Annotated in this window: 97 protein-coding genes and 2 rRNA genes (2 of these 99 running past the window's edge); 42 read left to right on the top strand and 57 right to left on the bottom strand. The window is 48.1% G+C overall.

Features of this window, described 5'->3' with window-relative positions; translation table 11 throughout:
* Positions 1-1210: the 3' portion of a 30S ribosomal protein S12 methylthiotransferase RimO gene (rimO, locus tag JFT56_RS02510; protein WP_198782152.1), read on the top strand. 209 nt of this gene lie to the left of the window's left edge; 1210 of the gene's 1419 nt are visible here — the last part of the coding sequence; its start codon lies off the left edge, out of view; its stop codon occupies positions 1208-1210.
* Positions 1211-1301: 91 nt separating this feature from the next.
* On the opposite strand, the gene fumC is transcribed toward rimO, so the two are convergent.
* Positions 1302-2705, bottom strand: a complete 1404-nt coding sequence (gene fumC / locus JFT56_RS02505) for a class II fumarate hydratase (RefSeq protein ID WP_198782151.1) — start codon at positions 2703-2705, stop codon at positions 1302-1304.
* A gap of 231 nt (positions 2706-2936) precedes the next feature.
* Entirely contained in the window at positions 2937-3176 is a 240-nt protein-coding gene (locus tag JFT56_RS02500) for an alternative ribosome-rescue factor A (RefSeq protein WP_198782150.1), read from the bottom strand.
* 186 nt (positions 3177-3362) lie between these two features.
* Between JFT56_RS02500 and JFT56_RS02495 the strand changes: the two genes are divergently transcribed.
* Positions 3363-5492, top strand: coding sequence for a TonB-dependent receptor domain-containing protein (locus JFT56_RS02495; RefSeq protein ID WP_198782149.1), 2130 nt, complete (start codon positions 3363-3365; stop codon positions 5490-5492).
* A 75-nt stretch (positions 5493-5567) separates the two neighbouring features.
* On the opposite strand, the gene pmbA is transcribed toward JFT56_RS02495, so the two are convergent.
* Complete coding sequence (gene pmbA / locus JFT56_RS02490; protein WP_198782148.1) at positions 5568-6911, bottom strand: metalloprotease PmbA; 1344 nt, start codon at positions 6909-6911, stop codon at positions 5568-5570.
* A gap of 366 nt (positions 6912-7277) precedes the next feature.
* On the opposite strand from pmbA, the gene yjgA reads away from it, so the two are divergent.
* The gene (yjgA, locus tag JFT56_RS02485; protein ID WP_198782147.1) at positions 7278-7814 is read left to right on the top strand and encodes a ribosome biogenesis factor YjgA; all 537 of its coding nucleotides are present in this window, start codon (positions 7278-7280) and stop codon (positions 7812-7814) included.
* Between the two features lie 29 nt (positions 7815-7843).
* Positions 7844-10357 (top strand): Ig-like domain-containing protein, encoded by a 2514-nt coding sequence (locus JFT56_RS02480; protein ID WP_198782146.1) that lies wholly within the window; start codon positions 7844-7846, stop codon positions 10355-10357.
* A gap of 140 nt (positions 10358-10497) precedes the next feature.
* On the opposite strand, the gene JFT56_RS02475 is transcribed toward JFT56_RS02480, so the two are convergent.
* The 33 genes from JFT56_RS02475 to JFT56_RS02315 all read right to left on the bottom strand — a co-directional run bounded on the left by JFT56_RS02475 (position 10498) and on the right by JFT56_RS02315 (position 50580).
* Entirely contained in the window at positions 10498-11640 is a 1143-nt protein-coding gene (locus JFT56_RS02475) for an ABC transporter permease (protein WP_198782145.1), read from the bottom strand.
* 1 nt (position 11641) lies between these two features.
* The gene (locus JFT56_RS02470) at positions 11642-12874 is read right to left on the bottom strand and encodes an ABC transporter permease (RefSeq protein ID WP_198783480.1); all 1233 of its coding nucleotides are present in this window, start codon (positions 12872-12874) and stop codon (positions 11642-11644) included.
* A gap of 74 nt (positions 12875-12948) precedes the next feature.
* On the bottom strand, positions 12949-13923 hold the full coding sequence (locus tag JFT56_RS02465; RefSeq protein ID WP_198782144.1) for an HlyD family secretion protein: 975 nt from the start codon (positions 13921-13923) through the stop codon (positions 12949-12951).
* Complete coding sequence (locus JFT56_RS02460) at positions 13913-15337, bottom strand: TolC family protein (protein ID WP_198782143.1); 1425 nt, start codon at positions 15335-15337, stop codon at positions 13913-13915. Before JFT56_RS02460 ends, JFT56_RS02465 begins: the two co-directional genes overlap by 11 nt.
* Positions 15338-15490: 153 nt before the next feature.
* Positions 15491-16939, bottom strand: a complete 1449-nt coding sequence (tldD, locus tag JFT56_RS02455; protein ID WP_198782142.1) for a metalloprotease TldD — start codon at positions 16937-16939, stop codon at positions 15491-15493.
* A 115-nt stretch (positions 16940-17054) separates the two neighbouring features.
* Positions 17055-17894: a carbon-nitrogen hydrolase family protein gene (locus tag JFT56_RS02450; RefSeq protein WP_198782141.1), complete on the bottom strand. Its 840-nt coding sequence runs from the start codon at positions 17892-17894 to the stop codon at positions 17055-17057.
* Positions 17818-21834, bottom strand: a complete 4017-nt coding sequence (locus JFT56_RS02445) for a YhdP family protein (RefSeq protein WP_198782140.1) — start codon at positions 21832-21834, stop codon at positions 17818-17820. Before JFT56_RS02445 ends, JFT56_RS02450 begins: the two co-directional genes overlap by 77 nt.
* A complete protein-coding gene (gene rng / locus JFT56_RS02440) occupies positions 21834-23300 on the bottom strand; it encodes a ribonuclease G (RefSeq protein WP_198783479.1) in 1467 nt (488 codons plus the stop codon). Before rng ends, JFT56_RS02445 begins: the two co-directional genes overlap by 1 nt.
* A gap of 196 nt (positions 23301-23496) precedes the next feature.
* Positions 23497-24081, bottom strand: a complete 585-nt coding sequence (locus tag JFT56_RS02435) for a Maf family protein (protein WP_198782139.1) — start codon at positions 24079-24081, stop codon at positions 23497-23499.
* A 2-nt stretch (positions 24082-24083) separates the two neighbouring features.
* Positions 24084-24572 carry a rod shape-determining protein MreD gene (gene mreD, locus JFT56_RS02430; protein ID WP_198782138.1) on the bottom strand — a complete coding sequence of 163 codons (489 nt, stop codon included), beginning with the start codon at positions 24570-24572 and terminating at the stop codon, positions 24084-24086.
* Entirely contained in the window at positions 24572-25624 is a 1053-nt protein-coding gene (gene mreC, locus JFT56_RS02425; RefSeq protein ID WP_198782137.1) for a rod shape-determining protein MreC, read from the bottom strand. Before mreC ends, mreD begins: the two co-directional genes overlap by 1 nt.
* 44 nt (positions 25625-25668) lie before the next feature.
* A complete protein-coding gene (locus JFT56_RS02420) occupies positions 25669-26718 on the bottom strand; it encodes a rod shape-determining protein (protein ID WP_007651015.1) in 1050 nt (349 codons plus the stop codon).
* Between the two features lie 343 nt (positions 26719-27061).
* A complete protein-coding gene (locus JFT56_RS02415) occupies positions 27062-31696 on the bottom strand; it encodes a DUF6701 domain-containing protein (RefSeq protein ID WP_198782136.1) in 4635 nt (1544 codons plus the stop codon).
* Complete coding sequence (locus JFT56_RS02410; protein ID WP_233095559.1) at positions 31686-32135, bottom strand: MSHA biogenesis protein MshP; 450 nt, start codon at positions 32133-32135, stop codon at positions 31686-31688. The genes JFT56_RS02415 and JFT56_RS02410 overlap by 11 nt, the downstream gene beginning before the upstream one ends.
* A complete protein-coding gene (locus JFT56_RS02405; protein ID WP_198782135.1) occupies positions 32125-32973 on the bottom strand; it encodes a PilW family protein in 849 nt (282 codons plus the stop codon). The genes JFT56_RS02410 and JFT56_RS02405 overlap by 11 nt, the downstream gene beginning before the upstream one ends.
* The gene (locus JFT56_RS02400; RefSeq protein ID WP_198782134.1) at positions 32973-33533 is read right to left on the bottom strand and encodes a type II secretion system protein; all 561 of its coding nucleotides are present in this window, start codon (positions 33531-33533) and stop codon (positions 32973-32975) included. Before JFT56_RS02400 ends, JFT56_RS02405 begins: the two co-directional genes overlap by 1 nt.
* The gene (locus tag JFT56_RS02395; protein ID WP_198782133.1) at positions 33523-34011 is read right to left on the bottom strand and encodes a pilus assembly FimT family protein; all 489 of its coding nucleotides are present in this window, start codon (positions 34009-34011) and stop codon (positions 33523-33525) included. Before JFT56_RS02395 ends, JFT56_RS02400 begins: the two co-directional genes overlap by 11 nt.
* 262 nt (positions 34012-34273) lie before the next feature.
* Positions 34274-34786, bottom strand: coding sequence for a prepilin-type N-terminal cleavage/methylation domain-containing protein (locus JFT56_RS02390; protein WP_198782132.1), 513 nt, complete (start codon positions 34784-34786; stop codon positions 34274-34276).
* A gap of 108 nt (positions 34787-34894) precedes the next feature.
* Complete coding sequence (locus JFT56_RS02385; protein ID WP_198782131.1) at positions 34895-35512, bottom strand: prepilin-type N-terminal cleavage/methylation domain-containing protein; 618 nt, start codon at positions 35510-35512, stop codon at positions 34895-34897.
* A gap of 76 nt (positions 35513-35588) precedes the next feature.
* Entirely contained in the window at positions 35589-36083 is a 495-nt protein-coding gene (locus JFT56_RS02380; RefSeq protein ID WP_198782130.1) for an MSHA biogenesis protein MshF, read from the bottom strand.
* Positions 36084-36125: 42 nt separating this feature from the next.
* Positions 36126-37346, bottom strand: a complete 1221-nt coding sequence (locus JFT56_RS02375; protein ID WP_198782129.1) for a type II secretion system F family protein — start codon at positions 37344-37346, stop codon at positions 36126-36128.
* A 2-nt stretch (positions 37347-37348) separates the two neighbouring features.
* Positions 37349-39109, bottom strand: coding sequence for a GspE/PulE family protein (locus tag JFT56_RS02370; RefSeq protein WP_198782128.1), 1761 nt, complete (start codon positions 39107-39109; stop codon positions 37349-37351).
* Entirely contained in the window at positions 39106-40245 is a 1140-nt protein-coding gene (locus JFT56_RS02365; RefSeq protein WP_198782127.1) for a tetratricopeptide repeat protein, read from the bottom strand. Before JFT56_RS02365 ends, JFT56_RS02370 begins: the two co-directional genes overlap by 4 nt.
* Positions 40242-41180 carry an ExeA family protein gene (locus tag JFT56_RS02360; RefSeq protein ID WP_198782126.1) on the bottom strand — a complete coding sequence of 313 codons (939 nt, stop codon included), beginning with the start codon at positions 41178-41180 and terminating at the stop codon, positions 40242-40244. Before JFT56_RS02360 ends, JFT56_RS02365 begins: the two co-directional genes overlap by 4 nt.
* Before the next feature lie 6 nt (positions 41181-41186).
* Positions 41187-42869: a pilus (MSHA type) biogenesis protein MshL gene (mshL, locus tag JFT56_RS02355; protein WP_198782125.1), complete on the bottom strand. Its 1683-nt coding sequence runs from the start codon at positions 42867-42869 to the stop codon at positions 41187-41189.
* A gap of 14 nt (positions 42870-42883) precedes the next feature.
* Positions 42884-43201, bottom strand: a complete 318-nt coding sequence (locus tag JFT56_RS02350; RefSeq protein WP_198782124.1) for an MSHA biogenesis protein MshK — start codon at positions 43199-43201, stop codon at positions 42884-42886.
* Positions 43188-43838: an MSHA biogenesis protein MshJ gene (locus JFT56_RS02345; RefSeq protein WP_198782123.1), complete on the bottom strand. Its 651-nt coding sequence runs from the start codon at positions 43836-43838 to the stop codon at positions 43188-43190. Before JFT56_RS02345 ends, JFT56_RS02350 begins: the two co-directional genes overlap by 14 nt.
* Positions 43835-44434 carry a PilN domain-containing protein gene (locus JFT56_RS02340; RefSeq protein ID WP_198782122.1) on the bottom strand — a complete coding sequence of 200 codons (600 nt, stop codon included), beginning with the start codon at positions 44432-44434 and terminating at the stop codon, positions 43835-43837. Before JFT56_RS02340 ends, JFT56_RS02345 begins: the two co-directional genes overlap by 4 nt.
* Complete coding sequence (locus JFT56_RS02335) at positions 44434-45312, bottom strand: MSHA biogenesis protein MshI (protein WP_198782121.1); 879 nt, start codon at positions 45310-45312, stop codon at positions 44434-44436. Before JFT56_RS02335 ends, JFT56_RS02340 begins: the two co-directional genes overlap by 1 nt.
* Before the next feature lie 240 nt (positions 45313-45552).
* Positions 45553-47457: an RNase E specificity factor CsrD gene (gene csrD / locus JFT56_RS02330; protein ID WP_198782120.1), complete on the bottom strand. Its 1905-nt coding sequence runs from the start codon at positions 47455-47457 to the stop codon at positions 45553-45555.
* A 175-nt stretch (positions 47458-47632) separates the two neighbouring features.
* Positions 47633-48877, bottom strand: coding sequence for a malic enzyme-like NAD(P)-binding protein (locus JFT56_RS02325; RefSeq protein ID WP_198782119.1), 1245 nt, complete (start codon positions 48875-48877; stop codon positions 47633-47635).
* A gap of 480 nt (positions 48878-49357) precedes the next feature.
* Complete coding sequence (gene rpmE, locus JFT56_RS02320) at positions 49358-49570, bottom strand: 50S ribosomal protein L31 (protein ID WP_063883331.1); 213 nt, start codon at positions 49568-49570, stop codon at positions 49358-49360.
* 158 nt (positions 49571-49728) lie between these two features.
* Positions 49729-50580: a FimV/HubP family polar landmark protein gene (locus tag JFT56_RS02315; RefSeq protein WP_198782118.1), complete on the bottom strand. Its 852-nt coding sequence runs from the start codon at positions 50578-50580 to the stop codon at positions 49729-49731.
* A gap of 104 nt (positions 50581-50684) precedes the next feature.
* Here JFT56_RS02315 and priA point away from each other — a divergent pair, with 104 nt between their 5' ends.
* The 3 genes from priA to JFT56_RS02300 all read left to right on the top strand — a co-directional run bounded on the left by priA (position 50685) and on the right by JFT56_RS02300 (position 55464).
* Positions 50685-52880 (top strand): primosomal protein N', encoded by a 2196-nt coding sequence (gene priA, locus JFT56_RS02310; RefSeq protein ID WP_198783477.1) that lies wholly within the window; start codon positions 50685-50687, stop codon positions 52878-52880.
* 133 nt (positions 52881-53013) lie between these two features.
* Positions 53014-54759 (top strand): arginine--tRNA ligase, encoded by a 1746-nt coding sequence (gene argS, locus JFT56_RS02305; protein ID WP_198782117.1) that lies wholly within the window; start codon positions 53014-53016, stop codon positions 54757-54759.
* 3 nt (positions 54760-54762) lie between these two features.
* Complete coding sequence (locus JFT56_RS02300) at positions 54763-55464, top strand: SPOR domain-containing protein (protein WP_198782116.1); 702 nt, start codon at positions 54763-54765, stop codon at positions 55462-55464.
* A 100-nt stretch (positions 55465-55564) separates the two neighbouring features.
* Here the strand turns inward: JFT56_RS02300 and JFT56_RS02295 are convergent, their stop codons facing one another.
* The 3 genes from JFT56_RS02295 to JFT56_RS02285 are packed head-to-tail and all read right to left on the bottom strand — an operon-like array spanning position 55565 to position 57923.
* The gene (locus tag JFT56_RS02295) at positions 55565-56506 is read right to left on the bottom strand and encodes an SPFH domain-containing protein (protein WP_198782115.1); all 942 of its coding nucleotides are present in this window, start codon (positions 56504-56506) and stop codon (positions 55565-55567) included.
* Positions 56506-57441 carry an SPFH domain-containing protein gene (locus JFT56_RS02290; RefSeq protein WP_198782114.1) on the bottom strand — a complete coding sequence of 312 codons (936 nt, stop codon included), beginning with the start codon at positions 57439-57441 and terminating at the stop codon, positions 56506-56508. The genes JFT56_RS02295 and JFT56_RS02290 overlap by 1 nt, the downstream gene beginning before the upstream one ends.
* Positions 57442-57452: 11 nt before the next feature.
* On the bottom strand, positions 57453-57923 hold the full coding sequence (locus JFT56_RS02285) for an NfeD family protein (RefSeq protein ID WP_198782113.1): 471 nt from the start codon (positions 57921-57923) through the stop codon (positions 57453-57455).
* 464 nt (positions 57924-58387) lie between these two features.
* On the opposite strand from JFT56_RS02285, the gene JFT56_RS02280 reads away from it, so the two are divergent.
* Positions 58388-59140, top strand: a complete 753-nt coding sequence (locus tag JFT56_RS02280; RefSeq protein WP_198782112.1) for an outer membrane protein OmpK — start codon at positions 58388-58390, stop codon at positions 59138-59140.
* A gap of 101 nt (positions 59141-59241) precedes the next feature.
* On the opposite strand, the gene udp is transcribed toward JFT56_RS02280, so the two are convergent.
* Positions 59242-60000, bottom strand: a complete 759-nt coding sequence (udp, locus tag JFT56_RS02275) for a uridine phosphorylase (protein ID WP_198782111.1) — start codon at positions 59998-60000, stop codon at positions 59242-59244.
* A gap of 413 nt (positions 60001-60413) precedes the next feature.
* Between udp and JFT56_RS02270 the strand changes: the two genes are divergently transcribed.
* The gene (locus tag JFT56_RS02270; RefSeq protein WP_198782110.1) at positions 60414-60632 is read left to right on the top strand and encodes a YdcH family protein; all 219 of its coding nucleotides are present in this window, start codon (positions 60414-60416) and stop codon (positions 60630-60632) included.
* A 43-nt stretch (positions 60633-60675) separates the two neighbouring features.
* Here JFT56_RS02270 and JFT56_RS02265 read toward each other — a convergent pair whose 3' ends face one another.
* Positions 60676-61851, bottom strand: a complete 1176-nt coding sequence (locus JFT56_RS02265) for a type III PLP-dependent enzyme (protein WP_198782109.1) — start codon at positions 61849-61851, stop codon at positions 60676-60678.
* A 338-nt stretch (positions 61852-62189) separates the two neighbouring features.
* Complete coding sequence (locus tag JFT56_RS02260) at positions 62190-62669, bottom strand: hypothetical protein (RefSeq protein WP_198782108.1); 480 nt, start codon at positions 62667-62669, stop codon at positions 62190-62192.
* A 170-nt stretch (positions 62670-62839) separates the two neighbouring features.
* On the opposite strand from JFT56_RS02260, the gene JFT56_RS02255 reads away from it, so the two are divergent.
* The 6 genes from JFT56_RS02255 to JFT56_RS02230 all read left to right on the top strand — a co-directional run bounded on the left by JFT56_RS02255 (position 62840) and on the right by JFT56_RS02230 (position 70866).
* Positions 62840-63676, top strand: a complete 837-nt coding sequence (locus JFT56_RS02255) for a mechanosensitive ion channel family protein (protein ID WP_198782107.1) — start codon at positions 62840-62842, stop codon at positions 63674-63676.
* Positions 63677-63793: 117 nt separating this feature from the next.
* On the top strand, positions 63794-65335 hold the full coding sequence (locus tag JFT56_RS02250; RefSeq protein ID WP_198782106.1) for a tetratricopeptide repeat protein: 1542 nt from the start codon (positions 63794-63796) through the stop codon (positions 65333-65335).
* Positions 65336-65768: 433 nt separating this feature from the next.
* A complete protein-coding gene (locus tag JFT56_RS02245; protein ID WP_198782105.1) occupies positions 65769-66098 on the top strand; it encodes a cytochrome c in 330 nt (109 codons plus the stop codon).
* A 201-nt stretch (positions 66099-66299) separates the two neighbouring features.
* Positions 66300-68024 (top strand): DUF3373 domain-containing protein, encoded by a 1725-nt coding sequence (locus JFT56_RS02240; RefSeq protein WP_198782104.1) that lies wholly within the window; start codon positions 66300-66302, stop codon positions 68022-68024.
* Between the two features lie 54 nt (positions 68025-68078).
* On the top strand, positions 68079-69467 hold the full coding sequence (locus JFT56_RS02235; RefSeq protein WP_198782103.1) for a tetrathionate reductase family octaheme c-type cytochrome: 1389 nt from the start codon (positions 68079-68081) through the stop codon (positions 69465-69467).
* A 238-nt stretch (positions 69468-69705) separates the two neighbouring features.
* On the top strand, positions 69706-70866 hold the full coding sequence (locus JFT56_RS02230) for a putative sulfate/molybdate transporter (protein ID WP_198782102.1): 1161 nt from the start codon (positions 69706-69708) through the stop codon (positions 70864-70866).
* A 71-nt stretch (positions 70867-70937) separates the two neighbouring features.
* On the opposite strand, the gene JFT56_RS02225 is transcribed toward JFT56_RS02230, so the two are convergent.
* On the bottom strand, positions 70938-72074 hold the full coding sequence (locus JFT56_RS02225; RefSeq protein WP_198782101.1) for an alkene reductase: 1137 nt from the start codon (positions 72072-72074) through the stop codon (positions 70938-70940).
* Positions 72075-72186: 112 nt separating this feature from the next.
* Here JFT56_RS02225 and JFT56_RS02220 point away from each other — a divergent pair, with 112 nt between their 5' ends.
* On the top strand, positions 72187-73098 hold the full coding sequence (locus JFT56_RS02220) for a LysR family transcriptional regulator (RefSeq protein WP_198782100.1): 912 nt from the start codon (positions 72187-72189) through the stop codon (positions 73096-73098).
* A gap of 7 nt (positions 73099-73105) precedes the next feature.
* Here the strand turns inward: JFT56_RS02220 and JFT56_RS02215 are convergent, their stop codons facing one another.
* On the bottom strand, positions 73106-74914 hold the full coding sequence (locus JFT56_RS02215; protein ID WP_198783476.1) for a sensor histidine kinase: 1809 nt from the start codon (positions 74912-74914) through the stop codon (positions 73106-73108).
* A 219-nt stretch (positions 74915-75133) separates the two neighbouring features.
* Here JFT56_RS02215 and JFT56_RS02210 point away from each other — a divergent pair, with 219 nt between their 5' ends.
* From JFT56_RS02210 to fliB, 9 genes are all read left to right on the top strand, one after another.
* Complete coding sequence (locus JFT56_RS02210) at positions 75134-75736, top strand: response regulator transcription factor (RefSeq protein ID WP_198782099.1); 603 nt, start codon at positions 75134-75136, stop codon at positions 75734-75736.
* A 399-nt stretch (positions 75737-76135) separates the two neighbouring features.
* Positions 76136-76417 (top strand): hypothetical protein, encoded by a 282-nt coding sequence (locus JFT56_RS02205; protein WP_198782098.1) that lies wholly within the window; start codon positions 76136-76138, stop codon positions 76415-76417.
* A gap of 198 nt (positions 76418-76615) precedes the next feature.
* A complete protein-coding gene (locus JFT56_RS02200; protein ID WP_198782097.1) occupies positions 76616-77203 on the top strand; it encodes a type II secretion system protein in 588 nt (195 codons plus the stop codon).
* Positions 77204-77355: 152 nt separating this feature from the next.
* Positions 77356-77880 carry an ATP-dependent protease subunit HslV gene (gene hslV, locus JFT56_RS02195; protein ID WP_198782096.1) on the top strand — a complete coding sequence of 175 codons (525 nt, stop codon included), beginning with the start codon at positions 77356-77358 and terminating at the stop codon, positions 77878-77880.
* A 19-nt stretch (positions 77881-77899) separates the two neighbouring features.
* Complete coding sequence (gene hslU, locus JFT56_RS02190; RefSeq protein ID WP_198782095.1) at positions 77900-79228, top strand: ATP-dependent protease ATPase subunit HslU; 1329 nt, start codon at positions 77900-77902, stop codon at positions 79226-79228.
* A gap of 227 nt (positions 79229-79455) precedes the next feature.
* Complete coding sequence (locus JFT56_RS02185; protein ID WP_198782094.1) at positions 79456-79842, top strand: gamma-butyrobetaine hydroxylase-like domain-containing protein; 387 nt, start codon at positions 79456-79458, stop codon at positions 79840-79842.
* A gap of 532 nt (positions 79843-80374) precedes the next feature.
* On the top strand, positions 80375-81322 hold the full coding sequence (locus tag JFT56_RS02180; RefSeq protein ID WP_198782093.1) for a DUF2971 domain-containing protein: 948 nt from the start codon (positions 80375-80377) through the stop codon (positions 81320-81322).
* Between the two features lie 594 nt (positions 81323-81916).
* Positions 81917-83506 carry a cryptochrome/photolyase family protein gene (locus JFT56_RS02175; RefSeq protein ID WP_198782092.1) on the top strand — a complete coding sequence of 530 codons (1590 nt, stop codon included), beginning with the start codon at positions 81917-81919 and terminating at the stop codon, positions 83504-83506.
* Positions 83507-83680: 174 nt separating this feature from the next.
* Positions 83681-84862 carry a flagellin lysine-N-methylase gene (fliB, locus tag JFT56_RS02170; RefSeq protein ID WP_198782091.1) on the top strand — a complete coding sequence of 394 codons (1182 nt, stop codon included), beginning with the start codon at positions 83681-83683 and terminating at the stop codon, positions 84860-84862.
* Positions 84863-84916: 54 nt separating this feature from the next.
* Here the strand turns inward: fliB and JFT56_RS02165 are convergent, their stop codons facing one another.
* The 4 genes from JFT56_RS02165 to JFT56_RS02150 form a co-directional block, all read right to left on the bottom strand.
* Positions 84917-85393: a hypothetical protein gene (locus tag JFT56_RS02165; protein ID WP_198782090.1), complete on the bottom strand. Its 477-nt coding sequence runs from the start codon at positions 85391-85393 to the stop codon at positions 84917-84919.
* A 104-nt stretch (positions 85394-85497) separates the two neighbouring features.
* Positions 85498-86049: a response regulator transcription factor gene (locus tag JFT56_RS02160; RefSeq protein ID WP_198782089.1), complete on the bottom strand. Its 552-nt coding sequence runs from the start codon at positions 86047-86049 to the stop codon at positions 85498-85500.
* The gene (locus JFT56_RS02155; protein ID WP_198782088.1) at positions 86046-87335 is read right to left on the bottom strand and encodes a sensor histidine kinase; all 1290 of its coding nucleotides are present in this window, start codon (positions 87333-87335) and stop codon (positions 86046-86048) included. The genes JFT56_RS02160 and JFT56_RS02155 overlap by 4 nt, the downstream gene beginning before the upstream one ends.
* An 8-nt stretch (positions 87336-87343) precedes the next feature.
* The gene (locus JFT56_RS02150) at positions 87344-88273 is read right to left on the bottom strand and encodes a dTDP-4-dehydrorhamnose reductase family protein (protein ID WP_198782087.1); all 930 of its coding nucleotides are present in this window, start codon (positions 88271-88273) and stop codon (positions 87344-87346) included.
* A gap of 166 nt (positions 88274-88439) precedes the next feature.
* Between JFT56_RS02150 and JFT56_RS02145 the strand changes: the two genes are divergently transcribed.
* A complete protein-coding gene (locus JFT56_RS02145; RefSeq protein ID WP_198783475.1) occupies positions 88440-90332 on the top strand; it encodes an alkaline phosphatase D family protein in 1893 nt (630 codons plus the stop codon).
* Here the strand turns inward: JFT56_RS02145 and JFT56_RS02140 are convergent.
* The 3 genes from JFT56_RS02140 to JFT56_RS02130 form a co-directional block, all read right to left on the bottom strand.
* The gene (locus JFT56_RS02140) at positions 90319-91239 is read right to left on the bottom strand and encodes a pseudouridine synthase (RefSeq protein WP_198782086.1); all 921 of its coding nucleotides are present in this window, start codon (positions 91237-91239) and stop codon (positions 90319-90321) included. The two genes, JFT56_RS02145 and JFT56_RS02140, sit on opposite strands and share 14 nt — an antisense overlap.
* Positions 91240-91291: 52 nt before the next feature.
* Positions 91292-91867 (bottom strand): LON peptidase substrate-binding domain-containing protein, encoded by a 576-nt coding sequence (locus JFT56_RS02135; protein WP_198782085.1) that lies wholly within the window; start codon positions 91865-91867, stop codon positions 91292-91294.
* A gap of 144 nt (positions 91868-92011) precedes the next feature.
* Complete coding sequence (locus tag JFT56_RS02130; protein WP_198782084.1) at positions 92012-93067, bottom strand: alpha/beta hydrolase; 1056 nt, start codon at positions 93065-93067, stop codon at positions 92012-92014.
* 209 nt (positions 93068-93276) lie between these two features.
* Here JFT56_RS02130 and JFT56_RS02125 point away from each other — a divergent pair, with 209 nt between their 5' ends.
* The 4 genes from JFT56_RS02125 to JFT56_RS02110 all read left to right on the top strand — a co-directional run bounded on the left by JFT56_RS02125 (position 93277) and on the right by JFT56_RS02110 (position 97424).
* Positions 93277-93738 carry a YhcH/YjgK/YiaL family protein gene (locus JFT56_RS02125; RefSeq protein WP_198782083.1) on the top strand — a complete coding sequence of 154 codons (462 nt, stop codon included), beginning with the start codon at positions 93277-93279 and terminating at the stop codon, positions 93736-93738.
* A 143-nt stretch (positions 93739-93881) separates the two neighbouring features.
* Positions 93882-94802 (top strand): manganese-dependent inorganic pyrophosphatase, encoded by a 921-nt coding sequence (locus JFT56_RS02120; RefSeq protein ID WP_198782082.1) that lies wholly within the window; start codon positions 93882-93884, stop codon positions 94800-94802.
* A gap of 175 nt (positions 94803-94977) precedes the next feature.
* Positions 94978-95592 carry a DedA family protein gene (locus JFT56_RS02115; RefSeq protein ID WP_198782081.1) on the top strand — a complete coding sequence of 205 codons (615 nt, stop codon included), beginning with the start codon at positions 94978-94980 and terminating at the stop codon, positions 95590-95592.
* Between the two features lie 203 nt (positions 95593-95795).
* The gene (locus JFT56_RS02110; protein WP_198782080.1) at positions 95796-97424 is read left to right on the top strand and encodes a methyl-accepting chemotaxis protein; all 1629 of its coding nucleotides are present in this window, start codon (positions 95796-95798) and stop codon (positions 97422-97424) included.
* Positions 97425-97518: 94 nt separating this feature from the next.
* Here JFT56_RS02110 and JFT56_RS02105 read toward each other — a convergent pair whose 3' ends face one another.
* From JFT56_RS02105 to JFT56_RS02090, 4 genes are all read right to left on the bottom strand, one after another.
* The gene (locus JFT56_RS02105) at positions 97519-98934 is read right to left on the bottom strand and encodes a thioesterase (RefSeq protein ID WP_198782079.1); all 1416 of its coding nucleotides are present in this window, start codon (positions 98932-98934) and stop codon (positions 97519-97521) included.
* Between the two features lie 136 nt (positions 98935-99070).
* Complete coding sequence (locus JFT56_RS02100) at positions 99071-100111, bottom strand: MJ1255/VC2487 family glycosyltransferase (protein WP_198782078.1); 1041 nt, start codon at positions 100109-100111, stop codon at positions 99071-99073.
* 59 nt (positions 100112-100170) lie between these two features.
* Positions 100171-100683 carry a phosphatase PAP2 family protein gene (locus JFT56_RS02095; protein ID WP_198782077.1) on the bottom strand — a complete coding sequence of 171 codons (513 nt, stop codon included), beginning with the start codon at positions 100681-100683 and terminating at the stop codon, positions 100171-100173.
* A 356-nt stretch (positions 100684-101039) separates the two neighbouring features.
* The gene (locus JFT56_RS02090; RefSeq protein WP_198782076.1) at positions 101040-101276 is read right to left on the bottom strand and encodes a YgjV family protein; all 237 of its coding nucleotides are present in this window, start codon (positions 101274-101276) and stop codon (positions 101040-101042) included.
* A 325-nt stretch (positions 101277-101601) separates the two neighbouring features.
* Here JFT56_RS02090 and rraA point away from each other — a divergent pair, with 325 nt between their 5' ends.
* The 12 genes from rraA to hemB all read left to right on the top strand — a co-directional run bounded on the left by rraA (position 101602) and on the right by hemB (position 112386).
* Positions 101602-102087: a ribonuclease E activity regulator RraA gene (rraA, locus tag JFT56_RS02085; RefSeq protein WP_011790902.1), complete on the top strand. Its 486-nt coding sequence runs from the start codon at positions 101602-101604 to the stop codon at positions 102085-102087.
* A gap of 131 nt (positions 102088-102218) precedes the next feature.
* Positions 102219-103283 carry a formimidoylglutamase gene (locus JFT56_RS02080; RefSeq protein ID WP_198782075.1) on the top strand — a complete coding sequence of 355 codons (1065 nt, stop codon included), beginning with the start codon at positions 102219-102221 and terminating at the stop codon, positions 103281-103283.
* 246 nt (positions 103284-103529) lie between these two features.
* The gene (ubiE, locus tag JFT56_RS02075) at positions 103530-104285 is read left to right on the top strand and encodes a bifunctional demethylmenaquinone methyltransferase/2-methoxy-6-polyprenyl-1,4-benzoquinol methylase UbiE (RefSeq protein WP_198782074.1); all 756 of its coding nucleotides are present in this window, start codon (positions 103530-103532) and stop codon (positions 104283-104285) included.
* Positions 104286-104906 carry a ubiquinone biosynthesis accessory factor UbiJ gene (locus tag JFT56_RS02070; RefSeq protein WP_198782073.1) on the top strand — a complete coding sequence of 207 codons (621 nt, stop codon included), beginning with the start codon at positions 104286-104288 and terminating at the stop codon, positions 104904-104906.
* Positions 104903-106552, top strand: a complete 1650-nt coding sequence (gene ubiB / locus JFT56_RS02065) for a ubiquinone biosynthesis regulatory protein kinase UbiB (protein ID WP_198782072.1) — start codon at positions 104903-104905, stop codon at positions 106550-106552. Before JFT56_RS02070 ends, ubiB begins: the two co-directional genes overlap by 4 nt.
* Positions 106553-106611: 59 nt before the next feature.
* Positions 106612-106851 carry a Sec-independent protein translocase subunit TatA gene (tatA, locus tag JFT56_RS02060; protein WP_011790907.1) on the top strand — a complete coding sequence of 80 codons (240 nt, stop codon included), beginning with the start codon at positions 106612-106614 and terminating at the stop codon, positions 106849-106851.
* 6 nt (positions 106852-106857) lie between these two features.
* A complete protein-coding gene (gene tatB, locus JFT56_RS02055) occupies positions 106858-107334 on the top strand; it encodes a Sec-independent protein translocase protein TatB (RefSeq protein WP_198782071.1) in 477 nt (158 codons plus the stop codon).
* Between the two features lie 3 nt (positions 107335-107337).
* Positions 107338-108087: a twin-arginine translocase subunit TatC gene (gene tatC / locus JFT56_RS02050; protein ID WP_198782070.1), complete on the top strand. Its 750-nt coding sequence runs from the start codon at positions 107338-107340 to the stop codon at positions 108085-108087.
* A 45-nt stretch (positions 108088-108132) separates the two neighbouring features.
* Entirely contained in the window at positions 108133-108696 is a 564-nt protein-coding gene (locus JFT56_RS02045; RefSeq protein ID WP_198782069.1) for a hypothetical protein, read from the top strand.
* The gene (locus JFT56_RS02040) at positions 108696-109499 is read left to right on the top strand and encodes a TatD family hydrolase (protein WP_198782068.1); all 804 of its coding nucleotides are present in this window, start codon (positions 108696-108698) and stop codon (positions 109497-109499) included. Before JFT56_RS02045 ends, JFT56_RS02040 begins: the two co-directional genes overlap by 1 nt.
* Complete coding sequence (locus tag JFT56_RS02035; protein WP_198782067.1) at positions 109492-111366, top strand: sensor domain-containing diguanylate cyclase; 1875 nt, start codon at positions 109492-109494, stop codon at positions 111364-111366. Before JFT56_RS02040 ends, JFT56_RS02035 begins: the two co-directional genes overlap by 8 nt.
* Positions 111367-111375: 9 nt before the next feature.
* Positions 111376-112386 carry a porphobilinogen synthase gene (gene hemB, locus JFT56_RS02030; protein ID WP_198782066.1) on the top strand — a complete coding sequence of 337 codons (1011 nt, stop codon included), beginning with the start codon at positions 111376-111378 and terminating at the stop codon, positions 112384-112386.
* A 242-nt stretch (positions 112387-112628) separates the two neighbouring features.
* On the opposite strand, the gene rrf is transcribed toward hemB, so the two are convergent.
* A 5S ribosomal RNA gene (gene rrf / locus JFT56_RS02025) occupies positions 112629-112744 on the bottom strand.
* 230 nt (positions 112745-112974) lie between these two features.
* A 23S ribosomal RNA gene (locus JFT56_RS02020) occupies positions 112975-115343 on the bottom strand (it continues 525 nt past the right edge of the window).

The raw sequence follows: 115343 nt of genomic DNA, 5'->3' as shown, positions 1-115343 counted from the left end.
CGACTTAGTGATCGTCAACACCTGCGGCTTTATCGATGCCGCGGTGGAAGAATCTCTGGACGCTGTGCGTGAAGCCCTAGAAGAAAACGGCAAAGTGATCGTCACTGGCTGCCTTGGCGCCAAAGAAAACCAAATCCGCGAAGTGCACCCAGATGTGTTAGAAATCACTGGCCCACACAGCTACGAAGCCGTGTTAAAGCACGTTCACAAATACGTGCCTAAGCCAGAGCACAACCCTTTCACCTCGTTAATCCCACAAACTGGGGTTAAGTTAACGCCTAAGCATTACGCTTATTTAAAGATTTCAGAAGGTTGCGACAATCGTTGTACCTTCTGCATTATTCCTTCGCTACGTGGCGATCTCGACAGCCGCCCAGCGGGCAGCGTCTTAGATGAAGCTAAGCGTTTAGTAGAATCAGGCGTACAAGAAATTCTAGTCGTTAGCCAAGACACCTCGGCCTACGGCAAAGACAAAGGCGGTCGTACCGATTTTTGGAACGGCATGCCAGTCAAGCAAGACATCACTAGCCTAGCGCGCCAACTGGGTAAAATGGGCGCTTGGGTACGTCTGCATTACATCTATCCATACCCATGGGTTGACGATTTAATCCCGCTAATGGCGGAAGGTTTAATCCTGCCGTATTTGGATATTCCAATGCAGCATGCTAGCCCACGTATCCTCAAGATGATGAAGCGCCCAGGCCGTGTTGACCGTCAGTTAGAAGCGATTCAACGCTGGCGTGAAATCTGCCCGGATCTAGTGATCCGCTCGACCTTCATCGTCGGCTTCCCAGGGGAAACCGAAGAAGACTTCGAAATGCTACTCGACTTTTTACGTGAAGCCCGCCTCGATCGCGTCGGTTGCTTTAAGTATTCAGAAGTCGATGGCGCTGTCGCCAACACCATCGCCGAACTTATCAGCGAAGAAGTGAAAGAAGACAGATACCATAGATTTATGGAAGTCCAAGCCGAGATTAGCGCCGAGCGTTTAGCCCGTTTCGTTGGCCGCACCTTAGATATTCTGATTGACGATGTAGACGAAGAAGGCGCCATTGGCCGCAGCTTCGCCGACGCGCCAGAAATCGACGGCATGGTTTTTATCAATGGTGAAACTGAGCTAGAACCCGGCATGTTGGTTCGTGCCCGCATCACCCATTCAGATGAACACGATCTGTGGGCCGAAGTGGTAGATGCTGACACTCAAGATTAAGCGAGATTCTAGGCTCTAGGGCCTAGAATCTAGCAGCTGCGCTCTTTGCAGCGGCCTAGCAGGGCGAAGCCCGCCCTGCTTTCTACCTTCACTAGGCATCTGGCCCTAGCATCTTATTAGCATCGACCCAAAGCTCGAACTCTTCTGCCGTGACAAACTCAAGTTCTAATGCCGCTTGGCGCAGTGTCTTATGCTCGCTATGGGCTTTTTTGGCTATCTTAGCGGCCTTTTCATAGCCGATATGTTGATTCAGCGCCGTGACTAGCATAAGTGAATTTTCCACATGCAGCGCGATTTGTGGCTCATTCGCCACTATGCCGACTACGCAATGGTCATTAAACGACTGGCAAGCATCCCCCAATAAGCGCCCCGATTGCAGCACATTGGCGATAATCATCGGCTTGAATACATTAAGTTCAAACTGACCATTGCTGCCGCCAATCCCAACGGCGACATCGTTACCCATGATCTGCGCGCACACCATAGTCATAGCCTCGACCTGAGTCGGATTGACTTTGCCCGGCATGATTGATGAACCCGGTTCATTTTCAGGCAGTAATAACTCACCGATGCCACAACGCGGGCCAGAACCTAACATCCTAATATCATTTGCGATCTTCATTAAACTAACCGCCGCCACTTTATAGGCCGCCGACAGGGAGACTAATTCATCGTGGGCAGCAAGGGCAGCAAACTTATTCGGCGCCGTTACAAAGGGCAAACCCGTGAGTTTTGCGATATTGTCCGCCACCTTAACGGCGTAATCCTTGTGTGTATTCAGCCCAGTGCCGACGGCGGTCGCACCTAAGGCTAACTCGGCCACCCGCTTGAGACTGTGCTCAATGCCTTCGATGGCATGACTTAACTGCGCGGCGTAACCCGAAAACTCTTGGCCTAAGGTTAACGGCGTCGCATCCATAAAATGTGTGCGACCGATTTTGACTAGGTGCGCAAACTCCTCGGCCTTCTTCTGTAAGCTCTGCTGCAATAACCTCATGCAGGGCAAAACGAGCTCAACCGCTTGACGATAGGCGGCAATGTGCATGGCGGTGGGGAAAGTATCGTTGGAGGATTGCGAGCGGTTAACATCATCATTAGGGTGCAAGCATTTAACCGCATCGGTGAGTTGCCCACCCGAGAGCACATGGCCGCGATAGGCAATCACTTCATTGACGTTCATATTGGTTTGCGTGCCCGAGCCCGTTTGCCAAATCACCAAGGGAAATTGCGCATCGAGCTTAGCCGCAATCAACTCATCACACACTTGGGCAATCAGTTGGGCTTTAGCTTGAGTCAAAGTGCCAAGTTGTTGATTGGTGATAGCGGCGGCTTTCTTTAAATAGCCAAAAGCGTGGATCACTTCAATCGGCATTGACGCTTCGACACCGATGCGAAAATGCTGCCGCGAACGTTCGGTCTGCGCGCCCCAATAACAACCCGCGGGGATCTTAACTTCGCCCATAGTGTCGTGTTCGATTCGATATTGCTGTGCCATATGCATCTCCTTCGCTATAGGTTAACCATACTCGCTCAAGGCAAAAGTACAATTTATCCCCGGTTAATTAATGCCAGGCTAATAAGTTTGAACAACAGAGACTATCGAACTGTGGATGATTGAAGTATAGAGATGAGTGAAGCCTAGAGATGATTGAGTGTCGAGATGGATATTGAGGCAGGCACTAGCAGGATGAATGACGAGTAAAAAGCAGATCCAAATGGTAGCAAATTAACAAAAGCTCAGCCGTAAAAAGTCGAAAGGGGTATCGCCCCTGTGCTGATACCCCTCTCGGTTACTCATTTTAAATGCCTTTCCTTTACGGTTGTAAGACCCTTTGCCCTTTTTCGCCTTTTCGGTACGTGTCCGAAAGAGAGGACTAGTCACAATAGCTTTGAGTGCATTGTCTGTGATAGTGCCTCGCCCACTGTCGTGTTCCATCGCCACGACCGCGATTTTTTGTTTGCCCATAGCAACTCCAAATAGAATAAATCAACCCACTAATAAGCTAAGCCCACGGCTTAACGGCGCTACTATAGCGCAATATTTTGCGATGTACATAGTTTGTACAAATCAGCACATTTCCAGTGTGCGACAATATGCCGCACCTTTATCACTTGGATGATCTTTATAATGCAGCGCAATTTCTCTAAGTGAATGGAAAACAACAAAATGGCTGCAAATTCTTACCCTTTTAATACCTCTGTACTCTATTCATCCCTCGCGATTGCCCTAGGTATCACTCTCGTCCCTCAGGCCATAGCTGATAGCAGCGACCTCGCCGATATTGAGCGCATTGAGGTCCATGGTCAGCAAAGCGACAAACCCAAGATCTTAGGCTCCGCCGAAAACTTACTGAAAGACCAAGGCGTCGATTTTTCCGCCGCAGGTGGCGTATCGGCACTGCCAGTGCTCAATGGCATGATGGGCGATCGCATTAAAGTGTTAGTGGATGGCGCGGATATCACGTCATCCTGTGCTAACCATATGAATCCACCGCTTTCCTATGTGTCGGCTAATCAAATCGCCCTCGCCGAAGTGGTAGCAGGCGTATCCCCCGTCAGTGCGGGCGGGGACAATATTGCCGGCGTCATTAAGATCACTAGCCTAGCGCCACAGTTTAATAATAGCGACGACATCAACTGGCAAAGCGGTGATATTTCCACTGGTTATCGCAGCGTCAGCGATACCTTACTGCTCGGAGCGAATGCAGCCGTTGCCAGCAAAAATGTCAGCCTAAGTTATCAAGGCGCCTATGAAGACGCTAACAGCTATAAAGATGGCAATGGCGATAAAGTCATAGATACCTTATACCGTTCACAAAACCATGCCCTTTCAGCAGCTTGGCGCGATGAGACCCAAGAAATAGCCATCAAACTCACCCATCAGAATATTCCATTCCAAGGTTTTCCTAATCAATACATGGATATGACTGATAACAAGAGCTATGGCGCCCTAGGGCGTTACAAGCTAAAACTCGAGGATGATGGTGAATTTAGCGCCCAATTCAATTGGCACGGCGTGGAGCATAAGATGGGCTTTTTCACCCCAGAAAAAACCGGCAAGATGCCCATGAATACCGAAGGCGATGATTACAGCTATCAACTGCATTGGCGTCTGCCGATGGGGAAAGACAGCACCTTACTGGTCGGTCAGGAATACTACAGTTATCACCTCGATGATGTTTGGCCAGCGGTCCCCGGCACTATGATGGCACCCAATGACTACATCAACATCAACGACGGTGAGCGCCAGCGCGCCGCTGTGTATGGCGAATGGCAACAAAATTTGAGCCCAAGTTGGTGGTTGTCGGCGGGGGTTCGCTACGAGTATGTGACCACCAATACGGGTGAAGTCCAAGCCTATAGCGACATGCCAATGATGGGCAAACCCAATGTCGACGCCGAGGCAGCCGAGGCCTTTAATGCCATGGACAGAAAACGCGATGATAACCTTATCGATGCCACCCTACTCGCCCGCTATCAAGTTTCAAGCAATCAACAACTTGAATTAGGATTAGCCCGTAAAAACCGCGCGCCAAATCTGTACGAGCGCTACAGTTGGGGCCGCGGCGTGATGGCGACCACTATGATAGGTTGGTATGGCGATGGTAACGGTTATGTTGGCAATCCGGATCTTAAGCCAGAAACCGCCCACACCTTAAGTGCCGCCTACAAGTTCAATGGCGATAGTTGGCAAGCCTCAACCACGGCCTGGTACACAGCGGTGACTGACTATGTCGACGCCGAGGTGATTGGCAGCTTTAATCGTACCAATACGCCCGATGGCAAACGTAATATCCTCAAATTCACAAACTTAGATGCCAATCTTTACGGGGCCAAATTCAATGCTCTCTATGAATTTGCCGAAACCAGTAGCGGTAAGTGGCAAGTTGAAGGCATGGTGAATATTACCCGTGGTGAGCGGGATGAAGGCGATGAACCACTGTATCAAATCAAGCCGCTGCAAACCGAGTTGGCACTGCAACATCAGCTCGGTAACTGGGAAAACAGCCTTGCATGGCAATGGGTTGCAACCAAAGATCGCGTTGATGATCGCCGCTTTGAGAATGAAACCGACAGCTACTCCTTACTTAACTTGAATAGCCGTATGAAATGGCAGGATCTCACGCTCACCTTCGCCATCAATAACCTGTTCGATAGCTACTATGAACTCCCCCTCGGCGGAGTGAGTGTGGCCGAATTTAAGGCCGATAACACCAATGGCTTTAATCAAGTGGCTGGCGCGGGACGCTCATTTGAACTGAGCGCAAGCTATGCGTTTTAGACGGAATCGATAGGCACAAAAAAGGGCAAACGATAGTGCGTTTGCCCTTTTTCCCATCGGGATCTGGCGGTTAGATCAGTTACCCGCGACTTTCATCTCAGATAACAGGATAGCGCCGGTGCGAATCGATGAGCGCAGATCAAAATCCTGACTCACGGCTTGCACGCCACGGAACATCTCTTTCAAGTTACCCGCGATAGTGATCTCTTCCACTGGATATTGGATTTCGCCATTTTCGACGTAGAAACCCGCCGCCCCACGGGAATAATCCCCAGTGACCATATTCACGCCTTGACCCATGACTTCGGTCACGATCAAACCTGTACCCATATCCTTCACCAACTGGTCGAAGGTTTGGCCCGTATGGCCGAGTGTCCAGTTATAGATCCCACCCGCATGGCCCGTATTAGGTAAGGCTAACTTGCGGGCAGAATAACTGGTCAGTAAATAGGTTTCTAACATGCCGCGGTCAATAATGCGTCTGTCCTGAGTCGCCACACCTTCACTATCGTAGTTAGCGCTCGCGAGCGCACCCAGCAAATGGGGCTGCTCTTCAATATTGAACCAATCAGGGAAGATTTGCGTGTGGATGGAATCCAATAGGAAGCTGGATTTGCGGTATAAACTGCCGCCACTAATGGCACCAATTAAATGGCCGATCAATCCCGTTGCTATCTCGGGGGCCAATAAAATCGGTAAGCGGGTGGTGGCAATCTTGCGGGCACCTAAACGGCTGACCGTCTTCTGCGCCGTCTTTAAACCTACGGCTTCGGGTGCAAGCATCTCGCTGAATTTACGGGCGATAGTGTAATCGTAATCCCGTTGCATATTGCCATCACTGTCTTCGCCGATCACGCTGCAACTTAAGCTATAACGTGAACTGCAATACCCGTTCAAGAAGCCATGGCTATTGCCATACACTTTAACCGACGTGTGGGCATTAGCACTCGCGCCATCGGAGTTATTGATCCGCGGATCGGCATCGAGCGCCGCGGTTTCGGCGCGGATCGCGAGCTGAGCGAGCTCATCGGGGGAAATATCTTGTGGATAATACAACTGAAGATCGCGAATTTGCCTCGCCATTAAGGCTTTATCGGCAAGGCCACTAAAAGGATCGGGCGAAGTATAACGGGCGATATCGTCGGCCGCTTTTACCGCGAGGGCGATGGCCTCTGGACTTAAATCCGACGTCGATGAACTGCCCTTACAACCATCGCGGTAAACCGTAATCCCTAGGGCACCATCTTTATTAAATTCAACGGTTTCAACCTCTTTTAAACGGGTAGAAACCGACAGGCCCTGTTGCTTACTGATCGCCACTTCGGCCGCGTTCGTTCCTAATTTATTGGCATATTCGAGTGCCACGGCAACCGCATCTTTCAGCGCGCCCAATTCACTATCGATTCTGTTCAAAGACACAAAGCTACTCTTTCGTTATCGGCAATGGCGCTAGCATAACAAACACAAATCCCATTCACATTAATTATTAGCATGACACTGAGTCACGGCCCGGCACTAAATAACAGTTCCTAATTATGCGACATCGCAGGATCTCGCACGCAGGCACGCCATTAACTCTTCCCTGAGGGCTCCACTGCGCCATCCATGGCGCAGAGGGCCTGCTTACCGATATCCTGCTAGCCCTATAAAATGATCTACAATTCGAAAGGCTATTTAGGCTAAGGCGTAAAAGGAGCTCTGGTCTTTGTTTCAACACATTCACCTAGGTGATTTTTGGTTGGAGATGTTATTATTAGCAGGTTTTTTACTTGAGGTTTTATCTATATGAAGATTGTTGGTGATTCAGAGCATTTTAAACAGCCCTACGACGTTGATGAAGATTATGTCAGTAGCAAAACGTCGGACAAGCGTGATAGTGAGGCTGTTCAAAAAATTGGTATGGAACTGGTTTCACTGAGCAAGACTCAGCTAGATAAAATCGAGCTGGATGAGTTTTTGTATGACGCTATCCTGCAAACGCGCAAAATCAAAGTCAATACTGAGGCGTACCGTCGCCATATGCAGTATATCGGCAAATTGATGCGTAATTTTGATGTTGAACCTATCAAGGCCGCCCTGGCGATTGTACTCAACAAAAACAACAACGAAACCGCAAAACTGCAGATGTTTGAGAAAATGCGTGAGCGTTTGTTGACCCAAGGTGATGCTGAAATCCAAACCTTAGTGGAACATTACCCACAATTGGACCGACAAAAGCTGCGAACTTTGGTGCGTCAAGCGACCAAAGAGCTAGCCAAAGGCCCTGAATCAAAATCATCTAAAGAGCTGTTTAAATATCTACGCAGCGAAATCCAAGACTAATTAACTTCAGCCCCACAAGGATGTTGCTTATGCGACTTAGCAAAACGTTAGCGGTATTTTCTTGGGCATTACTGGGCGCTCTCGCGCTCAGTGGTTGTAATGGCGCCGCCGATGGCACTGATACTGACGGTACAACCGACAGCTACAGCTTAACCTTAGGCTATAAAACGGTCGTCAATGGCAAGTGTACCGATACTACAACGGATCTCAGTTTTGCTACCGATACGAGTTTTTGTGCCGTCGCCACCTTAAAAAGAGGCTCGAGCAAACTCAGTGGGCAACTTGTTAGCTTCAGCGCCACCACAGGGACAGTGACTCCAGCCACAAAACTCACCAATGCCGATGGGATTGCCGAGGTCATAGTGTCCAATCCGGCCCTAACGGAAGAAGCGGGCACTGTGACCGCCAGTTATACCCCGAGTGATGCAGAGACATTAACGGCGAGCCGCAATTACGAATTTATGGGTTCAGGCAGTGGTACTCAGGTTGAACCCCTCAAGCTCAGCGCCAGTATTTTACAAAGTTCAGCCTTAGTGACTCGCTTTAAAGTCGATGAGGCGGTGCAACTCCAGGCCATATTGCTCGACAGTGAAAGCCAAGGCATTGCCGATGCAAAAGTGACGTTTAGCGCAGGTTCAGCGGTGCTCAATCCCGCCAGCGCACTCACCAATAATCAAGGTATCGCCCAGGTCACTTATACCCCAAGCGCCACAGATTTAGGGGCAAATACCCTAACAGTAACAGTGGATTATAAGGGGCAATCGCTGCAAAACAGCAGTCTGTTTGAGGTGCTCAGCAAAGATGCCGTCAACCAAGAAGGGACGCTGAAATTAGGTTCATTCAATGGCACTGTCTTTACCGAGGGTAAATTGGCGAGCACCTTAACCGCCGATGCCAATGGCGCATACAAAATCAGTGCGGGCGGCAGCTTTGGGGTCACCGCAAGTTTAGTGCTAGAGGCCAATGACGGCACTATTACGCGCGTGCAAACCCCCTCTTCGATTAGCTTTAGCTCAGACTGTACGACAAACAATAGTGCGACACTCGATACGCCAGTCACTACGCTATCGGGTAATGCCAGCTCGACCTTCCAAGACACGAGTTGCAGCGGCAATAGCGAGCGTAACGATCAGATCCTTGCCACAACCGTGGCGGGCAATCAAACCTTAACGGCCAGTCTGCCCTTTACCCTGCAACGCCAAACACTTGCCAGCTTAAGTTTTGAATCGGCCGAGCCCACCCAAATACGCATTAAAGGCGCCGGTGGCACAGGTTCAAGCGAATCTTCTTTAGTCAGCTTCAAAGTCACCAGCGCCAACGGTCAACCGGCAGCGCAGCAAGAGGTCAGCTTTACCTTAGATACTGTCGTGGGCGGTTTAAGTTTTGCCAATGGTACCGCGAAGGCGCAAAGCCTAACCAACTCCCAAGGTATCGCCAGTGTACGCGTGTTATCCGGCACAGTACCCACGCCCGTGCGCGTGGTGGCAAGCGCCATCGATACCGACACCAATGAAGTGATCACTAGCCAATCTGAGCAGTTAACGGTCAATACAGGCTTGCCACAACAGCTTGGATTTAGCTTAGCGACCAGTAATGCCAATCCTGAAGCGGGCAATATCGACGGTGAGAAAGTCACAGTGACAGCCAGACTGTCCGATAGCTTTGGTAACCCAGCGCCCAACGACACCACAGTCAACTTCACCAGTGAGGGCGGCCAAATAGAACCAAGTTGCCTGACCCAAAATGGCGCCTGTAGCGTGACGTGGACCTCAAGCGATCCTAGACCCCAAGACCATCGCATCACAGTATTAGCCTACGCCCTAGGTCACGAAACCTTCTTCGATACCAACGGTAACAACCAATTTGATAGCAACGACGGCACAGCGATTGCCAAAGCCTGTTTAATGAACGGTACACCCGTGGCCTGTAGTGGTAATGGTTTAGATGTGGAAACCTTCCACAGCCAAGGCTTTAGCGATCTGCCCACCGCCTTTCGCGATGATAACGAAAACTTTGCCTATGATAGTGGCGAACGCTATTTCGATAACCTTGCCAGCAGCAGCTACAAAGGTGCCGATAATAAATTTAATGGCCCACAATGCCAAGGTACGCTATGCGGCACAGGCCAAGCCAATAAGACCTATGTTCGTAAGGCTGTGGTGATGGTCATGTCGGGTTCGAGTGCCTATTTCTCACTCTGGCAGGATGACGTTAAAGTCTATGAAGATCGCCAAGGACAAAATATCCTCAACAATCTTAATGCATTAACGGCAATCCCCGCGGGCCAAACCTCGGTATTTAGGGTCAAGCTCTACGACAGTGCCGACCAGATCTTGCCATCGAGCACAACGCTGAATATTGCCGCCAATAAGGGGGAGTTAGTCTCAACCGCTTATACAGTGCCTAAGACGACTCACGCCAATACGAGCGAGACCGAGTTTTCCCTTAAGAATACCGGAACCGCCAGCAGCCAAGTCGTGCTCACAGTGAAGACCCCGAGCGGAGTCGAAACCCGCTTAAAATTCGATGTATTACTAGAGTAACTGCGGCAACAGCGGCAGAGAAAATAGACAAGCCTGTGGTGGCTAATATCTAAATAATGATATTTAAAGATATTCCACCACAGGGTATTGCACCTAAATAGCCTTTATCTCTTTACACTTTGATTATTGGAAGTTCAAGGTCAAATGGCTTTCAATAGCCTAGCTCTGCGCTTAATGCCCAGCATAGCTAAGCCGAAAAACACTGCAAATAAGCCCCACAGCTGCAACCATTTAGGCATCACACTCGCCCAACTTGCGCCCATTTGATTGAGTTCTAACATGCCCATAATCGCTGGTACGGCGGGAATAAACTCCGAGCCTAAAACTAACGGTTCGGGGATCAGTGCTATCGGCCAGACAAAACCTGACACAAATAGAATCGGCATTGAAATCAACAGCAGCACTTGGGTCGGTAAATCGCGGCGGGTAAACAGTGTGCTCATGGCGACCCCTGCCGCTGCGCTTGCCAATAAAAAAGGCAACAACCACAGCGCCACTAAACCAAGGCTCGCTTGAATACTCACCTTATACCAGTGAAAACAATAACCGACATAAAAGCTGGTAAAAACGATATAAATCAACATAAAGGCAAAAATGCGACCACAGACCAATTGCAACGGTGATACCTGCTGCCAGTAGCCCCTATGGCGCCATTGTCCCGCCCCTAAAATCCCAGTACCAATCAGTAAGGTTTGATGCAGGATCAGCAAAAACAGCCCCGGCACCACATAGGGCGTATACCCAAGACTTGGGTTAAAGGCGGGCACGCTATTAAGGTGGAGCGAATTCAAGCTCTCCTGTGCCAACTTAGGGTTTTGACCTTGGGCGAGCATGCCTATCAACTGTACTTGCTTACCCTCATCCATTCCTGCGCTGACCAAACCTTCGGCAACCGCAGAATAAATTAAAAAGTAACTAGCATCGCCGCCATAGCTTAACGTCACCCCTTTACCGAGCAGCAAGTCGCGACGAAACCCCTCGGGGATCACTAACAGGCCATGGGCTTTACCCATTTCAATTAATTGCTTAGCCTCGGTTATCGAGCCCACTTGGCCTATAACTTGGATTTTTGCGCTGGCGTCGCTATGACGAATAAGCTGACGGCTAAGGGAGGAATTGTCTAAATCCACGACGATAAGCTGTTGCTCGGTCGGCACTTGATTTAGATAGGGCAAAGGATAGAGCACGGAATAAAACAATACGCCGCCAAACAAGGTCACGGCTATCGCTTTATCGCTAACAATGGCCTTAAGCTCAGTGAAGATCAGTTGCCAAAAATTCATCCTATTGCCCCTTCACAGCGAATGCGGTGTCCGAGTTAACAGCCGTCGTCACACTATTAGCGCTCACAGCATTAGCACTAACAGTAAGAGGCAGTAATTTACGCGACAAAAGGTAAATCAACGGCAACAGGCAGATAAATTCCCAATAACTGCTCATTTGAGCAGCCACAGTTGGCCAAGCGGCGCCGTAGCTTACAACGCTAACGTGGGACTCTATATAATGGCTCGATGGCATAATCAGCCGCCACCACTGGGCTAATGGTGGCATCTCATGGGTGGGGAAAGTGATCCCCATAAAAGCAAAAGCGGGGGCAAATAAGGCGGTACAAAAACTGATGACTCGCGCACTGTCTCGCATCAATACAAACACTAAAAGCACTAACAGCCATATCGCTAACAACATCACTAACTGTGCTAGGAGTAACAGGACTAAACTGCCCGCCATCGGCAGCGCCAGATACAAGTACAGCCAAGTGAGAATAAAGCCCCCCTGCAGCATTAATATCGGCGTAAACAAAACCACCTTCGCCAATACCTTAGGCCAAAAATGCTCGGTTAATTGATTGGATATGCCGGCGAATGGTGTCACTTGGGCGAGATGCAATTCTCTGTTGACGCTGTTGGCCATCACGAGCATAGATAACAGTTGCCACAGCGCTATCAGCACTGGGGGCACTAAAAAGCCGATATAGTTGTTATTTCGATTAAATAATGCTGTGGTTTGGCTTTTTACTGGGCTTAAGTTCACCGCCACCTGGGACTTAGGTATCCCCTTAGCTAACTGCTTTAGGCCCGCGACCTGCAACAATCCCTCACCTAAGGCGAGCTGAATTTGGCTCGACAACAATTTACCCACCAGCAGGAACTGACTGTTGTAACGCACATCGATAGTGGGACTGTGGCCCGTGAGCAAATCTTTTTTCATATCATAGGGAAACACCACAATGGCGTAGACCTTTGCCTGCTGCATGGCAGTAACAGCCGAGGACAGATCGGTAAAACTTTGCGGATCGGTAACCGAGTTGGCCTTAAGCTGACGGGTCAGCATACGGCTTAATTGGCTATGATCTTGGTCGACAATCGCCACCGGCAGTTGCCTTGGCAACCCAGCACTAAACAACCACCAGAGACATAGCACGCTCAGCAGCGGGATATAACTGACTAACGCCAACTGCCAAGGATCGCGCCAGAGGGCGTGCAGTTCACGGCGAACCAAGGCAATAAGTAGCGCCATAAAGCTCAGCTGATGCGGCTCATTCTTGATTTTGTCTACCGCGTTGGCTTGGGGCTTAGGTTCAGTCACGGCCTTTACTCACCACGTAATAGTACTGACATACCAACCCTTAGGTTTGCTATCGGCTCACTTGGGCGCAGCTCTACCTCGAAGGTTCGCATATCAAAATCGTGGCCGCTCTCGGTCGAGCGCCATGTTGCAAAATCCCCCATCACGCTGATATGGGATACAGTGAATGCCACATCCTGCCCAAGCGCAGGAATATTTAGTTGAATTTTATCGCCTTTATTAAAGCGTTTAAGCTGATCTTCACGCACTTGGAACACGGCCCAAGCATCCTGCATATCAATCAGGCTCACCACAGGAAAACCGCTCGGAGCTAATTCCCCGGCCTGTAATAGGACTTCGCTAATTTCACCGGACTTAGGGGCGCGCATTTGGGTATCGGCCATAATAGCGCTGACCTCTTTGACGGCTCCCTCGGCCATACGGGCATTGCCAGCGGCGGCAGCTTTAGTCTCGGCCCGAGCACCTTCCTGCGCCATTTGGTACATGGCCAATGCCGCTTGCTCTGTGTACTTTGCCGCCTGCCATTGGGTAAAGGCTTCATCACGCTTTTGCCTTGCTGCCACACCTTCATTAAACAGGTTTTCAACTCGGTTATAGGTGGTTTTAGCCAGCGTTGCCGCCGCTTGGGCTTTGAGCCATTGCTCCTTTGCGGCCATCACTTCTTGGCTGCGGGCACCGTTATTTGCCTCTAATTGCTTAGCCTTAGCGGCATCGCGGCCACCTTCGGCCTGCATCAATTTGGCATCGAGTTCAGGGCTTTCAATCGCGAATAACAAATCCCCTTCGGCCACACTATCGCCGCGGCGAACTAATACTTGTTCGACCCGCCCCGGCACCTTAGATGACACGTTATATTCTCGAGCCTCAATTTGCCCCTGCATCAAGCTTGGCTGCGGACTATAAGCCAGCTTGAGGCCGTAGGCTAAGATAAGGCCTAATGCCACTAACGCCACAAGGGCAAGCATTCGGTTAGCGCGCATTGTTTGTCTCCTGCATTAAGCGACTATCGGTGGTGCGACCGATAAATTCATCTAATTGGCCACTGATGGCCATTAATCTAGCGTAGGCTTGCACATAACGATAACGGGCACCGAGTTGTTGTGTTTTCACGGCGCTCAATTTTAGTTCGGCATCGACTCTGTCGATGGAGGTTGAAAGCCCTTGATTAAAGGCGATGTCCCTAAGGCGTAGGTTTTCAGTTGCCAGTTCGAGTGAGGTATTCAATGCCTTAACCTCTTCCTCGGCCTGCAATAACTGGCGATAACTTTGATCCACTAACAGGCTCAAGTCTTGCCGAGTTTGCGCTTTGGTATAACGGGCCTGCAGTAACGCACTCTTAGCGGCTTCGACTTTGCCGCTGCGGCCATCGCGACTCAAGATAGGCACTTTCACGCCAACCCCAACCATCCAATCCGGCTCCACCTTAGAAAACAAACTGTCATCTTCGTATAGGGTGTAATTACCAAAGAGGAACACTGTGGGATGATATTTCCCTTTCTCTAAGGAAACCAATCCATTAGCCTGCGCTTCCTTCGACTCTAGCAACTTTAGCGCCGGATGCTGACTAAGGGTGACTTGGGTTAAATCCCCTAAAGAAGGCGCATGGGGCAAGAGGAATAATGAGGACTGGGTTTCCAGCTGGGCGCTCTGTTGTAACATGCGCGATAGGGCGATCACCGCCATTTCATGTTGCCGGCGAGAGCTACCTAAATTGACCTTAGCATTGTCGAGGGCGACCTGCGCATTGAGGCGCTCAACCTTAGCAATTTGCCCTTCACGCTCTAACGCGAGGGCATGCTCAAGGTGTTGAGTGAAGGAATCCACAAGCTCAGTTTGGGTATTCACTAGGGCCTGAGTGACGTCAACGGCGTAGTATCTGTCCACCAGCTGGGTGAATAGGTCACGGGTCGCGAGCTGTAATTCTTGCTGTTTTTCGGCCACCATGGCCGCATGTATGCCCTGGGCAGCGGTGATCTGGCCGCCCGTATAGATAGGCCACATGGCCTGCAGGCTGGCACGAAAAATATCCTGCTCGGTAAAAGGCGTGACAAACATTGAGCTTGGGATCCCCGCCAGTGCGCCACCTAAGGCTGGCGGCAGAGTCGCTGGGTCAAGGGAAGCTAAGGGATTGAGATCCCTTAAATCTAATTCGATCGGTTTTTCGAGGTGGGTATAACTGCCATTAAGGCTCAATGAAGGCAGATTTAAGCTTTCGCCCGCAGCTTCTTCCCCCTTGGCACGGTTCACTTCCTGGGATTGGGCTTGCAACTTGTCACTCACCTTGAGCACTTGTTGCCAAGCGTCGGTGAAACTGATGGGCTGCGCCGAGGCAGCCAAAGGCAGTAGACAAGGCAGTGGCAATAAACATAGCCATGCCACACGTGATAGTTTCATTAACACCTCTAGAGTAGTTACTCTAATTTCCTTTGCGAATGATAACATTCATAGCGGACAGCGGCTAGAACCCGCCTCCTTAAGTGTGGCGTAACGCCTAGGTTCTAGGTTCTAGGTTCTAGGTTCTAGGTTCTAGGTTCTAGGTTCTAAGTGTTAAGCCGTGCCACCCACGGTGAGCTTGTCGAGTTTCAGGGTCGGTTGGCCGACACCGACGGGCACACTCTGGCCATCTTTACCGCACACACCGACACCTTTATCCAGCGCCATATCATTGCCAACCATGGAAATCTGCCCCATAGCTTCTGGGCCGTTACCAATTAAGGTTGCGCCCTTAATCGCTTGAGTGACCTCACCATTTTCAATCAGATAGGCCTCTGATGCCGAAAACACAAACTTGCCCGAGGTAATATCGACTTGGCCACCGCCAAAGTTAGGTGCGTAAATGCCCTTCTTCACCGACTTAATGATCTCACTCGGATCCGACTGCCCCGCCGTCATATAGGTATTGGTCATACGTGGCATAGGTAAGTGGGCGTAGGATTCACGGCGACCGTTACCCGTAGGGGCAACGCCCATCAAGCGCGCATTTAATTTATCTTGGATATAGCCCTTTAAGATACCGTCTTCGATCAGCACAGTTCTTTGGGTTTGCACCCCTTCATCGTCTATGCTGAGTGAGCCACGGCGATTGGCCAAAGTGCCATCGTCCACTACAGTCACTAACTTAGAGGCCACTTGCTGGCCGACCATGCCGCTAAAAGCACTGCTGCCCTTACGGTTAAAATCCCCTTCCAAACCATGTCCAACGGCTTCGTGTAACAAGACGCCCGGCCAACCATTACCTAAGACCACTGGCATCTCACCCGCGGGCGCATCGATGGCATTCAGGTTAACCTGTGCCTGGCGCACGGCTTCACGGGCAAAGGCGAAGCACATAGGTAAACCCGTGTCATCGCTGGCCATTAATACGCCGTAGTCATGGCGGCCACCGCCGCCAGCACCGCCGCGTTCACGTTTACCGTTTTCCTCTAGGATAACGCTGCAGTTAAACCGCACTAGCGGGCGGATATCCGCCGCCAGCGTACCATCGCTCGCGGCCACAAGAATTTCTTCGTGCACGCCCGCCAGGCTAACCACCACTTGGATAATACGGCTATCTAAGCTGCGAATAAACGCATCGGCCTCTTTCAGCAGGTTGATTTTTTTGACTTCTTCCATGGCCGCAATGGGATCTAAGCTGTCGTATAACGCCAACACTTTTTGACGTTTAAAGGCTTGCACCTGCGTTTGTTCACCAAGGCTTGCTATACCACGGGCCGCTTCGGCCGCTGCACTCAACGCGGCGGGAGTGATATCGTCGGCATAGGCAAAACCGGTTTTTTCACCACTGATGGCACGCACGCCCACACCACGCTCAATATGGAAGCTGCCATCTTTGATAATGCCGTCTTCCAGTACCCATGATTCATGGCGACTGCCTTGGAAATAGAGATCGGAAAAATCGATTTTGTGCTGATGTATGATGTTTAAATAGGTTTGTAGGCCGTCTAACGCTAACCCACCCTTCAATAAACTCTGCTCTACTTGTGCTAAAAATGGCATCGATGCTCTCTCTGATCCCAAGGGATCTTACTATGCTGAGTATAAAAACTAAGCCGACTGGCTGTACTAATTATTTTAAAATCAATAATAAAACTGCTTTTTATCCGTTGTGCCTTCAGCTGCTGGATTTTAAAGCGGGTGCGATAAAACGATTATGCTGCATAACGGGCATTTTACTGCGAATGCTGTGCACCTCGGCTAAATCGACCTCTGCATGTACCCAACCGGTTCCCGTCTGGCGCTGGGCGATAATATTTCCCCAAGGACCGACAACCATGCTCTGCCCCCAAGTTTCCCGGCTACCTTCATTATGGGCTCCCCATTGGGCAGCGGCTAAAATAATGCATTGGGTTTCAATGGCCCTTGCCTGTAATAACACCTGCCAATGGGCTTCCCCCGTCACTTTAGTGAATGCCGAGGGAACGGTAATGATTTCGGCACCCGCTAGGCGCATTGCCCTAAAGAGGTCGGGAAAGCGTAAATCATAACAGACGGTCAGGCCAATTTTGCCAAAAGGTGTGTCGATAACACTAATGTGATCGCCGGGGCAAAAGGTTTCGCTTTCGCGGTACTGTTTAGTGCCATCGGCCACATCCACATCAAAAAGATGCAATTTATCGTAATGCCCTAAGGTATCACCTTTATCATCAAACAGATAACAACGGCTATACACGCGGCCATCCTCGGCAAGGGCCGGAATCGTGCCCGCCACCATAAAGACTTGGTACTGAGCGGCCAATGCACTTAGCGCCTGTTTAAGTGGGCCTTGATCGCTATCGCCCGCATAGGCAAGTTGCGCGCTTTCATGGCCACCAAAAAGCAGGCTGCACTCGGGCAACACGACTAAATGCGGCGCAGTTGCATCCCGTACGAGCGCTTTAAGCTGCGATTCGATAAACCGCAGATTGGCGCTGACGTCGCGGCTGCTCTGACATTGCAACAGGCTGATGTGCATGGTTATCTCCCTGAAGTTGCTTTATGGGTTCGACGGCGGGTTCAGTGACAGCGGGCTCAACCTTAGGCGGCTCGAGCATTGGCAGAATAGACTCTGGAATTTCAATCTCTTTACTCTTGCGCTCGAGTTCCTCAACCACGGGATCGGCCATAGTGCCCGTGACCCTAAAGCGAATTTCGGAGATCACCTCGATCACAGGCTCAAGCACTTTGGTTAGCGCAAACGCCCCTAAGCCTAAGGTCCAAGCACTGGTACTGAGCAGGACGACGGTCGGTACGCTAGAAGCCAACTGCGGCACAAAGCGGATATCGTAATTTAAACTTTCAGTGGTGAGATCCGTATAGCCACGCACTTTCATATTGCCCGCGATTGCATCCATTTCAGTATCTGTGGTTTTCACTACCCCATTGTCAATTTGTAGATTACCGCCAAAGGAGTTGAAATACATTCCCTGCCCAAACACATCACTGAAATCAAGGGATAACTTACGCACGAGGGAATCTAAGCTAAAGAGGGAGAAAATCCGCGCCCCCTTATCACTCACTTGGGATAAATGACCTTTCCCCAATGCAAACTGCACTTTGCCATTTAAGGTTTCGAGGGAGAATGCATAGGGCGCGCCCTGCCAGGAGAGATCGGCCTTAACCTCAAGCGGCGCCTCATTTACGCCAGGATCTATCCCCAATAGATGGGTTAGATGATTAAACTGAGTGGCATTTAACGTCAGGCTCAGATCTGTGTTGTTATGTCCATCCTGCTGCCGCCAAATGCCAGCCCCTTGCAAGTTCACATGCTTGGTACTTAAAGATAAAGTTTGGATCCGATAACCGGACGCCTGTGGGCCAGCCTGTAACACTAACTGACCAAAGGGCTTATCGAAGAAGCGAAAATCCTCCACATTCACCGCTACCGGCGGCAAATTCGTTAGGACTTGGTCCGCACCAAAATCCGCCTCGGCCTCTTTTTTAACCTCAGGGGCAAAGTAAAACTTACTCGCCACGACCTTAAGCCCTTGGGTCTTCCAATTAGGATAAAAATCCACCCAACCTTCAAACTCACTGGCACTGGCATTAAAGCGCCAGCCAGTATCATTAGGTTTAGCGCGCAATACCAGCCCTGTCAGACCTTGGCCCAGCAAATCAAATTTGCCGATATTGGCATCTATCCCCACCACGGGTGGGAACACATTCTGCGAAGGGGCTTTATCGGTTAAGATCCCTAAACTTTTAGGCTTAGTATCCTCAGCAACGAAGGCATTAATCACAGGCAACCAATTGGCTAATTTGCCACTGGTCACATCAATTTGGATATGCCCAAGCTCGGCAATACGGGCCTCATCTTCGGCAAATAACCGCCCGAGCAGTAGATCAAAATAACTAAAACGGGCGCCCGTATTGGCCTCAAAACCGCCCACAAACTCAGCCTGTTTATCGAGCCTAACCGTCAGCGTGGTGCTTTGTTGGTCGCCAATAAACTCAGCCAAGAGCGGCCGAGGCTCGTCGATTGGTTTAGCAAAAGCGCCCGGTAATGTTAAAGAGGTACCCACTAGGTCCGAATCAACCTTGGCCTCTATCTGATAACCTTGATCATTGAACAGCATATTTAGAGTGCCATTCCACGGGAATTTACCTTGGTAGAAGCCGCTCAGTGGATTATGAATCGCGGCAGGTAAACGGTTAAGATCCCAGCGGCTTTTCAGCTTCACATTTAAGCCATAATCTTTACCCACAGGCTGAGTATCAAAACTGAGTTCTAAGGGTTGCTCGAAGAGTTTGGCCTTAATGCCTTTGCCCTCAAGCTTGTCATTGGCAAATTGTACCGTCCCCGTCACACCCGCAAGCGCAATACCGGGCTCAGCAATATAAACTGGGGTATTCTCAAAACCAATTTGGCCGCGAATATCTTCCTCTTCACCCTCATAGAGGGGAATACTGATATCTAAATTGCCACTCACCGCGCCTTGCACTTGTACGAGTTTTAGGGTGTTACCGACAGAATCCGCCAGGGGCGATGCCTGCAGCACCTGAGTCGCAGCGGGGCCTTGGGTAGCGAGTTCCGCCTGGATTTTCAATAGCGAATGCTGGCCCAACTCGGGAATAAACACATGGGCGCCATCGGCGACCACATCCATTAACTTGCCCTGATTGACCCAAATATCCATGCGAGCATTTTCGAAAAGCGCATCGAGGGATAAGTCAGTCACGGCGGGCCAATCGGGTTGAAATTTGTATTCAGCATTGTCTAAGGTAAATGCCGCTTGGAACATGCCACTATTATCCTCAAAGGGGAAACTCGATAACGCGCCCTGCCATAACACCTGTGCGTTCTGACTTTGCCCCGCCTTGATCGCACCATCGAGATATTCGGCTAAGGCGCTCCCCATTGCCTTAACGGGGAAATACCTGTCGGCATTGGCGGCGTTTTTCACCGCCACATTGGCGGCCAGAGACATCGACATGGCCGCACTAAAATCCAATTTCAAGGCCGCATCGATACCTATATCTGGGTTGTCAAACTGCACCTTAGGCAGGCTAAGGCTTGACTGCTCGGTATCGAATAAGCCGATTAATTGGCCACTGTTGAAGCTTAACGGCGCATTAAATTCATCGCCTAAATCTACGGTATAGGCTTGTTTAGGCAATGAAAAGATTAAAGTTTTACCCTGCCAGGCTAAGTTAATATCCAAGGGGCTGGTATTAGGGATGCCGTCACATTTTTGCCAATGGAGTTGCTGAATATCCGCGCTGGCGAGCAAAGGTTGTTGCTCATCTTGGTATAAACGGATCGGGCCGACACTGCCCTCTGGCGAGAGATGAGACCACTGTTTGAGGACGGCCAAATCGACACCCGGAACTAAGGGCAAAAGTGGCAAGAACGTCTGCACATCGAGCCGACTAATGTAGCCGAATAACGCTTTGTCTTGCCGTTTTAGACCGAGTTTCAGCGCCGGCCAATGCTCACCATTGGTGATAAAATCCAGATCCGAGCTAATTAGCTTCCAGCCTTTAGGTTCGGGTAACCAGGCAATACTGCCCGATTGGATCTCAAATTTTTGCGGCTTATCCTCCAGCGACCACTGTAACCAGCTAGGTTCAAACTGCACCACACCTGAGCTTAAACTGCGATGGGCAAAATCAAACCATGCCTTAAGGTTCACCACCCCTTCTAAGGGTAACTTTTGTTTGGGATTGTAGGGATTTTGCTGGCGCGATGCCCATTCGCCTAAATCTAAGGATTGGGCGACAAGGTAAATTTGCCCGCTTAAGGTGTCCGGCGCCGCGCCGTCACCCTTAATATCCAATTGCAGGCCAAGGGACTCATTATCGGAGGCATTATTATCGAGGTAAATCTCACCGGCACCGCGATGGCGCTCACCACTGTTGTGCCAGTTTAAACGCCGAATATGGATGGGACGATATTCATGCTGCTGACTTAACAGCTGCACTGTGGCATTGCTCAGGGAGAAACGGTCGAGTTGTTTTAGGAGTAATTTGTAGAGCCAGTCGATTTGCGCGGCTTCGCTGGGGGCGCTATTGGGCTTAGTATCGGTTAATTTATCCATATCGAGGGCGACACTCACCCCGTCGAAATTCACATCTTCAATCCTTGGGCTGCGCGCCAGCACGGATTGCCAAAAATCGAGTTTGATTTGGACATTTTTGACTATCACAGTGACAGGTAACTTGTCCTGGGGCGGAATGATCAGATTATTGATATTCACCGCTGGCCCAAAGGCTTGCCACTGGGCGGATAATTCCTCGACTCGTACCTCGATTTGATATTCGCTTTTGACATAATCGACGAGCCGTTGCCGCACCTCATCAACCTGAGGCAGTAATCCGCGGATCAGGCTAACGGCGAGCGCACACAGGACTAAGAAAATCGCTAGCAGCTGCCAGCAGAAGCGGCTCAGTTTTTTAGCGGTAAAAAGCGTTGCCACTACATCATCACCACATCGTATTTATGCTGGGAATACATGGGTTCGTTCTGCAAACGAATGCGTTTACCTATGTAAACCTCGAGCTCGGCCACTAAATGACTCTCATCGCCGCTTAAGCTGTTATACACGGCGGGCGAGCAATAGAGTAAGAACTCATCGGCATCGTATGCACGATTTAAGCGAATAATTTCACGGAATATTTCATAGGACACAGTCTCAACCGTCTTCATGCTGCCCGTGCCTTGGCAGGCTGGGCACTCGCCACAAACCACATGCTCTAAGCTCTCACGGGTGCGTTTACGGGTCATTTCAACTAGGCCTAAGCCAGAGAAACCGCTGACATTGGTTTTCACCCTATCCTTGGCTAAGGCGCTATTTAAGCTATTGAGTACACGGGCCTTGTGGTCATCGCTCTGCATATCAATAAAATCGATAATGATGATGCCGCCAAGGTTACGCAGGCGCAGTTGCCGCGCAATGGCCTGAGTCGCCTCAAGGTTGGTATTAAAGATGGTTTCTTCAAGATTACGGTGGCCCACAAAGGCACCGGTATTAATATCGACCGTGGTCATGGCTTCGGTCTGATCGATAATCAGATAACCGCCGGATTTAAGCTCAACCTTGCGCCCAAGGGCACGTTGGATTTCATTCTCGACATCGTAGAGATCGAAAATAGGCGCTGGCCCCGAATAGTGCTCAATTTTCTCGGCAATTTCCGGCATAAATTCTTGGGCGAAGGATTGTAACTCGGCAAAGGTGCGGCGCGAATCCACTTGGATCCGATCGAGCTCTGTACCGACAAAATCACGTATAATCCGCACCGGTAGCGCTAAATCTTGGTATAAGAGTGCCACGCCACGGCGCTGACGTCGCTCACTCACCTTAGACCAGACGCGACGCAAAAAGGCGGCGTCCTGGGCAAGCTCATCTTCCCCGACACCTTCGGCGGCGGTGCGAATAATAAAGCCACCGTCTTCATCCACATAGGGCAAAGTGATTTTCTTAAGGCGGCTGCGCTCTTCTTCAAGTTCGATACGCTGGGAAACGCCCACATGGCTAGAGCCGGGCATAAAGACTAAGTAACGGGAAGGCAGGGTGATATCCGTCGTCAGGCGGGCACCTTTAGTGCCCAGCGGATCTTTCACCACTTGCACCATAATATCTTGCCCCTGACGCACAAGCTCGGCGATATCACGGACAACGAAATGGCCCTTCTCCACATCGGCGACGCATTCGGTATGCGGCACTATGTCGGAGGCATGTAAAAAAGCGGCTTTATCTAAGCCTATATCCACAAAGGCGGCTTGCATACCGGGCAACACACGGCTGATTTTACCTTTGTAAATATTGCCGACTAACCCCCGCTTCATGCGGCGTTCAATATGCACTTCTTGCAGCACACCGTGCTCAACTAGCGCCACGCGTGCCTCGGATGGGGTTACGTTGATCAGTAATTCTGAACCCATCTTGCGCTGTATTTTATGTGGATTTAAGCGACTGGTATTCACGACTCACCCCATTCGGGAAATTAAATTAATTAATCGAAACAGTACATTCTCTAAGCATGAAAACCGATTATACCCAAGCTACCTGAAGCTACGAGTTTCTGCATCTTCAGGCTGTTTGGGTATACGCATTTTTAGGCAACTGCAATGCTCAAAGTTACACTAACCCGGCACTCACCAACAATTCGCGGGTTTCGACCAAAGGTAAACCTACAACGCAGGAATAGCTGCCTTCAATAGCTTCGACAAAACAACCTCCTAACCCCTGAATGCCATAACTGCCCGCCTTATCCATGGGTTCCTTCGAGGCGACATAAGCCTCGATATCCGCATCGGTTAGAGTGCAAAAACGCACTTGGGTCTCGACTAATCGCACTTGGGTCTGCTCGCCGCTGGCCAAGGCAACCGCAGTCATCACTGTGTGTGTCTTACCCGATAAGGCACTCAGTACCCGTTTTGCATCGGCTTCATCGATAGGCTTACCTAAAATCTCGTTTTCAAGCACTACGATAGTATCAGAACCTAATACAGCAGGCTGTGACATACCATGACATAATGCGCGCCCAGCCTGGGCTTTTTCGGCGGCGAGACGTTGCACATAATCCCGTGGAGTTTCACCTTCGAGGGGCGTTTCATCAATGTCGGGAGCCACTTGAGCAAAACTAAAATCGGCGCGCCCCAAAGCAATATTGGCCAGCAATTCTTTACGACGGGGAGACGTTGAAGCTAAAACTAAATTCACCGTTAACGAACCTTATAATGACGTCGAACCCGACGTAAAATCCAAAAAATCCAAGGCCAAATCACTAAACCAGAAATCGCGGGTAAGAAGATATCCGTATGAAACACGGCGCCATCCATCACAAACTCAACCCAGTAGACGACTAAGTGATAAATACAAATCAACAGCATCACTACCAGCGACTGTTGCCACTTAGGGAAGTTTCGCAGGCGCTGACAATGCAGAATCGCAATGTAGATCACGAGCGACATCGCAAGGGAACGCACACCTAAGGTCGCGCCAAGCAAAATATCCAATGCGAGCCCTAGCACCCAAGCTGTCAGTATGTTGTACCTGTGGGGTAAAGCGATAGACCAATAAATAATGACCATCAATAACCAATCGGGACGCCAAGCCTCCACAATCGAAGGAAGAGGCATGATCTGGCTCAATAGCCCAATAAATAGGGTCACCCAAACAATGAGTCGACCATTAGCGGCTTGTAAACTCATTAATGCACCTCTGCTGGCGGTGGAGTGGTCACAGCGCCCGTTGCAGCATTCGCACCATTCACATTAGTGGCACCATTCGTATTAGTGCCGCCATTCGTATTGGTTACAGCGCCCTGCGCCGTATTCGCCGCGCCTTGGGTGCTTAGGGTAGCATTGGTCGTATTGGGGTCCGGCTTAGCCTCTTCAGGCGGATGATCCGCCGCAGGCACAGGCACTTGATGCGGCAAAGTCACCCCCGAGTCCGGTGATGGCCAAATCAGCAATAAATACCGAATGCGGTCGAGGGCGGCTAAGGGTTGTGCCGTCACCCTTGCATAACTCTGTCCATCTTCGGTTTGCACTTCTATCACCCGAGCGACGGGATAACCTTCAGGAAAGCGATTCCCTAGGCCCGAAGTCACTAATAGATCGCCGACTCGAATATCGGTACTCTTGGCCACATGGCGCAACTCAATCCCATCGAGTTCACCCGCTCCATTGGCGACTAAACGCACATCGTTACGGGTAATACGCACGGGTAAACCGTGGGAAACATCGGAGAGCAGCAGCACACGACTGGTCATCTCACTCACCTGCACGACTTGTCCAACAACCCCCTGCGCATCCACGACGGGTTGCCCCACAAAGACACCACTGCGAGAACCGCGATTCAATACCACATAGTGATGGGAAGGATCGCTGGCCACCTCCATCACCTCGGCCACCATCTTGCGGGAGTCCTGATAGGCGGGCGAGCCGAGCAAGGCCCGAAAACGTTCGTTCTCCTGACGCAGGTGCTCGAAACGCTGCAGGCGCTCGCTCATTAATAACTGTTGTCTTAACAGCTCTTTATTTTGCAGCGCGAGCATATTGCGGGTCGCAAAACTCTCAGACGACCAGTCGAGCATAGCGCCGGGAAGACTGGCGAGATACTGAATGGGGCTTAGGGCTGATGACAGGGATTCACGGGCGGGATCGAGGCGGTGATTAGCAACGAGCAAGATCACCGACAAAATAATTGCCAGTGTTAAACGGAATTGGTTCGAAATACCACGAACAAAAATTGGCTTCATAGGAAAGCTAAGGCGGTGATTAACCGCCCTATACCGAAGTTAGATTAGGTTTCTTCGGAGAACAGATCGCCGCCGTGCATATCAATCATTTCGAGGGCTTTACCACCGCCGCGGGCTACGCAGGTCAGAGGATCGTCCGCCACCATGACCGGAATACCGGTTTCTTGCATTAATAAACGGTCTAGATCGCGCAGTAAGGCGCCGCCGCCGGTTAACACCATGCCGCGCTCAGAGATATCAGAGGCTAATTCTGGTGGCGATTGCTCTAATGCCACCATAACCGCACTAACGATGCCCGATAACGGCTCTTGCAGCGCTTCTAAAATCTCATTGCTGTTTAAGGTAAAGCTACGGGGTACGCCTTCGGCCAAGTTACGACCACGGACTTCGATTTCTAGCACTTCATCGCCTGGATAGGCGGTGCCGATGGTGTGCTTGATACGCTCAGCCGTGGCTTCACCAATTAAGCTGCCATAGTTACGGCGAACATAGTTGATAATGGCATCATCAAACTTATCACCACCGATACGCACGGAAGATGAATACACCACACCGTTCAGGGAGATAATCGCGACTTCAGTGGTACCACCACCGATATCGACGACCATAGAACCCGTCGCTTCAGAAACAGGTAAACCAGCACCAATCGCCGCGGCCATTGGCTCTTCAATTAAATACACTTCACGGGCACCCGCGCCCATGGCTGACTCACGAATGGCACGACGCTCAACCTGAGTCGCACCAACAGGAACACAGACTAAAACCCGTGGGCTTGGGCGAAAAAAGCTATTGTTGTGCACTTGTTTGATAAAGTGCTGCAGCATTTTTTCAGTCACATAAAAGTCAGCGATCACACCGTCTTTCATTGGACGGATAGCTTGAATATTGCCGGGTGTTCGCCCTAGCATTTGTTTGGCTTCTGTGCCGACTGCGGCGACAGATTTCTGACCAGAGCTGTTACGCTCACCACGTATAGCAACAACAGAAGGCTCATTGAGGACTATGCCTTCGTCACGAACATAAATTAATGTGTTAGCTGTACCCAAATCGATCGATAGATCATTAGAAAAAATGCCACGCAGCTTCTTGAACATGTAACTAGCCTGTATTCTGTGGAGTCAGAAGAAAAGAAAAATCAGCTAACTTTATCAATGCCACCCTGATTCCACAAGACCGTTGAGGTTAACAATCGCTAATGGAGTGATTTTTTTTTAATTAGGACTCTGAAAAACAGTATTTAAGCGGAAAACACGCTTTATTGGCTAAATTTACGACAACAAAAAACGAAAAGACACACAAGGTAGCAACATATACAAGACATCCCTTTTGTGTTTACAGCGCCTACCTCACCCACACTTAAGCGTTTAAAAAATACCCGACCTGTGATTTCCCACTAAAGCGAGGTCAAAATTTAGTGGGATAGATTACTAAAACTAATTAATTGACCTCCCGCCAGTAGATGATTCTGTCATGGCCACGATAACGTCCAAAATATGCGCTCGCACGGGGATCGGATAAGGCCGTTGGCGTTACGCCATTCCAGTTCCAATACCATTCGAGCCAGGCGGGGACATCTAAAGGCGCCGTCACTTGTCCGCGATATAATTCACCGCTGGTTGTGACCGCCCGCCAGAGTAAATCGAATTGGCCCATTTGAAATGCCGACCCCGCACCGGAACGGTTAATGCTCTGTCCTGTAGTCAAATCTGGGTCAAAGTGATAGCCAAGGCCAGTATCATCAATCTGCGAACCCAAACCATACACAGCCGTTGTGCAGCTATCATAGGTATTTAATACCCAACTCGTCCCATTCCAGTATTCCGCCCGAATCGGCATTTTCAGGATTTCTGTTTCTGGGCCGTAGGTATTGTCCATTATCACACGGCCATGGCGCAGGGTTTGGGTGCTGATTTTCTTAGCATTACAGTTAGTGCATAGGCCTATTGATGCAGCGTCCATATCCGGCGCAGCCACGTAGGAATTGATACCATTAGGACGCGGATCGTTATCCAGTGCTTGTACTCCAATATCGAGTGACTCAAAGGGGCCGTCCTGATATAGGTTACTCAATATATTAGGGGTGACTCGGCTAACGTTAGCGCGATAAGTGGCATCGACAGTCGCCACACCTTGACTCCAACTTGCGGCATTGATAGGTAAGGCACTTAAACGGCTCTGGAGATCGATACCGTCATTATTGTTTTCACCCACCAATTTTGCGGTCGCGAGTGAAAACGGCGGGAAATAGTTTTGCGTCACATCCCCACCGATATTGAGCGCACTTAAGGTCATTGACATAGGGAACGGCTGATCCATATAGCTAAAGTTGCCACAGGCAGCAATAACAGACACATCAGCCACTAAAAACCTGTCGGGCACAAAACGACCTAAATTGGCAGAGTAAGCAATGGGGATATTTAAACTGCTGGCAGCGCCCAGGTAGTTCGGCTGCGCCTGCGCCGCAATTTGGAATACGCCGACTTCGCTAATACTTTGATTATTGAGAGTATTGAGATTATTGGTTTGCGCAATGTGGCTATAGGACGTGATGCCAAGCGCACCATTATGGCCACCATCGGCAATGCTTGGCGCAATGACTCTAGTTGTAAGCTTCATCTGCGCGTCGCTAAAGTTAGCGGTTGGCAGGTTACCGCTGCAAAAATCGGCATCACTATCGGACTGCCAAGCCACAGCTTGCACTGTCATGGCAAAATCTTGCCCCGCCTTGCGATAGGCATTGCAGCTCATATTGGCACTCGGACAAAGGGCACTGGTATCGACGGGTTTGACACATAACCCCGCAGGCACGCTCACAAATTGATCGGAACCCGTCATCACTAAATCTTGCTCGTCCCCTGTTCCAGTGTATTTAGCCTCTAACTGCAACTTGCCTGCATCGGGGTAATTGACCGAGATGCTTGACTGCCCTTCGGCATCGAACACTAGGTTAAATGCCGTGGGCGCAGCGCTCGAGGCGCCGATCGCCGAGCTATTAATAGTGACAGCTTGGGGAGAAATTAGTGCGCTCGGTTCCACATAGCTACTCCAAAAATTTAAAGTCTTAGTCTGATTTTGAAAACTCGGCACACATTGCTGGCTTGTATCGGATTTTTTGACCGCTTTGACTAACACATCGACGGGTTTATTAGCCCGTTTATCGGGTACATCAAAAATAAAACCGCTATCGGCAAAGGTGAGTGAGCAATTATTTTCACTTAACGCGCCAGCCCCAATACGGCACAGGGTTTTACTTAAAGGTTTAGTCGTAGGACTTGAGCCCTTAACCCCCAAAGTCACGACCCCGGGCGTATTACGCCTCAGCTGTAATTGCGTCGAACCATTAGTGAAACTGACTTGATTCCCACCAATCCACACGCCATCGGCCGTAGAATCGGGCAATAAGGTCGCCGTAATCGGATCGGTGAAAAGCTGGCTACAACTCGCGTTCGCACAGGCTCTTATGGTTACAGTCTCGGGATTACAGGTTAATCCTTGACCCGTATGATCAAATTCAAAGTGATCGATTTGGGTGCCGATAGGATTCGATTTAAGTGCACAAATCTGCACATTATCAATCTCATGATTATTGTTCGAACCGCCAGTTGAGCCCGTGAGTGACAGCAGAAAATCATTGGGGATACTTGCCTGATTAGCTTCTGCTGCAGCATCAAACGCGGGCACTAAGGTTACAAATCCTGACCCCGTATTGCGCTCGATTTTGACAATAGATCGGCCCGCAGATTGGGAGTCGATAGTGATTTTATATCTGTGGGCGGGCGACACATTATTGCCATCGACCACGGGTGATAAACAGTTACCACTGGTATTAGTCGTGCCATCATTACAAGCCCCATGTAAATAGCGATAACCGCTGGTTCCCACACCCGAACCGCGAACCGCAACCGACTGGCGGCGCTGGCCAATATTGTAACTACCGCCTTCGCCGGAGAAATTACCAAACTCATCGATACCAACCCCAAGCCAACCACCAGCAAAACCGCTAATACCGGGTTTATAGCCATAACCTAAGGGACCGCCAAAGGCTCCGGGCTGCGGAGTGATAGATGCATCCGACAACACTAAGGCAATACCATCGGCACCATTGCCACCGTAGGCATAATGGTCAAACTGGATCTCAACCAAGTTATCAGCCGCGGGGAATAGTCTTTGGTAGGTCGATGCCGTAGATTGGCTCGATTGGGCTTCGGTTAAGCGTAAACGTCCACCTTGAATCGAAGGAGTAAACCTCCCACTACTTCGAGAAACCACCCAATCATTGCTTAAGGCACTTTGGGAGAAATCATCATTAAAACACTGCAGCACAACAGGCTCGATTTTTTCTAACGCCACAAAACCATAGTCTTCTGATCTATGGATGCGTTCGAGATCTTGATAGGTATCCTCATCATTAACCATACTGACCTGGGTCGCACTCAGATGACAGCGTCTAAGCCAACCTCCATCGCCTCCTAGTCGAGAACCCTTACCCGCGACGAATGTCGGGGGATTAACAAAGCCGCTCAAACTGGTGTAATAGGCACATTGTTCGACCAAGGTTCTCACACTCCCACCACTCGAATGGGTCAGCGCAGTACCGAATTGATAGTGAACATTTTCACCATCTAGCACTAGTGTGCCTGTACCTGGCTCTACCGCTAAATAACCTATGGTTTCATCATCGAGTAACTTTTCATTTTCTGGCTCGCAGCGCCGATTATTGCTCTTATTGCTATACACCTCGGAGACATCCAAATTTAATTGAATACCACCGCTATAGGGCTGGGAAACACTGGTGAGCCAACAGTTATTATTACGGGTTTGCAGCTGGTTCAATCTTACCGTTAAATTGGCATCTAAGGGCCGACTCACCCAAGCCGATGACTCCAGATTCAACGCACGATTTGTCACGACTGTCCCCGCAGTTAAGCGTTTACCATTCGATAATACATAGTTACCGGGAGTCACAGCTATCCAATGCACTTCAGACATAGCATTAGCAGCTATATAATAATTTCCTGAACTAGTGGGCTCACTTTGCTCCCAAGTAAAGCCTGTATTGCTCACGCTCACCAAAAATGCTGATGCTGGCCCATCGCTGTTAGGATTAGTGGTCGATATAGTCGGCATTAAAAAAATAAGCGGTTTCACCCCCACAGGAAAAGCATTTGGAAAGGTCACTGATGTTGTAGTCGCTTTACCAAACTGCAGTTTCAAAGATGTGACGGGCAAATCATCATTAATACTGCCACTACTTATGGCTAAATAACGGCTAGTGACGCGCCCATTAATGATGGAGTTATCATTAAGACTTAATTTTTCATCGCTATAAACTCGTCCATTGAGCAAAGTACCACTGTTAAGCTGAATATCGCTATAACCTATAATAAGAGCAGTCGCAGAGCTATTTTCGTTAAATTTACTGCCATTTAACTCAAATTTTTGCCTCACAAAAATTCGGACATCTCCTTGCAAAATTACCTTTGAATTTTGGTTCAAGCTAAAGCTATCTATCCAATAATCCCCTTTGGGTAACACCAGTGTCGCTCCACCACCTACCTCTATTTTATTAAATCGATACTCACTCTGAGTGGCAGATAAGGTTAAGCTACAGGCGGAATAAAGCGAAATATCACCAAACTGATTATCACCATCCGCCCCTAAAATGAATTGATCTCCACTATTACAATATCCAATGCCTCCCCCTGATGCATCGCTAGATAAAAATACATTACTCCCTGCTAACCTTAAGCCTCGAATATCGCTGCCATCGATAGTGCATTTGCGAACACCACCACTACCGTCGTCACAACTGTTGTCTGAAAGTCCGCTGCCATTATTGCTCGAACAATAATCTAAGCTTTCACCGCCAGTGCCATTAATAATGCCATTACCATTTATCATCAACTGAGGAGATGATATTTGATGACACACATTTGAGTTATAACCATGGTGCCCTTGGGCAACTTTGGCAAAAATCTCGTTCTGATCTATGGGATCGAATGCCATTACAGATGTTGAAAATATCAACATTAAGATAGCCATTACTGCGTGATAAAAATGTTTAATTGCCACGGGCTTCTACCTCGACTTGGCGGCTAACACGGGTATCACCACTCTCACATACCGCTTGGCTATTAATCCGATACTGAGTTATCGCGCCAACTGAATACGCTGTGCAGTTTAAGGCCACACTGCAGGCATGAAAACCGACCACAGCGGGTGGCGTCCAAGTGCTATTTGCCGAACAAACACCCACGGCACCATTTAGTGGAAATAACTGTGCTAACGCTGCATCGGCGCCGCTATTGGCCGCGGCTAATGCACGGGTGCCCCACACTTCTTGAGTTAATCCGGTATCCGCATCTTCAACTATGTTAATAAGGGCTGACGCCAAGAGAAACATCACTGTGATAACAAAAATGCCAATAATGAGTGCGCTTCCGCCTTGGTGCCTAGGCAGCGTGACCCTATGTGGTCTTGGGCGCTCTGGACGAGAAAAGTTAGGGGACATTGATTACCTGCACTTGATGTCGATATTGGAAAGTCTCACCATTGACCGTAAATCTAGGCTGCAAATGCACCATGGCATTATTCACTAAGGTGGATGGCGTTAGTGTCATCGGCAAATCACTGCTATTGGTGAAACTATTAACTATATTTTGCGCCATTAACACCCCAGCCCCCATATCGATAGGGCGAGGCTGGCTGTTATTAAACTGATACCCAGTATAGCGCTGCAATATGAGCTCATTACTCGCGGCGGCCTTTTCAAAGCAATAGCTCACGGGGACCGAACCAAAATAAATCCGCTGCCGCGGTGATGCCTCGGCAAAGCGAGTTGACGCCATAAAGGTAAGAGTGACTTGATTCCCAGAGGTCGCAATGGTTTTTATCTGTGCCCGTTTTTGTCTGGCGCTGTTATAGACATCCGCATCCACTAAGGGATAGATCCAAGCATATTGATTAATTCGGATAGTGCTGGCACCGCTATCTAAAATCACAGTCCCCGTGGTTGCAGCGGCATTAGGGGCAATGGGCATAGATAAATAAGTGGTGCTGGCTTCGGTAGGCACAAACTCAACACATTGATAGGTTAACGAATCACTATTAACACGCACACTGCTCGGCAAAGCGCTGCGTAGCTCACGGGTCATGCGCTCGACGGCAAAACGGCTCTGGCTTAACACTTGATCGACCGAACTCGATTCGACAAAAATTCGCGTGCCAAAAATAATAAAACTGCTCACCCCCACCACTAGAATGCCCAAAATTAAGATAACGGTGACCATCTCGACTAAGGTAAATCCTGAGTGTCGAGCATGGGGCAAACAAGCGGATTGGGAGGCCATTAGTAATTACTCCTCACCATATTGTAAGTAATCACTTCGCCATCGGGCGTAGTCACATTAATGGTCACAAGTTTCGTATTCGAATTCGGCGCAGCGCCGTAGGCAACGGTGACACTTAAACGATAGTTAGGGTAAGCCTGTCCATAGGTTTGGCTTGAGTTGAGCATAATCGCGGTTTCATTTAAGCCGTGGTAATCATCAACATCATCATAATCGTTGCGATTTTCCCCCTCATTGGGCCATTGCCACTCTAATGGTCCGAGATTAATCACATTTGAGCAAGGCAGGCCTAATGGACTGCCGCAGGCGGGTACGCCCCCATTAGCATTAGTATTTTCATCGTAACGCTTACCCCAGATTTCATTCATCACCGAATGGGCCAGCTCAGCACTTTGCACCCTATGTAAGGTCTTCGCCGCACGATCCGCCTGGGGAAATAACATACTGCTGAGCATCACAATAGCAATGGCGATCACTAGCATGCCCACCACTAACTCAATCAGAGTAAATCCCCGAGGGAGAACTGGGCTTAATCGAATACCTCTAGTGCTAATTGGCATAGATGTAACCCTCGCTAGAGATATTGATGATCACAGTCTCATTAGCGGTGACGTTAATACAGTTGCCGTTGCAACCTAACGAGGGCTGGCCCTGGGTATCAAAATCAATATTAAAACCACTGGCACCATTACTCACTAACGCAAGGCTCGCTCCACCTTGGAATGCTTGGGCATAGAGTGGATTGGGTGAGAGCGCCGCCCCAGTGCAACCGCTGTTATCACGGCTGGCAAATTGAATCGCCTGATAACCTGAACTCGATACGGCGAGGCGATAACATCTATCGGTATTATTGAGGGCTTTTTGCTGCACTTGACGCAGTTCGGCGATAAATTCATTACGCAGGCTATAGGCACTATAGGATGATTGAGTAAACAGACGCGGCAAGACAGTCACAGCCAAGATCGAAATCAAGATAATGGTCGTCACTAACTCAACTAAGGTAAATCCAGTCTGTTTCGCCATGGGAAAATTAACCATTGTCCATATTAGGTTCTAGGTTCTAGGTTCTAGGTTCTAGGTTCTAGGTTCTAGGTTCTAGGTTCTAGGTTCTAGGTTCTAGGTTCTAGGTTCTAGGTTCTAGGTTCTAGGTTCAGTTTCTGCCAACCGTTTGATTAAGGCAAATAAATCTCTATAAATTTGGATATAAATTCTAAGTAAATTCATTTTGTTGCAGCTGATATAACTCACCTGTTTTACCTAAAAAAAAGGCCTGCTAGGCAGGCCTTTTCGTAAACTCATATTAGCAATCAGAAGCATCAGGCGTTGCTGTAAAGGTTGGTGCAGCTGTCGCAGTAGCTGGTGTGTATTCAATAAAACACGTTGTTGGGGCGCCAGCCTGCCAAAACTTCGCTTTGTCCGTTGTAGTTTGAGTATCAACAACCCAATCTGTTGTGGCTCCTGTTGGAGTAGTCCCTTCGCTAATGCTAACTTCTAATGCATTTTGAAAATTAGCAAATGCGCTGGTCATATACCCGTAGTCTGTTGTAACTGAAACAGCCGTACTAGGTGTTGCAGTTGCGTCACCGCTTATAACTACTGTCTGATTTGTTCCTTTTTCCTGACCAGCAAGAGCCGCTTTAGAATATACAAGAGTATTAGCACCTTGAATCGAAGCTTTCAAGCCATTTAATGCAGATACTCGAGCATCACCTTGCAGGTTAATAAACTTAGGTGCCGCTGTGACAGCAAGAATACCTAAGATAATGATTACAACGACTAATTCAATTAAGGTAAAACCTTGTTGTCTTTTCATATAAAACTACCTTTCCTTAAGGACGATTAAATTACGCAACTTATAAACTAAGCTACTTATAAACCAAGCGACTAAAAATACAAAACAAATTAATACCTTAAATTGCGATTAAGGTGCAAATGGGGTTTGGGTAAAGCTTAATACTGTGCCTGTACCTGGGTTATATACCACACCCTTAGCACCTGCGGTCGATAAGTCCGGAGCCGGTGTTGGCACCCCCGTCGTTTGGTCTAACACCAGTGATGCCACTTGATGGTAAACACATAAATCTAAACCTGCGACAACCGCACCGGTAATCGCATTGGCACTGCCACCCGCGCCATCGATAACACGTACCGTATAACGTTGGTTACGTGCATCCTGAGTGTAAAGCACATTACGCGGAGCACTCTGCAAGACAGTATTAAACACTTCTTGGCAGCTGGCATCCGTCATAGTGGTCACATCCGTCACAGAGGTTCCAGTTGGATAACCAAAGCGAGGATCGAGGGACACTGAGGTGCCGTCGAGAATAACCGTGCTATTTTGGCGTCCATCAACTTCCCACTGTGAGCGCACAAAGCTCACCGCCGTCGATAAACCACCCGCGACACCATCAACACTCGCATCCTGGGCGTCATCAGTCACATTTAAAAAACGTGGAATGGCCGTTGCAGCCAACAGACCTAAAATCACTATCACTATGACCAATTCGATGAGTGAAAAACCATTTTGCTTAGTTTTCATCAGCTTCCCCTATTTTTTAACGAAATCCATTCTAACAGCTAAATCAGTTTAAAAAAGCCTGTTACTTAACAATATTTTATTTTTGCGTCAAAAAAATGACCCTGCCAGAGTTAAGTTGATAGCCGATACTATCGCCATTTTGCGAGTGATATCGGCAGCTCGTATCCTTGGGGAAAAACTCACCCATTAAGGTGTCTTCCTGCAGCTCACTTCCCATTAACTGCAGCCATAACTCCTGGCAACCTAGATGATCTAACTGCTTAGGCTGTGGCCAACCTAAGGCGCTCATCTTAACCACACTCTGCCCCACGGCTTGGTTTTGATCGGTAAACACTTCCCAATCTAGTCGTAATTGTGCTGGCTTGCCAAGGGATAACCACTGGGAGCGCACCATAGCGAGGACATTCAGAAAACGAGTATGCTCCAGTTCCACGCTTCTGGCCGCGACCTGGGGCATACTGGAAAAATACTTAATGCCGATCACCGCCATCATCACTAACACTAAGATGATAGTAATCATACGTCCGTAAACCCGTAATAGATCGCTTTCGGCCTTCTGCTGGCTGTGCATCTATTTATATTCCTTCTCGTGGCAAACTTGGGCGCATCACTCTTATTTGCCACCTTTAACAACATTGAGCATATCCCACATCGGCAGGTAGATCCCGAGCGCCAACACCAGCACTATCGCGGCAACAATCCCAATAAGAATAGGTTCTAATTTAGCGGTGAGGTTTTTAAGATCATAGTCCACCTCACCCTCATAGAAATCGGCGGCATCGTTTAACAGTTGGTCTATCTGCCCGGTTTCTTCACCCACGGCCACCATTTGCAATACTAAGGGAGTAAATAACTTACTCTGGTTCGACACCCTAAGCATGGAATCGCCAGACTCAATTCCGCGGCGCATGCCGACAATTTTGTCATGCATATAGGCATTATCCACGGCATCGGCCACTAAACTCAGCGCCTGCGTCATAGGTACGCCAGCACTGAGCATCATGGAAAAGCTGCGGCAATAACGCGACAGAGTCGAACGCTCAATAATGGAACCAACCGCGGGGATATGCAGCTTCCATTTATCCCACTGCTTTTCACCTTTTTCCGTATGGTGCCAATAACGAATGCCAACTATTCCCCCCACCAATGCCACTAACATCAGGGCCCAATAATTAACAAAAAGATTCGATGTTCCAATCAACACCTTAGTTGCCCAAGGCAAATCAGCACCGAAACGGGAAAACATTTCGGCAAACTTAGGGATCACCATAATATTTAAGATCACCATGGCGATGGTGATGGCGATCAGCACAAATATTGGATATCGCATGGCCGCCTTAATCCGGCGGCGGGTTTCCTGCTCGCGCTCAATATAACCAGAGAGCTGGATAAAGGCATCCTCTAACTTACCGGTGTTTTCCCCCACATGCACCATAGAAACAAACAGAGAATCAAAGACATCGGGATGTTGATTCATCGCCGATGATAAAGGGCGCCCTGCGGTAAGCTGCTCGGAAATATCATTGAGGGCATCTTTCATCCGCTGGGAATGGGCGGTTTCAGATAATCCCGCAATGGCCCGTAGAATAGGAATGCCGGAGCGAGTCAGGGAATACATTTGCCGGGTAAAAATTTGCAGTTCATCTAAACCGACTTTGCTATTAAAAAGCTGGGCCAATGAGAATGATCGCACGGCCTTAGCGACTTTCACCTCGAGGGGGATAATGCCACGGGCTAAGAGCATATCTGCGGCGGCACTTTCCGAGGTCGCATCGAGCTGCCCGGTAACCGACTGACCCTGCCCACTGCGTCCACGGTATTGATATATAGGCATAATTACGCCTCAACGCCTTGTTGGCTCATCATATCCTTAGATAAGGGGATCTGTGATTCACTCACATCCTCCACCAGCTTCGCCACCTCTTCAATGGTGGTCATGCCTTCACTCAAATATTGTAGTGCCGATTCGGCAAGCGGGGTAAAGTTAGGGCTCTGCAGGGCGGCGTGGGCAAAATCCTGTGGGTTGCCCGAGCGCATGGCATCAATCATATTTTCATCCAGCTCGAGGATTTCAAAAATCCCGATCCGGCCACGATAACCGCTACCGTTACAACTTTGGCAACCTGTGCCGATTCTAAAGTTTGCCGCCGAAAAATCTTTACGGCTCACACTGCTAAGCCAGGCCTTTTCCTGCGCACTGGGCTGATAGTCGATGCCACAGTTATGGCAAACTCGGCGCACTAAACGCTGGGCAATAATCACCCTTAAGGCACTCGCCACTAAATAACTGGCGGCGCCCATATCGAGCAAACGCAGCGCACTGGTGACCGCATCATTCGTGTGCAGGGTGGATAATACAAAGTGGCCCGTTAAGGCACCGCGCAAACCAATCTCGACGGTTTCTTGGTCACGCATCTCCCCGACCATGATAATGTCCGGGTCTTGGCGTAATGTGGTGCGCAGTACGTTAGAAAAATCGAGTCCAATCTTATGATTAACTTGAACTTGGTTAATACGCGGTAATTGATATTCGACCGGGTCTTCCACCGTAATGATCTTACGATCGGCGGTGTTAAGCTCACTTAAAATACCGTATAGCGTGGTGGTTTTGCCGCTACCCGTAGGCCCAGTCACGAGCAACATCCCGTGGGGGCGTTTAATCTGCTTACGAATACGCGCCAAAATATGCTCTGGCATCCCCGTTTCGTTTAAAGTCAGCAAACCCGCCGATTGGTCGAGTAGACGCATCACCACAGACTCGCCGTGATAAATCGGCATAGTCGACATACGGACGTCAATTTGGTGGCCCTTAATTTCCATATGGAAACGGCCATCCTGTGGCAAACGTTTTTCAGAAATATCGAGGCCAGCCATTAACTTAAGCCGCAGGACTAAGGCGGCGGCGATATTCACTTCATTCAGTATCGTTTCATGCAACTGGCCATCGATACGCTGGCGAATACGTAGGGCTTTATCACCGGGTTCGATATGGATATCCGAGGCGCGCATCTGTACCGCATCCTCAAAAATCGACTGTAGCAACTTAACGACCGTGGTTTCATTATCGCTGTCGCCCGAGGTTAAGCTTGCCAAATCAAACATTTGGTCGGCTGCATATTCCTCTTCGAGCTTGCCCGCGATTTGCGCAATCTGATCCGTGCGGCGATATAAATTATCAAAGGCTTGCAACAGTTGCTGTTCGGGCGCCACCGCTAAGGTGAGCTTTTTCGGCGCGACAAGTATTTCTAAGTGATCGAGTGCCTGCAGATCCGCCGGATCGCTCATCGCGACTAGCACGCTGTCACCCCGATCTTCCACCGCCAGTGCGCGGAAACGCCGCGCCTGCACTTCGGGAATTAACTGCACCACCTCTGCGGGAATAGGACGCTTACTAATATCCAGTAGCGGCAAATTCAGCTGCTGTGACAGAAACTGCAACAACTGATGCTCGGTAATAGAGCGTAGATCGATAAGGGTTCGGCCCAGTTTGTGGCCCGTTTTCCGCTGTTCGGTGAGGGCCTGCTGTAGCTGCTCCTCGGTAATAATAGATTCTTGAACTAACAGATCGCCCAAACGCATCTTTAATCTGGGTTTCATTGGCTATCTCCTAGTTGGTTTAATCGTTGTTCTATAAAAGCGGTGGCCTGCATTGAGAGCCCAGGATGGCTTAATGCGCTGCGATAGGCTTGGCTGGCTTGAGCAAATTGCTGTTGTGAATCCAGTGCATAGCCTAAGCCCATCCACCATTTCCCCTGCTGTGGCTCCAACTGCAATAACTGCCGATAGGCCTGTTCTGCCAAGGTAAATTGACCTTGTTTTTGGGCTAAATCGCTCTGCGCTAACCATTTCTGCCGCGCTAAAACATGGCTATCGGGAATGTTCGCTAGGCTAGTTAAGGCTGACACTGTATCTCCCATCGCCTGCTGCACGCGGGCTAATAACAGCGTGAATTCAAATTCTTGTGGATATAAGAGCCAGCCTTGCCGTAATACTTGCGCCGCATCGGATAATTGTCCCTGTCCATAATGCAGTGCAGCCAGCTGTTTGCGCGCTTCGTGTAGGCTGGGATCTAAATTTAACGCTTTACTATAGTGCTCAATCGCCTTACTCCAGTCTGCTCGCTTATCTGCATCGGTCGCCATGATAAGTTGTTTTTGGGCTAATTGAGCTGGTGTGAGTTTGACTTCCGTCACCGCCATTTTGCCAGTGGCTTGCACTGGTTCAACAATAGGCTCGGACATTGGGGTGGGTTTATCTTCGTCAACGAATTGAGACTGGGGCTGGATTTCGGTTTTGGTGTCGATTCCGGTTTCAGTTTTAGTGTCGATACCAAGAGCCGCGTCCGATGCGGGAACCTGAGCCACGAGATCAACAACAGGCACTGCGGTATCAACAGCGGACACAGTTGCATCGACAGGGGGCACAGTTGCTGATGACGCGGGTTCTGTAGTCGCTATTGGCTGTGATGCTTGCAATTGCGGCTGTGGCTGTGGCTGTGGCTGCAGCTCTAATTGCGGTTGCGGTTGCGAAACAACATTCTCCTGTTTGTTTATCCCTTGAAAGGCATAAACCGACAAAGCCCCGAGAAGCAGGCAGACCACAGCGATCAACCAACCTTTTTTGGAATGCCCACCGCGCCCCACATATTGCATTTGTGGCGAGGTAATATTAGAAAGCTGATGTCCCTGCTGGCGCTTATCTAGGTCCTGCAGCATCTTGTTAATCACGCTCATACCCTATTCCCCCACAGTTGCAGGAGATCCACACCCGAGACAGTGATCGCAAAAATTAGGGCCGATAGGACAACAAAGGCCAGAGCGAAATAAGTTCGCCATTTCCACGTTTTGAATCCATCTCGGCTCGCATCTTCGGTGTCTAAAATGGCACCACGCACGTGGGAAGCCTGTACTTTGGTCGCGCCCTCACCAAAGCTTAACAATAAAGACTTGTGAGCTAATATATTGATCAATCTAGGAATACCTCGGGATGAACAGGCGATTTTCCGGGTGAGTTTGGCGTTAAATAAGGGTTCACCCGCCCGCCCTGCAATCGCTAATCGATGGCGAATATAGGCATCGACCTCATCCCATGTCAGTGGGCGCAGGTTATAGCTGAAGGTAATACGTTGGCGTAGCTGTCTAAACTCTTGCCGCTTGAGTCTGTCATCCAGCTCCGGCTGCCCAAACAACACCACTTGGAGCAATTTACGGCTCTCGGTTTCAAGGTTAGTGAATAATCGTAGGGCTTCGAGGCTGTCATCGGGTAGCGCTTGGGCCTCATCGAGCACTAATACGATCGAGTGTCCGTGGGCACTTAAGGCAAGCAACTGCTGCTGGATCAGCCCTGTCAGCTGCTGCTGATCCATATCGGCAGCGTATTTTAGACCGAGTTCATTGGCGACCGCCCAGCGCAGTTCGGCGGGCGAGAGATAGGGATTCGGCAAATAAGCACAGTGGAATCCCGTCGGCAGTTCATTAATTAACTTACGACAAATTAAGGTTTTACCAGTACCAACCTCCCCGGTGACCTTGATAAAACCCTCGCCCGTTTGCAGCGCCATTTGCAGCACTTGCAAGGCTTCCACGTGTGGCGATAACCCGAAAAAAAATCCGGTGTTAGGTGTTAAGGAAAAAGGGGTTTGGCTTAGGCCAAAATGCTTCAAATACATAGAAGCTTACTTATTCTCCGGATACCAACGATCGAGTAAGGTCTTAGACCGCTGTAACTCATTCTTCCAAGTGTCGCCGCCAACCACTGTCGGCTTGAGCAAAATAATCAGCTCAGTTTTCTTTTTCTGTTTACTGCGATTTTTAAAGAGTTCGCCCACAAATGGGATATCCCCCAGCAAGGGCACCTGTGAGACGACCTCAATATTTTCACTCTTCATTAAACCACCGATCACGACCACATCGCCTGAGGAGGCGCGGATCACTGTATCGGATTCACGAATTTCACTCTGTGCCAATGGCAGTTCTAACGAGTCTGAGCTGACTTTAATTTCCTTTGTCTGCTCTTTAACATCGATAACCGATGGATGAACATGCAGCAACACGTTACCGTCTTTATCAATTTGCGGGGTGACATCGAGGGCGATACCCGAGAAAAACGGCGTTAATTCAACCTGTGGTGTCGTTACTGGCGTTGTCCCTGCGACTGTGGTTGAGGATACATCGGTGACAAAATACTCATCAGTGCCGACTTTAATCACCGCTTTTTGATTATTAGACGCAGTTACCCTTGGGCTGGAAAGCACATCCACATCCCCTTGGGTATCTAACAAGTTGATCATAGTTGCGAAATCAGAGCCTTTGATGCTAATTGAGGTTACCCCCCCAATGGCGGATGTGATCTTATCGCTTAAACCGGGGCCCGCCGAGGTGCCAAAATTGATATTGGTATTGCCCACATGGCCCAAGACGTTTTCCCACTGGATCCCCTGCTGATAACCATCGGACAGGGTCACTTCTAAAATTTTAGCCTCGAGGATCACCTGGCGCTGCAGATGACTTTCGGCCGAACTTAAAAACGTACGCACCTGACGTAGCTCATTTGGATAAGCACGGATCGTCACTAAACCGGCCTGCGGCGTCACGACCACTTGGCGACCATTACCCGTGTCACCGATAATCGCCGTTAGCGTCTCCTTCAATTCTCCCCAAAAGTCCGTCTTAGTGCGGGAGCGAATAAAAGTGCCGTTGGTACTGTCACTGTTATTGCTGCTCGAGTTGCTGCCATTATTCGAATTATTATTCGAGCTATCGTTGAAATTACTGTTGTTCGAGTTGCTATTAGAGTTGCCGTTGTTCGAATTATTATTGTCAGAGATCCGCCCAGAGCTAACCGAAGTCAACGACAGGCCATCACGCTCCATATACAAGTAATTCAACGGGAAGGTTTCGGTACGCATTCCCGCAGGAAATACCCTTAGGACTCGGCCTTCTCGGCTCACTTCATAGCCGTAAATATCTTCAACAACTTGAATAGCTTCACTTAAGGTAACGCCTTTAAGGGAAAGAGAAATAGTGCCTTGTACATCTGGGTGCACGGCGACGCTCAGGGGCGTGCCTTGTACTAAGCTCGGGAAAAACACTTTTGCGTCCACATCATGGGCCGACACATCGAAGCGCCGCTCGGTTTCCATCGGTGGAGTTAACCCCGCCATCAGCGCGCCCGAATTAAGCTCACGTTGCACCGCATCAGGCATGGTTGCCGGTGGAGGTGGCGTTGCGGGTTTATCCGCAGCCACCATGGACGCCTCGAGTTCAGCCTTTGAGGCTTCAGGTTGTGGCCTATCTGTGGTTTGGCATGCCAACAGACAAAGTGAGAGTAGAGGTGTGAAGTATTTAATCGCTGTCATCTGAGTTGTATTCCCTATCTCTCTGTTATTGCTTGGAACAATGCCAATTTTCGTCCATCGGAAAGTGCTACAGCCGAAGGCGTGATGCGTACAACAGTCACTCCTTGAATGCTGTCACCGACGGACAATATTTTATTATTGATCACGGCGTAGGCCGTATTACCTGAACTGACTATGCTATTTAACACTAAGGCTTGATGATGGGTTTGGCCGCCATGGCCGGCGCTGGAAAATCCTTTACCCGGTAAGGTCGGATCGCGCAAAGCCTCAGCCGAAACGCTAGAAGCAATACATGCTAATGCAATGAAAATATAAGGCTTATTTAGCAACACTGATAAAGTCCTTATTAATACTCAAGGTATAGAGTTCGATATCTATGCTTCCCTTTGGATAATCGGCGACCTTGTAGTCGAGTCGTTTCCAGTAAAGCTTGTCCGGCATAGCCTCAACCGCCTCAACGAAACGCAGCACAGAGAAGTAGTCCCCTTCGAGACTCATGCGGATCCCATGGCTGTATAAATTCAGCTTTTTCTCTTCCCCTACGGCCAAAAGCGGCACAGGGGCGATCGAGGTAAATTTCAGTAGCTTTATCCCTTGGATCTGTCCGAGTAAGTTGCTCAATAACTCTGGCATATAATCTGCGGGTACCATGTCGACCATTTGCTCATTGAGCTGCGCATCTATGTCTTGATTTTGCTGTAGTAGCAAATTGAGTCGCTGCTGATAATCTTGATTGGGATCCATAGCCAAACGCTGCTGATACAGCTCAAGCTGTTGTACTGATATGCTATTTTCCTGTTCAAGGGTCTTGAGCTGCTGGCTTATGCTGCTGTGGTTTTTCCACAGTGATTCTAATGGCATAAAGCCCAACATCCCCAACAATACAAATACCGCGACGGCGATCAATACCCGCTCACGCTGACTCAATACATCAAACTTCTGGCCTAAGCTCTTGAATATCGCTTTCATCGAGTGGGCTCCACAGGCGTCTCACTCGTTAGCGTAAACGCTAAAGGCTTATCCTCACCGCGATCCATTGTCATAGAAGAAAATGCTTGTCCTTTCAATGTACTGGTCGTTTTTAATTTACCAACCCACAGGGGAATACTCTGTGGATGATCGGCAAAACCCTCAAACATAAAGTGCTGCTCATTAATGGCGATGCGACTTAACCAAACACTGGCATCGGAAACCCGCGCGAGATCCTTAAGCACAGGTCCAAAACCTCGGCTCGTGAGGGATGTGCGCACCGCTAGTTCACTCATTAATAATTGTTTTAACTCTAATTGCTGAGACTCCAAGTCGACCCGTGCCACTAGGGCGGGATCGGGTTTACGGGCGGCAATTTGCGCTTCGAGTTCAAGCTTTTGTTGATCGAGCTGTTGTTTTTGAATGCTGGCTTGTTGCAAAGCAAATTCGGATTGACTCAATTGCCAGTAGCTGTAGGCGCCCACAAGCAGGCAGAGCAAAACCAACCCTGTGGCATAGGCCATTAATGTAGCGAAGGTGAGCCTCTGCTCAGGCGGTAGTAATGTTGCAGAATATAAATTGACTCTGGATTTCATTACTCGGCACCTCGGGAAAATTCACAGAAGGCTAATCCCGCCATTCGAGCTCCGACAGTGCTTTTATCGATAACATTGACCGCTTGATTAAAGTTTGCCGAAACTAACTTAGCTAACGCATCAACGGCACCATCGGCCAATAATTCGATAGAGGCCACTGGCGCTTGCCTGAGCTGGCTCTCAAAATAATCCATCGAACGTTGAATTTCTAAACTGAGATTATCGGCAAGGCCATAATGGAGTTGATCAACATCGGTTTTATCCAACTGCATAAAGCCGCGGACCCGGCGCTGCATATAGAGTTGCCCCTGCTTAACCACGGTCAGGAGCAATTCCTGGCCAGTATGATGACTGACAATGAGGCGCGCTTGGTTATCATCGATAAATAAGTTAGTCATAGCTAACTCTTCAATACTGATCCCCGCGACGCTAAGTCCTTGCCCATGAATCGCTTGTACTAGGTTGACTAAATAGTCTTTTGTCACCACTACGACACTGATTTTATTGCTGGGTAACGGAGGCTCAAAATAATCTAAATGGATCTGTGGCACCGGAATAGTCACCATATCTTTGATTGACCACAGCAGTGCTTGGGGCAGTTCTTCGGCATTCACATTGGGTTTATCGGCGACCAATAATTGGTAACAGCTACTCACGAGTACGATTTGCAGCCGAGCATTCGGGAAGGTACGGGCCAGGGCCGCAAAGGCCGTTTGCCATTGCTCATTTTGCAGTTCAAATGATAGCCATTGCTCCGCCATATCGTCGGTGGCGGGGGCGTAAACCCACAGCTTATCAGTACAGACATAGACACCGAGATCTATTGATGTCGCTTTCTTCTGCCAAAAGGCTAATCGACTAATGAGTCTTTTATCCATAAAAATGCCTATAACCTGATGAATTGAAAAGCTAGAGTCACAAGTTCGCTAATGCTGAGTTACCTGAAAAAACGATGGTTCATGAGGCGCTGTAATGCAAATGGGGAGCTCATCAAATCCACCGTCATAATTTTGGCACATGCTAGTCTAGCCGCTAATCTGTGAATTTTATAGAGAAATACGCCAAATCAGGCCTATTCTTCCACAAGGATCACAAGAGTTAGTCAAAATCCTCTCCCGTTACTGCGCCTCAATAGGGTCACTAAAATACATGCCTTGGGCCATACCTACACCGAGGATCTGCAGGGTTTGCCACTCTTCAAATACTTCAACTCCCTCGGCGCACACTTGCACTTCGGTGCGATATAAACCACCGATCAAGCTACGTATAAACAATTGATTTTCTGGACGTAAATGAATATGGCGCACGATAGATCTGTGCAACTTAATCATATCGAAGTGACATTCTCTAATATAGTAAGTCCCAACGACCTGTTGGCCCACATGGTCAACACAGAGGCGAGCGCCCATCTTACGTATCATATCGAGCTTAGGTTGCAGCTTTTCCTGATGGTGGATAACTATGTCTTCAGAGACTTCAAAAATCAGCTGTGGTGTAAGGTGGCGATATTCCAACAGAGTGGTTTTAAGCCATTGGGTAAAAGCGCGGCTCATTAGGGAGTCTAAGCTCAAATTCACGCTATAAACTTGGTTTGCATGCTGCGCGCTACTCAAGAGAGCCAAGACCCGCTCCATCATCTGCCGCTCAATCTGCGGCATTAATCCACATTTATTTGCCATTGGGATAAAGAGCGTGGCACGGATTAATGCACCTTGATTATCCCGCGCACGAGTAAAGATTTCCCTATGGTGTTCAATCCCGTCGGAATCGATAATCGGCTGGCTAAAGGGGTAAAAACGCCGTTGCACTAAGGCATTTTCTAAAAAGCTTCGCCAGCGAACAGAGCCCTTGGCAAACTCTTCATCTATGGCTCCCTTATCGTACATAAACCAATTACTGTTCCCCTGTAATTGTGCGGCACGCAGTGCCATATCCGCCTCGTCGATCAACTGGGCCGCATTGTCACCCGCCGTAAAATAGGCACACCCTAAGTGAAAGAAATTATCGCTATTTTCCACATCTGGCAGGGGTTGGCTTAGGCAAACCTTCAACAGCTTACTGGCGAGTTGATCGGCCTCTATTAACGAGATTTGCGGCACGACTATGGCAAACTGATTGTGGGAGCGGCGGGCAAAAATACTATTTGGTTGGCTTTGTAGGATCTGATTAATACCGTTGACTGTGGCGCTGAGCAGATCCTTTGCCACTTGTTCACCCTTAGCCTGCTGCAACAGATCTAAATCATCCATCTCCAATAGATAAATGACGCCGTGGGCAACCATGCCTTGATCATGACTTAAAGCATCGAGGCGATTATTTAAGAAGAGCCGATTCCCTATGCGGGTTTCGGCATCGAGGAAGGTATTGGAACGAATAAACTTATCGAAACGGCCACGTTCTTTTTGAGCGTCCTGCAATTCTTCAAGCAGTTTCGTCAGCGCGCGATTAATCAGCCTAGGCTTACCCTTTCCCGGCGTGGCGAGCGCCTGTTCGTGTTTGCCCTGCAGAATTAAACGACTGCGCTCGGCAAGCTCCTCTATGCCATCCAACTGTTGGGAAAACCAAGAATACCCCAAGCGGACTAAAGCCATTACGGCTAATAAGCCAATCCCTAGGATCAATAATTCATACCAACTCACACTATAATGCGCGAAGGGTTGCGGCAAGGTGAGTGTCATTCTCAGCCCACTGGGGTCGAGAAGATGGTTATACACCATGGCATTTTGAGCTAACACATTGCCTTTATAGGCAAATAATACTTCGTCGTTCAAGGTTAAACGAAAGTCAACGGCATTATAGGCCAATAACAGCGGCGGCAACCAAGACTCTAACTCCCAATCGGGCTGGGTATGGTAGTGGTTAACGAGCATGGATTCGAGTTCAGACACTTTTTGCTGTTGAAACTTATAGGTCAGCTGTACAAAACCCATCATGGCGCTGAGTAAGAATACAAAGGCGATAGCAGCCAAAGACATCAACCAAAAACTGGTTAATTTTGTAGTTAACATTCGAGTGAATTTCATCGATCCGCTATCCTGCAGAATTATTATAATTATCGGTGCACTCTTAACACGAGTTCAACAAATGCTGCCCTTGATTATTCAGTAGCATAACCTAAAAGGCAACCAAGGGTTTTCATACCTGTAAAAAACAAAAAGAGGCTATTTAGCCTCTTTTGGTGTTTTTACCTGTTTTAGCCTAGTCGGCGTATTGCGGCAGGGTTGGAATGGCCGCAACGCCAGAGTCGATAGCCGCCTGCGCTACGGCGCGGGCAACCTGAGGTAATAGGCGTGGATCCATTGGTTTTGGCAGCACATATTCTGGGCCAAAGCTTAATGAACTGACATTAGGATAGGCTTTTAGCACACTCGCAGGAACGGGCTCTTTCGCTAATGCGGCAATAGCGTGTACGGCGGCGATCTTCATTTCATCATTGATGCAAGAGGCTCGCACATCTAAGGCACCGCGGAAAATAAACGGGAAGCACAGCACATTATTGACTTGGTTAGGGTAATCGCTGCGGCCAGTTCCCATAATTAAATCACTGCGGGTTGCATGTGCCAGCGCGGGCTTGATCTCAGGATCTGGGTTAGAGCAGGCAAAAATCACTGGCTTATCGGCCATCATAGCGACTTCGTCGGCGCCAATCACATTAGGGCCAGAGAGACCTAAAAACACATCCGCGCCTTTAATCACATCCTGCAGGGTACGTTTATCGGTATCATTGGCAAAGAGTGCTTTATATTCATTAAGATCGGTACGGCCAGAATGAATAACGCCCTTAGTGTCTAACATATAAATGTTGGCGCGATTGGCACCACATTTCACAAGCATAGTCATACAGGCGATAGCGGCAGCACCGGCGCCCATACAGACAAAAATAGCATCGCCAATCAGCTTTCCTTGGATTTCCAGCGCGTTGATCATACCCGCGGCGGTCACAATTGCAGTGCCGTGTTGATCGTCATGGAATACGGGCACCTTGCAACGCTCAATCAACTCACGCTCAATCACAAAGCATTCCGGGGCTTTGATGTCTTCGAGGTTAATACCACCGAAGGTATCGGCAATCGCCGCAACCGTGTTAATAAACTCTTCGGGCGTATTGTGGGTGATTTCAATATCCGTCGAATCGATATTGGCAAAATGCTTAAACAGTAATGCCTTACCTTCCATCACAGGTTTAGATGCCAAGGGGCCTAAATTACCTAAGCCTAGAATCGCCGTACCATTAGTGATCACTGCGACTGTGTTGCCCTTATTGGTGTAGCGGTATGCATTGTCAGGATTAGCGGCGATTTCGCGCACAGGCTCAGCCACTCCAGGGCTATAAGCAAGGGCGAGATCGTGACTCGTTTCAGCAGGTTTGGTAAGGCAAACTGCGGTTTTGCCTGGAACGGGGAATTCATGATAATCGAGCGCTTGTTGACGAATATCCGACATTTTAAAATCCTGAAATGCGACATTTATAGGTATGGGAGTAAGGCCTGCGTACTCAATATCACCTCATCAATGGGTGATTTAAACGGTGCGGCAGGTCGGGGTAAGATACGCCAATCGGGTAAATTTTTAAATAAAAGATTGAGAAATTTCGGTTTTGTCCCTAAAAGCCACCCCTAAGCCGAGTTTTATAAACTTACCTTAGCGGATAAGGCACGATTGCCCATTTAAATTTGTAGGAAACAAACATAAATTTTATATAAATAATGCGGTTTACAGCGGATTAATGTGAAAAATATTGGTGAAATTACAATATCTGAGGGGAGTCGCCCTTATCTTATAGTTAATTGCTATAAATAAGTCTATTTGCCGTTTTAAAGATGTGAACCATAGCGCTTTTAGGCTGGAGGCTGTGCGCCCCATTGGGAATCAAAAAGCAAAAAGGCGCCGAGGGCGCCTTTTCTAGAAATATTGCTGTCGCAATTATTTCTTTGCAAGCACTGCGAAGCGCTTGTTGAATTTGTCGATACGACCGCCAGTATCAACAACTTTTTGTGTACCAGTGTAGAATGGGTGACAAGCACCACATACGTCTAAGTGCAGATCTTTACCAGCAGTAGAGTTTACTTTGATAACGTTACCACAAGTACAGTTTGCAGTGATGATAGCGTATGTTGGGTGGATACCTGGTTTCATTGGGGTTACCTCAAAAGTGTAAGGCCATGTCGCTCTTCCAACCCGTAGTCGGACACCACATGCATGTTAATAACAATATGTTTAGGGCGCAGAATGGTACAGTATCACCACGGCGGATACAAGTAGATTATCTGAGCGTTTCACAGATTATTCACGCCCTAGCCACCGCTTTTATCTTCAAATATTGCCTTGGCTTCCCCGGCGTCGGCGTAGCGCGTCAACATCTCCCTGGAGGGGCAATAAAGCGTCGCATTTTTCTTTAAGGCATTAATTTTATTTTTAGCAAAGGCCTTAGGATTCGCATCATAAATCGCCAACATAGCGCCATACACATTCACTTCCCATTGGGCGGCGTAACGATTAGCAATGCGCCACAGGGTTTCATTGGCGGCATAATTGAGCACACATTCCTCCGATGCCAACGCAGTAGACGGACTCGGTTTGGGATTGGAATGGGGAGTGGGAGTGAGTGGCGCATCCATTAATGTACTTTGCCCCTTAGGGCTTGAGGTGGTATTGGTCGTATCTGTAGCGGCAGCGGCGATGGGAGCCATTGCTGTAGGTTCTGCACTAGCAAGAGTAGTTTTAGCCGTGCTACCGACCACAGGCTTAGCCGTTTGAGTGGTGGCAAGTTTCGCCTCTGCCACTTGGGGCTCAGGGGTTTTATCTGCCCCAAACACTGGCAGACTCTTCACCTCAAACCAACGATCGACGCGATATTCCCGCACTAACAGCAGTGCCTTAGGATCGGTAACATCCTCAACCCCAGTCAGCAAAATCAGGAAACGATTCAACTGCTGCGCCATCAACTTTTCTTCCCCCGTGGACTGATGCACCACAAACTCTAAACGCGTCATATCCTGATTATCGGTGATCACGTTCAGCCGCATCTTAGGATAAGCCCCCAGCTCAAACATCCGGCTATTGATACTCACATGGGAGACCTGCGCCACAGCAGTGGCACTGCACATTAAGGCAAGCAGTCCTAATAATCTCGCTATTTTAGTCATTTACTTACTCTCAACTATCCATGGATAAACCGTCATTAGGACTAGCCCTCGCTAGCCGTGCTGAGTACACTAAACCCCATTCCCACTTAAGACTCGCCCAGCATATGTCACTGTTTGTTGAAGTTGCCTTACCTGTGCCTATGCGGCAAAACTTCAGTTACCGCGTTCCTGCGACCTACCAACAAGCTCCCCAAATCGGTGTGCGTGTTAAGGTCCCCTTTGGTCGCCAGCAACTTATCGGTCTAGTCACTGCAATAACAGATAGCTGCAACCTAGAACCCAAGCAAATTAAATCTGTTATCGAATTTATTGACGATACGCCTTTACTGCCAGAATCTCTTTATAAATTAACCCTATGGGCAGCAAGATATTACTTTTGCAGCCAGGGACAAATGCTCACTCAGGCGCTGCCCGTCGCCCTACGTAAAGGGGTAGATGCCGCGCCGCAGACCATCCACTACTGGCAACTCACTGAAGTCGGGAAAAATATCGCGCCCGAGACCATCAAACGCGCGCCCGCACAAAAGAAACTGCTCGATTCACTCAAGTTGGCCAGTTTAACTCAGGAGGATCTCATCAGTTTAGAGATCAGTAAAACCGCCTTAAAAGCCTTAGAAGACAAAGGCTGGATTGAACGTCATGAAAAGCTCGCCGAGCTTAATCTTGATTGGCGCACTGAGCTAGAACTGGATGAAACGCCCCACAGGCTAAATAAAGAGCAGGCGGTAGCCGTCACTATCCTCAATCAGCAGCAAGGATACCACTGCACCCTGCTAGAGGGCATTACCGGTTCGGGTAAAACCGAAGTCTACTTAGCTGTGCTCGAAGAAATACTCAAACAGGGTAAACAGGCACTGATTTTAGTGCCAGAGATCGGCCTGACGCCACAGACCATTAATCGCTTTAAGCGCCGATTTAAGGTCAATGTCGCAGTATTACACTCAGGTTTAACCGATAACCAACGCCTCGAAGCCTGGCGACAAGCCCGCTGTGGCCAAGCGGCAATCATCATTGGCACTCGCTCGGCCCTCTTCACTCCTATGGCGTTTCCTGGGGTGATCATTCTCGATGAGGAACACGACAGCAGCTTTAAACAGCAGGAAGGTATCGGCTACCACGCCCGCGACTTAGCCGTTATGCGCGGACATTTAGAAGCGATCCCAGTGATTTTAGGCTCGGCCACGCCCTCACTCGAAAGTCTACAAAATGCCTTAAGCGGTCGCTATCAGCACTTACAGCTGGGTGAGCGGGCGGGCGCCGCCAAAAAAGTCCGCCAAGGGATCATAGATATTAAAAATTTACCCTTGAAGGCAGGGATGTCGGCGCCACTGATCAACGAAATCCGCGCCCATTTAGATGCGGGCAATCAGGTATTGCTGTTTTTAAACCGCCGCGGTTTTGCCCCCGCCCTGCTTTGCCATGAATGTGGTCACCTTCATGAATGTGACCGTTGTGATGCCTTTTTCACTGTACATCAATCCCTTGGAGAGATCCGCTGCCACCACTGCGGTAACCAATATGCGATCCCTAAACAGTGCCACCAGTGCGGCAGCACTATGCTGATGGGCCAAGGCATAGGCACTGAACAGTTAGCCCAGGCATTAGAGCAAGAGTTTCCCCAATATCCCGTCGTGCGCATTGATAGGGACACCACTCGGCTCAAAGGCTCCCTTGAAAGACATTTAACCGCCATTCATAAGGGGGAATATAAGATCCTCGTCGGCACCCAAATGCTTGCCAAAGGGCACCATTTTCCGGACGTGACTTTAGTGGGGTTATTGGATGTGGATGGGGCTCTCTTTAGCGCCGACTTTAGGGCACCGGAACGCTTTGGCCAGCTCTATACCCAAGTCGCTGGGCGAGCTGGGCGCGCCAGTAAACCTGGCACTGTGTTACTGCAGACCCACCAAAGTGACAACCCTATTTTAAGGGACTTACTGCATCGAGGTTACGGTGAGTTTGCCCGCAGCCAACTCAAAGAGCGGCAACAGGCATTATTGCCTCCGGCTTGGCATATGGTGTTAGTGCGCGCCGAGGCCCATTCAGCCTTAGATGCCGATAACTTTCTCAATGCCTTTGCCGCCCTATTGCCCCAGGATAAAGAGTTTGAGGTCATAGGCCCACTGCCTGCACCACTCGATAAAAAAGCGGGGAAATTCCGCCGTCAGTTAATGTTTCAAGCCAAAAATCGCCATCGCTTGCAACAGGAATTTGAACGCATTCATCCCCTTATCGACCAACTCCCCGAAGCCAAGCGTTGCCGCTGGAGTCTAGATCGGGATCCGCAGGATCTGTTGTAGCTCGGTTATTTGATAAATATTTCAGCGCCATTTAATAAAAAGTCCTTGGGAAGATAGCAATTAAGCACCACAAACGGCTAAAATATGCGGTTATTCCCTGTATTCACTCTTAAAGTTAGTAGCTAATTAATCCATGAAATCACATATCCAATCATTACTTGAACAAACACTCGAATCCTTTAAACAACAAGGCATTTTGCCGGCTGATTTTGAAGCGCGCATTCAAGTAGATCGAACCAAGGATAAGAGCCATGGCGACCTAGCAACCAACTTAGCCATGATGCTAACTAAAGCGGCGGGTAAAAATCCCCGCGAATTAGCCCAGCTGATCATCGACAACCTGCCCGCTTCTGCCTATGTCGCTAAAGTCGAAATTGCTGGCCCTGGATTTATCAATTTCTTCATAGATGACAGCGCACTTGCTAACCAATTGCAGGCTGCGATCCAGGACGAGCATTTAGGGATTAAATTACCCACGCCACAAACCATTGTGGTGGATTACTCTTCACCCAACCTTGCCAAGGAGATGCACGTAGGCCACCTACGTTCGACCATTATTGGCGACAGCGTAGTGCGCACCCTAGAGTTTTTGGGCCACAGGGTTATCCGCCAAAATCATGTGGGCGACTGGGGAACTCAGTTTGGTATGCTGCTGGCCTATATGGAAGAACTGCGCGCCCAGAATGGCGAACAGGCACAGCTTGAACTCTCTGATTTAGAAACATTTTACCGCGCAGCCAAACTACGCTTCGACGAATCGGCAGAGTTTGCCACCCGCGCACGCCAACTTGTGGTCGAGCTACAATCGGGCGACGCCTATTGCAACAAACTGTGGCGCGAATTTAACGACATTTCCTTAAGCCACTGTCACCAGGTCTATGAGCGTTTAGGCGTCAGCCTGACCCGCGCCGATGTGCACGGTGAAAGTGCCTACAATGCGGATCTCGAACAGGTCGTAAAAGATTTAGACGCGAAAGGATTATTGACCGAAAGCAACGGCGCGAAAGTCGTGTTCCAAGAAGCCTTCCGCAACAAGGAAGGTGAAGCCCTGCCCGTGATCATTCAAAAGGCCGATGGGGGTTACTTATATGCCACGACCGATCTTGCCGCTATGCGTTATCGCTCCAATGTACTGAAGGCTGACCGTGTGCTCTACTTTGTGGATCTGCGCCAAGCGCTGCATTTCCAACAGGTTTTTAGCCTGGCTAAATTGGCTAAATTTGTTCGCGAGGATATGTCACTGGAGCACTTAGGCTTCGGCACTATGAATGGTGAAGATGGCCGCCCATTCAAGACCCGCACGGGCGGTGTAGTCAAGTTGGTGGATTTGTTAGAAGAAGCCAATGTGCGCGCACTGGATCTCGTTCGCAGCAAAAACCCCGATATGGATGAAGCTACCTTAGCCGAAATCGCCCGTGTCGTCGGTATTAGCGCGGTGAAATACGCCGATTTATCTAAAAATCGTACCAGCGATTACATTTTCAGCTTCGAACAAATGCTCAGTTTTGAAGGCAATACCGCGCCTTACTTACTCTACGCCTACACCCGTGTTGCAGGTATCTTCAAACGGGCCACTGACGTGGATTTAAGCCAAGCGACTATCGTGCTCGAGCATGAAAAAGAGAAGGACCTAGGTAACAAACTGGCGCAGTTTGGTGAAATCCTTAATCGCGTGGTGGATAAAGGCCAGCCACACGTATTATGTGGTTATCTCTATGAATTAGCAGGTGCATTCTCCAGCTTCTACGAGGCTTGTCCTGTGCTTGCCGCCGATAATGATGCACAACGCGATAGCCGCTTGCTGCTGTCACAACTGACGGCTCGCACCCTACAAAAGGGCCTAAATCTACTAGGTATCGAAACCCTAGAACGGATGTAAGCCATGAGTAATCGCGACTACGCCAACAGAAGACCGCAATCGGGCGCTAAACCGCGCCCTATTCGCGCAACGCGAGCACGGCCAGCCCAGAAGAAGGCTGCGCCGCACAAAAAGCTTCCCCTAGCGTTAATCCTGTTTGCCTTTATCGCTGTGGGCTGTTTTGGCTATTTTCTTTGGAGTATCAAGGACACGGCCAAACAGACCCCCCCTGAGGCGGCAACCGTAAAAACTGAGCCTCGCCCTAAGGCACAGGAACCCGCGGCCACACTAACGCCTAAGGTAAAGGAAACCGAACGACAGGCGGTTGCGGTTACCGTTCCCGTTGATGAACCCGCGGTAGCTGTGGCTCCTAAAAAAGATCCCAATGCTCTGCCACCACAACCCAAGGAAGAATGGACCTATTTGGACGAGCTTGAAAACAAGCACGTTGAAGTGGATATTCCCGATGTTGTGGCAACCCGCACACCACAGCAATATCAATTGCAGTGCGCTTCGTTCCGTCAGGAATCCCAAGCCAATCAGATGAAGGCTGTCATCGCCTTTCAAGGTTTAGAGGCGCAGGTAAGGCAAATCGAAGGCACCACAGGCACTTGGTATAAGGTGGCCCTAGGACCTTACGAAACCAAACGTGAGGCGGAGCGCAAACGCCATGTGCTGCAAAATGCAGGGATCAATGGCTGCCAGATCTTGGCGATTGCCAAGTAATCACGATTAGCTGAAGTAATCTCGATTCGCTTAAGTAAAAGGCCAAATACCTCGGTATTTGGCCTTTTAGCGAAAGCTAGACTCAGAGCTATGGCAAGCGTTATTCCTTACTGCTTTTCTCTTTTAACCCTATGCTATTCATCCAGTAATCAAAATCGACCATATTACCGGGTAGCACCACTCGGCTACTCTTATGGCTTAATCCATCGAGCTGCTTCATATATTGCTCACCCAGTTGCATCCTCAGGGCATTATGGCCACCGGGCGCGGCAATCACAGCGGCCAAGCGTTCAATGGATTCGGCAGTAGCGCGGGATAGGGTTAAGATCTCCTCCGCCTTACCTTCGGCTTCGTTAATCCGGCGCTGCATTTCCCCCTCGGAGCGGTTGACGGTTTCAGCCTTTATCCCTTCGGAGCGATTAATCTTACTCTGCTTATCGCCCTCACTCTTAGCCAATAATGCGCGGCGCTCACGTTCGGCGTTGACTTGCATTTCCATCGCATTTTTAACGGTTTCGGGTGGAGTGATATTTTTAATCTCATAGCGATGCACGCGGATCCCCCACATAGCTCCCGCCTGATCCAGCACTTCGACCACCTTGGCGGAGATCACATCACGCTCCTCAAAGGTTCTGTCTAAATCTAAGGTACCAATCACAGAACGGGTCGTAGTCTGCGCTAATTGAATGGCCGCATAACGGTAGTCGGTAATGCCGTAACTCGCCTTAACCGGATCGATCACCGAGATATAAATAACACCGTCGACCTCCACATTCACTTCGTCGCTAGAAAAACATTCCTGGGGAGGTACATCAATTGTTTCCTCTTTTAAGTCATGTATATAGGCCACTTTATCCACAAAGGGGATCAAGGTATGAAAACCCGCATCTAAGGTGCTGTGATACTTACCTAAACGCTCAACAATATAGGCAGACTTAGTTGGCACTAAACGGATCGACTGGAACAGTTTGATCACAAAAATCGCAAAAATCAGTCCCCAAATCGCCATCACAGCTAAATCGGTATCGAGAGGGATATTCATTAACGTGCTCCTTTATTAACAGAATGTTGGCCGCTCACCGTGTGGGTGACTTGCTCCATGCCTTCGAAGAAACCTTCGAGTTTGGCCATTTCAGCGGGAACGACTGACACTTGTGCATCGCTGAGGATCTTGCCGACTTGGGCGATAAACTGCTCTTTTAGCAGCATATTCATCGCATCATTCCCCCCGTTAACCGCTAAGGCTTGGGAGATCATCGCCATCCCCTCCGACTTAGCCTTGGCAATGATGGCGATTTCCTGCCCCGTGCCTTTGGCTTCGTTAATCCGCTTCTGTTTTTGCCCCTCTGAAATATTGATCGCCTCTTGACGCTCGCCTTCGGACATATTGATCATGGCCGCCTTTTCCGCATTGGCTAAGGTGATTTCCGCACGCTTGCGGCGCTCGGCTTCCATTTGCTTCTCCAGGGTATGGATCACATGGCGTGATGGCGTAATATTGCGAATTTCATAACGCAGGACTTTGATCCCCCAAGGTTCAGAGGCTTTATCAATCTCACGCACTATGGATTCGTTTAAACTGTCACGCTCGGAGAAGGTTTCACTTAAGGTCAATTTACCAATTTCCGATCGCATAGTAGTTTGAGCTAGATTGACTGCGGCCTTGCGGTAATTCTCAATACCGTAACTGGCTAACTTGCCGTCCATCACTTTAAGGTACACCAAGCCATCCACCTCAAGCTGGGTATTATCCTTGGAAATACAACTCTGTGGCGGCACATCGAGCACTTGCTCGCGGGTATCGTGTCGATAGGCAACGCGATCGAAGAAAGGGATTAAGAAATGAAACCCCGGTTGCAATACAGTCCGAAATTTCCCTAAACGCTCGATAACGTGCACCTCACGCATAGGCACAATCAGCATCAATTTATAGAGAATAAAGAGGACAAACAGAATCACTAAGGTAAACACAAACATAGACTCATCCTTTAGTTTTGAGAAGTTGCCTGATTAACAGGCTCAACCACGAGGGCAATGTTTTCACGACAAATAATTCGGACTTCAGTGCCCACCGCAATAATACTGCCATCGCCGAGTGCGGGCCATTCGCTCCCTTGAAACTCGACTCGGCCCGTAGTCTGTCCTGGGCCAATGGTTTGTTTTACGCGGGCGATTTGATTGTAAATATCGAGCTCTTCATCGGTGTTATCTACATGGGAATCGCCACCTACGAGTTTTTGAGTCACTTGCCTGAAGGTTAACAGCAAAACAATGGCCGAAATAAACCACAGGGTCATGCTCTGCACTACGCCTTCCACTAGGCCGATACCCAATGCACCAGCAACGACGAGACAAGCCGCTCCCAGCAACACGACTATACCACCCGGTACCACGAGTTCGGCAAACATCAAGATAAGCCCAATGATCGCCCACACTAAAATTGGATTTGAAAACACCATATTTCCCCCTGAAATGAGAGTGTCCGTTGCTGCACTATAGCAGCAGTATTATTAACATGCGACATAATATGTCATCAATTTATATCGCATCTTAAAATTAATCCCTCAACAGGGATACCATGGCGGTTTAAGCTAAAGGCTGCAGTTGTTCTAAAATTAAGCACAATCAATTCAAAAAGTTAGCGGCATAACCTTCAGCCTAAAAAATTAAAAACAAAAAATAAACTTAAAATCAATGAATTAGATAACTTACATGGCAAGGGTTTATTATGTGATTTTGACAACAACATTCGATAAAAACTTTGAATAAATGTGAATTTTTGCATATATTGCCCGCACTTTTTACCTGGCCCTTTGACAATATAACCATTGCTCGGTTTGAACTTACCCATCAGACTGCGCCACGTCAGTGCGAGGATTGAGTAATACACTCTTTAGCGTCAACCCTACAACAGGAAATAACAATGAAAAAAACATGCCTATGTCTAGCATTAATGCTTTCACCTCAAGCATTTGCAGATGACTTAGTACAGTGGTGGGATTTCAGTGCAACTGCCCTCTATGGTGAAGACTACGATTTGGCACCTTCGGACAAACAAGCCACTGTGACACTCGAAACCGCTGGCGCATGGAAATACGGTGATTGGTTTGCCTTCCAAGATTTTATCTATTTCAAGGGCGACCACACGGGCATGGATAGCACCACCTATGGCGAAATTTCACCACGCTTTAGCGCCAGTAAAATCCTAGGTGAGAAGATCGCCTTCGGCCCCATTACCGATCTTTCATTAGCACTCACCTATGAAGAAGGTGAAGGCCCTGTGCATAGCTTACTCTATGGCTTAGGTGTGGATGTTGCAGTGCCTTACTTTACCTATCTGAACTTCAATACCTATCGCCGCGATGCAATGAGTTCAGGCAATATCAGTGACGGCTGGCAGTTTACCCCAGTCTTTAGAATTGATATTCCCGTGGGTTCAGCCAATATCGTCCTCGATGGCTTTATCGATTGGGTATTTGCCAGCGACAATGACGGCTATGAAGAGAACTTCCACTTCAACCCACAGTTAAAATATGACCTAGGCAAGAGCCTATTTGGTGAGCACAAAGCCAATAAACTGTTGGTCGGTATCGAATACGATCTGTGGACCAACAAATATGGCGTGAAAGGCGTAGATCAAGACACTTACTCTGTGATCGCCCAATACCATTTCTAATCGGTACTGTATCGCCTTAACCTGAAAAGAACAAAGGTGCCCTTAGGCACCTTTGTTATATTTGAACACTCGCTTTGCAGGGGAGTGATATCAAACCTAAATTACGCGAGTAATTTCTTAGCCGCTGCAACCACAATAGAAACCGCACTGACTTCGGTTTTCTTCATAGTCGCTTCATCGGGGATTTCTTGCTGGGTACGGTTCACAATCACACCGGCAACACAGGCAGCACGCCAACCTTGAGTCGCACACATAGTGAAGAGTGTCGCTGATTCCATTTCATAGTTCAGCACGCCCATTTCTTGCCATTCTTTCATTGAGCCAGCAAAACGACGTGTCACACGGCCTGTGACAGTGTCATAGCGCTCTTGGCCAGGATAGAAGGTATCTGAAGATGCTGTCACACCAATGTGTGGCTCTACACCCGCATCGCGGCACGCGGCAACCATAGCCGTGGTACATTCAAAGTTTGCAACCGCTGGGAACTCCATAGGTGCAAAGTGTAGGCTCGCGCCATCTAAACGCACTGATGCTTGAGTCACAATCACATCGCCCACATTTACATGAGGCTGAATCGCACCGGTTGTTCCAACACGCAGGAAGGTATTCACGCCTAATTGCGCTAACTCTTCAACGGCAATAGACGTTGATGGACCACCAATACCCGTCGAACAAACCACTACTGGCTTACCATCGGCATAGGCTAAATAGCTCGTATACTCGCGGTGGCTCGCAAGGAAAGTCGCATTATCCATTAACTCGGCAATACGTTTTACACGCTCAGGATCGCCCGGCACAATTGCCAAGGTTGCACCGTCGAGCATCGCTTTGGTCAAACCTAAATGAAATACATCAGCCATTATGAAAACCCCTTTCATTTTTGATAATTAAATTCTTATAAAATCGACTTTAACCTAGTATCGAAGCGGTGAAGGTTAACTTGATCACAGAATTATCGGCAAGAAGTAATTGTTCTATCGTAATGTAATTACCAAAACTATTACCGTCTGATCACAAAGATAGCAAATCTTCTACAGTTCGGGATGACAGTCTGCATTCTGCTGGAGAAAGTGTGAGCCAGATCGACTCGCACTCCATAGACCAAGTTTATGATTATTTAATTGACTGATTTAAAAGCAATTAGATCTAAGTCTTTTTTACGACTAATCTGAAGGAGCACAAATATTGATCTCAATCACGTTTCCTCCTAATGCATAAGGTTAGGGTTAAAGTGAAATCAGCAGTGTAGTAAGTCACGACAAGGAGAACGCCAATGTTTCCAGAGTACAGAGAGTTAATTTCCACCCTCAAATCCCAAGATGCTCATTTCCAACGCAAATTCAGCGAGCACAACCAGCTAGACGAGGAAATAAAACAACTGGAAAAACGAGTCGGTAGCGATTTCAACCCTGCGGTGAAAGAGCTCAAGAGTAAAAAGCTACATTTAAAAGAAGAGATCTACCAGATCCTTAAATCCCACGAACAAAACTAAAACTAAGGGCGCCTAAGCGCCCTTTTTACTGCCAACCCCAATCTTACAAATAGTAATCTTTGAGCGGTGGGAAACCGTTAAAGCAAACAGCCGAGTAGGTTGTTGTATATGCTCCCGCAGTTAACCAATACATTCTGTCACCGATGGCGAGATCATTCGGCAGACCATAGCTATAGTGTTCATACATAATATCGGCACTGTCGCAGGTCGGGCCCGCAATCACGCATTTATCCAATTCACCTTTCTTCTCGGTGTAGATAGGGAACTTGATCGCCTCATCCATAGTTTCAATCAGACCCGAGAATTTACCCACATCGGTAAATACCCAACGCTCTAAGGCCGTGTAGGATTTCTTGCTGATCAGCACGACTTCAGACACTAAAATGCCCGCATTGGAAATCAATGAACGGCCCGGCTCAAGGATAATTTGCGGTAAATCGTCACCGAAATCCTCCTTCAAGAAATGGGTAATTTGCTCGGCATATACGCCCAATTGATTCGTTTTATCAATGTAGTTCGCCGGGAAACCGCCGCCCATATTGATCATTTTCAAAGTGATATTGTGCTCATCACGCAGACGGTCGAAAATGCTTTTTACTTTGCCAATCGCCGAATCCCAAGCACCGATATCACGCTGCTGTGAACCCACGTGGAACGAAATACCGTAGGGTTCTAGCCCTAATTCCTGCGCTAGAACTAACAGCTCATAGGCCATTTCATTCTGGCAACCGAATTTGCGTGACAATGGCCAATCGGCGGTATCCGTGCCTTCGGTCAAGATGCGGACATAGATGCGCGAACCGGGGGCTTCTTCGGCGATCATACGCAGATCGGCTTCGGAGTCGGATGCATACATACGCACACCACGCTCATAAAACGCACGCACATCCTGGCGCTTTTTAATGGTATTGCCGTAGCTCACGCGGTCGGCTGTCACGCCCACCTTAGTGACCATATCTAGCTCATAAATCGAGGCAATATCAAAGTTTGACCCTTTATCTTTTAATAAGGTCAAGATCTCGGCCGCTGGGTTCGCCTTAACTGCATAATAAACGTTGGCATAAGGAAAACTATTAACCATGTCATCGTATTGTTTCGCAATGATACTGGTATCGATCACTACGAATGGGGTTGCTTTGTCTTTGGCAAACGCTTCAATACGCTTGAATGTGTCCATGTCATAATAATCAGCAACATCAATAGATTGAAATTGGCTCATTGGGCCAGAGTCTCCTTTGGGTCAGGTCGTTAAAAAGTGAGTGTCTGTATTAAAAACGTGCGCAGTAAACGATATTTTTTTACTTTACGCAACGAATTTTTATGCTGAATTACCAACTTTTTATTCCACAGGGTTTTAAGGGAAGACTCACTTTAAAAAAGCCTCTATAAAACAAATAATTATGCACACAAATCCCAAGGTAAATTTGTGGTGATTATCAGGCATACCCAATGAATTTTTTACGACACGCAAGGGAGTAAGACAGATAGACGAGCTTAGGCCAGCCTATCCATCCTATATCGACAGGAATGAACTCGATATCGAACTGAAGTGAACGCCTACTGCACCCCTTGAAGTTTCTTAAGGGCCTGACCTAAGGATTCACTCGAATCAAAGTAAGCGATATCCAAAATATTGCGTTTATCGAGCAGTATCATGGTCGCCATATCTTTAGCATCGGGTAATAAATGGCTCACCTCACCTTCCCTATCCAGACCAATAGCAAAGGGCAGTTCCTGCATTTGGGGGATAGCCACAAACTTAGCGATGAGTGATGGCATACCACTAATATCGGCAACATAAACCAGATGGGGTGGAAACTGCGACGCACTTAAAGGCTGCAAAGTGTCTTTAATAATATCACCGCCTTTCATACTACGGCTAAAGAGCACAACCCGGGTTTCATCGGTGACATTTATCGCTTTATCGTGCTGATCGAGTAATGAAATGGGCTTAATCGCATCGCCGGCGACATAACTAGCAGCGAACGCCAGAATGGGGGTAAACAGCAAAGACAGACAAAACAACCGTGTTTTCATCAACACTCAACTCCATTGTTGGATAGATGGACAGCATACCTGAGTCAGGCATTCGGCTCATCAAATCAACCGCGATTACATGATACGCTTCACAGGTAGATGGCAAACAATTATTGACTGGGATTTCTGCGTTATACTCGCACAGTTAAATTTATTACAAGGATATCATTATGATAACACCGGGACTCGATCAGGAATTACAACAGCTACAGGGCGTTTATCAACTCATCACGGAATTTTTAGTGACCTACAGCTTCCAGTTAGTCGGCGCTTTACTGATCTTTTTATTGGGTTTATGGATCGCCAGTAAAGTCTCCCGCTTAGTCGCTAAGCAGTTCGAAAAACACAATATCGATATCACCCTCAGCAACTTCGTCAGTAATCTTATCCGCATTCTGATCATAGTGATGGTCGGGATCATCGCCCTTGGCAAAATCGGCATCAGCGTTACCCCTATGGTAGCGGCAATAGGGGCTGCGTCCCTCGGCGCGGGCCTCGCCTTACAGGGCATGCTATCTAATTATGCGGCCGGTATTACGATTATTGTGACTCGGCCTTTTGTGGTGGGTAATACGATTGAAATCAAAGGCGAAAGCGGTGTGGTTAAGCGTATTCACTTAGGCATGACCATACTGACCAACGAGGAAGGCGAACAAATTAGCATCCCCAATAAGCATATCGTCGGTGAAATCCTGCATAACTCCTTCAGTAATAAGCTGGTAGAGGCCCAATTTAACCTCAGCTACAACACAGATCCCGAGCGGGCGATTAGTGTTATCACTGAGGTATTAAGCAACAATCCCTATGTCTATCAAGGGACGGCTCCCAATATTGGTATCAATGGCTTTAATGCAATCGGCATCGAAATGGCCGTACGTTATTGGGTCCCCACCCAAAGCTATTTTCAGCATAAATATAAAGTGAACTTAGCCCTCTACCAGGCCCTTAAACAGGCCGACATTGAGATGGCCTGCCCGGTAAGAGAAATCCATTTGCGGGAGAAATAATCCCCATAACCTTGGGCCAACCGCGACTCTCGGTGGGCCCATGCCTTAGGGTAAACTTGCAATTTAACCAAAACCCAAGTTTACTAAACACCCTTATATCAATAGTGATGGATTACTATGTTGTTGATACTCATAATTATTGCCTTCGTTATACTCTTTGTTTTATTCGCAAAATATCAAAAGAAAAAAGCCCAAGACGAGGCTCTAGCCGCAGGCGACCCTACGGCATTGCTCAACCATGGACTAGAGCTTATCGAGCAAAATAGCGTCGAAACTGGCTTAGATTTTATTCACCAAGCCGTGGATAAAAAACTCGCCATTGCCGCCATTGCCCTCGCCGAATTATATTCGGGTCGATTCCCACAGATTAAGGCCAATCCCAAGGCGTCGGCCGAATGGTATAGAAAGGCGGCCGAACTCGATCCCCAATACGTATCGCTGCTCACACTCTCCAACCTGCTTTCATCTGAAGCGCAAACCCAAGGTGAATTAGAACTACAGGTGGCTCAACTCAAACCCAATGCCGAATCGGGGGATATGGCCTTTCAATATGAACTTGGACTCTTATATCTAAGGCAACCTGTACTCGATCCCGATGGGAGCCAAGCCATTTACTGGCTAGAAAAAGCCTCCGCCCAACAACATCCAGATGCCGATTACCACCTAGGGGCGCTTTATTGGAATCAGGAAAGAATGACAGCAGACTTTGCCAAAGCGAGGCAATACTTTGAAAAAGCCGTTGCCAAGGGTGACACATTGGCCCAGGAACATTTAGGCCACATGTTGGCCATGGGCCAAGGCGGGCCAAAAGATTTAGCTCGTGCGGAAGATTTACTCAGTCAACGGGCCAAAGACAATGATTTTAGCCAATATTACCTCGGAAAACGTTTCCTCTACGGCGAAGATTTCCCCGTTGATTACGTTAAGGCCCGCCATTGGTTAACTCCGTCCGTAAAGGCGGGCAACCCCTTTGCCAAGATAGCACTGGCCAATCTTTTACTTATCGATCCCAAAACCGATAAGGACTACCAACAGGCTCAACGTTATTTTGAGGAACAGCTAGAGGCGTGGAGCGAGGACGCTCTGCTAGGTCTAGGAAAAATTTATGAGCAAGGGCTAGGGGTTAGCCGTCAACCGATTAAAGCCTTAATGTATTACCAACTCGCGGCCATGAGCCATAGAGCCGAACACAGGGCAGAGTGTGACAGATTAACTAAACAGCTGGGCACCTTAGAGATAAGGGAAGCTGAGCGACTATGTGCCAGTTTCTTGCATCAGCACCCGATCCCAACCCAGCAGCAAGCCTATTTTTATTTATACAAAGCAGAGTCATTCCACCCCAGTGACAACCCAACGCCTGAGGCTCTGCAAGAAGCTGAAACTTGGTATCTCAAATCGGCCGCATTAGGCAATGAGGCGGCGATGCAATCCTTAGTCGATATTTATCGTAATGAGCAATTAAACAAGCCTGTACAAGTAGTTATTTGGTCTAGTCTGTTATTGCGCCATTTTAGCAAATACGGCATGCATAGCATCCAACGACTCTACCAGACTAGGGCACTATCCAGTTTAACTGAGGCCGAGTTAGCCTATGCCGAGAGCCAAATTGAAACCATAGAAAGCCAACTCGCCCCCTACCTTAACCACGAAAATAGCTAACAAAAGCGCTTGGTCAGCTCAACCTGACCAAGCGCATTTTTTATTCTTAAACCCATCCGATAAATAATTAACTCATTACGCTCAATTTCGATAACACTACTTTAGCTATTGCATATTTTACAAAGTGTTAGCTCGGTCACAGCCGCTTTAGCCCATAAAAATCCCCAAAACAGCAACTAAATAACCTGCGGCTAATTTAGCTCAATAATCAAGCTATTGGTTTCTATGCAATAAAACTAACCTCTCGATTAGCAATACTCAGTCAATTAGATTTTTATCAATGAATTTTTTATCAATTAGATTTTTTTAATGAAAGTGACACACCTCAAATTTGCAGCGCCCTCGATTTGATAAATTAATTAACAAGGTGAAATCAATAAATGCATTTCACCAACAAAGACACGTAAATGTTCACAAAAAATAAAGGAATGAGATGATGAAAACGTCAGTAAAGATCGCCATCGCACTCGCGCTAATCGGGGGAATAGGCATCAATGCCTATGCTGCAGATGGGGGCAACCCAAAGAAAGGTAAACACTTATACAAAAAGGAATGTAAAGCCTGCCACGGCCAAGGTGGTGAGGGTGGCGAACTCACCCCTATGGCTAAAACCATGGGCCAATGGGATCGCTTCTTCGATAAAGATAAACACAAAAACAAGCCTGAAGTATTTAACAACCTCTCTGAGCAAGATCTCAAGGACATACAGCAATTTTTGTATGACCACGCGGCGGACTCGGACCAACCTCAAACCTGCGGTTGATCTCGAGCAAGGCCTTCGCGCCTTAACAGCCTAAAGCCATAGCACAAAGCGGCCCTGTAACTGCTTTACACCTAGCGGCTTAACACTCAAACCCAATGTGAGAAAAATGGGGAACACACCTCAGGGACTCCTATTGGGTAAATTTTGGCGCAATTCAGCTTAGATTGAACGCGCCGTAGGGAAAACTCAGGGAGAAACCTTATGCGTACCCTTATTTCAATACTGGTTGCAAATGCACTGTTTATGTCCGGTAGCGCTTTTGCTACCCCCCAGGACCCACAAACCGAAGCTCAAAAAATAGCGGAGTTAAATCAACAACTCGCTGATATCACGGAACAATTAGACGACCTCAATAACCGGGTCGATAAAACCGAGCGACACACGTCATTAGATCGCCTTGAAATTACTGGTGACTTTAGAACCAAAGCCCACTCGCTGCATTACCGTGATGTGGTTTGGAACCCTGCGATTAATGTCAACTTCAATGACTTTGCTGCCAAGGCCATGTCGGGCGCCTTTGGAATGCCCAATGATCCTAACTCACCACTAGGGCAAATGATGCAAGCCAATCCAGACCTTGCAGCCGCCTTCCAAAATGGCCTGTTGCAGGGGGTGATGCCCTATGTGCTCGCACCTCAACATATCCAAGATATCGACAACGATATTTTTTACACCACTCGCCTGCGTTTAAATCTGAAAGCCAAAGTATGGGATAACGTCAGCTTTGCCGGTCGCCTGAGCATGTATAAAAACTGGGGCGACTCAACTGGCGTGCAAGTATTTGATTCTTGGCGGTCATTCACTATGGATGGCACCAGTAGTGGCAATACCAGCGGTGACTGGTTGCGGGTCGAGCGCGCCTATTTCGACTGGAAAAACATCAATGGTTCAGAATTTTATCTCTCCATTGGTCGTCGTCCATCCACCTACGGCCCTCCAACCCACTACCGTGAAAATGAAATGCGTGGTGGCACACCTTCAGGCCACTTAGTGAATTTCAACTTCGATGGCGCCACCTTAGGCTACAACCTAGGTGAAATTACCGATGTCGAAGGCCAGGTAGTGCGTTTCTGTTACGGCCAAGGATTTGAATCCCAATGGGGTAATGGGGAAATGTTTGGCGACATCATAACTAAAGATACCCACCTCGGCGGTTTTAATATCGATGCCATCAACGATGGCACTAACTTCCTGCAATTTACGCTATTTGGTGCTAAAGACGTTAACGACGGCTTTAAGGGCACTATGGCCTTCCCGACCCAGCTCGCCGGCATTTTTGCCCCCACCATGTACCAAGATATGCAAAAGTTCGACAACTTTAACTTTGTCACCCGAGTGCAACCCAGCGGAGTTATCGGTGATATGTACCTCGGCGGCATTGGCTTTGCGCGTGAAGAAACTAACGATATCAAATGGTTTGCCTCACTAGGTTGGACTCGCGCCGAGCCTAATGGCAATGCAGGTATGTTTGGCGGCATGTTATCCGACGCCGTTTTTGAGGCCGAGTTAAATAGCACAGGCACTGAAATCATCATGGTGCCTAAGACCAGCGATGATACTGACGCCAAAGACGGTTATGGCCTCTATGTTGGTATCCAAATGCCCGCCCCCTACGGCAAATTCGGTTTGGAATATAACTATGGCTCCGAATATTGGACGCCCTTTACCCAAGCGCAGGACGACCCCATCGGCAGCAAGTTAGCCACCCGTGGACACGTCGGCGAAGCCTATTACATCTTTGATATTAATCCAAAAATGTTTATCAAACTCGCTGGACTCTACTACGACTTCGAATACACAGGCAGCGGTACACCTGTGGGCGCACCACAAAAAATTGATGATGTGTTAGCGGGCACGGCTTACTCCATGTTGCCTGTGGTCGATACCGCCTTTGATGTTAACGCCTCACTGACCATTAACTTCTAATCCGTATAGATAATCGCAATCAGCCCTCGGTCAAGCCGAGGGCGGGAGTACAAAATGAAAAGACTCTTATTTATTGCCTTGGCGGGCATGACATTACCAACCTATGCCGCCAATCCCCATAAAGACGCACTAAAAGGCCCCTTTACCACAGGTTCCGAAGTCACCACACAATGTTTAGTCTGCCACGAAGACCAAGCAACAGATGTGATGAAAACCTCCCACTGGACTTGGGAGTTAGCCCAAAAACTCCCCGATAGGATAGTAGTGCGGGGCAAGAAAAACAGTATTAACAACTTCTGCGTGTCTATATCCAGCAATGAGCCCCGCTGCACTAGCTGTCATGCTGGCTATGGCTGGAAGGACAATACCTTTGATTTTAAAGATAAAACAAAAGTTGACTGCCTAGTTTGCCACGACACTACTGGCACCTATGTGAAAGATCCTGCGGGCGCTGGCGAACCTATGGCTAAGCTCGACCTGACTAAAATCGCCCAAAATGTTGGCGCCCCGGTGCGGGACAACTGCGGTAGCTGCCACTTCTACGGCGGCGGTGGTGATGCGGTCAAACACGGGGATCTTGATTCTTCCATGTCTTACCCAGACAAAGCGACCGATGTGCATATGGACAGTGATGGCAATGACTTCCAATGCCAAAACTGCCACACCACAGAGAAGCACATGATCTCTGGCAATGCTATGGGTGTTTCACCCGGAGGTATCGACCATATAGGCTGTGAAAACTGCCACGAATCAGCGCCCCATACGAACAAAAAACTCAATACTCATACTGCAACAGTTGCCTGTCAAACCTGTCATATCCCCTTCTTTGCCAAAAATGAGCCCACCAAAATGCACTGGGACTGGTCAACTGCGGGGGATGATAAACCTGAAGCCGTTGATCAATATGGTAAACATACCTACCAAAAGAAAAAGGGTGACTTTGTATGGGAAAAAATGGTGCCCCCACAATACGCCTGGTACAACGGCACCGCCAATGCCTATATGGCGGGAGACAAAATGGACCCGAATGTCGTCACTAAACTCACCTACCCCATGGGCGACATTAACGATGCCAAAGCCAAAATCTATCCCTTTAAAGTACACACGGGTAAGCAAATTTACGATAAAAAGCTCAACATTTTTATCACCCCAAAAACCTATGGCAAAGGCGGATATTGGAGCGAGTTCGATTGGAATTTAGCGGCAAAATTAGGAATGGAAGCCAATACCACTATGATTGAAAAAGGCATCAAATACAGTGGCGAATATGGCTTTGCCGCAACGGAAATGTGGTGGCGGATCAACCATATGGTGTCACCTAAGGAGCAAGCCCTCAACTGTAATGACTGCCACAACAAAGGCACTCGCCTCGACTGGCAAGCCTTAGGATATCAAGGCGATCCGATGAAAAACAAACAAGGCCCAAAACATAAGCAACCTTAATTAGCCCGTTTTCTGCAATAGCCTGTGAGATCTTAGTGTTTCACTAAGATCTCTTTTTATTTTGCAGCCATGCAGACACAAGCGCAGACAATTAGACTCAGCCATTTCTCTGCCTTGTCCCAGTTTGTCTCACTGCGCGCCGCTAAACGGTAGTTTGACTCTGTCTACCACCCAAATCCTCTGATTTTTATGGCATTTATTTTGCCTAGTGAGTATATGTTCAATTGCGGCAACCTTTATGATCCCGGGCAAAACCCCAACAAATCTCATCACTCAACCTATCAATCGTTTACTCGGTGAAACCAGTGGCGCCTTCGCCGACCTAGGTACTTTTTTGCCTTTAGTATTAGGGCTGATAGCCCTCAATCAATTTTCACCCCAAGGGATATTTTTGGGGTTTGGTCTATTCGCCATTCTAAGCGCTTTGTTTTATCGCCGCCCCATTCCCATACAACCGATGAAAGTCATCGCCGCCCTCGTCATAGCCCAAGGCTTAACCCCAGGCATGTTGCAGGCGAGTGCCATGTTAATGGGCGTAATCCTGCTAATATTGGCCTTTAGCGGCGCCATTACTTGGTTAGCCAAACAGTTATCTCAAGCTGTGAGTGTCGGCATTCAATTAGCGATTGGTCTGCAACTAATGTGGATGGGCGCTAAGATGATGAGTGAGTTTTGGCTGCTTGGGGTGGGCGCTTTTATCCTGTTATTTATCAGTAAGTTTTTACCGCTGCGTTACCTTGCCATGCCCTTAGTCATAGCGGCAGGGATGATTTGGCAGGCCAATACACAAACTAATTTAGCCACTAACTTTGATATCCAAGCCATGACAGCGCCATTTCAGTTAGCTTGGCCGACCTCTCTTGAGTGGACTTCCGCCGCCATTTTATTAGTGCTACCACAACTGGCATTAACCTTAACCAATGCGGTGATTGCCACCTCTGTAATGGCGCAGGAGAAGTTCCCCGAAGATGCCGCCAAACTCACGCCCAAAAACTTCGCCATAAGCTCAGGGCTTGCCAACTTGCTGCTCGCGCCCTTTGGCGCCTCGGCCATGTGCCACGGCGCAGGCGGATTAGCAGTGCAATACCATTTTGGTGCCCGCACTTATCTGGCGCCGTTAATTTTTGGCAGTACGTGCGTAGTGATAGCCCTATGCTGGGGCACCAATATCGCTTGGCTATTAGGCCTTATCCCTATGGCTATTCTCGGCAGCTTACTCACCACGGCGGGGCTGCAACTCGCCTGGTCAAAACGCTTAATCGATGGTAAACCCTTCTGTATCTTTGTGATTTTATCCACCGCTGTGACTTGCCTCGCCATCAACGCCGCCGCAGGGCTTGCCGTAGGGATTATTCTGGAGCAGGGTCGCCGCACTTGGGCCATGTTGGCCATGCGTTAATCACTTCCGACTCGCAATAATTGTTCCAAAAAAACAAAAAGCGCGTTATACCACGCGCTTTTTGTTAACCATTACGCCACCTCATCGTCAGCGGATCGGATGACGGCTCTCAATGCTTCATCGTGTGTAGGATAATCCGTATAACCCGCTGCACTACCGCCAAACAAGGGCCCTTTATCAAACGCAGATAAAGGCAATTGATGCATTAAACGATAAGGCAAATCAGGGTTCGCAATAAAAGGCCGACCGAAGGCGACTAAGTCGGCATAGCCCTTATCAATCACCTCATTGGCACGCGCTACATCATAGCGACCCGCAACAATAATGCTGCCCTTAAAGACTTTACGCAGCTCGATTCTAAAGGACTCTGGCACCTTGGGCGCATCATCCCAATCCGCCTCTGAAAGATGCAAATAGGCCACGCCCAAGGCCGATAAGTGCTTAGCCGCCAACAAAATAGTATCTACAATTTCAGGGCACGCCATATCCTTAAATGTCACATAAGGGGCGAGGCGAACCCCAACTTTATCGGCACCAATTTTAGCCCCCACGGCTTGGACGATTTCGAGTAAAAACCGGATCCGATTTTCAGCTGAGCCGCCGTAGGCATCGGTTCTGTGGTTAGAGTTGGTCCGTAAAAACTGGTCAATCAAATAGCCATTAGCACCGTGGATTTCGATACCATCAAAACCCGCCACCACGGCATTTACAGCCGCCTGAGCAAAATCGGCCACTACACGGTCAATATCCGCTTGGGTCATTTCCCTCGGCTCGGGGCAATCCACCATTTGTCCGTCTGGATGCGCTTCATCCACAATCCATACTTGAGTGCCAACGGGCGCGATGGCTGATGGTGCAATCGGGGCATTACCCTGCTGAAAAATCGGGTGCGATACTCGGCCAACATGCCAAAGTTGATTAAAAATTTTACCACCAGCTTGATGCACCGCCGAGGTCACCTTTTGCCAGCCCTCGAGTTGCGCTGCGGTATACACGCCCGGTGTAAATGAATAGCCTTGACTGTCATCGGAAATTTGCGTCGCTTCTGTGATGATTAACCCAGCCGAGGCGCGCTGGGCGTAATATTGCGCCATCAGATCATTAGGAATATTACCAGGCTGCGTGGTGCGCGCCCGAGTCATAGGGGCCATCACAATACGATTGTTTAGCGCCAGCGAGGTTAATTTGTAAGACATAAATAGACTCATACACACTCCGAACCCAAAAGTAAGATTAAATAATCAGGGGTGTAATTGTGCATTAGTTAATCTATATTGATAATCAAGCCATTATTAAAATCATTTTCAAAAATAATTTGACATGTATCATTTAAACGATCTGCAATTAGCGCTGCGTATCGCAGCATTAGAGAGCCTCTCGGCGGCCAGCAAAGAAATCGGCATGACGCCGGCAGCGGCCAGTGCCGCGCTACAAAGATTAGAGAAAAAGCTGGGGTGTCAGCTATTTGCCCGCTCAACGCGGCGCTTACAGCTTACGGAAGAAGGGCGGATTTTTCTCGATTCGGCGAAACCCGCACTGGCAATTCTCGAAACCGCCAGCGCCAATTTGGCCGAACACAGGGGTGAGCTTAAGGGCGAAGTGCGCCTCGCCTTGCCTTCGGATATTGGTCGCAGTCAGATCCGTGCTTGGCTCGATGAATTGATAGACAGTGCCCCAGAACTGACGGTGCAGCTGTATTTGGGCGATCATATGGCAGACTTAATCGACCAAAATATCCATTTGGCTTTGCGTTATGGTCAGCTTGACAGCTCGAACCTTAAAAGGCGCCAAGTCGCCATGACACCTAGGGTGCTGGTCGCCTCCCCCGCTTATCTGGCACAACACGGCACGCCAAGCACGCTAAATGAACTTAGCCAACATGCGGTGCTGATCTTAAATCGCGGCGGTGAGCCATGGCAGAAATGGAAGTTAAGTCATAACGGCGTGCCCGTTGAAATCGAAGTGAAGGGCCAACGTTTCTGTAACGATGGCGCAGTGATCCGCGACTGGGCACTTGCAGGCCGAGGAATTGCCTACAAAAGTTGGCTCGATGTGGCGCAGGATGTCACCGAAGGCAGACTCAAGCTAGTATTAGCCGATAAAATCGCCCCAGCAGTCCCACTGCAATTGGTATACCTACAAACCGATTATCCCAGCCATAAGGTCCGTCGCACCATAGAGTTTTTAGTAGAAAAGCTCAGCCAGTTCGCCCAACACTATCCACTGCCCTAATGGTAATTTATCCCTTGGGAAGTACGACTGTCACCACACAGCCCTGTTGCCACGGCAGTAATGTTTCTGTGGATTGCTGACAGTTTTCGATTTGAATGCTGCCGTGATGGCGACTGACCACATCCTTACAGATGGCTAAGCCAAGCCCTAATCCCGCATCTTTGGTTGAGGCAAAAGATGCCATCAACTCACTCGCCTTCCCCTGTAGCCCTTCGCCATTATCGATCACTAATACTTTGATTTTATCGGCTAAATAATAGATATCGATCCGCAGTTGCCGCCCATGATTATCACCGCAGATCTCGAGCGCATCTAAGCTATTTTTCACCAGATTAACCCACATTTGACTGAGGCCAACGCTATCGCCCATCAGTTCGAAGGGCTCGCCCTGCACCCGCATACTCACTTGTACCTTGGCCCTATCTAACTCGCGCCGCAGCAGGGCTAAGGCCTCCTCCACAACTAAGGTCACATTAAGCGGCTCGGCCTTAGCTTGACGACGCTTAAGTAAACCGCGAATGCGGTGCACGACCGCCCCCGCGCGAATCGACTGCGCATTAATTTTACCCAGTACATCATAGAGTTCGGGATTATCTTGCCCAAGTCTTTCCAGTTGGAGCATGGCGCCTTCGCTGTATTGAGTAATGGCCGCTATGGGTTGATTAAGCTCATGGGCAAGGCCAGCGCCAATTTCCCCGAGGATCGCCGCACTTTGTAACCGCTCAAGCTGCAACGCCTTGTCTTTTAATTGCCGTTCAGTGCTAACTAAAAACTCGCTCTTTTGGCGAAATTTATATTCAAGCCAGAGATGATAGATAGTGGAAACGATAAAGATCAGCAGTAATACCCCACCCCATTCTTTATTTTTTGCCATCCATTTATAGACGGTTTGATAGAGTGGCGGCGATGCCCCCTGCAGTTGCAACTCTTTAAATAATTCAATGACTTTTAACTGGCTTACCGGTGCAGTCCAGCCCAAAGTATCGGCGGTAATTGCAGCCACATGGTCGGCGGGTAAATCGAATAAGGCACGGGTAATCGCCATCGTCAGCCGAGGGGAGACAATATCCGCCGCTGCGAATGACCAATTTGGGTATAACTGAGTGCTCACTTCGCAATCACATCCTGGGGGCGTAATAGGATGGATCACCCGATAATCGGCCTGATTGACTAGGCCAGTTTCAATCATTTCCTCTAGGGTGCAAAACGGTGCTATCGCGGCATCGGCACTGCCATCACGAACTTGATAAATTAGTGGTTCTAGCGGAAAACCTAAAAAACGCACTTGCCCAAAAAATTGTTCCGGTAAAAAACCCATTTTATGCAATAGGCCCATCGCCGCTTGATAGCCACCTAAGGCCTGTGGATCCGTTGCGACCACATTTTTCCCCCGCAGATCCTGCAGGGTACGGATAGGGCTGTCGGCGCGGACAATAATGGTCGCACCTATAGTAAAAGTGCTGCCCTGATGTTTACGGCTCTTCATCGTTGCGAGCCAAGACAATGGAAAATTATTGCTTAAATACAGATATTGCCCAGGGTTGGTCACGATAAACTGCAGCTCGTGATTCAGTAGCTGGCTGCTCATGCCATTAAAATCGACGGGAACCACTTCAAAATGGCTATTGGGCACTTGTTCAGTCAAATAATCCATCATAGGTTGCCAACGCTGTTTGGCCTGCAATACGCCATGATTGGCAAGCACGCCAACCCTAAAATGGTGCACCTGTGGCGGTTCATCGGCATAGGATAGATTGGCCCCAATAACACTTAAGAGCAGCAATCCCATCACTATCGCTTTACCGCAGAAACCCATTGTCATCGCCTCAATTACCCAGTCTTATTATGCCCTTGCACTTAAGCGACTTTAGCCCGCAGATAAAAAACAAGCTGTGAAATGCCGCTAAACTCTAGTTTCTGCCCAAGGAAAATAGGCTAATTTAGTGATGCACCTCCCAAGACCTAGGCTTAACATTGAGCCCAGGCCGCAGCCAGCTTAAGCTGATAGGGTGCTCTGCGACCCATAAGGAAATCCATGTCTACCAACTTGCCACTGTATTTAGTCGATGACGATGAAGCGATTTTAGACTCGCTGGGTTTTATGCTCGGGCAATTTGGCTACCCAGTGCAAACCTTTAACAGTGGCCGCGATTTTTTGGCGCAATGCCCCTTAACCCAAGCGGGCTGCGTGATTTTAGATAGCCGAATGCCGGAGATCACCGGCCAAGAAGTGCAGCAAAAACTGCTAGAAACCCACAGTCCGCTAGGGGTGATATTTTTAACTGGCCACGGGGATTTACCCATGGCGCTGAGCGCCTTCCGTAAGGGTGCCTGCGACTTTTTTCAAAAACCCGTATCGGGTAAAGCACTAGTACAGGCTATAGATAAAGCCCATAAAGAAAGCCAAGCGACCTTCGAGCAACAAAACCTACAGCATAAATTTAATCAACTGACCGAGCGTGAGCATCAGGTATTAGCCCATGTGATCCAAGGTATGACCAACAAGCAAATCTCAGAGGCGATGTTTTTATCCCTGCGCACGATTGAAGTGCACCGAGCCAAAATCATGAAAAAACTCGAAGTAAATAATATGGCGGAGTTAGTGCAACACTTAGGCAATCTGAGTTCTGACTTATAAACCTGTGCCTGTGACATACGCTCGGTACCTTCTCGCCATTCTTAATCATAACCGCTAAACCATTTTACTTAGCCCATTGAAGGTGCCGTAACGGCGCAACTTTCATCCTACCTGCGACAAGCTGTCGCAGTTTGTATCTTTAGCTTTGTCCACCTAAACATAAACTGCCACACTCAGCCTAGGTTCTCTCCTTTATGCCACAGGCATTAAAGATCCACTGCTTTTGAACCTTCCCCCGAGGGCGCCAGTTCCCTCGGGGATTTTTTATGGGCTCAATTTGGTTTATAAAACTCACCCTCCAGCCACAAACAAAGTAAATTTTGCTGTTCCAACCATAATGTTTTTGATACATCATCAGTGACTCATCAGTAAGCTTTAAACTTAATCAAGGAAGAATTTATGTCTAAAACCTTCATCACCATCCTATTTAGTGTCTTTATTGTTAGCTCCCTGAGCGGATGCCTGACAAACACACTGGTTAGTAATAAATGCAATAAGACATACCCTGCTGGCGATCAAGACTGTAATAAAACTGACGCAGCAGTTTATGTTGCTGCGGCCATGTTAGAAGGTACAGATAAGGGCCAAAGTTGTAATGATATGTCGGGCAAAGCTAAGCAAGATTGCCTTGCGCAGCAACAGGCACTGAAAGAATCATTAGAAAAACATACTCATAAATAGCATTTCGCGAGCGTTTCAAGGGGGGACACTGCAAGCATATAAACAAGATTAAGGCTGTAATTGATCTTTTGCAGTATGCCCCTAACACTAGCAACACAGCGAAACATATAATTAACAAAGTTAATTACTATCAACAGCTTAATGACCACTTCCTCGATTTAAGTTAAAATGCGGCTCTCTTAGCAGCAGGTAACTAATATGAGCCGTCTACACACATCCAAGGGATTTACCTTAATCGAACTAGTGGTCGTTATCATCATCTTAGGAATACTTGCTGTGGTCGCGGCACCACGGTTTTTAAACCTGAGTCAAGATGCTCACGATGCCAGGGCCAAGGCCGCCTTCGCTGCTTTTACCTCTGGCGTAAAGCTGTATCACAGTTGCTGGCTTGCGGGCGGTCACTCGGGCTACACCCAAGATCTCGCCTGTTATGGTGATGGCACTCTAGACTCAACCACCACTGGTTTTCCGTTGGGAACAGAGACTTCAACTGCTGATGCAGGCTCTAAGTTGCAGGGCGATTATTGCGGTCAGTTATGGCAAGGTCTGTTGGCTAATAATGAATTTGTCATTGCAGACCAATACTCTTGGAGCACTGAACCCAATGTCGATATTGTTTACTGGTACGGTGCCATCGACATAACAGCTCCCAATGCTTACTGTATCTTCAACTATGTTTCGGACGACCGCAGCATCGGTAGTGAAAACTGGGATTTTAAATACTATCCCTACAGTGGAAAGACTGAAGTCGGTCGTTCAACCTTACCACCACCAGATGCACCTTAACGCACCAGTAGATCAACGTTCGCCACAGGGCAAAAAATCCCCGACTCCCTGTGGCTTTTTCTTCGATAACTTGAATTATTGCCATCTATCCCCATATCTACTCCATCATCCACCGAGTGATTTAACCCTCGGGCCAGAGAAGAGGATTCATTGTGACCACTATCGTATCAGTACGCCGTAATAATCAAGTTGTCATCGCCGGCGATGGCCAAGTCTCCCTAGGCAATACCGTCATGAAAGGTAACGCCAAGAAAGTGCGTCGCTTGTATCACAACAAAGTGCTGGCCGGTTTTGCAGGCGGCACCGCCGATGCCTTCACCCTATTCGAGCGTTTCGAGTCCAAACTCGAAATGCACCAAGGCCATTTACTGCGCTCGGCCGTCGAACTGGCCAAAGATTGGCGTACCGACCGAATACTACGCAAACTCGAAGCTATGCTGGTCGTGGCGGATGCAGAAGCGTCACTCATCATCACAGGTAATGGCGATGTAGTGCAGCCAGAACACGACTTAGTCGCTATCGGCTCGGGCGGAAACTATGCCCAAGCGGCGGCACTGGCGCTGCTACAAAATACCGAGTTATCGGCGCTGGAAATTGCTGAAAAATCGCTAACTATTGCAGGCGATATTTGCGTATTTACCAATCAATTCAAGACGATTGAAGAACTCAATTACTAAACAGCCCGTGAGGAATATTATGTCTGAAATGACCCCCCGTGAGATTGTCCACGAGCTGGATGCACATATCATTGGCCAGAAAAAGGCCAAACGCTCCGTCGCCGTCGCCCTGCGTAACCGCTGGCGCCGCATGCAGTTGGATGCCGACTTTCGTCAAGAAGTCACCCCAAAAAACATTCTGATGATTGGCCCAACCGGCGTGGGTAAAACCGAAATTGCCCGCCGTTTAGCTAAGCTGGCTAACGCGCCATTTATCAAGGTTGAAGCGACCAAGTTCACCGAAGTCGGTTATGTGGGGAAAGAAGTCGAGCAAATCATCCGTGATTTAACTGATATCGCCATCAAGCTGACCCGCGAGCAACAAATGGGTAAGTGTCGCCAACGCGCCGAAGAACACGCCGAAGAACGCATTCTCGATGCCCTGTTGCCTAAGCCGAAAAACGACTGGGACAACACTGAAACCGACTCGAGTTCAAACACTCGTCAGATCTTCCGCAAGAAGCTACGTGAAGGCCAATTGGACGACAAAGAAATCGATATCGACGTGGCTCAGCCACAAATTGGTATCGAAATCATGTCGCCACCCGGCATGGAAGAAATGACCAACCAACTGCAAAGCCTGTTTAAAAATATGGGCCAAGCACCGGCAAAACGCCGCAAGATGAAGATCAAAGAAGCCTTTAAGCTGTTGATCGAAGAAGAAGCGGCTAAACTGGTGAATCAGGAAGATTTAAAAGAGCAAGCCATTGAATTGGTTGAGCAACACGGCATAGTGTTCCTCGATGAAATCGATAAAATCTGTAAGCGTGGCGAAACCTCAGGCCCAGACGTATCCCGCGAAGGCGTGCAGCGCGACCTGCTGCCGCTGGTTGAAGGTTGCACTGTGACCACTAAACACGGCATGGTGAAAACCGACCACATTCTGTTTATTGCCTCGGGCGCGTTCCAGATGTCTAAGCCATCGGATTTGATCCCTGAGTTGCAAGGCCGTCTGCCAATCCGCGTTGAGTTAGATGCACTCTCAGCCGATGATTTTAAACGTATTCTGACCGAACCACACGCCTCGCTCACCGAGCAATATGTGGCGCTAATGGGCACAGAAGGCGTTAAAGTCGAGTTTACCGAATCGGGTATTGAGAGCATCGCCAAGGCCGCATGGCAAGTCAACGAGCGCACCGAAAACATCGGTGCCCGTCGCCTGCACACTGTGATGGAAAGGCTAATGGAAGATATCTCCTACGAGGCATCGGAAAAATCAGGCTCCGCCTTTGTGATCGACGCCGACTACGTCAGCGACCACTTAGATAACTTAGTCCAAGACGAAGACTTAAGCCGCTTTATCCTCTAAGCGCTCAAAGCTCGTAAGCGGTCAAAGTTCGTAGTAGAACAAAGTTGATTGGGCTTGCCCTTAAGCTGGTTTGGCATGCTGTTGATGCCAAACCAGTCACCTAAGTGTAAAACTGTGATCAGGGCTAAGGCATACCCTTTGTATCCTTGGCCGCGAATGGCTACATTAACCAAGCGTTATTTTAGTGAGCCGTTATCTTATCCCTAGCATTTTTTGGTAACCAACCTATGACCACTGCAACCCCCAATGTCATCGACCTCAAATTAAAACGTAAATCGCGCATTTTAGAAATCAGCTTCGACAATGGTGAGCAGTATCAACTCAGCTGCGAGATGCTCAGAGTCTACTCACCCTCCGCTGAAGTGCATGGTCACGGCAATCCCAAACTGGTCACCCACAAGAAAAACGTCAATATCACCAGCATCGAACCCGTCGGCAATTACGCCGTAAAAATCGTCTTCGACGATGGCCACGATACCGGCCTATTCTCGTGGAAAGTGCTCTACGACCTCGCTACTCACCAAGTGGATTTATGGGAAAAATACCTAGCCCGCCTGCGCGCCGAAAAGGCCTCACGCGAGCCACTGATCGCGATGAATATTAAATACAATTAATCGGTTGCTAATCGGTTGAATAGCCCGCCACACCTTAATAGTGCCAAGCTAGAAAGCTCTGCGCTAAAGGCTGAGTTGGTAGTATCAAACTGATAAATATTCTATTTTCCACGATAACACTTAAAGTCGTGGGGCTTCACCCCACACCCGACCAAGGAGGACTGCTCGTCCTATCCTCCTTGGATGCTCCTTGACGCCCCTAACGGAGTTGAAAGCCCCTTGGGCATAAAGCCAAATTTGCTATCGCTTCCGAAGGATGCGTCCATGCACCTGCGAAAGCTAGCTCGCCATCCATGGCGAGACTCACGCAATTTGTCTATTCGCCCTGCGGCAACTCCGAGGGGGAGGTGAACTCCTGTAACTACTGTGTTGGCTATAAATCTAAAAAGAGTCTTGCATGCCCCATCTTTCATTATCTTTCAAGTTAATATTTTTAGCCAAAACAGGTTGTTGGCAAACTGACTGTGTATTATGTTCTAGTTTTATCTAGGGTGGCCAGATTTATATAATCTGAATAAAGGAGTAACCTACAATGAGTGACGAACAAAATGTTAGCAGCCTATATCACTTCACTACAATGAATGGTTTGCTTGGGATTGTTGGAAATAATAAAATCTGGTTTACAGATTATAGATTTTTAAATGACAAAAATGAAGTATCAATTATTTATAACAAACTTATTGAGAAGCTTAAAGATATTAAATATATAAACGCCTCAAATCAATTGCAGATTTATTTTAACAATTTTACTCGAGATTACTCTTTGGGTATATGTAGCTTTTCGAATAACTATGACTCTTTAGCACAATGGCGACTTTATGCTGATGATTGTCAAGGTGCTTGTATAGGTTTCAATCGAAGCCTTTGGGATAATAGATCTGAAGCAAATTGGAACCTTTTTCCTCCAATTACTGGTTCAATATATGATGAGTGCTTTAAAAAACCATTTGTAACTAAATTAATAAAATGTGAATACAAAGATATTAAAAGTTATATTGATGAGTTAATTATTGAATTCAATGATTACTTTATAGAAATAGAGAAAAACGACTCAAAACTAAAAAACATCCCATCACTTTCGAGTGAAGAAAAGTTAAAATACATAAGTTTATTAATACGAATATCCGCATGGAAACATACTGATTTTTCATATGAAAAAGAAGAAAGGTCTATATCTATAACACCTAAAACAGATATAAAAATTAGAGCTAGTAAAAATTCACTAGTCCCATATTATGAGTTAAACATAAGTCCTACTTTCTCTTTTGATAACTATCATATGATAATATTGGGAGCAAAATGCGACCCCAATACAAATGAAGCAATTGAGTACTTATTTAATTATCATGTACAGTATGAAGAGGTTGACGGGCCTGGCTATCATAAACTTGAGTATTATGCTAAGCAATTAGCAAATGAACATCCTGACAAATATAGGGCACTTACATATTGCGCACATCAAATTACAGCTTATCGATAAAGTAGTAATCATAAAGTAATGCCATCTATAGATGGAAAAGGCTAAATTCTTTTTTGATACACAACCAATACCTAAGGATCAGAAGTTCACCTTCCTCTGCGAAGTTACTGAAGGGCGTTGAAGACTCTTTATTAAAAGGATCGCGTGTGACGCAGACAGGACGTCTGCGTAGCTTTCGGGGAAGGGGCGAATGAAAATCGGTGATTTTCGAGCTTATGAGCGAGAGGCAGGGACTGCCGAACTGGAGTGCTTTACATGGATGTAAAGCGGAACCATCGGAAGCGTTAGCGATTTTCGAATAAGCACGAAGCCACTAACTAATGCATGTAACTTCGCTAGGGGCGTCTTGGCTGCTTGTGAAAACAATAGCAAGGAGGATAGGACGAGCAGTCCTCCTTGGTCGACTCTTTATTAAAAAATCAGGGGGTGAAGCCCCACGACTTTGACTTTGCTTTTAAAAGCCTTTTAAACGCAACTAAACGAAGTGTACAAATACCCTGCCTTGTGATCCTCGCAGTTCCGCAATCCGTAATGTTCAGCAATATCCAATCGCGAAATGTGTAACCGCGAGAGTCATTCACCAGAGCCCACCTAATGCAATTACGGCAGCAATCACAGCAGCAATTACAGCAGCAATTACAGCACTTCCATACAGTCAGGCTAATTTTAGGCGATCAACTCAATGCCCAGCATTCTTGGTTTAACCGCGTTGATGATCAAGTGCTGTATGTGATTGCAGAATTGCATCAAGAAAACACCTATGTGACCCACCATGTGCAAAAGATCTGTGCGTTCTTTAGCGCCATGGCGCTGTTTGCCAGCGAGCTTAACGCTGCGGGGCATAAAGTCCGTTATCTCACCCTCGACGAGACCCAAGACTTTGCCGATCTTAATGCCTTGATCCAACACAATATCGCCGAAACAGGGGCGATTAAGTTTGAATATCAACGGCCTGACGAATATCGACTCCTCGCTCAATTAAGCCAGCTAAAGCTTGCCAATGCCGTTATAAATTGCGTCGATACCGAGCACTTTTTATTACCCTTTGGCGAGATTGATAGGGAGTTTGCCCAGGGGCAGCACAGGTTGATGGAGCATTTTTATCGGCGAATGCGCAAAAGATTCAATATCTTAATGGAGGATGGCAAACCTGTCGGTGGACAATGGAATTTTGATGCGAGCAATAGGCAAAAGCTTAAATCCCAAGATATTAAATCATTACCCACACCCTTGATGTTTGGCCACGATGTGGAAGATATTCTCGAGCGCCTTCAACGCCATGGGATTAATACTATGGGCAAGGCGGATACGCGTTTACTTTGGCCGATAAACCGTGCGCAAAGCCTCGAGCTCCTGAGGCATTTTTGTGAATATTGCCTGCCCGCCTTTGGCCGTTTTCAAGATGCGATGACCCAGCAACATCCGGCGCAGTGGAGCCTGTACCATAGTCGGCTTTCCTTTAGCCTAAACGCAAAACTTATCAGCCCGTTAGAAGTGACTCATGCGGTGATTGAGCACTATCATGCAAACCCAAAAATCGAGATTGCCCAAGTCGAAGGTTTTGTTCGGCAAATCCTCGGCTGGCGTGAATATGTGCGCGGCATCTATTGGGCGAATATGCCCGGATACGCCAGCATTAATGCCCTTGAGGCCGCACACAAGCTGCCCGACTACTTTTGGGATGGCAAGACTTCCATGAATTGCCTGCGCCATGCCCTATCCCAATCACTGGATTTTGCCTATGCCCATCATATTCAACGCTTAATGGTGATTGGCAACTTTTGTCTATTGACTGAAATCGCCCCAAAGGAGGTGGATAAATGGTACTTGGGCGTGTATGTGGATGCGATTGAATGGGTCGAAATGCCCAATACTCGCGGTATGGCGCTGTTTGCCGATGGCGGTATTGTCGGCACTAAACCCTATGCCGCGAGCGGCAGTTATATCAATAAAATGAGCGACTATTGCACCGGATGCCATTATCAAATTAACGCCCGGAGCGGCGAATCAGCCTGCCCGTTAAATAGCCTGTATTGGCGCTTTATGGATAAACACCGCGCAAAACTGTCACACAATCCGCGCATCGCCATGCTTTACCGCACTTGGGATAAAACCGAGAATTCGGTTAAACAGGCGATACTGGCCACGGCGGAGCAGCATTTAGATCACCTTGAACAGCTATAACGACTTAGCCCCCCAAGATTCGACCTTCACAACGGCGATTTAGCGCTGATGACCAGAGAATTAATCTCTATTATTTAGCGAGTTAAATTCCAAAACGCTTAATCTAAAATGGCACAAACTACATTGATTTGTTACCTTTATGTTTAGTGAACATTAGAAAGAATCAATAGCCCAATGGATAACCTCATCATAAAACCAAGCTATGTAACGCTGTTCAATTGCATCGGTGCTGCATGCGAAGACAGTTGCTGTAGCGATTGGACGATCACTTTCGATAAAAAGAGCTATAAAAATACCATTAAAAATCCACAACTGGCGGCAATTGCAAAAATAGCGTTTGTTGAAATAAAAACAGATGCCGATCGTTGGGCACAAATAAAACTCAACCCCCAAGGAACATGCCCATTTGTCAATGAGCATAAGCTTTGTAATATTCATGCAACAGCTGGGGAAAAAGCCCTTAGTGACACCTGCCGAACTTATCCACGGACCCATAATATTTTTGGTGGGACTAAATATGAGAGCCTATCGCTATCGTGCCCGGAAGTCGCTCGCTTAGTGTTATTTAACCAAGATGCTTTTCAATTTGATGTAAACACGAGTGGAATAAAACGACAGTCATCGCCAAGTCCCCTTTGGTTAGAAAAGACCTATGAATACAGCTTAGATCTGTTAATTAATTTGGGACTAGATTGGCAACAGGCACTGATGGCAATTGGATTTTTAGTTAAAGTCAGTGACCAAGTCCGCCAAGATGAACTGCCAATATCAGAGATAGATAAACGCTTTCAACAACTCAAATTACTTGCAGAGTCAAAATTGATAACGGAGCAATATCAAAAAATCCCCTACACACCACAACCTCAAATGAGGGCTTTTCTCTCGGTACACGACCAATTATGCAAGTCCCATTCTAGAAGTTTAAGACCTCGATTTACGTCACTAAATGAAGCGATTGCCTTATTGTGCAATGAACAAAATGACTATCAAATTGACGCATTAAATAATGCATGGGATGAGTACGCTATGCCTGCTCTTGTTAATCATCCCGATCTCTTTGACCGATACATTTTATACTCAATTTATCATAATCACTTTCCATTTATAGATACTCAGCAACCTTGGGTAGCATTCCGCTTACTCGTACTAGACTGTTTTATGGTCCGCTGCTATCTATCTGCCGTCGCCTATAAAAACAAAGGATTATCAGAAAGCGATATCGTTATGTGCTTTCAGATTTATCATGTTGTACGACAACACCAAATAAAATTTTCAGAAGGTATAAATGAAACGCTACAAGAGTGCGGAATTGACAGTATTCCGGCCGCAATGAGCTTGTTAAAAACGGCAAACTAGGGCCATAACATCAGAGTGTTTTATCGCTGGATGAACATGGTCTCTTGATAAGCGTTAACCCTGGCAAAAATGCGCATAATTTAATCGATTCCCTTGACCCCATACCGCGGTCCAGCCGTTCACATCGCTCATATCGCTAAAATAGAGGGTATGGGAGTCAAGGCATGCATCTTGAAAGGGCGCTTTATTGTCATTAATAAACTGCGCCGATGCGGCCAAAATATCGCTGCATACCTCATCGTCAGCGACTAACCAGATAAAGTCCTCACGCCAATCGTCCCGTGCTAAAGCATCTTCGGGGGAATATAAATCCAGTTTTTGCTTGAGTATGTGCCACTGGTCGAGCGTCACGGAGCAAGAGATCACCAACTTATCGTAAACCCCAGATCCGCCCGCCCAAAAGGATAAATCAAAATCTAACTGCTGCGGCTCGGGCGCAAATCCCAATAGATTCTCAATCACTTGTAAGCTTTTGGCTAAATCGGTTTCAGGGCTTCGATAACGCACTTCGATTCCATCATACTTTCGCATACTACTGACTCCTGTAGCCCTTTGGTGACTCTTAGTGCTATCGCCATTCTAATGATAAAAAAATTTATTATTTAATGAGTTATAAAAATTGCACCCAAACGGCTTTATTTTACCTGCCCGCCTTCACCCACAGGTTTCTTTAATAACTTACGCTGCAAGGTGCGGCGGTGCATGCCGAGTTGGCGGGCGGTGGCCGACACATTACCTTGATTGGCATTGAGCACTTGCTGAATATGTTCCCACTCTAACCGCTTAGGGTTAAGCGGCGAGTCGTCGACTTCATCTTCTTGAAGTGTATGGGAATGACTATCCATATCCAAAGCTGCAAGCAGAGTTTGGGTATCCACTGGCTTAGCCAAATAGTTATCGGCGCCGAGGCGAATGGCTTCTACTGCGGTGGCGATACTGGCGTAACCAGTAAGCAAGACCATAGTCACCTTGGGCAGCAGATTACGCAGTGGCACAATGAGCCCTAGCCCATTCGCCTCGGCAAGTTTCATATCGAGCAAAATATGGCTTGGGCGAAATTCCCGCGCCACCAGCAGGGCATCACTGGCATCGTGAATTAAACGACACTCAAAGCCGTGGCGGCTCAGCCTTCGCGCCAAGATATTTGCCAGTGCTTGGTCATCTTCGATAATCAGTAGCCGTTTCATACACTTGCCTCATCGGTGCTCTGGCTCTGCGGCCCTAACACTGAAAAACGGATCTGTGCCACTGTGCCTCCTTGGGGATGATTCGCCAAGATAAGCTCTGCGCCCAGTCGGTTTAAACTCGCATGGCTGAGCAACAGGGCTATGCCTAGGCCCTTGGGACTCTCGATTAATAATGTGCCGAGTTGCGGTAATAAAGCGGGGGCGATACCTGCGCCATAATCGCGGATCTGCAGATAGATCTGATCTTCCCTTGGTGCTATATCCACACTGATATCCACCTGCGCCCTCCCTAGGGTTTCAGTACTCGCGCGGGCAGCATTTTCAATCAACGCCATGATCGCTGGGGTTAGGCTCATATCGGTTAAAATGCTGCGCTCGGCGAGTTTTTCGGCAGTGCAGGTCATCAACCACTGGATCTCAGTTTGTGGCATCAACAGCAGTGTTTTCTGTTTAAGTCCATCAATCAACTCGCCGAATAACAATGGACGCTGGCGGCGGTCACGAATCGATTCGGTGGCTAAACGCAATTCGGCAAGCGTATGCTCGCAGCGCCCTAGGGCAGTTTCCATCTCTTCCACTAACGCAGAAGCATCGCCACTTTCCTCTTTCACTTCATCGAGTAATAGCCTTAAGGTGGATAGCGGCGTGGCCAATTGGTGCGCCATTTGCGCCGAGGCGGTGCCCAACGCCAGCAGTTGCTCCTGGCGCAATTGCCCCTCGCGCATAAATGCCAATTGCGCATCCTGCCGGCGCATACGTTTAGTGATTAACGCCACGCTGGTTGTCATCACCAAAGCTGAAATCACAAAATTAAACCACATGCCTAAATAGTGGGAACTCATGTCCATGCCATGGTGCTGCATCGGCGATTCAGGCACGGTAAAGATCATCAGGCTGTAGGCGAGCGTCGACATCGCCGTTAGCACCCAAGGTGCCCAGATAGGTAAAGTCACTGCCGCAAGCGCGATGGGCAGTAATAGTAACGAGATAAACGCATTGGTGGCACCACCGGAAAAGTGCAACCAGGAGATCCAAAATAAAGTGTCTAGGCTGAGGGCGATAAAGAGGCCACTCTCTTTGGCAAACAAAGGTTTACGCAATGCCAGTGTGAGGGATAGAAACAGGATTTCCAGCACAAGCACATGAATTAATGGCTCCATTTGCAGGCTAAGGCCAAAGGTGTCGGCGGCAAACGTAGTTAAGCCAATTTGTAGCAATAGACCTAAGGTTCGTAGCAATGCGACTTGGTCGGCGGCCTGCAGACTGGTGCCTAATATCTTAGTCATAGCCATTCCTACAGTGTGAGTCCAAGTGCGGCAAGTGCACCACTCGATTGCGTTAATGCTTGGTGCGCGCCAGTGGCAAAATCAATGTCAGAGCGAATACCGAGCGCCGCTAAACGCGCACAGCTCAAAGTACAGTCCCTCGGCCTTTTGGCGCTATCCGTCGGCGTAGATTCAGGCGTTAAGTGCGCCGTACTGAGTTGTAAAATCTCCCCTAAGGTCAGCAGCATTCGATACTTAGTCATAGTCTCTGCGGCGCTAAAGTGATAAATCCCCTGCACTGTTGTTTCTTGAAGATGCAATTCTTGAAGATGCAGGGCAATCAGCTTATCTATGGCATTGGCAATATCGGCGGTTGAGGTTGGGCTACGCACCGCCCAATCATCGATCCCCTGAGGGCGTTTATCCATCAGCTGCTGGATCAGCACTAACACCGCAGACTCACTGAGTTTTTCGACCTGCCCATAGAGAATAGGAAGGCGCAGCACCGCAAAATCGGGATCAATACTTAACACTATTTCTTCGCCCTTACGCTTTGATTCGCCGTAAAAATTAACAGGGTGAGTCGCGGCATCTTCGGCATACTTTGGTTGAGTTCCATCGAACACATAGTCGGTGGAAATATAAATAAGCCACGCATGATTAGCTTTAGCGGCCTGCGCTAAGGCTTGACTGGCGGATAAATTCAGCGCCAAGGCTGCCTGAGGATTTTGCTCCGAGACATCGGGTCGGCGTTCTGCGGCGCAGTGGACAATCACTTGAGGACTGTGGAGTGAGACAAAGTCGGCAACTTCATTAGAATGAGTAAGATCGAGCCTGTGCACGCTATCATTGGCGCGGCTAAAACCCGTGGCGACAACCTCATGCCCTGTTAATTCAAGCTGTTTTACCACAGCCCTGCCGAGTTGCCCCGTCGCCCCCGTTACCATGATCTTCGCCATATGCCCCATCACCATTCACGCTGAAATTTGGCTTATGATTCTAAAAGCTTTTCATATTCAACGCACTTGTTTACTCTTGTTTGCCGAAGTTAATCCCATAAAAGTTAATCCCATATAAGAAAGGCTGAATTTGAGTTCAACACTTCCCTTAATATTGGCGGGGCCAATGCTGCGCCACTGCGATGGCTCACACTTTACCCTGTGGTTTGTTAGCCGCGAGCCCTTGACTGAGCTTAGATTACACTTAGGCGAGCAAGAATATCCGTTGCAGGATGCAGATTTGCATTATGTGCCACTCGGGCAGCACGCCCATCAATACCTTATTACCCTGTCGCGCCCCGAGTTGCTCACGCCCAATAGCGTCACAAGCTACCGAGTGTTCGCCAGCCAGCATGGGGATATTTTTGCCCACCTAAGCGAGCTGAACTACGGCCAAGCCGATACGCCAAACCTGCGTTTCACGCCCCAATTAACCCATATTTACCATGGTTCTTGCCGTAATCCCCATCACCATAGTGACGATGCCTTAGTCGCCGCCGATGCACGATTATCACGGATAATCGACAGCAACTTAGATGACAGCAACTTAGATGACAGCAACTTAGATGATAGCAACTTAGACGAGCGCCCAGCCTTGATTATGCTCAGTGGCGATCAGGTCTATGTGGATGATGTTGCTGGCCCCATGCTATGCGCTATCGGCCAAGTGATCACACTACTCGGTCTTAACCGTGAGTTATTTGAAGGGGCGAATATCCAAGGCAGCCAAGACATTCGCTACCAACCGATGGAACTATATCAGCGGCATAAAAACCTGCTGCCCCATACCCAGTATCCTGCCAAAACCGCACTCTGGCGTTGGTATCGCAATCATCCGATTTTTACGTCATCCATCGCCGAAAATCACTTAGTCAGCCTGAGTGAAATCATCGCCCTGTATTTACTCACTTGGTCACCCGAGCTATGGGATTTAGTCGAACTGCCTAAGGATATCGAGGGTTTAACACCTGCCAATAGCGCACGCTGGCGTAAGGAATGGCAGCACTTACTCGCCTTTAAAGCGGGGCTGAAACAAGTCAGGCGTTTTATGGCGCACATTCCGGTTTATATGATGTTTGACGACCATGACATCACTGACGATTGGAACCTCACCGCCAAATGGGAACAAGCCGCATACGAGCATGCATTTTCGAAGCGTATTATTGGCAATGCTTTGATTGGCTATGTTTTATTTCAAGGGCTTGGCAATGCACCGGATAAGTTTTCTAAAGAGGTAAGGCCCCTATTGGATGCTTTTTTTAAGCAGCCGCAGGCCAAACTACAGGATGAGCTGATCGACCAACTGCTGCAATTTGAGCAGTGGCATTACACCCTAGACACCTCTCCCAAACTCGTCGTGCTCGATATCCGCACCCGCCGCTGGCGCAGTGAATCCAATTTGGCCAAACCCTCGGGGCTAATGGATTGGGAAGCCCTAATGGACTTGCAACAGGAGTTGCTCGGCCAGTCTAAGGTCATTATTGTCTCGCCGGCACCTATGTTTGGGGTCAAATTAATTGAAGCGGTGCAGCGCACGGCCACGTTGATGGGGGCATCCCTATTAGTGGACGCCGAGAACTGGATGGCACATCCGGGCGCAGCCAACAGCCTACTGAGTATTTTTATGCACCGTAAAACCCCAGAGGAATTTGTGATCCTCTCTGGAGATGTGCACTACTCCTTTGCCTACGACATCAGCATTCGCTTTAGGCGTAGCAGCCCAAATATTTATCAAATCACCTGCAGCGGGATTAAAAACCAATTTCCTGAAAAGTTACTGCCGCTTTTCGACAAGCTCAACGGTTGGTTTTATGGCCATTTTTCACCGTTAAACCTACTGACAAAACGCAAACGCTTGTTGATCCGAGGTAGACGCCCCAATGGTGAGCGAAGCCAACGTCTAGTCAATCGAAGTGGTATCGGTATGTTAACCTTGGCAGACAATGGTGCACCGACAAAAATCGCCGTTTTACATGGAGATATGAGTGAAACCCTATTCGAGCCACCTAAACAAGCATAAATCCTTCACACTGAACATCGTGGTCAATCCCACTCACTGGGTCGATAAAACGCAAACGCTGCGCCATCAGATTCAGGGGTGTAGCAAAGTTATCCGGCCCTTTAGGTAATAAAGTTGGATAAAATCTGTCATTTAATAATGGCATACCGAGACTGAGCATATGCACGCGCAACTGGTGGGTTTTGCCCGTAATCGGGCTTAGGTGGAATAAGCCTACATCTCCCTCTATTGCCACCAAACTGATCTCAGAGTGGGTATTCGCTTCCCCTTCAACCACTTGCATAATAAAACTCGGCTCACTCGGCTGCATACGGTTTTTCACCGTCCAATGTAGCGGCAACGACAGGCAGCCCTTTCGATATTGCTCAATGATATGGGGAGTTAGTTTTGCCATCGCTTGATAGTCTTTACGAATAGCATCGTCAACAAAGAGTTGGTGGTATAAGTGACGGGTTTGAGGCCGAGTGGTCATCAGGATCACCCCTGCGGTTTCACGATCTAATCTGTGGGCTGGCGCGATCGTCTCGATACCTGTGCGTAATCTTAATCTGTGCACTAGGCACTCATTGACATAGTTACCGCTTGGGGTCACAGGTAAAAAATGGGGTTTGTAGGCCAAGATGACATTTTCATCTTGAAAAAGAATCTGCTCTTCGAAGGGGACCCGAGTTTCCACAGGCACTTCACGGTAATAATAGACCCGCGCCGTTGGCCGATATGCCGTATCTAACCCAATGACACTGCCATCCTGCCAATGCACTTTGCCATCGAGGATCCGTTGCCGCCATACATCCTCACCTATACGCGCAAAATGGCTCGCAAGAAAGGCAAACACGGTTGATTTATCGGCAATTTCCCGAGGGAGTACCACATAGGAAGGCTGGGCTGCGCGGGCGGTTTGAGTCATATAAAAAAATAGCGGCCAAATACAGCCGCCATTTTAGCCTCGATACGGTTTTTCAGTCCACATGGGACTTGATAAGTTGCAGCACAAAATCCATGGTTTTATGGCAGTCGGGTTGATTCACTAGTAAAAGTTTATCCTTGTTATACATAGGTAAAACCTCTAGCCAGCGCTGACTTACCCAAGCGGCATCCTCTAAATGCACTTGGGAGTAGAGTTCGAGCAAATCCGGGTTCACCTCATAAAATTGCTCAAGTGCGGCGCTGATCAATTCGAACTCACCTTGAATGGGCTCTTCCTGCCAGTTACGGCAAGGTAAAGTGCGGGACATCCACAGTTTATCCTTAGTCTGTGCCGCCGAGAGTATACTGACCCGCTGCCGCCCTTCGAGCACTATGCTGAGGGAATCATCTTCAAGCTGGTTAAAATCGATAATATCGCATTGGGTGGCGGTGGGATAACAGGGCGGGCTACCCCGCGGCCTCATTGCCGCAAAGGCCAAATCGTATCGCCCCTTTAACACATCCGCGACCATTCGTAGATGCCCAGGTTCGACCACGCGGACTTCAATCCTTCCCTGTGGCAGTAACAAGGCATCGCGCATAATTAACGCCATTTCTCGTGTTTGCATAGCAACCTCCTGCCCCTCAAATAGAAGGAAACGGCCATCCGCTCGCTCGTATTCCCTATTAACTTAGAGTGTAGCAGGAGAAATAATTTCCTTCCTAAAGCCGCTGAGTACAAAAAAGAATTTTGTACTTGGTATGCTCACAGCCTAGAAATGCTCTAGCCTTTCCATCAAATTCCCCTTAGCGATCACCTCGGCAAACTCCTCACCTAAGCGCTCACTCAAGGCCACCGAGACTCGCCAATATTTGATGCGCTGCGCCGTATCTAATTGCTTAAAGTCCTCTCTATCGGGGATTTTGCCAAAGGGCAGCGATGCGACAAACTCGGCCGTTGGCGCTAACACTAAGGCATTGTGGTAATGGCTTCTCCCTTGACGCCAACTTAAGGATTTATCAAACCAACCTGGGCTGATGGTCGGATAAAAATGTGGATACAGGGTTAATCCCTTGGCGTGGGATAACGGCAAATCGAAGTGATAGTCGGTAATGCCACCATCATAGTATTGCCCATAGGCCACGCCCTCTATTTTAGTCACAGGCGCGAGCAGCAAAGGGATAGACCCGGTCGCTAACATAACGTCATTCATATTGGCCGCGGTTAATTTGGCCTGTTGGCTTGGTAAATCATTGAGTTGTAAAAAAGGCGATGCCGCAACTTGCTGGCTAAACACCACACGCTCAAAATGCCAAGCTAAACTCCTGCGACTCACAAGGTTGGTTGCCGCCGTGAACGCTAAACCTGCCGCGAGGGGGAGTTTATGGGTAAGACGATTTAGATGCTTGCCACGACAAACCACTAAATGGCTGTGGATATTGGGATGGCCCACAATCTCCCCAGCACCACTCGCGCCTAAAATCCCCTGTACTACGCCCTTAACTTGAGTGCTCACTTCCTGGGGTGTAGGCCTGCTGTCATAACGCTGACCAATATAACAATCCTCTAAGCGGCCATAGGCCTTGAGTGGGTCCTGCTGGGCTAAACAGGCTAAGCGCCAAGCCCCAGAGGAGGCGCCTAAAGTGTATAGCGGCGTTTGTCTGCCTTTAAAAAACTCCGCAAAAAGATACTTATCAAGCCCTGCGATACCCAGCCATTTAGGGCCACCGGATGCGGCGAGTAACTGGGTAAAACATTCAGGATTAAGACCTTGTTCTGCCAAGGTATTAAACGCCGTCGGCCCGGCGAGAAAGCGTAATGCTGACAAATCTGCAGTCCTTTAAACGAGTCCAATCTCGATGAAAATACCCCATTAAACCACGACAACCGCCGCCCATAAACCGAAGAACCGCCTTCAGGGATAAGCCGATGCTTAGTCGCCGCGGGGTTTTATCGCTAATTCCCGTGTGTAAACGATCGAGATCTGATTATAATCTTGTCTATTCTCACCGTTCACGTCTTCATATTGAGTAACCTATGATCGTCGACACTTTAGCTAATCGTGATATTTATCAATCATTAAGCCCACGCCTAACCACAGCTTTAGCGCACCTAGCGACCACAGATTTTAGCCAATTGCCCGTGGGTAATTATCCCCTCGATGGCGACAATATTTTTGCGATAGTCAATGACTACCACACTAAACACAGATCGACAGAACCCTTTGAAGTTCATCAGAAATATATCGATGTGCAATATGTGTTCAGCGGTGAAGAAGAGTTTGGTTATCTACCCTTAGCCGATCAAGCACCCTCAAAACCCTACTTTGAGAAACACGACTACGCCGAGTTCGATTACGAGTCAAACAAGGCCAATGCCTCGTATATCAAACTCAAAGCAGGCATGTTTGCGATCTTTTTCCCCGGCGATATGCATATGCCGGGCACGGGCGATATTGCTACTGCGGTACGTAAAGTCGTCATAAAAGTTAAGATTTAAGCCTTAAACAATACTCGCCGAACCTAAGCTCAGTATTTTTAGCCTAATAACGACTTAAGGGCGCAGTGATATGCGCTTTGGCTATTTCCGAATCGGGTCAAATATTGTTAAAATTGCCATAAATTTAAAGGAGAGTCCCTGAAATGCCTATTTACGTTGTCGGTCACAAGATCCCCGATTCTGATTCAATCTGCGGTGCTATCGCGTTAGCCTATTTAAAAAACCAAATCGGTGAAGAAGCCATTGCCGCACGTTTAGGTGAATTATCACCCGAAACCGCCTTTATTCTGGAACGTTTCGGCTTCGAAGCGCCAGAATACAAAACCAGCTACGCTGGCGAGCAAGTGTATATCGTTGACCATTCAGAGCTGACCCAAGCGCCGGATGATATCGCCCAAGCGACTATCGTCGGGATTGTCGATCACCACAAGCTAGGCGATCTCACCACAGATACACCGCTAGAATGTTGGATCCGCCCAGTCGGTTGCAGCAACACTGTTATCAAGATGATGTATGACTTTTACCAAGTCGCCATCCCGAAAAATATCGCTGGCATTATGATGTGCGCCATCCTTAGCGATACCGTGATCTTCAAATCACCGACTTGCACCACAGCCGACATTCGCTGCGTTGAAGCCTTAGCCGAAATCGCCGGTATTGAAGATTTTAAAGCGCTGGGCATGGAAATGTTCAAAGTCAAATCTGCCGTTGAAGGCACACCAGCACGCGATCTGGTTATGCGCGACTTTAAAGACTTCAATATGAACGGTAACTTAGTGGGTATCGGCCAGTTAGAAGTCATTGATCTGTCAGTATTTGATGATATCAAGGCTGGATTAGAAGCCGATATCAAAGCACTAAAAGTGGAAGGTAACCGTCACAGCGTATTGTTACTGCTGACTGACATCATGAAAGAAGGCTCAGAACTGTTAGTGGTTTCTGACGACGCCGACTTAATCAATCGCGCCTATGGCAAGACTCCTGTCGATGGCAAAGTGTGGTTAGACGGCGTATTAAGTCGTAAGAAACAAGTTGTGCCACAACTGCAAGCCGCATTCGCTTAAGCACGATAATAAATATTGAGGGCCGAACTCAGTTCGGCCTTTTTTATTCCCGCCATATTGGCCGTAGCCGCTTTAGCGCTAAAAATCCTAGATGAAACTTTGCCCATAAACCTATCCAGAGGTTTAGTGTGGCGAGTATGATTGGCCCATCTAGCGTAAATATTGTCTTTATCCCATGCCCGAAGTTCTACAACATCTCATCACCGAAATGACACCTTGGTTGCAGCAATACGGTTATCTGCTGCTGTTTATCGCCATCGCCCTTGAAGGGTTTGGGATCCCCGCACCGGGGCAATCTCTGCTGATTGTCGCCAGCCTATTAGCCGCTACAGGGCAAATGTCACTGCCTTTGGTATTGGTGGTTGCTGCCTGCGGCGCCTTATCCGGTAATAGTTTGGGATATTTGATCGGCTGGCGTTTTGGCGATGTGCTGCTTAAAAAAGGCTGGATAAAGCCGCAACTCGAAGACAAAATCCACGGCATTATCGGTCAATATGGCATTGCCGCTTTAGTCTTGAGTCGCTTTGTTGAAGGATTAAAACAATTTATGTTTATCGGCTGTGGTCTCGCGAAAATGCCGCTTAAACAATTTGTGATTGGCAATGTGCTGGCCACCAGCATTTGGGTGACACTCTTTGGATTAGGCCCAGTGTTAATCCGCGATGAAATCGCCCCAATGCTGGCATTTTATCACCTACATAAATATCCCACATGGGCGATAGTGAGCCTGCTAATGGCCTTTTTGCTTATCCTCACTTGGCGAAAATGGCAGACAAAAAATTCGCAATAATCTGTTTATTAGGCATTTTTATACAAGACTTGCATAAACTGGCATTTTAACAACTAACCTGCTTGAGCGCGTGGATAAGATTTCATCTGAAACAGCACAAAACCAATAAGTTAATATGGCTGTTTAGTGATCTAAAATCGTCACGTTAACGTACACTAAACATCTGATAGCAAGAAACCTAATATCAAAATAAGGTGTTATAAATGAATGTAATAAAACGTTTGTATTCAGGCTTCGCAGTGCTGCTATTGATCATGCTTGGTATCACACTCTTTGGCCTGTTCAAAATCAGCATAGCAGATCAAAATTTGACTGAACTGTCCGAGCAAACCGCCGTAGAACAACGCCAAGCCATCAACTTCCGTGGTAGCGTGCATGATAGGGCTATTTCTATTAGGGATGTCGTTTTAGCCAAAGATAACGATAAATCAAAGTTACACCAAAATGACATTATTCGTCTTAATGAGTACTACCAGAAAGCGGCACTTGTATTAGATAACATGTACGCAAGAGTGAAACACAGTCCAGAAGAACAAAACCTGTTACGGTTAATTAAAGAAACCGAGACAACAACATTATCTTTGACCGAAAACTTACTGGCTATGGTCAACAATGGCCGCCAAGCCGAAGCAACCGATTATTTAATTACGACTGTTTCACCTGCATACAGCGAATGGCTGAAGCGGATTAATAAGTTAATCGATTATCAAGAGGAAGCAATACAACATCAGGTTGCCTCCGCCCGTGAGCAAACAAACAGTTTTCAGTGGATTATGCTCGTTGTGACCACTATTGCGATTATTATCGGCTCCCTTGTGGCTATGAGTACCGTCAATCGATTAAAAAAACTCGTTGGTGGCGAACTTGAATATGCAGCTTCTGTGATAAAAGAAATCGCATCTGGTGATTTAACGACACAAGTGAAATTCCATACATCCGAAAGTATTTTAAGTGCACTTAAAGATTTAACTGACCATATGTCGGGGATCACTAAAAATTCGATAAAAGCGGCCAGCGAGTTACTTACCGCATCGAATGAATTATTACTCACCGCACAGTACAACGAGGAGTTGATAGGTAATCAAAAAGCTGCCACAGAACAAGGTGCAACGGCAATTAATCAAATGTCTTCGACTGTTTCCGAGGTCGCAAACCACACCAGCGACGCGGCTGTTTTAGCACAAACCGCCACGAATGAATTCACGGCTGGGCAGAATGAAGTGAGTAAAACCCAAGCAAGCATTAATAAACTCGCCGACAAAGTCAGTGAAGCTGCTGAGGTTATCAATAATTTATCGGAAGATAGCCGTCAAATTGGTTCAGTATTGGAAGTTATCCAAAGCATTGCAGAGCAAACTAATTTGCTTGCACTAAATGCCGCAATTGAAGCGGCAAGAGCCGGCGAACAAGGTCGTGGTTTTGCTGTCGTTGCCGATGAGGTTCGCAATCTAGCCCGCCGCACGCAGGAATCCACAGGGCAAATACAAACGGTTATCGGGAAGATGCAGGGCAACTCAATGAACGCCGTTGCAGTGATGAATGAAGGTAAAGTTCAGGCTGATATCAGTGTCCAACAAGCTAAATCTGCAGGAGACTCCTTGTATGCAATCAATCTATCTGTCACTAAAATAAGCGATATGAACACCCAGATTGCCACCGCAGCGGAAGAACAATCTGTTGTAGCCTCAGAAATTAATCATAACTTTAGTGAGATAACCCATTCAGCTTCGCTCGCAGAGGAACAAGCCAGTAAAATTACCATGGCAAGTAAGAAGCTTGAGGTGCTGGCAAAAACCTTAGAGCAAAATGTTAAACAGTTTAAAACCGCATAATCTCGTTAAAACGACCACCAGATGGACAGATAACGTCAAGTTCAATCTGGTGGTTATTCGCACTATCTGTAAGGGATTAAGCGCTTTTTTAGACTTAAATGTCTTTATTCTCAGGTTGAGATTCAAGATTGTCCTCTCGCTGAATCTCAGGCTGTAGCGGTAGTTCAGGATCAGTGATTGGTGCTGGTGGCTCTTCGGAGATAGATGACTCACCTTGCTTAGATCCTGAATTTTGCTCATTCGGTAAAGGCTCAACAATAACAACGGGCTCTTCTGGCACTGCCGCTTCACCTTCACTAGGTGCTGCAACCTCAGACTCTGGCGCTAAGGCGCCGAGATCTTGGTTGGCGGGACTTTCCACCGCATGTTTAGGTAATTGATTTCGATACAAATCAATCATTCCCATCACCTCGGACAAGGCTTTTGCATGATCCGGCGTCAAGATACCATTGTGCCCGGAGACAATTTCATCGGACACGGCCAGCACCCACACGGCCTGCATATTGGCATCGGGACAGGTTTGCACACTGCGACGAGCCTGCAGGCGCGCACGAATTTTCCAGCCCGAATGGGGTAAGGTCATCATACAACCGGGGATTTGATCGTGGGCCATTAAAGCCGACGGCACCTTAATGGGAGTATCACAGTTTCCTGCGGAACATTTATCAATATCGTGGGTAATGGCCCAGGAGTTGCCCACGGCACGCTCACCGTCTTTGATGTAGTTAAAGGCTTCTTTTACCGCAAAATCCCCCTTAGACTGCAATACCACCATGCTCGGTTTTTGCCTATCTATACTCACCAGCGTATCTAATGGCCGGTATTCCTTCGCCGGGACGGCAGGGTTTAGCAGCAAGAATAAATTCGGGTTATCCTGCTGATTATCGATAGCCGTTTTAATGCGATCTTTACTGGCATGCAAAACGACAGCCCCACCAAGGCTATGGCCTATCACGGTATAACGCAGCAATTTATGCTGCGCGACTAACGTATCGAGCTTATCCAATAGTTGGGATAAGCCTAACTGACCTATACGTTTAGCGACCCGTTTACGCTGTAAAATGGTCGGGAAATCTAAGGGTTCAATCCAGCTTTTCGCATCATCTGAACCATCGAGCCAGAATGGATCATATTTATCGCCACGCCAGCCAATATAAAGGCCAAGCAAGTTACGCTGGGCATCGGACGCCGCCATCTGCTGATAAAACTGCTCGAAGGCAATAAAGTTTTCATCCTTTGGCTCGGCACTGTGGTGCCAACCATGGACAAAAATCAGCAATTCGGGGACTGTGTCGGTATTGGACTGTAAAATTCGTGCCTGCAAGCCTTGCCATTGCCCATCATTATGGGGTTGACCTTGATCGTTAAACTCAATGACGTGGAAGTTTTGTTTGGCCGTATCAGGGCCGGGGATATGGTAAGCCTGATCGGGAATGAAAGTGAGCAAAACACAAAGAGACAACAACATCAAAAACAGTAACTTGTACTGAGTAAACTTCTTTAGGCTCATTTATAACAACATAATTAACGGCCAGACTAGGCCAACATAGACACGCTGAAAGGAACTTACAGCAAAATTGACGAAATTATACGCTAACCCCATTGGCCCAGCTAGTGCCTAATTGACTTTCATCGCAATGAAAAACCTAGCGCCAGGTATCGGGGAGCGTCACTTGGCTCCATAGATCTTGGCATAAGGGCTGACTATGGTGCCAGTCGCCACTACGGATCCATTTAACCAGCGTATCCCCCACTTGAGGGTAAGCAATAGGGTTAGGCGATGCCGTTTTAAGCCAGCGCTTTACCACATTAATATCGAGGCTCATCATGCTATCTCCAGCGCCCAATAACTGTAGTGCGGCTACATTAGACAGTTGCTCAAACTGACCTATCAGCGGTTTGACTAAGAGTTTTTTACCTAAGGTTAATGCTTCGCTGGCAAGCTCAAAGCCAGCATTGCCTATCACTCCACCGCAACTGGCAAGATGCTGCTTAAAACCGTCACGATTAAAACCATGCCATTTAATATGTTCAGCAACTTGCCCCTTCGGCTGCTGGCCGTGGTACACCAAAAATTGATAATCACTAAAGGGCTTGAGGAAGTCCGCAATCAGATCCGCGTCTTCAAAGGGTAAATAAACCAAGATCTGGTGCGTGTGCTCAATCGGGCTGGCATCAACCTCGACAAAGGGTGGCAATATGGGAAAACCAAAGTGATGCCAATGACACCCAAGCGCGACATCCACGGGGGCGAAGTAATTGAGCAATAACTCATTAAACCAAGTGCTACCGAGTTTGGGGACCGGATGCGTTAGCGCCGCCTGATGGCTAATACCAATCGAAGGCACGCCCTGACGGCGGGCAGCCCAAGCCGATACGGGTTCAAAGTCATTTAACACTAAGTCATAACAACTTAAATCAAGGGCTTGTATATCCTTAAGTAACGACAATGACAAATTTTGCCGCACAGTTTGCGGCACATTAACGCGCCCAGAGTGGGTCGCAAATGTCATCCCCGCCTGCACACGATAATCGCCAAAACATTCCATATCGAAAAACTGCTCAGGCTTACGGCCAGAAAATAAAAAATCTACTTTGATATCATTCTTTATCAGTGACTTAGCCATCACGCGCGCACGACTTAAATGGCCATTCCCTGTGCCTTGGACTCCGTAGAGTATTCGCATTGCTTATCCTTTAATCGATGGATGATGGGGAGTTTCAACAAATGAGATCCGAAACTGAGCTAAATGACGGGATACACCAAACATACGGCTCCAGTCCCCAATAAAGCGCCCGCCACTATATCTAAGGGATAATGCACACCAAGGCAGATACGCGAACCACCTATAGCAAGGGCCCATACATATGCGGCAGGGGCAGCAGCCGGGTAAACCTGTGCCACGCTCGTTGCCATCACAAAGGCGGCGGCCGTATGTCCCGAGGGTAAGCTGAAACGATCCGATGGCTCAAAACCGCTTTCAAAGCCCACCAACCCATGGCAGGGCCTTATGCGGCGAATGCTATTTTTCAATAACAAATACAAAGGTAACTCGACCAAAAAACTCGCTAACATCAAGTTGAATAAGGCTTGCCCTTGGGCATGCGTCAACATCAAGCCCAGCGAAAGATACAAATACACATGCCCGTCGCCACTCGCAGACACTCGCTTTGCATTGGCATACAAACCGTGGCGCTGCGTGAAGCTCACAACATGCAAAAACATTCGCTTATCTAAGTCTGCAACGTAACTCAACATAGAACAGGCTCCTTACTGGTATACCAGCGAGTTTTACTGCGATGTTAATCTGTGCACTCTCTCGACAACGCTTAGCAGGCTTGGCTTTAATGCTCTCGATTTATCAAAACTAAGGCGCAAAACTCAGGCCGCTATTCACGATTGAATTTGTTTAACTCATAGTGAGATGGTGTGAGACTAAGAAATGGCTATGACGCCTAAGTGACATCTGGCCTAAAGTTTTATGACAGTCCCACGGGTGACTAAGGCTTTTGAGGTGGATGAAGCAGGAAGAAAAGCTAAAAATATTGAGGAAGCCATTGTGTTGCCCAAGTTTAAATCAGAGCAACACAATGGGATCAGCCCCAAGCTAAGATCTAGGAACTCGCCTTAGCGCGGTAAATTTTGGTCAAATGATAAATATTAATACAAGCAACAAACGCATTCATTCCTGCGACTGGCCAAGCCGAAATGAATACGCCATAGATCACAAACAGGGTACAGCCCACAAAGTTCAACCATCTTAACCAGATGATATTCTTCATCATTAATGAGATGGCCACCATAACAGAGGCAAAATAACCAATAATTTCAATCGTGTTTACAGCTTCCATAGGCACCTCTCAAAGGCCCTCTACCGTCCATAAGCATAACGGGGGGTCCTTGCCCCTAAAGCAAATTTAGTTACGTAAGTTAATTTAATCTTGGGATATAATACCAAAGTGCGCAACAGAGTTGTAATAAAAAACCGTTATTTAATGACTAATATCAAGTTTTGAGCAGGAATTTCGATCCTGTGACGAAAAAATATTACAGACTGTGTTAACGAGCCAGCAGCAACAATACCGTGATTGATAACACTTTTCTTTTCATAGATCCCTTTTATACTGGCGTAAACTCGCTAAACTGTACGCAACGCGGATCAATAGGAGTGTAAATATGGAATACAACACCTCAGAACTATGTGACATGTACTTAGATGTCGTAGATGTAGTCGAGCCCATGTTCAGTAACTACGGTGGTTGTAGCTCTTTTGGCGGTTCTATTAGCACTATTAAGTGCTTTGAAGACAACGGCCTAATCACCGAGGTCCTACAAGAAGATGGCCAAGGTAAAGTCTTGCTGGTCGATGGTGGTGGCTCATTGCGCCGCGCACTTATCGATGGTGCCATTGCAGAACTTGCGGTGAGCAACAATTGGGAAGGCATTATCGTTTACGGCTCTGTACGCGATGTGGATGCATTGGAAGAGTTAGACATTGGTATTCAAGCGCTTGCTTCTATCCCCGTGGGCGCCGATGGCAACTCAGTGGGCGAGGTGGAAATTCCGGTCAATTTTGGCGGTGTGACTTTCCTACCCGGCGACCATATCTACGCCGATAACACAGGCATTATCCTGTCGCCTGAGCCACTCGATATTGAATAAGTAAAAAAGAGATGACAAGAAAGCCAGCTAAGCTGGCTTTTTTATTATCTCTTTCCCCTTTACTGGCATTGAATAATCGCCCTAGCCTGCGCCACAATAAGTGATCTCTGGCCCTATAAGAACTCTCCACTATGCCCGAATTTATCCCTTTTACCCATGCCGACATCGCTACCTTAGTCAGCCCGAGAACCGGCGAGACTAAACTTGGCCAATGCGTGCACCTCGCCAATCACGAACACTCACTCGAAACCATACTCGCCACGGCCAAGGCCCACGGTGCGGTTTTTGCGATTGTCGGCGTCGGTGAAGACATAGGCCCACGGGCAAACTTAGGCCGCGGCGGTGCCACCGATGCCTTTACCACTAGCATGCGCCAATGGCTCAATCTGCAATCGAACCGATTTTTGTCTGGCGCCGAATGCCTAGTGTTAGGCCAAGTTAACACCGCCGATCTACAGCAACAAACCGCGACTAATACCACAGCTAACACTGACGTCACCTTAGATGAATTACGCGATGCGGTGGAACAACTCGATGAGCGCGTGATCCGTATCGTCAGCGCCATCTTTAAAGCGGGTTTGGAACCCATACTCATCGGCGGCGGTCACAACAATGCCTATGGGTTATTGATGGCGACCTTCGCCCATTACCAGCGCCAAGTTGCGGCGGTAAATCTCGATCCCCATTCGGATTTTCGTCTACTCGAAGGCCGCCATAGCGGCAATGGTTTTAGCTATGCCGCCGATCGTGGTGCCCTAGGGTTTTATCATGTACTCGGGCTGCACGAATTAAAAAACAGCGAAGCCAATTTAACTCAGCTGACTGAGTTTGGTGGTTCTTGGCATAGCCTGCAGCAAATTTGGGTGCGCCGTGAAATAAGTCTAAGCCAAGCCTTGCTTGAAATCGCCGCCAAACTAAATGACACGGCTTTACCCGTAGGATTAGAACTCGACGTCGATGCTATCGCTAAAATGCCCAGTAGCGCTTCTACGGCGGCTGGCGTGCCACTGCTCGATGCGGCGCATTATGTCAGTTACATCGCCCGCCACTGCCCCTGTGCTTATTTGCACTTGGCCGAAGCTGCACCGAGTTGTCACGAAGCGGGACTTGAAGCCGGTTTTAGGGATGTAGGTCAGAGTTTAAGTGAACTGATATATGCCTATATTCAAGCACGTATACAGTTTTTGGCGCAGTAACTGGGCATCCGTTATCTATGACTCGATGCTAAGCTATTCACCAAATCCTGATATTGTGGTCTAATGCCAGTCCGTTTTATGTGGTCGATGAGCACTCACCTCAAGGACAAATAGAAAGCGACTAAAACTGACGCATTCAAGTGAGTTTACTAGCTCGATCACAGAGTGATAGATCAAAGATTCAGCAAATGCTGGCGATGGCTTACACTCGCAGCTAATACATTGCAAAACAATAGGAACACATTGATGTCTGAGGGCGAATCTAGAAGTACCCACTTTGGTTACAAAACCGTTGAGGCCGATAAGAAGGCCGATCTCGTTGCGGGCGTGTTTCACTCAGTCGCCGCAAAATATGACATTATGAATGATGTGATGTCCTTCGGCATTCACCGTTTTTGGAAGCGTTACACCATTGAAGTGTCTGGCGCCCGTCCCGGCATGAAAGTGCTCGATTTAGCCGGTGGTACCGGTGACTTAACCGCCAAATTCTCCCATCTTGTGGGTGACAAGGGCGAAGTCGTGTTAGCCGACATTAACGATTCAATGCTTAAAGTGGGCCGTACTAAACTGCGTGACAAAGGCATAGTCAACAATGTCAGTTATGTGCAGGCCAATGCCGAAGCACTGCCATTCCCCGACAATCACTTCGATATCATTACTATCGCCTTTGGCCTGCGTAACGTGACCGATAAAGATGCCGCGCTGCGTTCAATGAACCGCGTACTTAAGCCAGGTGGCAAGTTATTAGTGCTGGAATTTTCTAAACCTCAGCATGAAATCATGCGCAAAGTGTATGATTTATACAGCTTTAAAGTCTTACCTAAGATGGGTGAACTGATCACCAAAGATGCCGACAGCTATGAGTATCTGGCCGAGTCGATTCGCATGCACCCAGATCAAGACACACTAAAACAAATGATGGTCGATGCAGGCTTTGAACAGGTCGACTACACCAATATGACCGACGGTATCGTCGCCCTGCACCGTGGTTATAAATTCTAAATGATGCCGCAGGAAGTGGTGCTACTCGCCTGTGCCGCAATGGAAATGGGCCTGAAAAAACTTCAGGCCCAAGCGGGTGATGACTATTCACGCCAGCGCCAGTTACATGGCAAAGTGTTTCGCATTCAATTGTCGCAGCTTAGCTGGCCAATTTATTTGGTATTTGCCAAAGAGATCCAAGTGCTCAGCCGCTACGAAGGGGATGTCGATGTTAGTCTGCACGCCGATGCGACCACTTTGTATCGCGTGACCGAAGGCGCTAATCTGACTGAACTAATCAAGCAAGATAAACTCAAGCTTGAGGGCGATCTCAATTTATTACAAAGCTTTAGCCAATATTTACGCGCTATCGAGTTTGACTTTGCCGAGCCAATATCCCGCTATTTAGGTGACGGACCAACCCACAAACTCATCAGCACTGGCCATCAAGCAAAAAGTTTTGCCTTGGATGTTTTGCGCAAAACCCGCTCCCATTTAGGCCAGCTCGCAGTTGAAGAATATCGCCTCGCGCCGCATCAAATTGAATTAGTCCATTTTCGCGATAAAGTGGATGATTTAGTGCTCCACACCCAAGCGCTTGAACAACGGATTGCCCAATTAAGAGATAAAATTAAGCTATGACCCTTGCCAGTATCCGCCGCGGTTACCACGTCATCAAAACCCTACTCCAATATGGGCTAGATGAGGTTTTGCCGCCAAAGATGACACCTTGGTACTTTAAACTCGCCCGTAATAGCTTATTCTGGATCCGCAACAAGCATAAAAATAAGCCCGGTGGCGAACGCTTAAAACTGGCGATGCAGGAGCTTGGCCCGGTTTATATCAAACTTGGGCAAATGCTCTCGACCCGCCGCGATTTACTCAATGATGAGTGGGCCAATGAGCTCGCCATGCTGCAGGACAAAGTGCCGCCCTTCGATGGTGCACTCGCTCGCCAAGCGATAGAAGCCGAACTCAAAGCGCCAATAGAATCCTTATTCGATAACTTCGATGAAACCCCCTTAGCTTCTGCGTCGATTTCCCAAGTGCACACGGCAACGCTCAAATCAAATGGCAAGGCGGTAGTATTGAAAGTGCTGCGCCCGAATGTAGAAGCCAAGATCCAAGCCGATCTGCTGCTGATGTCGCAAACCGCCAAACTGATTGAATATCTTCTCGGTGAAGGCAACCGCCTGCGCCCCGCGGAAGTGATTGAAGATTACCGCGTGACCATTTTAGGTGAGCTAAACCTAAAGCTTGAGGCCTTAAACGCAGTTAAGTTGCGTAATAACTTTCTTAACTCAGATGCCCTTTACGTTCCCTATGTGTATGAGGAGTTTTGCTATCCACGCCTGATGGTGATGGAACGTATTTATGGTATTCCCGTCTCTGATATTGCCGCCCTCAAGGCACAGGGCACTAACTTCAAGCTGCTAGCCGAACGTGGGGTTGAGTTGTTTTTTACCCAAGTATTCCGCGATAATTTTTTCCATGCAGATATGCATCCGGGCAATATCTTTATCTCGCTCGAACACCCAGAAAACCCCTACTACATTGGCCTTGATTGCGGCATTATGGGCACGCTCAGCGAAGTCGATAAGCGTTATCTCGCCGAGAATTTTCTCGCATTTTTCAATCGCGACTACCACAGAATCGCCCAGCTCTACATTGAGTCAGGCTGGGTGTCGGAAAAAACCGACCTACAGGCCTTCGAGCAAGCCATTAAGGTCGTTTGCGAACCTATGTTCAACAAACCGCTCGATGAAATCTCCTTTGGCCATGTGTTGTTAGAGCTATTTCGCACCGCACGCCACTTCGATATTATTGTGCAGCCGCAATTGGTGTTACTCGAAAAAACCCTACTTTATATCGAAGGATTGGGTCGACAACTTTATCCGCAGTTGGATTTATGGCAAACCGCTAAACCCTTTTTAGAGCAATGGATGGCCGAACAAGTAGGCCCTAAGGCTATGTTTAAAAAGGTATCCACAAAACTGCCATATTGGTCTGATAAGCTACCAGAATTCCCTGAACTGATTTATGACAATCTAAAATTAGGCAGGAAATTGCTGAGTTCTCAGCAACAGATGCTAGATAAGTATTTAAAATATCAGCAGCAGTCACATAAGAGTAATTACTTGCTTATCACTTCTGCGATTTTATTGATCTGTGGCACGTTATTGTTCAACCAAGACGCTACACTGTGGACCCCTTACGTGTGTCTGATTTCAGGCGCAATATTGTGGTTTTTCGGATGGCGATCTAGGCCAAAGAATCGTAAATTTTAGCTAGCACTAATTAATCAGAGGTTCATAATAGAACCGATATCAATTAAGAGGATACCTTCATGGGTGGCATTAGTATTTGGCAACTTCTTATCATTGCGTTGATCGTTGTCTTATTGTTTGGAACTAAGAAATTACGCTCTTTGGGTGGTGATTTAGGTGGTGCGGTTAAAGGCTTCAAGAACGCCATGTCTTCAGAAGAAGACAAAAAGGCATTAGAAGACACCGAAGCGGCTAAAACAGCGCAAACAACTCAACAGGCGACGGAAAAGAAGCCAGAGTCTAACAAAGAACAGGCGTAACTCCTTATGTTTGACGGTATCGGCTTTATGGAGCTGCTGCTGATCGGTGTTCTGGGGCTAGTGGTTCTTGGCCCCGAGCGTCTACCGGTCGCGGTGCGTTCGATTTCAGGTTGGATCCGCGCGATGAAACGCATGGCCAACTCGGTCAAAGATGAACTTGAGCAAGAGCTGAAGATCGAGCAATTACATGCCGATCTCAAAAAAGCAGAGAGCAAAGGTTTAGCCAATCTTTCGCCTGAACTTCAAGAATCTATCGATCAGTTGAAGCAGGCAGCGCAGTCAGTGAATCGACCTTATCAAGTGCAAGATCCTGTTTCCCAAAACACTTCTGCATCTGGGGATCCGGTCCACAATCCCGCTCAAGTGAGCCAAACTAGCCCGACAAGCCCTGTAGAGGCGAGTCTAACTTCGGCGTCTCCCGCCGCTCACAGCGAGCCATCCCAGGGCGCGGATACCCGTTCTAACCCGAAAGCCAACGGATAATTCATGTCGCAACAGCAGCCACTTATCAGCCACTTGCTTGAACTCAGGTCCAAGCTGCTTAAATCCATTGCCAGCGTGTTAATCGTATTCATCTGCAGCGTGTATTGGGCAAATGACATCTACCACTACATGGCAATCCCTTTAATGCAGTCTTTACCCTTGGGTGGCAGCATGATTGCGACCGATGTCGCCGCACCTTTCTTTGCGCCTTTTAAACTCACATTGGTACTGTCATTTTTTGTGGCAGTACCCTATGTGTTATTCCAAATCTGGTCCTTCGTAGCGCCAGGTCTGTATAAACATGAAAAACGCTTAGTCATGCCGCTGCTCTTTAGCAGTACAGTGCTGTTTTATTTAGGTATCGCCTTTGCTTATTACATTGTATTCCCTGTGGTATTTGGATTTTTTGCCAACACAGCACCCGAGGGAGTTCAAGTCGCGACGGACATTAGCAGCTATCTGGATTTTGTCTTGAAGCTTTTCTTTGCTTTCGGACTGTCCTTTGAAATCCCTATCGCTGTGGTTTTACTCTGCTGGGCAGGTGTAACGACGCCCGAAGATCTCAGGCAAAAACGTCCCTATATCGTTGTGGGCGCCTTCGTTGTAGGCATGTTATTAACACCACCGGATGTGATTTCCCAGACTATGCTTGCAGTACCAATGCTGTTATTGTTCGAGGGTGGTTTATTCGCAGCTCGTTTTTACAGTAAACCGAGCGACGAGTCGGACGAAGAAGAACAAACGAACGACTAACGCCCATTGCTGGCGTTAGAGCATATAAGAATAAGGAAGATCCTGATGCGCTTAACTCTTACGGCTGCAGCAATTATGCTGTTTTCAGCCCAAGCCAATGCCAGCATTGAACAACAACTAACTCAATGTGCCGCAACAGCAGACAAGCTTGAACGCTTAATTTGCTATGACAACCTAGCCGCCAGTATAAAAAGCACACCTGCCACCATAGAGACTCAAACGGTAGCGGCAGAGACTCAAACGGCACCAACGGGTGTCGCGGCGGTTGTGGCTGCACCGGCTGTAGCTGTGGCCGCTAGCGCACCAGCAGCTCCAGCAGCTCCAGCAGCTCCAGCAGCTAACATTGAAGATAACTTCGGTATGGAAGCCAAGCGTGTCCAAGAAAATACCGTCGATAAAATTTATCTAGATGTGCAGTCTGTTTCTGAAGACCCCTATGGCGCGCTCAAAGTGACATTCACTAACGGCCAAGTCTGGAAACAAACCGAGGGCCGTAAATTCAGCCTAAAACAAGGCGAAAAGGTCTATATAGAAAAAGCCGCCCTAGGTTCTTTCCTAATGGGTACCGATAATCGCAATGCCCAGGTGAGGGTAAAACGCCTTAAATAATGCCCTCATACATAGATATTGCCGTCAACTTGCTTGGCAGTGCACTCGAACCAGACATTGCAACGATAGTAAAAGCGGCGGCGGAACAAGGGGTTTCGCCGTTAATCGTTATTGGCAGCGATTTAACTGAAAGTGCAGCGGCGATTAAGCTATGCGAGCAGTACCCCAATCAACTCTACTGCACCGCTGGCGTACACCCACACCATGCCAGTGAATGGCAAACATCTTCCAAGCAAGTTCAAACTGAATTATGCCAAGCACCACAGGTCGTTGCCGTTGGCGAATGTGGACTCGACTACAACAGAGACTTTTCACCGCGCCCTGACCAGCGCCAAGCATTTATCGCCCAACTAGAACTTGCCATAGCACAACAAAAACCAGTGCTAATGCACGAGCGAGATGCCCACGAAGATTTTATCGCTATCCTGCGTGAATATCGCCCACAGCTTACGGGGGCATTACTGCACTGCTTTACTGGCACTCACTCGCAAATGGAAGCCTATATTGACCTCGATTTACACTTAGGCATTACGGGGTGGGTCTGTGATGATAGACGTGGACAAGAATTAGCAGCGCTAGTGCCATTTATTCCGCAAAATCGCATTTTAATCGAAACAGATAGCCCTTATCTTTTGCCGCGAAACATGCGGCCCAAACCCAAATCGAGCAAGAACAAACCTGAATACCTACCCTATATTGCCGAATATATCGCTAATTTACGGGGCGAGAATGCTGCCGAGTTTGCCAAATACTGCTACGAAAATAGCTTAGCGTTTTTTAATTTGAGTCGTAATAATGGCTAGAATTTGCACTTTGTTATTCTTTATCTGGCTGCTGCTACCGACACAGAGTCTCGCGGCTTTAATGCATATTGATGACAACACCCCAACGCCCTTGAATCTCACGCCTTGGCTAGTAGCGACTCATCCTAATGCGTCGAGTCAATTGGCAGATATCCAAAGCCTGCCTAAAAAGGAATGGCATAATTTTACCCATGCTGATATTCAAAAACTAAGCCTGCATAACTTTTGGCTTAGCTTTAGTTTGCATAGTGATGACGAAACGCTTTCTCGCATACTCGCCCTCAATAACCCTTTATTGGATAACGTCACGATTTACCACCTTGTCGACGATAAGCTGGTCAATACAGAGCATATGGGTGACACTCTCCCCTACACGGAACGACCTTTACTGAGCAATATTTTCCTTTATCCCTTCAAGATAAATCCCCATGAGCTACATACCTTTTATCTGCATATAGAAACAGAAGGTAGCGCCGCAATTCCCCTAAACCTATGGTCAGCCAATGACCTAGCACAAATTGCCGAATCCACCGCCGTCGAGCATGGATTTCAATTAGGTGTACTTGCCGCTATCGGGATTTTTAGCCTTTTTATTGCCTTAGCTTCGGGCTCCTTCAGTTATAGCTACTACTCAGGTTATGTCCTGAGTATGACGTTATTAGTTGCCACCATTAATGGCTTTGCTTTCCGTTTTCTCTGGCCAAATTGGCCTGCATTACAACAATTGATGGTGCCGATATTATTACCTTGGGTGATGGCCTTCGCGTTAATGTTTACCGAGAAAATACTGCAACTCAAATACCATAACCGCCGTATGCTATTGATATGCCGTTACAGCGCGGTGTATATCCTATTGGTGAGCCTGTTGGTTCCCTTTGTCCGTTACGGCACAGTCCTTTATATCGAAATAATTTCCGTTGTGGTCCTCAGCACGATTTTGATGGTGCTCGCCATTGTACAAGCGATTAACGGCCATAAACTCGCAAAGCTCTATACCATAGGCTGGGTGAGCATGCTCACAGGCGCTTGCATTAGCAGCCTACTCTACCTTGGCGTTATTAATTTGAATATAAAGCCACAGACCCCCGTGATGTTTGGACTCACTTTTGAGATCATCTTCATGTCACTCGTGCTCGCTATTCGTTACAACGATGAACGCAAAGCTAAATTACGTATTCAGCAGGAAGCATTGAAACAAGCACAAAAAATACGTAGCGCACGGGAAGAAGCATTAAAACTTGAAGCAGAGACCAATGAGAGGCTCGAGCAAATGGTGCAGGAGCGCACCCTAGAACTTGAAATAACCCTCAGGGAGTTGCATGAAGCCAACCAAAAGCTCACAGAACAAAGCACTATCGACAGCCTAACTGGAGTTAAAAACCGTAGTGCCTTCGATAAACGTTTGCTTGCAGAGAGCAGGATCAGTCGCCGCCAAGAAACGCCCATCGCACTATTAATGCTAGATATCGACAGATTTAAATCGATCAATGACCACTTTGGACACTTAGCTGGCGATCAAGCATTAAAGAAAATTGCCCAGACATTACAACAACATTTAAAGCGTCCAACGGATCTAGTATCACGTTTTGGCGGCGAAGAGTTTGCTATTATTCTCCCCAATACAACGGCGGAAGGTGCGCTAAAAGTCGCTGAAGGCATTCGCGATGCCGTGACATCAATTGACCTAGAATGGGAGGGAAAACCCATCCCATTGACCATCAGTATCGGAGTCAGTGCCGATATCATGGCTAGTGAACAACACAGTACAGAATTACTAGAACAAGCTGATAAAGCTCTCTATCAAGCGAAAAACAACGGGCGCAATCAAGTAAAATTGTATGTGCCAGCAAGAGCAGAACCTAATTAGGAGTCCAATGTGAACATCATTACCAGTGCTTTCCCACAGCGTAGAATGCGCCGCATGCGTAAACATGATTTCAGCCGCCGCCTGATGGCTGAAAATCAGCTGACAGTTAATGACTTAATTTATCCAATGTTCGTACTCGAAGGCACTAACCGCAGCGAGAAAGTCGCCTCCATGCCTGGAGTTGAACGTTACTCAATTGATTTACTACTGAAAGAAGCCGAAGAATTAGTCGAGCTAGGGATCCCACTTATCGCCCTTTTCCCTGTGACACCCGCAGAGAAAAAAACCTTAATGGCAGAAGAGGCATACAACCCAGACGCCCTAGTACAACGTGCCGTGCGCGAGCTTAAAAAGGCCTTCCCACAACTTGGGATTATGACAGACGTGGCACTCGACCCCTTCACTACCCACGGTCAAGACGGCATTATCGATGAAACAGGTTACATCCTGAACGACATCACCACTGAAATCTTAGTTAAACAAGCCCTATCACACGCCGAAGCGGGTGCAGATATTGTCGCCCCATCGGATATGATGGATGGCCGTATTGGCGCCATTCGCCAAGCACTAGAAGCTGCTGGCCATGTCAACACCCAAATCATGGCTTACTCTGCCAAATACTCCTCAAGCTACTACGGCCCATTCCGCGATGCCGTCGGTTCTGCCGGAAATCTTAAAGGTGGCAATAAGCACAGCTATCAAATGGATCCCGCCAATAGCGATGAAGCACTGCACGAAGTCGCACTGGATATCCAAGAAGGCGCAGACATGGTGATGGTAAAACCTGGTATGCCGTATCTCGATATCGTTCATCGCGTTAAGACAGAGTTAGCTGTACCTACCTTTGCCTACCAAGTAAGCGGTGAATATGCCATGCATATGGCTGCTATTCAAAACGGCTGGTTAGCCGAGAAAGCCATCGTCATGGAATCACTGCTGTGCTTTAAACGTGCAGGTGCCGATGGCATCCTTACCTACTTTGCCAAACGTGCAGCACAGTGGCTAAAAGAGGCAAAATAACCCTTTTTAATCCCATAATTGAAGAGCAGCACTTAGCTGCTCTTTTTTTATGTGACGGAAACACCAAAGCCCTAACCGTTTAGGCTAGGGCTTTTTTGATTTCACTTTCCTAGCGTAGGTGGATAAGCAGCTCAATAACGTCAGAGATAAGTCGGGTTTTAAAATAAAATTGGGTGAATCACAGACGCAAAAAAGCCAGCTTATTCAGCTGGCTTCGTTACATCTCAATGAGATAATTAGGCGCTTGGCGATGACCTACTCTCACATGGGGAGACCCCACACTACCATCGGCGCGATTGCGTTTCACTTCTGAGTTCGGGATGGGATCAGGTGGGACCACAATGCTATTGTCACCAAGCAAATTCGGTTTTAAACAAGACTCGAGAGCGCACTACGTGCTGCTAGATTCTAGATTCTAGATTCTAGATTCTAGATTCTAGATTCTAGATTCTAGATTCTAGATTCTAGGAACTAAAATCGGCTCTTATCTTATTTAATAATTCGGAAAGCTGTTTGTTTTCTGAGTCCACACTTCATTAAGTGTTTATATTCTGTCTAAGTTCGCTTAGCAAAACCCATCTGGGTTGTATGGTTAAGCCTCTCGAGTCATTAGTACATGTTAGCTCAACGCCTCACAACGCTTACACACCATGCCTATCAACGTCCTAGTCTCGAACGGCTCTTTAGAGGTCTTATAGACCTAGGGATGACTCATCTTGGGGCTCGCTTCCCGCTTAGATGCTTTCAGCGGTTATCGATTCCGAACGTAGCTACCGGGCAATGCCATTGGCATGACAACCCGAACACCAGCGGTTCGTTCACTCCGGTCCTCTCGTACTAGGAGCAACTCCCCTCAATCATCCAACGCCCACGGCAGATAGGGACCGAACTGTCTCACGACGTTCTGAACCCAGCTCGCGTACCACTTTAAATGGCGAACAGCCATACCCTTGGGACCGACTTCAGCCCCAGGATGTGATGAGCCGACATCGAGGTGCCAAACACCGCCGTCGATATGAACTCTTGGGCGGTATCAGCCTGTTATCCCCGGAGTACCTTTTATCCGTTGAGCGATGGCCCTTCCATTCAGAACCACCGGATCACTATGACCTACTTTCGTACCTGCTCGACGTGTCTGTCTCGCAGTTAAGCTGGCTTATGCCATTGCACTAACCGTACGATGTCCGACCGTACTTAGCCAACCTTCGTGCTCCTCCGTTACTCTTTGGGAGGAGACCGCCCCAGTCAAACTACCCACCAGGCACTGTCCCTAACCCCGATTAGGGGTCTAGGTTAGAACATCAAAACTACAAGGGTGGTATTTCAAGGACGACTCCATCAGAACTAGCGTTCCAACTTCAAAGTCTCCCACCTATCCTACACATGTAGGTTCAATGTTCAGTGCCAAGCTATAGTAAAGGTTCACGGGGTCTTTCCGTCTAGCCGCGGGTATACGGCATCTTCACCGCAATTTCAACTTCACTGAGTCTCGGCTGGAGACAGCGTGGCCATCATTACGCCATTCGTGCAGGTCGGAACTTACCCGACAAGGAATTTCGCTACCTTAGGACCGTTATAGTTACGGCCGCCGTTTACCGGGGCTTCGATCATGAGCTTCTCTTGCGATAACCCAATCAATTAACCTTCCGGCACCGGGCAGGCGTCACACCGTATACTTCCTCTTGCGAGTTTGCACAGTGCTGTGTTTTTGATAAACAGTTGCAGCCACCTGGTATCTGCGACTCCCGTCAGCTTAGAGAGCAAGTCTCATCACCAACAAGAGCGTACCTTCTCCCGAAGTTACGGTACCATTTTGCCTAGTTCCTTCAGCCGAGTTCTCTCAAGCGCCTTGGTATTCTCTACCCGACCACCTGTGTCGGTTTGGGGTACGATTCCCGCTAACCTGAAGCTTAGAAGATTTTCCTGGAAGCATGGCATCAACTACTTCAGTCCCGTAGGACCTCGTCATCAGCTCTCGGCCTTAAGATTTCCCGGATTTGCCTAAGAAATCAGCCTACCACCTTAAACGCGGACTACCAACGCCGCGCTAGCCTAGCCTTCTCCGTCTCTCCATCGCAGTTAGCGGAAGTACAGAAATATTAATCTGTTTCCCATCGATTACGCCTTTCGGCCTCACCTTAGGGGTCGACTCACCCTGCCCCGATTAACGTTGGACAGGAACCCTTGGTCTTTCGGCGAGGGGGTTTTTCACCCCCTTTATCGTTACTCATGTCAGCATTCGCACTTCTGATACCTCCAGCGTGGGTTACCCCTTCACCTTCATCGGCTTACAGAACGCTCCTCTACCGCGCAACCCTAATGGGCTGCACCCGTAGCTTCGGTGGTATGTTTAGCCCCGTTACATCTTCCGCGCAGGCCGACTCGACTAGTGAGCTATTACGCTTTCTTTAAATGATGGCTGCTTCTAAGCCAACATCCTAGCTGTCTAAGCCTTCCCACATCGTTTCCCACTTAACATACACTTTGGGACCTTAGCTGACGGTCTGGGTTGTTTCCCTTTTGACGACGGACGTTAGCACCCGCCGTCTGTCTCCCGAGTAGTACTCATTGGTATTCGGAGTTTGCAAAGGGTTGGTAAGTCGGGATGACCCCCTAGCCTTAACAGTGCTCTACCCCCAATGGTATTCGCTCGAGGCGCTACCTAAATAGCTTTCGAGGAGAACCAGATATCTCCCGGTTTGATTGGCCTTTCACCCCCAGCCACAAGTCATCCGCTAATTTTTCAACATTAGTCGGTTCGGTCCTCCAGTTGATGTTACTCAACCTTCAACCTGCCCATGGCTAGATCACCGGGTTTCGGGTCTACACCTTGCAACTCAACGCGCAGTTAACACTCGGTTTCCCTACGGCTCCGCTATTCGCTTAACCTTGCTACAAAATGTAAGTCGCTGACCCATTATACAAAAGGTACGCAGTCACGGTCTCAAGAACCGCTC

It is taken from the genome of Shewanella putrefaciens, assembly GCF_016406305.1.
Classification (GTDB): domain Bacteria; phylum Pseudomonadota; class Gammaproteobacteria; order Enterobacterales; family Shewanellaceae; genus Shewanella; species Shewanella putrefaciens_C.
Note: the sequence above shows the minus strand (reverse complement) of the source record. Positions and strands in the feature narration are given on the sequence as shown.

Bases quoted from the DNA above. Each gene is read 5' to 3' on its own strand.
- JFT56_RS02165 (WP_198782090.1), bottom strand. From the start codon at position 85,393: ATGCGAAAGTATGATGGAATCGAAGTGCGTTATCGAAGCCCTGAAACC.
- JFT56_RS02185 (WP_198782094.1), top strand. From the start codon at position 79,456: ATGACCACTGCAACCCCCAATGTCATCGACCTCAAATTAAAACGTAAA.
- JFT56_RS02160 (WP_198782089.1), bottom strand. From the start codon at position 86,049: ATGAAACGGCTACTGATTATCGAAGATGACCAAGCACTGGCAAATATC.
- JFT56_RS02230 (WP_198782102.1), top strand. From the start codon at position 69,706: ATGATCCCGGGCAAAACCCCAACAAATCTCATCACTCAACCTATCAAT.
- JFT56_RS02180 (WP_198782093.1), top strand. From the start codon at position 80,375: ATGAGTGACGAACAAAATGTTAGCAGCCTATATCACTTCACTACAATG.
- JFT56_RS02300 (WP_198782116.1), top strand. From the start codon at position 54,763: ATGAGTAATCGCGACTACGCCAACAGAAGACCGCAATCGGGCGCTAAA.
- JFT56_RS02450 (WP_198782141.1), bottom strand. From the start codon at position 17,894: ATGCACATCAGCCTGTTGCAATGTCAGAGCAGCCGCGACGTCAGCGCC.
- JFT56_RS02390 (WP_198782132.1), bottom strand. From the start codon at position 34,786: ATGAAAAGACAACAAGGTTTTACCTTAATTGAATTAGTCGTTGTAATC.
- JFT56_RS02345 (WP_198782123.1), bottom strand. From the start codon at position 43,838: ATGAAAGCGATATTCAAGAGCTTAGGCCAGAAGTTTGATGTATTGAGT.
- hslU (WP_198782095.1), top strand. From the start codon at position 77,900: ATGTCTGAAATGACCCCCCGTGAGATTGTCCACGAGCTGGATGCACAT.
- rpmE (WP_063883331.1), bottom strand. From the start codon at position 49,570: ATGAAACCAGGTATCCACCCAACATACGCTATCATCACTGCAAACTGT.
- JFT56_RS02100 (WP_198782078.1), bottom strand. From the start codon at position 100,111: ATGCGAATACTCTACGGAGTCCAAGGCACAGGGAATGGCCATTTAAGT.
- csrD (WP_198782120.1), bottom strand. From the start codon at position 47,457: ATGAAATTCACTCGAATGTTAACTACAAAATTAACCAGTTTTTGGTTG.
- mreD (WP_198782138.1), bottom strand. From the start codon at position 24,572: ATGAGTTTACAAGCCGCTAATGGTCGACTCATTGTTTGGGTGACCCTA.
- JFT56_RS02035 (WP_198782067.1), top strand. From the start codon at position 109,492: ATGGCTAGAATTTGCACTTTGTTATTCTTTATCTGGCTGCTGCTACCG.
- JFT56_RS02385 (WP_198782131.1), bottom strand. From the start codon at position 35,512: ATGAAAACTAAGCAAAATGGTTTTTCACTCATCGAATTGGTCATAGTG.
- JFT56_RS02370 (WP_198782128.1), bottom strand. From the start codon at position 39,109: ATGAAACCCAGATTAAAGATGCGTTTGGGCGATCTGTTAGTTCAAGAA.
- JFT56_RS02110 (WP_198782080.1), top strand. From the start codon at position 95,796: ATGAATGTAATAAAACGTTTGTATTCAGGCTTCGCAGTGCTGCTATTG.
- JFT56_RS02335 (WP_198782121.1), bottom strand. From the start codon at position 45,312: ATGGATAAAAGACTCATTAGTCGATTAGCCTTTTGGCAGAAGAAAGCG.
- JFT56_RS02245 (WP_198782105.1), top strand. From the start codon at position 65,769: ATGATGAAAACGTCAGTAAAGATCGCCATCGCACTCGCGCTAATCGGG.
- JFT56_RS02155 (WP_198782088.1), bottom strand. From the start codon at position 87,335: ATGACTAAGATATTAGGCACCAGTCTGCAGGCCGCCGACCAAGTCGCA.
- JFT56_RS02125 (WP_198782083.1), top strand. From the start codon at position 93,277: ATGATCGTCGACACTTTAGCTAATCGTGATATTTATCAATCATTAAGC.
- JFT56_RS02150 (WP_198782087.1), bottom strand. From the start codon at position 88,273: ATGGCGAAGATCATGGTAACGGGGGCGACGGGGCAACTCGGCAGGGCT.
- JFT56_RS02250 (WP_198782106.1), top strand. From the start codon at position 63,794: ATGTTGTTGATACTCATAATTATTGCCTTCGTTATACTCTTTGTTTTA.
- mshL (WP_198782125.1), bottom strand. From the start codon at position 42,869: ATGACAGCGATTAAATACTTCACACCTCTACTCTCACTTTGTCTGTTG.
- JFT56_RS02410 (WP_233095559.1), bottom strand. From the start codon at position 32,135: ATGTCCCCTAACTTTTCTCGTCCAGAGCGCCCAAGACCACATAGGGTC.
- JFT56_RS02360 (WP_198782126.1), bottom strand. From the start codon at position 41,180: ATGTATTTGAAGCATTTTGGCCTAAGCCAAACCCCTTTTTCCTTAACA.
- JFT56_RS02375 (WP_198782129.1), bottom strand. From the start codon at position 37,346: ATGCCTATATATCAATACCGTGGACGCAGTGGGCAGGGTCAGTCGGTT.
- JFT56_RS02045 (WP_198782069.1), top strand. From the start codon at position 108,133: ATGCGCTTAACTCTTACGGCTGCAGCAATTATGCTGTTTTCAGCCCAA.
- tatA (WP_011790907.1), top strand. From the start codon at position 106,612: ATGGGTGGCATTAGTATTTGGCAACTTCTTATCATTGCGTTGATCGTT.
- ubiE (WP_198782074.1), top strand. From the start codon at position 103,530: ATGTCTGAGGGCGAATCTAGAAGTACCCACTTTGGTTACAAAACCGTT.
- JFT56_RS02265 (WP_198782109.1), bottom strand. From the start codon at position 61,851: ATGAGCCAATTTCAATCTATTGATGTTGCTGATTATTATGACATGGAC.
- JFT56_RS02260 (WP_198782108.1), bottom strand. From the start codon at position 62,669: ATGAAAACACGGTTGTTTTGTCTGTCTTTGCTGTTTACCCCCATTCTG.
- JFT56_RS02500 (WP_198782150.1), bottom strand. From the start codon at position 3,176: ATGGGCAAACAAAAAATCGCGGTCGTGGCGATGGAACACGACAGTGGG.
- JFT56_RS02220 (WP_198782100.1), top strand. From the start codon at position 72,187: ATGTATCATTTAAACGATCTGCAATTAGCGCTGCGTATCGCAGCATTA.
- rraA (WP_011790902.1), top strand. From the start codon at position 101,602: ATGGAATACAACACCTCAGAACTATGTGACATGTACTTAGATGTCGTA.
- JFT56_RS02280 (WP_198782112.1), top strand. From the start codon at position 58,388: ATGAAAAAAACATGCCTATGTCTAGCATTAATGCTTTCACCTCAAGCA.
- JFT56_RS02040 (WP_198782068.1), top strand. From the start codon at position 108,696: ATGCCCTCATACATAGATATTGCCGTCAACTTGCTTGGCAGTGCACTC.
- ubiB (WP_198782072.1), top strand. From the start codon at position 104,903: ATGACCCTTGCCAGTATCCGCCGCGGTTACCACGTCATCAAAACCCTA.
- JFT56_RS02255 (WP_198782107.1), top strand. From the start codon at position 62,840: ATGATAACACCGGGACTCGATCAGGAATTACAACAGCTACAGGGCGTT.
- JFT56_RS02225 (WP_198782101.1), bottom strand. From the start codon at position 72,074: ATGAGTCTATTTATGTCTTACAAATTAACCTCGCTGGCGCTAAACAAT.
- JFT56_RS02380 (WP_198782130.1), bottom strand. From the start codon at position 36,083: ATGCACAGCCAGCAGAAGGCCGAAAGCGATCTATTACGGGTTTACGGA.
- JFT56_RS02400 (WP_198782134.1), bottom strand. From the start codon at position 33,533: ATGCCAATTAGCACTAGAGGTATTCGATTAAGCCCAGTTCTCCCTCGG.
- tatB (WP_198782071.1), top strand. From the start codon at position 106,858: ATGTTTGACGGTATCGGCTTTATGGAGCTGCTGCTGATCGGTGTTCTG.
- JFT56_RS02340 (WP_198782122.1), bottom strand. From the start codon at position 44,434: ATGAAATCCAGAGTCAATTTATATTCTGCAACATTACTACCGCCTGAG.
- JFT56_RS02285 (WP_198782113.1), bottom strand. From the start codon at position 57,923: ATGGTGTTTTCAAATCCAATTTTAGTGTGGGCGATCATTGGGCTTATC.
- JFT56_RS02215 (WP_198783476.1), bottom strand. From the start codon at position 74,914: ATGGGTTTCTGCGGTAAAGCGATAGTGATGGGATTGCTGCTCTTAAGT.
- fumC (WP_198782151.1), bottom strand. From the start codon at position 2,705: ATGGCACAGCAATATCGAATCGAACACGACACTATGGGCGAAGTTAAG.
- JFT56_RS02295 (WP_198782115.1), bottom strand. From the start codon at position 56,506: ATGAATATCCCTCTCGATACCGATTTAGCTGTGATGGCGATTTGGGGA.
- yjgA (WP_198782147.1), top strand. From the start codon at position 7,278: ATGAAGATTGTTGGTGATTCAGAGCATTTTAAACAGCCCTACGACGTT.
- argS (WP_198782117.1), top strand. From the start codon at position 53,014: ATGAAATCACATATCCAATCATTACTTGAACAAACACTCGAATCCTTT.
- JFT56_RS02315 (WP_198782118.1), bottom strand. From the start codon at position 50,580: ATGACTAAAATAGCGAGATTATTAGGACTGCTTGCCTTAATGTGCAGT.
- JFT56_RS02460 (WP_198782143.1), bottom strand. From the start codon at position 15,337: ATGAAACTATCACGTGTGGCATGGCTATGTTTATTGCCACTGCCTTGT.
- JFT56_RS02290 (WP_198782114.1), bottom strand. From the start codon at position 57,441: ATGTTTGTGTTTACCTTAGTGATTCTGTTTGTCCTCTTTATTCTCTAT.
- JFT56_RS02480 (WP_198782146.1), top strand. From the start codon at position 7,844: ATGCGACTTAGCAAAACGTTAGCGGTATTTTCTTGGGCATTACTGGGC.
- JFT56_RS02145 (WP_198783475.1), top strand. From the start codon at position 88,440: ATGCTGCGCCACTGCGATGGCTCACACTTTACCCTGTGGTTTGTTAGC.
- JFT56_RS02115 (WP_198782081.1), top strand. From the start codon at position 94,978: ATGCCCGAAGTTCTACAACATCTCATCACCGAAATGACACCTTGGTTG.
- JFT56_RS02175 (WP_198782092.1), top strand. From the start codon at position 81,917: ATGCAATTACGGCAGCAATCACAGCAGCAATTACAGCAGCAATTACAG.
- udp (WP_198782111.1), bottom strand. From the start codon at position 60,000: ATGGCTGATGTATTTCATTTAGGTTTGACCAAAGCGATGCTCGACGGT.
- JFT56_RS02070 (WP_198782073.1), top strand. From the start codon at position 104,286: ATGATGCCGCAGGAAGTGGTGCTACTCGCCTGTGCCGCAATGGAAATG.
- JFT56_RS02465 (WP_198782144.1), bottom strand. From the start codon at position 13,923: ATGCGCGCTAACCGAATGCTTGCCCTTGTGGCGTTAGTGGCATTAGGC.
- JFT56_RS02475 (WP_198782145.1), bottom strand. From the start codon at position 11,640: ATGAATTTTTGGCAACTGATCTTCACTGAGCTTAAGGCCATTGTTAGC.
- JFT56_RS02090 (WP_198782076.1), bottom strand. From the start codon at position 101,276: ATGGAAGCTGTAAACACGATTGAAATTATTGGTTATTTTGCCTCTGTT.
- priA (WP_198783477.1), top strand. From the start codon at position 50,685: ATGTCACTGTTTGTTGAAGTTGCCTTACCTGTGCCTATGCGGCAAAAC.
- JFT56_RS02495 (WP_198782149.1), top strand. From the start codon at position 3,363: ATGGAAAACAACAAAATGGCTGCAAATTCTTACCCTTTTAATACCTCT.
- JFT56_RS02200 (WP_198782097.1), top strand. From the start codon at position 76,616: ATGAGCCGTCTACACACATCCAAGGGATTTACCTTAATCGAACTAGTG.
- JFT56_RS02205 (WP_198782098.1), top strand. From the start codon at position 76,136: ATGTCTAAAACCTTCATCACCATCCTATTTAGTGTCTTTATTGTTAGC.
- JFT56_RS02395 (WP_198782133.1), bottom strand. From the start codon at position 34,011: ATGGTTAATTTTCCCATGGCGAAACAGACTGGATTTACCTTAGTTGAG.
- JFT56_RS02120 (WP_198782082.1), top strand. From the start codon at position 93,882: ATGCCTATTTACGTTGTCGGTCACAAGATCCCCGATTCTGATTCAATC.
- JFT56_RS02405 (WP_198782135.1), bottom strand. From the start codon at position 32,973: ATGGCCTCCCAATCCGCTTGTTTGCCCCATGCTCGACACTCAGGATTT.
- JFT56_RS02240 (WP_198782104.1), top strand. From the start codon at position 66,300: ATGCGTACCCTTATTTCAATACTGGTTGCAAATGCACTGTTTATGTCC.
- JFT56_RS02470 (WP_198783480.1), bottom strand. From the start codon at position 12,874: ATGGCGCTACTTATTGCCTTGGTTCGCCGTGAACTGCACGCCCTCTGG.
- tldD (WP_198782142.1), bottom strand. From the start codon at position 16,939: ATGCCATTTTTAGCACAAGTAGAGCAGAGTTTATTGAAGGGTGGGTTA.
- JFT56_RS02095 (WP_198782077.1), bottom strand. From the start codon at position 100,683: ATGTTGAGTTACGTTGCAGACTTAGATAAGCGAATGTTTTTGCATGTT.
- tatC (WP_198782070.1), top strand. From the start codon at position 107,338: ATGTCGCAACAGCAGCCACTTATCAGCCACTTGCTTGAACTCAGGTCC.
- fliB (WP_198782091.1), top strand. From the start codon at position 83,681: ATGGATAACCTCATCATAAAACCAAGCTATGTAACGCTGTTCAATTGC.
- JFT56_RS02270 (WP_198782110.1), top strand. From the start codon at position 60,414: ATGTTTCCAGAGTACAGAGAGTTAATTTCCACCCTCAAATCCCAAGAT.
- JFT56_RS02140 (WP_198782086.1), bottom strand. From the start codon at position 91,239: ATGACTCAAACCGCCCGCGCAGCCCAGCCTTCCTATGTGGTACTCCCT.
- rng (WP_198783479.1), bottom strand. From the start codon at position 23,300: ATGGGTTCAGAATTACTGATCAACGTAACCCCATCCGAGGCACGCGTG.
- JFT56_RS02235 (WP_198782103.1), top strand. From the start codon at position 68,079: ATGAAAAGACTCTTATTTATTGCCTTGGCGGGCATGACATTACCAACC.
- JFT56_RS02105 (WP_198782079.1), bottom strand. From the start codon at position 98,934: ATGAGCCTAAAGAAGTTTACTCAGTACAAGTTACTGTTTTTGATGTTG.
- JFT56_RS02210 (WP_198782099.1), top strand. From the start codon at position 75,134: ATGTCTACCAACTTGCCACTGTATTTAGTCGATGACGATGAAGCGATT.
- JFT56_RS02365 (WP_198782127.1), bottom strand. From the start codon at position 40,245: ATGAGCGTGATTAACAAGATGCTGCAGGACCTAGATAAGCGCCAGCAG.
- JFT56_RS02135 (WP_198782085.1), bottom strand. From the start codon at position 91,867: ATGCAAACACGAGAAATGGCGTTAATTATGCGCGATGCCTTGTTACTG.
- JFT56_RS02080 (WP_198782075.1), top strand. From the start codon at position 102,219: ATGCCCGAATTTATCCCTTTTACCCATGCCGACATCGCTACCTTAGTC.
- mreC (WP_198782137.1), bottom strand. From the start codon at position 25,624: ATGAAGCCAATTTTTGTTCGTGGTATTTCGAACCAATTCCGTTTAACA.
- JFT56_RS02325 (WP_198782119.1), bottom strand. From the start codon at position 48,877: ATGTCGGATATTCGTCAACAAGCGCTCGATTATCATGAATTCCCCGTT.
- JFT56_RS02420 (WP_007651015.1), bottom strand. From the start codon at position 26,718: ATGTTCAAGAAGCTGCGTGGCATTTTTTCTAATGATCTATCGATCGAT.